The following is an 85,288-nucleotide window of genomic DNA, read 5'->3' as shown; positions in this document are numbered from 1 at the left end:
TCAGTTCCTTGACCGTGCCGCGCCGGCCGCAGCCGCCGCGCCCGCGCCCGCGCCGTCGGCTGCGCCGGCATCCGCACCGGCCGTCGCGCCGGCGGCGGGCGGCGAATACCGCGCGAGCCACGCGTCGCCGTCGGTGCGCAAGTTCGCGCGCGAGCTGGGCGTCGATGTCGCGCGCGTGCAGGGCACGGGGCCGAAGAGCCGCGTGACCAAGGACGACGTGACGGGCTTCGTGAAGGGCGTGATGACGGGCCAGCGCGCGGCGCCGGCGGGCGCGGCCGCGCCCGCCGGCGGCGGCGAGCTGAACCTGCTGCCGTGGCCGAAGGTCGACTTCACGAAGTTCGGCCCGGTCGATCCGAAGCCGCTGTCGCGCATCAAGAAGATCTCGGGCGCGAACCTGCATCGCAACTGGGTGATGATCCCCCACGTCACCAACAACGACGAGGCGGACATCACCGAGCTGGAAGCGTTGCGCGTGCAGCTGAACAAGGAAAACGAGAAGGCCGGCGTGAAGTTCACGATGCTGGCGTTCGTGATCAAGGCCGTGGTGTCGGCGCTGAAGAAGTTCCCGACCTTCAACGCGAGCCTCGACGGCGACAACCTCGTGTTCAAGCAGTACTACCACGTCGGCTTCGCGGCCGACACGCCGAACGGCCTCATGGTGCCGGTGATCCGCGACGCGGACAAGAAGGGTCTCGTCGACATCGCGAAGGAAATGACGGAGCTGTCGAAGGCGGCGCGCGAAGGCAAGCTGAAGCCGGACCAGATGCAGGGCGGCTGCTTCTCGATCTCGTCGCTGGGCGGGATCGGCGGCACGAACTTCACGCCGATCATCAACGCGCCGGAAGTGGCGATCCTCGGCCTGTCGCGCAGCGCGATGAAGCCGGTGTGGGACGGCAAGCAGTTCGTGCCGCGCCTCACGCTGCCGCTGTCGCTGTCGTATGACCACCGCGTGATCGACGGCGCGGAGGCGGCGCGCTTCAACGCATATCTGGCGGCGATCCTCGCCGATTTCCGCCGCGTGATCCTTTGATGAGCGCGGGGGCGCGCGCGGCGGTCATGCCGTCGCGGCGCGCCCGCCCGTGTGTCTGTCAGCGGTAGTCCATACAAGTAGGGGACAGTTCATGAGTCTCATCGAAGTCAAGGTGCCGGATATCGGCGATTTCAACGGCGTCGATGTCATCGAGGTCAACGTCCAGCCGGGCGATACGATCGAGAAGGAGCAGACGCTCGTCACGCTCGAATCCGACAAGGCGTCCATGGAAGTGCCGAGCGACGTCGCCGGCGTCGTGAAGGAAGTGAAGGTCAAGGCGGGCGACAAGGTGTCGCAAGGCACGGTGATCGCGCTCGTCGAGGCCGCGGCGTCCGCCGCCGCGCCGGCGCCCGCGAAGCCCGCGCCCGCCGCCGCACCGGCCCCCGCGCCCGCGCCCGCGCCGACCCAGGCGCCGCAGGCGGGCAGCTATGCCGGCCCGGTCGATGTCGAGTGCGAGATGCTCGTGCTGGGTTCGGGCCCGGGCGGATACTCGGCCGCGTTCCGCGCCGCCGATCTCGGCATGAAGACCGTGCTCGTCGAACGCTACGACGCGCTCGGCGGCGTGTGCCTGAACGTCGGGTGCATCCCGTCGAAGGCGCTGCTGCACACCGCGCTCGTCATCGACGAGGCGTCGGCGCTGGCGTCGCACGGCATCTCGTTCGGCAAGCCGGAAGTGGATCTCGACAAGCTGCGCGACTTCAAGAGCAGCGTCGTCAAGAAGCTGACGGTGGGCCTCACCGGCATGGCGAAGGCGCGCAAGGTCGAGGTGGTCACGGGCGTCGGTGCGTTCGTCGATGCGCATCACCTGGAAGTGCAGGGCGAGGGCGGCAAGAAGGTGGTGCGCTTCAAGCAGGCGATCATCGCGGCCGGCTCGCAGGCGGTGAAGCTGCCGTTCATGCCGGAGGATCCGCGCGTGATCGATTCGACGGGCGCGCTGGAGCTGCGCCAGCTGCCGAAGCGCATGCTCGTGATTGGCGGCGGCATCATCGGCCTCGAAATGGCGACGGTGTACTCGACGCTGGGCGCCGAGATCGACGTCGTCGAGATGATGGACGGCCTGATGATGGGCGCGGACCGCGATCTCGTGAAGGTCTGGGAGAAGTACAACGCGAAGCGCTTCAGCAACGTGATGCTGAAGACGCGCACGACCGGCGCGGAAGCGAAGGACGACGGCATCTACGTGAGCTTCGAGGGCGAGAAAGCCCCGGCGGACGCGCAGCGCTACGACCTGGTGCTGGTCGCCGTGGGCCGCAGCCCGAACGGCAAGAAGATCGGCGCCGACAAGGCGGGCGTGGCGGTGACGGAGCGCGGCTTCATCGAGGTCGACAAGCAGATGCGCACCAATGTGCCGCACATCTTCGCGATCGGCGACATCGTCGGCCAGCCGATGCTCGCGCACAAGGCGGTGCACGAGGGCCACGTGGCGGCCGAGGCCGCGCACGGCGAGAAGGCTTACTTCGACGCGCTGCAGATTCCGTCGGTGGCGTACACGGATCCGGAAGTCGCATGGGCCGGCAAGACCGAGGACCAGTGCAAGGCCGAAGGCATCAAGTACGGCAAGGCGGTGTTCCCGTGGGTGGCGTCGGGCCGGGCGATCGCGAACGATCGCGACGAGGGTTTCACGAAGCTGCTGTTCGACGAGGCGACGCATCGCGTGATCGGCGGCGGCATCGTCGGGCTGAACGCGGGCGACCTGATCAGCGAAGTCTGTCTGGCGGTCGAGATGGGCGCGGACGCGGAGGATATCGGCAAGACGATCCATCCACACCCGACGCTCGGCGAATCGATCGGCATGGCGGCCGAGCTGTACGAAGGGGTCTGTACGGACCTGCCGCCGCCGCGCAAGAAGGCATAACGCGCGGTTCGCGGAAGGGCGTCGCCGGAGGGCGCGGCCCATCGTGGTTCACCAAAACGCCCGGCGCATTGCGCCGGGCGTTTTGCATGGGGGCGGGAGTACGTGTGGGGCCGGGTGCAGTGAATCGGAGAGGCGGCGCGGCGGAGAGCCCTGGCCGTTCGGCTCCGTCGTGATTCGGCCCGCAGTGCCCCTCGCGGCGAGCGCCCATGAAAAAGCCCGCGCGAACGCAGGCTTTCCGATATCGCGTGCCGCCCGCAGGGCGGCGTCCGCTCAGGCCGACTTGGTCGTCGTCGGCGCGGCGGCGGTGGTGCTGCGGCGCGATGCGGCAGCGGCGCTGTTGGCGGCCTTGGTCGCAACGGCTGCGGCGGCGTTGAAGTTCGTTTCGGCGATTTCCACGGCCTGCTTCGCGGCCTTCTGGACCGTTTCGTAGGTCGTCGTCGCGGCGTTGAGCGCCGACTTCAGCGCGGCAACGGCGGTTTCGGAACCGGCCGGCGCGTTCTTCGCGACGTTGTCGACGAGCGCCTGCACCTTGCGGTTCTGCTCTTCGTACTGGGCTTCCGCGACCTTCGCGAACTCGGCTTGCGTGGCCGAAGCGATTTCATACAGATGGCGGCTGTACGACAGGACCTTCTCGGCGATCGGCTGGGTCAGGCTGGCCTGCAGCGCGAGCAGTTCCTGCGCGTCCTTCACGGACAGCGCGCGCTGCACGTTTTCCTGGCTTTCCGCGAGCGTCGACTTCACGACTTGCAGATTCAGTTCGACGAGCTTCTCAACGCCTTCAAAGGCCTTGGTCGTCAGGCCGAACAGGCTTTCGAAGTGGGCTTTCTGGGCGGCGGCGAATTGCTCGGGGGTCAGCAAAGACATGGTTCACGCTCCTGAAAATCGATCGATGATCGCTTGGGGAAAGGCACAAGTTTGGGGAACGACGCTCGTGCGGTGCTTTGTGCATCGCAACAATGAGAGTTATTTTAGGCCGCCAAAAACGAATGTCAAGGATATTTTGTGCGTCGCACAATATCGGTAAATTATCGACAAAACAATGAGTTATCCCGCAACATTGGGATCGGTTTCAAGCGCTGTGCCGCGCTGCGCGCCGAGGTGGGGCAGGCGGCGGGGCGCACCATGACGGCGCGCAGGTAAACCAGTTGAGGGGGTGGAACGTTTACCCCGAATGCTGGTCGAAACGCGCGCCGTTGGTCGGGCCGCCGGACGCACGATGCGCCGGCGCCCTTGCCGGCGGGCCGTTCGGGCCGCCTGGCAGCAGTAGGCAGTATGCGTGATTTCCCCGCTTCATCCTGTTCCCGGATTGCCGATAAACCGCTCAGTGAGTGCCGGCGGGCCGGCATCCTTGCATCTCATCGTATTTTTCGATGAAAACGGGAGGGCCGATTGTCTTGAGATGATCGTGTCTTACATTCCGGTTTAACGAAAGACGGTAAGTGCCTAATATTGCTTATTTTTTCCGGTTTAACTACACTTGCGGAAACCTCCCGCCCGCTTTGTTCAGACCCCAATGAAAGCCCAATTGTTTTCACCGTTCAAAATGATGCAGGGCATGGCCCTCGGCACCGCGGTCTCCGTGGCCGTGTCGGTGCTGATGGCCACTGCCGCGATCGCGCCTGCCGAGGCGCTCGCCGCGCCCGCGAAGGCATCCCAGCCCGCGAAGGGCAAGAAGAAGGCCACTGCGTCCGCCAAGAAGGGCGTGCGTCCTGCCGTCGCGAAGGAAGCGCCGCGCGCGAAGGCGACGCGCAAGCGCGTGACCTTCGTGTCGAACGGGGGGCACCGCGGGGTGCGCAAGGTGGCGTTCCAGCCGCGCCCGCCGTCGGTCGGCCAGGCGTTCGGCCTGCACGAGACGCCTGACGCGCTCGCGCTGCGTTCGAGCGTCGCCTACGTGATCGACCAGAATTCGTCCGAGCCGCTGTTCGACAAGAACTCGCGCGCCGTGGTGCCGATCGCGTCGATCTCGAAGCTGATGACCGCGATGGTCGTGCTCGATTCGAAAATGTCGCTGACCGACCAGATCGACGTGACGGACGAGGATCGCGACTACGAGAAGGGCACGGGGTCGCGCCTGTCGGTCGGGTCGACGCTGTCGCGCGAAGACATGCTGCACATCGCGCTGATGGCGTCGGAGAACCGTGCGGCCGCCGCGCTGTCGCGTTACTACACGGGCGGCCGGCCGGCGTTCATCGCGGCGATGAACGCGAAGGCGAAGTCGCTCGGCATGAACGACACGCATTTCGAGAACTCGACCGGGCTGTCGAGCCAGAACGTGTCGAGCGCGCGCGACCTGGTGAAGATGGTGAACGCGGCGTACCAGTACCCGCTGATCCGCAAGTTCTCGACCGACCGCAGCTACGACGTGTTCACGGGCAAGCGTTCACTCGCCTACAACAACACGAACGCGCTGGTGCGCAATCCGTCGTGGGACATCGGTCTGCAGAAGACGGGCTTCATCAACGAAGCGGGCGAGTGTCTGGTGATGCAGACCACGATCCACGGTCGTCCGATCGTGATGGTGCTGCTCGATTCGTTCGGCAAGTACTCGCGCTTCGCGGACGCGTCGCGCGTGCGCAGCTGGCTCGACAACGGCGGCGGCGAACGGCTGACCGCGGCCAACACGGCGACGGGTGGAACCTGATCCCGGCGCGCCGGTTGCGCGACGCCATGAAAAAAGCCCCGCTTGAGCGGGGCTTTTTTCATGGCGTCCGGAATGCGGCGTCACGCGTGCCTCAGCGCGCTCGCATCGGCATCCTTGGGTGCGTGCTGGTAGCCGAGCGACTCGGAGATCGTCAGCGCGGTGTGGCTCAGCTGGCCGAGCCAGGCATCCTGCAGCCGGTCGGCCGGCGCGGACAGCGACAGTCCGGCGACCAGCTTGCCCGAGTCGTCGTAGATGCCGGCCGCGATGCAACGCACGCCCAGTTCCAGTTCCTCGTTGTCGCGCGCGCAGGCCTGCTGGCGCACCAGGGTCAGTTCGCGTTCGAGTTTCGTGAGATCGGTGATGCTGTTCTGCGTGTGGCCGGCGAGCCCGGTGCGGGTCGCGTAGGCGCGCACCCGCGACGTCTCGTCGGCGGCCAGGAACAGCTTGCCGACCGACGTCAGGTGCAGCGGCGCGCGGCCGCCGATCGCGCGCACCACCTGCATGCCCGAGCGTTCCGAATACGCGCGTTCGATATAGACGATCTCGTCGCCCTGGCGCACCGACAGATTGACCGTCTGGCCCGTGAGGCGGTGCAGCTCGCGCATCGGCGTCAGCGCGGCATCGCGCACCGACAGGCGCGCCTTCACGAGGTTGCCGAGTTCGAGCAGGCGCATGCCGAGCCGGTAGGTGCCCGGATCGGAGCGGTCGACGAGACGGCAGGTGACCATGTCGTTCAGGATCCGGTGCGCGGTCGACGGATGCAGCTCGGTGCTCTGGGCAAGCTCCTTCAGGCTGACCGGATCGGTGTGGCCGGCGAGCGCGTCGAGAAGCCGCATCATGCGCTCGATCACTTGGATCGACGTTTTGGAATCCGGATTCGGGTTGCTCATCGTGGCGGGTCGGTGATGCATCGGATGCTGGGACGAACGATTGTATCTCGTATAGTGAAAAAAGCGAACGGCGTTCGAGGAAGTCCTCGCGTGCGGCGGCTGTTCGCGATGCGTTGGTTTCGCGCGGCAAAGCGCGGATAATGAGCGTCGTTTTCTCGAAGGAGTGGCTATGCGAGTCGGTTTGTTCGTGACGTGCCTGATCGACCTGATGCGGCCCGAGATCGGGTTCTCTGCGTTGAAGCTGATCCAGCAGGCGGGCTTCGAGGTGGTCGTCCCGGCCGCGCAGACCTGCTGCGGCCAGCCGGGCTACAACAGCGGCGAGCGTGCGCTCGCGCGCGACCTCGCGGAGAAGACGCTGCGCGAGTTCGAGCCGTTCGATTACGTGGTGGTGCCGTCGGGTTCGTGCGGCGGGATGCTGCGCGTGCATTACGGCGACCTGTTCCGCGACGATCCCGAGCTGATGGCGCGCTACGGCCGCCTGCGCTCGCGGGTGTACGAGCTCACCGATTTCCTCGTGAACGTCGCGAAGGTGACGCTGGAGCCGGGCGAGTTCGCGGGGCCCGTGACCTACCATGATTCCTGCTCGGGATTGCGCGAGCTGGGTGTGAAGGCGCAGCCGCGCGCGTTGCTCGCGCAGCGCGGCGTCGAGGTCCGGGAGATGAAGGATTGCGAGCACTGCTGCGGCTTCGGCGGCACCTTTGCGCTGAAGTACGGCGACATCTCGACCGCGATCGTCGACGAGAAGTGCGCGAACGTCCGCGCGAGCGGCGCGCCGACCGTGGTGCTCGGCGATCTCGGCTGCATGCTCAATATCGAGGGGCGGCTGCGCCGCACGGGCGACCACGCCACGCGCGTGCTGCACATCGCGCAGGTGCTGGCGGGCGACGCCTGAGCGCCGCGCCCCTTCCGTTTCCGAATCCACAGCGAGCCGCCATGCAAGTCCAATCGATGCATTTCAAGGCGCGCGCGGGCCAGAAGCTCGCGGACCAGCGCCTGCAGCAGAACCTCAAGAAACTGTCGAGCAAGTTCGTGTCGGCGCGCGCCGAATCGCTCACGCAGATCGATTTCGCGGCGACGCGGGCCGCGCTGAAGGCGCGCCGCGACCGCGCGCTCGACGATCTCGACCAGTGGCTCGAGGCGTTCGAGCGCGAGGCCGCGGGGCGCGGCGCCACCGTGCTGTACGCCGAGAGCATGGACGACGCGGCGCAGCTCGTCGCCGACATCGCGCGGCGCCACGACGTGAAGAAGGTCATCAAGACGAAGTCGATGGTGACCGAGGAGATGCGCCTGAACGCGGTGATGGCGGGCATCGGCGTGCAGTCGATCGAGACCGACCTCGGCGAGTACATCCTGCAGATCAACGACAACGAGGCGCCGAGCCACATCATCGCGCCCGCCGTGCACAAGGACCAGGACGAGATCGCGGACCTGTTCGCGAAGACGCACGGTCGGCCGCGCCTGACGGACATCCCCGCGATGACGCACGAGGCGCGCGAGATGCTGCGGCCGCAATTCCTGTCGGCGGACATGGGGGTGACGGGCGGCAACTTCCTGATCGCCGAGACCGGCTCGGTCGTGCTCGTGACCAACGAGGGCAACGAAGGGATGTGCACGGTGATGCCGCGCGTGCACGTCGCGGTGACGGGCATCGAGAAGGTGTTGCCGACGCTCGAGGATCTCGCGATCGCGATGCGGCTCCTGCCGCGCTCGGCGACCGGGCAGAAGACCTCCAACTATCTCTCGCTGCTCACCGGCCCGCGCGGCGAGGGCGATGTGGACGGTCCCGAGCACATGTACGTGGTGCTGGTCGACGGCGGCCGCAGCGGGCTCCTCGGTGGCGAGTTCCAGGAGATGCTGCGCTGCATCCGCTGCGGCGCATGCATGAACCATTGCCCGGTGTACCAGAAGGTCGGCGGGCATGCGTACGGCTGGGTCTATCCGGGGCCGATGGGCTCGGTGCTCACGCCGAGCTACGTCGGGCTCGAATCGACGCTCGACCTGCCGCAGGCCGCCACCTTGTGCGGCGAGTGCGACAGCGTGTGTCCGGTCGGCATTCCGCTGTCCTCGCTGCTGCGCAAGCTGCGCGAGAAGCAGGTGGAGCGCGGGCTGCGCCCCTGGCGCGAACGCACGGCGCTCGCGGCCTGGGGCTTCCTCGCGCGCCGGCCGACGCTCTATGCGCTCACGACCAAGCTCGCGGTGCGCATCCTCGAGCGGGCGGGCGGCGGCGCGTCCGAGCGGCGCGGGATCCGGCGGCTGCCGTTCGGGGCCGGCTGGAGCGCCACGCGCGACCTGCCGACGCCCACCGGCCGGACGTTCCGCGAGCTGTACGCGGCGTCGCGCAGTCATCTCGGCTGACCCCGGGGCGCGTGGGGATCGACACTGTTCATCCCCACGCAACACTGCGTTCGCTATTCGGATATTTATCTCGATAGACGTGATCTATAGAATCTCGACATGCAAGCATCGGACACAGGTCCGGCGCTGCAGTCTGGAGAGGTCACATCATGAGAAAGACAATAGCGATGTACTGGCCGTTGGCGATCGTCGTGCCGTTGGCGGCCGCGGCTTACCTGCACGCGGCGGGCAATGCGCATCCGCGCGAACCGCTCGCGATCCATCAGGCTTCGGCCGAACTCGCGCGCGCCGTGTCGTTCGGGTTGGTCGGCGACGCGGATGCGCCGGCGCGTCCGGCGATGGCGAGCGACGCGCCGATCGCCGCCGCGAAGACGCTGTGAGCGGACGGGCGTCCTCGGCGGGCCGGCGCGCGTCTTTGTATAATGGCGTGTTGTCCACTCGGGCGGTTCGCCGCCGCAGCCCGGTTGCGTGATGAAATCCGTTGCGATCTGCTTCGTGTGTCTCGGCAATATCTGCCGTTCGCCCAGCGCCGAAGGCGTGATGCGCGAGCTGGTCAGGGCGGCCGGGCTCGCCGGGTCGATCACGATCGATTCGGCCGGCACCGGCGACTGGCATCTCGGCGAGCCGCCCGATACGCGTGCGCAGCAGGCCGCGCGCTCGCGCGGCTATGACCTGTCGGCGCTGCGCGCCCGGCAGATCGAGCCGGGCGATTTCGAGCGCTTCGATCTCGTGCTCGCGATGGACGCGGCCAACCTCGCGGAACTGCGCAAGCGCTGCCCGGCGCGCCATCACGACAAGGTCAGGTTGCTGGCCGAGTTCGGCAGCGATGCCGCGGTGCGCGAGATCGCGGACCCGTATTTCGGCGGCGCGCAAGGATTCGAGCAGGTCCTCGACCAATGCGAGGACGCCTGCCGCGGCCTCCTCATGCACCTGACCGACGCACCGCGCACCGGTAACTAAGCGCTTCGCGAATCCCCTTTTCGAGACAGGGATACTTGACTAAAAGCGTCAGTTATTTATACTTGACCAAAATCGTCAAGATTGCTGCCCCCAAACATCATGAGACTCACCACGAAAGGTCGTTTCGCTGTCACGGCGATGATTGACTTGGCACTGCGCCACGAGCAGGGCCCGGTGACGCTAGCCGGCATCAGCCAGCGCCAGCGGATCTCGCTGTCGTACCTCGAGCAGCTGTTCGGCAAGCTGCGCCGCCATGAAATCGTCGAGTCGGTCCGTGGGCCGGGCGGCGGTTACAACCTTGCGCGCCGCGCGCAGGACGTGACGGTCGCGGACATCATCATCGCGGTCGACGAGCCGCTCGATGCGACGCAATGCGGCGGCAAGGGCGCGTGCGAAGGCACGAAGCAGCCCGACGGCCACTGCATGACGCACGAGCTGTGGTCGACGCTCAACCAGAAGATGGTCGAATACCTCGATTCGGTGTCGCTGCAGGATCTCGTCGATCAGCAGCGCGCGCGCGAAGGCGCGCCGGCGGTGCTGCGCGACCGCCGCGCCCCGGAGCAGGCCGTATCGGCCGTCGAGCCGGTCCGGCCGATGCCGCTCGGGCCGAACTCGGTCTTCAACATCGCGAGCTCATGATGCGCTGCCGAGTGGCGGCCAGCACAACAAATCGTCCCTGCACTGAACAGAATACCCGGAGCGACAGATGAACAACGAGATTCCCCACCTGCCCATCTACATGGACTACAGCGCAACGACGCCCGTCGATCCGCGCGTGGTCGACAAGATGGTGCCGTACCTGCGCGAGCAGTTCGGCAACCCGGCGTCGCGCAGCCATGCCTATGGCTGGGATGCCGAGCGCGGGGTCGAAGAGGCGCGCGAACAGGTGGCGGCGCTCGTGAACGCCGATCCGCGTGAAATCATCTGGACGTCCGGCGCGACCGAATCCGACAACCTCGCGATCAAGGGCGCGGCGCATTTCTACCAGGGCAAGGGCAAGCACCTCATCACGGTGAAGACCGAGCACAAGGCCGTGCTCGACACCTGCCGCGAGCTGGAGCGCGAAGGCTTCGAAGTGACCTACCTCGACGTCAAGGACGACGGCCTCGTCGACCTCGACGCACTGAAGGCCGCGCTGCGCCCGGACACGATCCTCGTGTCGGTGATGCACGTGAACAACGAGATCGGCGTGATCCAGGATATCGCGACGATCGGCGAACTGTGCCGTGAGAAGGGCATCATTTTCCACGTCGACGCCGCGCAGTCGACGGGCAAGGTCGAGATCGACCTCGCCAAGCTGAAGGTCGACCTGATGTCGTTCTCGGCGCACAAGACCTACGGTCCGAAGGGCATCGGCGCGCTGTACGTGCGCCGCAAGCCGCGCGTGCGGATCGAGGCGCAGATGCACGGCGGCGGCCACGAGCGCGGCATGCGCTCGGGCACGCTGGCGACCCACCAGATCGTCGGCATGGGCGAGGCGTTCCGGATCGCGCGCGAGGAAATGGCGACCGAGAACGAACGCGTCCGCATGCTGCGCGACAAGCTGCTGCGCGGCCTGTCCGAGATCGACGAAACCTATGTGAACGGCGACATGGAGCAGCGCGTCCCGCACAACCTGAACATCAGCTTCAACTTCGTCGAAGGCGAGTCGCTGATCATGGCGATCAAGGATGTCGCGGTGTCGTCGGGCTCCGCCTGCACGTCCGCGTCGCTCGAGCCGTCCTACGTGCTGCGCGCGCTGGGCCGCAACGACGAACTGGCGCACAGCTCGATCCGCTTCACGGTCGGCCGCTTCACGACGGAGCAGGACGTCGACTACGTGATCAATCTGCTGAAGAGCAAGATCGCGAAGCTGCGCGACCTGTCGCCGCTCTGGGAAATGCACCAGGAAGGCATCGATCTGTCGACCATCGAATGGGCGGCCCACTGAATCATGTCGCGGCGCCCGCGCGCCGCGATGACGAAACGAAGCAAGGAGTCTGAGTCATGTCATACAGCAACAAGGTTCTGGATCACTACGAAAACCCGCGCAACGTCGGCTCGTTCGAGAAGGACGACGACGCGGTCGGCACCGGCATGGTCGGCGCGCCCGCCTGCGGCGACGTGATGAAGCTGCAGATCCGCGTCGGCGCGGACGGCGTCATCGAAGACGCGAAGTTCAAGACCTACGGCTGCGGTTCGGCGATCGCCTCCAGCTCGCTCGTCACCGAGTGGGTGAAGGGCAAGACGCTCGACCAGGCGCTCGCGATCAAGAACACGCAGATCGCCGAGGAACTCGCGCTGCCGCCGGTGAAGATCCACTGCTCGATCCTCGCGGAAGACGCGATCAAGGCGGCCGTGGCCGACTACAAGAAGCGCCACGACGGCGCTGCGGCCTGAGCGGCCCCGGAACGGATCACGCAGCGGCTTCAGGAATGCAATACGCGATCCGCTCGCCACGCTTGGCGAGCTCCGCGCGCAAGGACATCATGGCAATCACACTGACCGAAAAAGCAGCGCAGCATGTGCGGAAGTACCTGACGCGGCGCGGCAAGGGGCTGGGCCTGCGGCTCGGCGTGCGCACCACCGGCTGCTCGGGCCTGGCCTACAAGCTCGAGTATGTCGATGAGGTCGCCGGCGAGGACCAGATGTTCGAGAGCCACGGCGTGAAGGTGTACGTCGACCCGAAGAGTCTCGCGTATATCGACGGCACCGAGCTCGACTTCGCGCGCGAAGGGTTGAACGAAGGCTTCAGGTTCAACAACCCGAACGTGAAGGACGAGTGCGGCTGCGGCGAATCGTTCCGCGTGTGACGAGACTTCGCGCGACGCGCTCGAGAGGCGGCATGAGCCGCCTTTTTAACGTGCGGCGCCTGGCGCCGCCGGCCCTTTACCTGATGGACGCGATGCGATGGTCTCGCTGAAGGACAGCCACTTCGATCTCTTTGACCTGCCGGCGCGATTCGCGCTCGATCCGCAGGCGCTCGACGCCGCGTACCGCGCGGTGCAGACCCAGGTCCATCCCGACCGCTTCGCCGCCGCGGGCGACGCGCAAAAGCGCATTGCGATGCAGTGGGCGACGCGCGCGAACGAGGCCTACCAGACCCTGCGCGATCCGCTCAAGCGTGCGAGCTATCTGCTCGGGCTGCGCGGCATCGATATCGGCGCGGAGAACAATACCGCGATGGAGCCGGCGTTCCTGATGCAGCAGATGGCGTGGCGCGAGGGGATCGAGGACGCCGCCGCGGCGCGCAACGTCGATGCGCTCGACGCGCTGCTCGCGACGCTGCGCGACGAGAAGCGCCAGCGGCTCGACAAGCTCGGCGCGCTGCTCGACAGCGGCGCGGACCAGGGCGCCGCCGAGGCGGTGCGTCAGCTGATGTTCATCGAGCGCGTCGCGGCGGAAATCGACGCGCAGATCGAGCGTCTCGAACATTAACGGCGTGCCCTCGCGGCACGCGTTGCAAGCGGGGCGAAGCGCCCCTCACCGAAGAAACAAATGGCCTTACTGCAAATCTCCGAACCCGGCATGGCGCCCGCGCCGCATCAACGGCGGCTCGCCGTCGGCATCGATCTCGGCACGACGAACTCGCTCGTTGCCGCGGTCCGCAACAGCGTGCCCGAAGTGTTGCCCGACGATGACGGCCGCGTGCTGCTGCCGTCGGTGGTCCGCTACCTCGAGAAGGGCGGGCGCCGGATCGGCCACACCGCGAAGGCCGAGGCGGCGAGCGATCCGCGCAACACGATCGTGTCGGTCAAGCGTTTCATGGGGCGCGGCCGGCACGAGGTCGAAGGCGCGGCGAACGCGCCCTACGATTTCGTCGATGCGCCCGGCATGGTGCAGATCCGCACGGTCGACGGCGTGAAGAGCCCGGTCGAGGTGTCGGCCGAGATTCTCGCGACCCTGCGGCAGCGCGCCGAGGATTCGCTTGGCGACGAGCTGGTCGGCGCGGTGATCACGGTGCCGGCCTACTTCGATGAAGCGCAGCGTCAGGCGACCAAGGACGCCGCGCGGCTTGCCGGGCTCAACGTCCTGCGCCTCCTGAACGAGCCGACCGCGGCCGCGATCGCGTACGGCCTCGACAATGGTTCGGAAGGCCTGTACGCGGTCTATGACCTCGGCGGCGGCACCTTCGACCTGTCGATCCTGAAGCTGACCAAGGGCGTGTTCGAGGTGCTGGCGGCGGGTGGCGATTCCGCGCTCGGCGGCGACGACTTCGATCACGTGCTGTTCGACCATGTGCTCGCGCAGGCGGGCCTCGCGGCGCGTTCGCTCGCGCCCGGCGACGTGCGCCTGCTGCTCGACCGGGTGCGCGTGCTCAAGGAAGCGCTGTCGGACGCGGCCGAGGCGACGCTCGACGTGACGCTGTCGAACGGCGCGCGCCTCGTGCAGACGCTCGGCGCCGACGCCTTCGCGGCGCTGGTCGAGCCGCTCGTGCAGCGCACGCTGGCGCCGACCCGCAAGGCGCTGCGCGACGCGCAGGTGAGCGCGGCCGACATCAAGGGCGTGGTGCTGGTCGGCGGCGCGACGCGCATGCCGGTGATTCGCGCGGCGGTGGCCGCGCATTTCGGCCAGCCGCCGCTCGTCAATCTCGATCCCGATCAGGTCGTCGCGCTCGGCGCGGCGATCCAGGCCGATCTGCTGGCGGGCAACCGCGGCAATGGCGACGACTGGCTGCTGCTCGACGTGATCCCGCTGTCGCTGGGCGTCGAGACGATGGGCGGGCTGGTCGAGAAGATCATTCCGCGCAATTCGACGATTCCGGTCGCGCGCGCGCAGGAATTCACGACCTTCAAGGACGGCCAGACCGCGATGGCGATCCACGTGGTGCAGGGCGAACGCGAACTGGTGGCGGACTGCCGCTCGCTCGCGCGCTTCGAACTGCGCGGCATCCCGCCGATGACGGCGGGCGCGGCGCGGATCCGCGTGACCTATCAGGTCGACGCGGACGGGCTGCTGTCGGTGTTCGCGCGCGAGCAGCACTCGGGCGTCGAGGCATCGGTCGTCGTCAAGCCGTCCTACGGCCTCGCCGACGACGATATCGCGAAGATGCTCGAGGACAGCTTCCAGTCCGCCGAGATCGACATGCGCGCGCGCGCGCTGCGCGAGGCGCAGGTCGATGCCGAGCGTCTGCTGGAAGCGACCGAGGCGGCGCTGGCCGCCGACGGCGAACTGCTCGATGCGGCGGAACGCGTGACGGTCGACGCGCTGGCCGCCGCGCTGCGCGCGCTCGCGCCCGGCGACGACGCGGCGGCGATCGAGGCCGCGACCCAGGCGCTGGCCGACGGCACCGACGAATTCGCGGCGCGCCGGATGAACAAGGGCATCAAGCGCGCGCTCGCGGGCCGCAAGCTCGACGAGATCTGACACCATGCGCTCCGCGCGGCCGCCGGCCGGCGGAGCACCTTAGACGGCGCGGCGAGCGGGCCGCGCACCTGCTGAACAACGGAACGAACATGCCTCAAATCGTAGTGTTGCCCCACGTCGAACTGTGTCCGGATGGCGCGGTCATCGACGCGACGCCCGGCAAGAGCATCTGCGACAACCTGCTCGACAACGGCATCGAGATCGAGCACGCCTGCGAGAAGTCGTGCGCGTGCACGACCTGCCACGTGATCGTGCGCGAAGGCTTCAACGACCTGGACCCGTCGGACGAGGACGAGGACGATCTGCTCGACCGCGCCTGGGGCCTCGAGCCGACGTCGCGGCTGTCGTGCCAGGCGATCATCAAGGAAGATTCGGAGCTGGTCGTCGAGATCCCGAAGTACTCGATCAACCACGCGAAAGAGAATCACTGACGCATGCGTTCGAAGGAGGGCGGTACGATGAAATGGACGGATTCGCGCGAGATCGCGATTGCGCTCGCGGACAAGTACCCGGACGTCGACCCCAAGACGATCCGCTTCACCGAGCTGCGCCAGTGGGTGCTCGCGCTCGACGGCTTCAATGACGACCCGAATCATTCGGGCGAGAAGATCCTGGAAGCGATCCAGCTGCACTGGATCGACGAGTCGGACTTCGACGACGAGGACTGAGCCTGCCGCGCGACGCGCGGCGGGCCCAAGCGAAAAGGCGCGCGACCCGAAGGGGTCGCGCGCCTTTTTTCATGCCGCGACGGGCGGGTGCTTACGCGCCGACCAGCGTGCCGTTCTCGATGCGCACGCGCTGACCTTCGCCGAACGGCGGGGCGCCGCGATACGTGAAGGTGCGGGTCGCGCCGCTTTCCATCTGTACGCGCACCTGGTAGTCCGTTTCGCTGCGCACTTGCTTCTCGACCGAATTGCCGGCGAGGCCGCCGCCCAGTGCGCCGAGGATCGTCATCGCGGTGCGGCCGTTGCCGTGCCCGAACTGGTTGCCGAGCAGGCCGCCCGCCGCCGCGCCGCCGATCGCGCCGATCCCGCTGCTCTGGCCCGCCGTGCGCATCGGCACGACGGCGACGACCGTGCCGCAGGTCTGGCAATACGACGGTTGCGGCTGGGCCGGCTGTTGCGCGTATTCCGGCGGCTGCGGGGCCGGGCGGTGCTGGACCACGCGCTTGGGCGCGGGCCTCGGCGCCGGCTGGGGCGCGACCTGCGCCTGCTGCTGTTGCTGTTGCAGGGCCGCCTGCTGCGCGGCCTGCTGTTGCGCGGCCTGCTGCTGGGCCTGGGCGGCGAGCGCGGCGCTGGCGGCGGCCGAGGTGTCGACCGCGGGCTGCGACGCGATCAGCGCGGCCTGCGTTTGCGGGTTCTGCGCGTCGGCGCCGCCCGCCTTCGGGAACAGGCCCGTGACGGCCGCCGTGGCGGCGAGGCTGGCGATGATGACGGCGCCCGCCGCGGTCGCGATGAGCGGATGGAGGCGCTGGCGTTGCTGTGTGGTGTTCTGGTTGTCCATTTTTCGACTCTCCTGGCGCACGCACGCGTGCGTTGTTTTGTGCCGGTAGTGTCGATCAAAGCCCCGTGGGCGGGCGTTTCAAGTTGTAACGATTCGCCGTGCGGCGGCGTGGCGGGGCGGTGGCGCGCATATGGCGCGAAGCCGATGGCACAAGGCGGACAAGCGGGGAGGGAGGCGCGCGCCAGGCGGCGCGCGCGAGGGCATTTACCGCCGGTTACAAAGCTTTCGGGCCGCCGCGCGGCGCGGCGGCCCGGCCGGATTCAGTCCTCGCGGCGCAGGTGCGGGAACAGCAGCACGTCGCGGATCGTCGGGCTGTCGGTCAGCAGCATCACGAGACGGTCGATGCCGATGCCGCAGCCGCCTGTCGGAGGCATGCCGTACTCGAGCGCGCGGATGTAGTCGGCGTCGAAGAACATCGCTTCCTCGTCGCCGGCATCCTTCTGCTCGACCTGCTTCTTGAAGCGCGCGGCCTGGTCTTCCGGATCGTTGAGCTCGGAGAACCCGTTGGCGATCTCGCGGCCCGTCATGAACAGCTCGAAGCGCTCGGTGATGCCGGGCGCCGTGTCCGAGGCGCGCGCGAGCGGCGACACTTCGACGGGATAGTCGATGATGTAGGTGGGTTCCCACAGCTGCGACTCGGCGGTTTCCTCGAACAGCGCGAGTTGCAGCGCGCCGAGCCCGGCGTTCAGGAACGCGGGTTGCGCGACGTCGACGCCGAGCCGCTTCAGCTCGGTGCGCACGAAGGCCGGGTCGGTCAGTTGCGCGTCGGTGTAGCCGGGCGCGTACTTCTGGATCGCCTGGCTGATCGTGAGCCGGTGGAACGGCTTGGCCAGGTCCAGCTCGCGGCCCTGGTACTGGATCGTCGCGGTGCCGAGCGCATCGATCGCCGCTTGGCGGATCAGGCGCTCGGTGAAGTCCATCAGCCAGCGATAATCGGTGTACGCGGCGTAGAACTCCATCATCGTGAATTCCGGATTGTGGCGCGGCGACACGCCCTCGTTACGGAAATTCCGGTTGATCTCGAACACGCGCTCGAAGCCGCCGACGACCAGCCGCTTCAGGTACAGCTCGGGCGCGATGCGCAGGAACATCTGCATGTCGAGCGCGTTGTGGTGCGTGACGAACGGCTTCGCGCTCGCGCCGCCCGGGATCGGGTGCAGCATCGGCGTCTCGACTTCCATGAAGTCGGCGCTGCTCATGAACTGGCGGATCGAGGCGATCGCCTTGGTGCGCGCGCGGAACGTGTTGCGCGTCTCGGGCGTGACGATCAGGTCGACGTAGCGCTGGCGGTAGCGGGTTTCCTGGTCGGCGAGGCCGTGGAACTTGTCCGGCAGCGGGCGCAGCGCCTTCGCCAGCAGGCGCAGCTCGGTGCACTTGACCGACAGCTCGCCCTTGTTGGTGCGGAACAGCACGCCGCGCGCGGCGACGATGTCGCCGAGGTCCCACTTCTTGAACGCCTCGTAGGTCTCCGCGCCGACGTCGGCGGCGGTCACGAAGAACTGGATCTGGCCCGAGCCGTCCTGGACCGTCGCGAAGCTGGCCTTGCCCATCACGCGCTTGAGCATCATGCGGCCTGCGAGCGCCACGCCGAGCGCCTGCGCCTCGAGCGCGTCCTTGTCGGTATCGGCGTAGGTCGTCTGCAGGTCGGCGGCGTGGTGGGTGGGCTGGAAGTCGTTCGGATAGGCGACGCCCTGTTCGCGCAGCGCGCGCAGCTTGTCGCGGCGCTCGGCGATGATCTGGTTCTCGTCCGCCGCCGGGGCGGCCTGCGGTTGGGTGGGTTCGGTCATGATGGTCGGAATTCGGAGTGGGGGCGTGTACGGGGCGAGGCGGGCGCGGCGGCCGCGGGCCGCCGCGCCGTGGGCGTTACACGCCCTGTTTCAGGCTGGCGCTGATGAAGTCGTCGAGGTCGCCGTCGAGCACGGCCCGCGTATTGCTCATTTCGACGTTCGTGCGCAGATCCTTCACGCGGCTCTGGTCGAGCACGTACGAGCGGATCTGGTGGCCCCAGCCCACATCGGTCTTGCTCGACTCGAGCTTGTCCTGCTCGGCCTGGCGCTTGCGCAGCTCGACCTCGTACAGGCGCGACTTCAGCATCGCCATCGCTTCGGCGCGGTTGCGGTGCTGCGAGCGGTCGTTCTGGCACTGCACGACGATGCCCGTCGGCATGTGCGTGATCCGCACCGCCGAGTCGGTCTTGTTGATGTGCTGGCCGCCCGCGCCCGAGGCGCGGTAGGTGTCGATCCGCAGATCGGCCGGGTTGATCTCGACCTCGATCGAGTCGTCGATCTCCGGATAGACGAACACCGACGAGAAAGACGTGTGGCGGCCGCCCGATGAATCGAACGGCGACTTGCGCACCAGCCGGTGGATGCCGGTCTCGGTGCGCAGGAAGCCGTACGCGTATTCGCCCGAGACCTTGACCGTCGCGTTCTTGATGCCGGCGACGTCGCCGTCGGATTCCTCGAGCACCTCGGCCTTGAAGCCCTTGCGCTCGCAGTAGCGCAGGTACTGGCGCAGCAGCATCGACGCCCAGTCGCAGGCCTCGGTGCCGCCCGCGCCCGCCTGGATGTCGATGAAGCAGTTGTTCGGGTCGGCCGGGTTCGAGAACATCCGGCGGAATTCGATGTCGCCGACGCGCGCCTCGAGCGCGGCCGCATCGCCTTCGCACGCGACGAGGGTGTCCTCGTCGCCTTCCTCGCGGGCCAGCTCGAACAGGTCCAGCGCGTCGCGCAGGTCGCCGTCGAGCGCCGTCAGCGTCGTCACGACGCCTTCGAGCAGCTTCTTCTCGCGACCGAGCGCCTGGGCGTTCTTCGAGTCGTTCCAGACGTTCGGGTCTTCGAGTTCCTTGTTGACTTCCGTCAGGCGGGCTGCTTTGACGTCGTAGTCAAAGATACCCCCGAAGCTCGCCCGCGCGCTGGCGCAGGTCGAGCAGGGAGCTTTCGATCGCGTTGAGACGTTCCGCTTCCATGATCTTGTTCGCTTTTCCGGCTTCTAAAAAGGGGAAATTATAGCCGATCGGGGGCGGCGGCCGGCACCGGGCGCGGCGCTCAGGCCGCGTGCTCGACGATCAGCTGTACGCGTGCGACGCCGTTCCAGGTGTCGCTCGCCAGCCGGTACGCGACGGTCGCGTGCGCGGGCAGCGATTCGGTGTGGTTGAACCAGATCGCGCTGAAGCGCTGGCGGCCGCGCAGCAGCTGCAGTTTCAGGTGCTTGTCCTTGACGAGCGCCTGAGACGCCACCTCGAATTCGCCCGAGAACAGCGGGGCCGGAAAGCCCTGGCCCCACACCGCCGCGTCGAGCAGCGCGACGAACTGCGGCGTGAAATACGCGTCCTCGAGGTCGCCGTCGGTCTCGATCACGCGGGCGAGCGCCTCGGCCGACAGCCATTCGCGCGCGACCGCCTCGAACGCGGCGGCGAAGCGCGGCACGTTCGCGGTGTCGAGCGTGACGCCCGCCGCCATCGCATGTCCGCCGAACGTGACGAGCAGGTCCGGCTCGCGCTTCGACATCAGGTCGAGCGCGTCGCGCAGGTGGAAGCCCGGGATCGAGCGGCCCGAGCCCTTCACGCGCGCGCCGCCGTCGTCGGCGTGCGCGAACGTGAACGCGGGGCGGTGGAATTTCTCCTTGAGGCGGCCGGCGACGATGCCGATCACGCCCTGGTGCCAGTCCGGCTTGAACAGCGTGATCGTCGCCGCCTCGGCGGGATCGACCGCGGCCAGGTCGGCGAGCGCCTGCTGCTGCATGCCGGCCTCGATCTCGCGGCGTTCGCGGTTCATCGTGTCGAGCTGCTGCGCGAGCGCCCAGGCGCGGCCGACGTCGTCGGTGGTCAGGCATTCGATGCCGAGCGACATGTCCGACAGGCGGCCGGCCGCGTTCAGGCGCGGGCCGAGGCCGAAACCGAGGTCGAAGCCCGACGCCGCGCGCGCGTCGCGGGCGGCCGCGCGGAACAGCGCCGCGATGCCGGGCTGCATGCGGCCGGCGCGGATCCGCTGCAGGCCTTGCGCGACCAGCACCCGGTTGTTGCCGTCGAGGCGCACCACGTCCGCCACGGTGCCGAGCGCGACGAGGTCGAGCAGGCCGTCGAGGCGCGGCTCGGGGCGCGCCGCGTCGAACGCGCCGCGCCGGCGCAGCTCGGCGCGCAGCGCGAGCAGCACGTAGAACATCACGCCGACGCCGGCGATGTGCTTGCTTTCGAATGCGCAGCCGGGCTGGTTCGGATTGACGATCGCGCGGGCGGCCGGCAGCGCGTCGCCGGGCAGGTGGTGGTCGGTGACCAGCACGTCGATGCCGAGCGCATTGGCGGCGGCGACGCCCGCGACGCTCGCGATCCCGTTGTCGACCGTGATCAGCAGGTCGGGCTTGCGCTCGGCCGCGAGGGCGACGATTTCCGGGGTCAGGCCGTAGCCGTATTCGAAGCGGTTCGGCACCAGGTAGTCGATCTGCGCGCCGAACATCCGCAGGCCGCGCACCGCGACCGCGCAGGCGGTCGCGCCGTCGCAGTCGTAGTCGGCCACCACCAGCATCCGGCGGCCGGCGGCGAGCGCGTCGGCGAGCAGCGCGGCGGCGTCCGCGCAGCCTTTCAGGCCGGCGGGCGGCAACAGGCGCGACAGCGCGGTCTCGACGTCGTCGGGCGAGGTGACGCCGCGCGCCGCGTAGAGGCGGGCGAGCACGGGGTGGAGGCCGTGGCGGGTCAGCGCGGCGGCGTCGGCGGGCGGAGCGGAGCGGGTGACGATGCGGGTCATGCGTTAAACGGAGTCGGATTCGAACAGGGAAGTGAAGGCGCGGCGGCGCCAGAATTTGCGCAGGTCGCCGCGCGTCACGCGCAGCGTCAGGTCGCCGATGTCGCCGCCGAGCGTGAGCGCGAGCGCGTCGAGCCGGCCCGCCGCAAGCGCCGCGAGCGCGGGGGCGAACCAGTCGCGCTCGAGCGCGGCCAGCGCCGCGTGCCATTGCGCCCAGTCCTGCTCGATGTAGGGGCGGGTCAGGGTGTCGAGTTCGACGAGGGTCGCGCCGGACGGAGCCGGCAGCGCATCGAAGCCGGCGGGCGGGGCCGCGTGCGGCGCCCCGGCCGCGCGGGCGAGGCCGAGCGTGGCGGGCGCGGTCGACAGCACCTGCGCGAATGGGCTCGCGACCGGCCGGCGCGCGCCCTGCCCGTGGAACCAGATCGAGTTCACGGACGGCAGCCCGCGCGCTTCGCGCGCCTCGTTGACCGGATGCTGGAACCAGGCCATCTGCACTTCGTTCTGCAGCTTCATCCACAGGCGCGAGCGCTCGCCCGTGGTCGCCTCGTGCGGCAGCCAGATCTCGATGTTGCGGCCGCTCGCGCGCAGCGGCGCGGCGCCCGCGAGCGTCGCGAGCCGCGGGCTCGACAGATACCAGCGCGCCGGGTGCGGCGCCTGCAGCGCGACGTCGAGTTCCTCGATCAGCGGCCGCGCGACGGCGAGCAGCTGCGCGGCGTCGTCGTCTGCCAGATCGAGCGAGGCAGGATCGATCAGCACCAGGTGGTCGCGCGCGATCTGCACGTGGACGGGCTGGACGCAGGCCCAGGTCGCGTCGCCGGGCTCGCCGCCGTCGGCGCCGAGCATGTAGGGCGCGAGCGGCGCGGCGTCGGTCTCGGCGGGGTCGCTCGCGCCGAACTGCCGCGCGAGCCAGCGCTCGTGCGGCAGCGTGCGCTGGAAGTCGTCGCCGGCGCGGCGCGCCTCGGCGCGCGCGCGCGCGACCAGGCGGTCGAGCGCGGGATGGTCGGAGGCGGGCAGGTGGGGCGCGACGTCGGCGGGCGGCAGCGCGAAGGGGAGCAGGAAATGGAGAGAGCGGTCAGGCATGATGGTGCGCATTGTAGGGCAAACCGGCCTGCCGTCCGCGGCCCGGTTGGTAGAATCGGAGTCCGGCGCGGCGCCGTGCGCCGGCCCCGCTTGATTTCAGGGCCGGTTAAGTATTGTGTGGCACACTCCGCCCGTTCGGGCCTGGGTGGCCGGCCCGCGCGGCCCGGCCCGGCCGCATCCGTTGCAACCCGCACAAAGGACACGCTTGAAACTTCCGTACGAATGGCAGATCGGCTGGCGCTACACGCGCGCCGGCAAACGCACGACCGGCAACGGTTTCATTTCCTTCATCGCGCTGGTGTCGACGCTCGGGATCGCGCTCGGCGTCGCGGCGCTGATCGTCGTGCTGTCGGTGATGAACGGCTTCCAGCGGGAGGTGCGCGACCGGATGCTGTCGGTGCTCGCCCACGTCGAGGTGTTCTCGCCGACGGGCTCGATGCCGAACTGGCAGCTGACCGCGCAGGAAGCGCGCCGCAACCCGGCCGTGATCGGCACGGCGCCGTACGTCGACGCGCAGGCGCTGCTGACGCGGCAGGACGCGGTGAGCGGCGTGATGCTGCGCGGCATCGATCCGGCGCTGGAGCCGCAGGTGTCCGAGGTCGGCAAGGACATGAAGGCGGGCTCGCTCGCGGCGCTCGCGCCGGGCCAGTTCGGCATCGTGCTCGGCGACGCGCTCGCCGGCAATCTCGGCGTGACGGTCGGCGACCGCGTGACGCTGGTCGCGCCGGAGGGCACCATGACGCCCGCCGGCATGATGCCGCGCCTCAAGCAGTTCACGGTGGTCGGGATCTTCGAGTCGGGGCATTACGAGTTCGACAGCACGCTCGCGATGATCGACATCCAGGACGCGCAGGTGCTGTTCAGGCTGCCCGCGCCGACCGGCGTGCGGCTGCGCCTGAAGGACATGCAGCAGGCGCCGCAGGTCGCGGTCGAGTTGTCGCGTTCGCTGTCGGGCGATCTCTACATCCGCGACTGGACCCAGCAGAACAAGACCTGGTTCTCCGCGGTGCAGATCGAGAAGCGGATGATGTTCATCATCCTGACGCTGATCATCGCGGTGGCCGCGTTCAACCTCGTGTCGTCGCTCGTGATGACGGTGACCAACAAGCAGGCCGACATCGCGATCCTGCGCACGCTCGGCGCGCAGCCCGGCTCGATCATGAAGATCTTCGTGGTGCAGGGCGTGACGATCGGCTTCGTCGGCACGGCGGCGGGCGTCGGCCTCGGCTGCCTGATCGCGTGGAGCATTCCGTGGCTCGTGCCGATGATCGAGCATGCGCTGGGCGTGCAATTCCTGCCGCCGTCGGTGTACTTCATCAGTGAACTGCCGTCCGAGCTGGTGCCGGGCGACGTGATCAAGATCGGCGCGATGGCGTTCGTGCTGTCGGCGCTGGCGACCCTCTATCCAAGCTGGCGCGGCGCCAAGGTGCGTCCCGCGGAGGCGCTGCGTTATGAATGACCGGGTTCTGGAACACACTATGGATCAATCCCTTCCGCACCGCGCGCAGGCGCGGGACCACGTGATCGAGGCGCACGGCATCACCAAGGTGTTCGGGCAGGGCGGCCTCGACGTCTCGGTGCTCAGCAATGCCGAAGTATCGGTGCGACGCGGCGAGAAGCTCGCGATCATCGGCGCATCGGGCTCCGGCAAGAGCACGCTGCTGCACGTGCTGGGCGGCCTCGACGAGCCGAGCGCCGGGCAGGTGTCGCTGCTCGGCAAGCCGTTCACGCAGCTGGCCGAGCGCGAGCGCAACGACCTGCGCAACCGCGCGCTCGGCTTCGTCTATCAGTTCCATCACCTGCTGCCGGAGTTCACGGCGCTCGACAACGTCGCGATGCCGCTGCGGATCCGCCGGCTGACGACCGAGGAGGCGCGCCATCACGCGCAGGACATGCTCGACCGCGTCGGGCTCGGCGATCGCGCGAAGCACCGGCCCGGCGAGCTGTCGGGCGGCGAGCGGCAGCGCGTCGCGATCGCGCGCGCGCTCGTGACCAAGCCCGCCTGCGTGCTCGCCGACGAGCCGACCGGCAATCTCGACGGCGCGACCGCCGAGCGCGTGTTCAATCTCATGCTGGAGCTGTCGGAGACGCTCGACACGAGCTTCGTGATCGTGACCCACGATCCGGATCTCGCCGCGCGCTGCGACCGCATCCTGCGGCTGCGCGACGGCACGCTGCACGAGGAGCCGGTCCACCCGGCGTAACGCGATGTGGATCGACACGCACTGCCATCTCGACGCCGCCGAATTCGACGCGGATCGCGCGTCCGTCGCGGCGGCGGCGCGCGAGGCGGGCGTGTCGCGCATCGTGATTCCGAGCGTCGGGCGCGCCAATTTCGCGATCGTGCGTGAGCTTGCGCAGCAGACGCCGGGCGGCGCGTACGCGCTGGGCATCCATCCGATGTATACGCCGCATGCGCAGGACGGCGATCTCGACCTGCTGCGCATGGAGATCGAGGCAAGCCTCGACGATCCGCGCTTCGTCGCGATCGGCGAGATCGGGCTCGACTATTTCGTGCCGGGGCTCGACGAAGCCCGGCAGCAGCATTTCTATCAGGCGCAGCTGAAGCTCGCGCGCGAGTTCGACCTGCCCGTGCTGTGCCACGTGCGCAAGTCGCAGGATCGCGTGCTCGCGGGCCTGCGCCGTTTCAACGTGCGGCGCGGCATCGCGCACGCCTTCAACGGCAGCTTCCAGCAGGCCGAGGCCTATCTCGCGCAGGGGCTGCATCTGGGCTTCGGCGGCAATCTCACGTTCGAGCGCGCGCTGCAGATCCGCCGGCTCGCCGCGCAATTGCCGCTCGCCGCGCTGGTCGTCGAGACCGATGCGCCCGACATCGCGCCCGAGTGGCGCTACCGGATGCGCAACACGCCGGACCAGGTGCCGGCGATCGGCGCGGCGCTCGCCGCGCTGCGCGATCTCGACGCGACCGGACTCGCTCTCTCCACTTCGGCCAACGCGCACGCCGCGCTGCCCCGGCTCGCCCTCGCTTCCGCATAATCGTCCGCACGAACGGGGCCGGTGCGCGGCCCGCGAACGGGAGGCGCGATGCGGACCAGGGTGCTCGCGTTCGCGCTCGGGATCGTCTGGCTGCAAGGGCAGGCGGCGCTTCCGGGCGCGCTCGCGTGGGTGGCGGGGAGTGCGCTGGCCGGTGGACTGGCGGCGGGTGCGGCATGGCTCGCGCGCGGCGAGGCGGGCGCGGGCGGCCGGTGGCGTCGACGGGCGGCCGGCGCGGCGCTGTGCGCCGCCGTGTGCCTCGCGGGCGCGGGCTACGCCGCTTGTCGCGCGTACGCCCGCCTTGCCGTCACCTTGCCCGCGAACTGGGAAGGGCGCGATCTGACCGTGACGGGCGTCGTGCGCGGCCTGCCCGCGCGCGGGCCCGACGGCGTGCGGTTCCTGCTCGCCGTCGAGTCGATCGAGGCGGACGGCGCCCGCGCGCGGTTTCCCGCACGCGTCGCGCTGGCCTGGATCGTGCGCGGGGCGGCGCCCGCGCCGCCCACGCTGACGCCCGGCGAACGCTGGCGATTGGTCGTGCGGTTGCGGCGGCCGCACGGCAATGCGAATTTCGGCGTGCGCGATGCCGAGGCCGGCTGGCTCGCGCGCGACATCCGCGCGCGCGGCTATGTGTCCGTGCCGCAGGCGGCGCGGCGCCTGCCGGGCCGGCCTGCCCGGCAGGCCGTGATCGAGCGCGCCCGCGCCGCGCTGGATGCGCGGATCGGCGCCGTGCTCGGCGACGCGCCGCATCGCGGCATCGTCGCCGCGCTCGCGATCGGCGCGCAGCATGGGATCCGCGCGGCGGACTGGCAGGTGCTGCGGGCCACCGGCACGAGCCATCTGGTCGCGATCTCCGGCCTGCATATCGGCATCGTCGGCGGCTTGTGCGGCGGCCTGGCCGCCGCCGGGTGGCGACGCGCGCGCGGGTTCGGCCGGGACGCGCCGCTGATCGCGGCCGCGCAGCAGGTCGGCGCGCTCGGCGCGTTGCTGGGCGCGGCCGGTTATGCGGCGCTGGCGGGCTTCAACGTGCCGGCGCAGCGCGCGTGGTGGATGCTCGCGGCGGTGAGCGTCGCCTACCTGAGCGGGCGGCGCGTCGCGCCCTCGGCGGTGCTGGCGTTCGCGCTCGGCTGCGTGCTGCTGGCCGATCCGTGGGCGGTGCTCGCGCCCGGATTCTGGCTGTCGTTCGGCGCGGTCGCGGCGATCCTGTTTGTCGTGTCCGGGCGGTTCGGCCCGGCGCGCGAGCCGGCTGAGCGAGAGGCGGCGGAGCACGGCGGGCGGCGCTGGCGCGCCGGCGCGTGGCGGGGGCTCGCGCGCCGTGCGGCGCAGGCGGCGCGCACCCAGTACGCGGTGACCGTCGCGCTCGCGCCGCTGACGCTGCTGTGGTTCTCGCAGATTCCGTTGCTCGGGCCGGTCGCGAACGCGTTCGCGATTCCCTGGGTCAGCCTCGTCGTTGCGCCGACGGTGCTGGTCGGCGTCGTGCTGCCGGCGCCGCTCGACGCACTCGCATTCCGGCTTGCACACCTGCTGGTGGCCGGGATGATGCGCGCCGGCGCATGGCTGGCCGCCGCGCCGGGCGCGCTCTGGTGGCTGCCGGCCCCGGACGGGCGCGTGCTGGCGCTGGCCGCGGCCGGCACGCTGTGGGCGCTCGCGCCGCGCGGTTGGCCGCTGCGCTGGGCCGCGCCGCTCGCCTGGCTGCCGTGCCTCGCGCCGCCGCCATCCGCGCCGCCGCCCGGCGCATTCCGCCTGACCGTGCTCGATGTCGGGCAGGGCGGCGCGGCGCTCGTCGAGACCGCGCGCCACAGCCTGCTGTTCGATGCCGGTCCGGGCCCGGAGGCGACGCATGCCGGGGAACGGATCGTCGCGCCCTACCTGCGCTCGCGCGGCATCGCGGCGCTCGACGCGCTGGTGCTGAGCCATGCGGACGCCGACCACGCGGGCGGTGCGCCGGCGGTGCTCGGCGCGCTGCCGGTGCGGCAGCTGGTGGGCGAATTGCCGCCCGCGCATCCGCTGTGGCAGACCGCGCAGGCGGCGGGCGCGGCGCGGCTGCCGTGCGTGGCGGGGCAGCGCTGGCACTGGGACGGCGTCGAGTTCGCGATGCTGTGGCCGGAGCGCGGGCCGGGCGCGGCCGGTACGAACGGCCGTTCCTGCGTGCTGCGCGTCGCGGCCGGCGCGCAGGCCGCGCTGCTGACGGGCGACATCGATGCGCGCGCCGAGCGGCGGCTCGTCGCGCGCGATCGCGCGGCGCTCGCGGCGCAGGTGCTGCTGGTGCCGCATCACGGCAGCCGCACCGCGTCGACCGAACCTTTCCTCGATTCGGTGGCGCCGCGCATCGCGGTATTTCAGGTAGGCTACGCAAATCGTTTCAGGCACCCGCACCCGACCGTCTGGGCGCGCTATCTCGGGCGCGCCATCGCGCTGCCGCGCACCGACCAGGACGGCGCGGTGCGCATCGAGGTCCGGGCCGGGGCGGCGGATGGGCTCGAGCTCGAGCGTTATCGCGACGCGCATCGGCGCTACTGGATGGACCGGTGACGCGGTGCGAGCCCCGATCACAGGAGACAGCGGCGTTTGAAGGACATCCTCCATTTCTCGCATGCGAACGGCTTTCCGGCGTCGACTTACCGGACCATCTTCGCCGAGCTGGGCGACCAGTACGAGTTGCGCTACATCGAGCGCATCGGCCACGACCGGCGCTTTCCGGTGACGCGCGACTGGCCGCATCTCGTCGACCAGCTGCTCGACGACATCGGCGGCCGCTACGAGCGGCCGGTCTGGCTGGTCGGTCACTCGCTCGGCGGCTATCTGTCGCTGATGGCGGCGCTCAAGCGGCCGCAGTGGGTGCGCGGCGTCGTGATGCTCGATTCGCCGGTGATCGCCGGCTGGCGCAGCAGCGCGCTGCGCGCGAGCCAGTGGACCGGGCTCGACGAGCGGCTGTCGCCCGCCGCGGCCACGCGCACCCGGCGCACCCACTGGGCGAGCCGCGACGACGCGTGGCGGCATTTCCGCGAAAAGCCCGCGTTCGCGCGCTGGGACGAGCGGATGCTGTCCGACTACATCGACCACGGTATTCCGCAGACCAGCGCCGGCGGTGAGCGGGCGCTCGCATTCGACCGCGAGGTCGAGTACATGATCTACCGCACGCTGCCGCACACGCTCGGCCCGCGGCTCGCGCACGGCGCGCCCGTGCCGATCGGGTTCCTCGCCGGCACGCGCTCGCGCGAGGTCCGCCAGATCGGTCTCGATGCGACGCGGCGGGCGGCGCGCGGCCGGGTCGAATGGCTGGAGGGCAGCCATCTGTTCCCGATGGAACGGCCACTCGAGACCGCCCGTGCGCTGCAGCGGATGCTCAATGCGCTGCGCATCGCGGAGGGCGGCGCGCAGGCGCCGCGGTGCGCGTGAAACGGAGCGGGGACTCACCTCGATAGGGCAGGATCGGGGAGCGAATGCTGAGAGATGAGCGGGCTTTACGGTATAATCCGTTTTTCCCGCGAGCACTCAGCGATGACCAAATATGTTTTCGTCACCGGCGGCGTAGTTTCTTCCCTCGGCAAGGGGATTGCCGCCGCCTCCCTCGCCGCGATTCTCGAATCGCGCGGCCTGAAAGTCACCCTCCTCAAACTCGATCCGTACATCAACGTCGACCCCGGCACGATGAGCCCGTTCCAGCACGGCGAAGTGTTCGTGACGGAAGACGGTGCGGAAACCGACCTCGATCTCGGCCACTATGAGCGCTTCATCAGCACGAAGATGCGCAAGGCCAACAACTTCACCACGGGCCAGATCTACGAATCGGTGATCCGCAAGGAGCGCCGCGGCGACTATCTCGGCAAGACCGTGCAGGTGATCCCGCACATCACCAACGAGATCCAGGCGTTCATCGAGCGCGGCGCGGCGTCCGCGACCTGCGGCGAGCCCGACGTGGCGATCGTCGAGATCGGCGGCACGGTGGGCGATATCGAATCGCTGCCGTTCCTTGAGGCCGCGCGCCAGATGAGCCTGCGCCTCGGCCGCAACAGCGCCTGCTTCGTCCACCTGACGCTCGTGCCGTTCATCGCGACGGCGGGCGAGCTGAAGACGAAGCCGACCCAGCACAGCGTGCAGAAGCTGCGCGAGATCGGTATCTCGCCGCACGTGCTGCTGTGCCGCGCGGACCGCCGCATCCCCGACGACGAATCGAAGAAGATCTCGCTGTTCTCGAACGTGCCGGAAGACGCCGTGATCTCGGTGTGGGACGTCGACAGCATCTACAAGATTCCGCAGATGCTGCACGACCAGGGTCTCGACAAGATCATCTGCGAGGAATTGAAGCTGTCGCCGCAGCCGGCTCAGCTCGAGATGTGGGCGGGGCTCGTCGACAAGCTGCAGAATCCGAAGCACGAAGTCACGATCGGCATGGTCGGCAAGTACGTCGACCTGACGGAGTCGTACAAGTCGCTGATCGAGGCGCTGCGCCATGCGTCGATCCACACCTCGACCAAGGTCAACATCGAGTACATCGATTCCGAGGAACTCGAGACCAACGGCGCGGCGAGCCTCGCGCATCTCGACGCGGTGCTGGTGCCGGGCGGCTTCGGCCGGCGCGGCACGGAAGGCAAGATCGCGGCGATCCGCTATGCGCGCGAAGCGAAGGTGCCGTACCTCGGCATCTGCCTCGGCATGCAGCTCGCGGTGATCGAGTTCGCGCGCGACGTGGTCGGCCTGGCGGGCGCGAACAGCACCGAGTTCGATCCGAACACGCCGGCCCGCGTGGTCGCGCTGATCACCGAGTGGTACGACCGCGACGGCAAGGTCGAGAAGCGCACCGAGGAGTCGGATCTCGGCGGCACGATGCGGCTCGGCTCGCAGCGCTGCCCGATCAAGCCCGGCACGCTCGCGGCGGAGATTTATGGCAACGACGTGAACGAGCGCCATCGCCACCGTTATGAAGTGAATAACCGCCTGGTGCCCCAACTCGAGGCGGGCGGCCTCATCATCAGCGCACGGACCCCGAGCGAGGACCTGCCGGAAATGATGGAGCTGCCGCGTTCGATGCACCCGTGGTTCGTCGGCGTGCAGTTCCACCCGGAATTCACGTCCACGCCGCGTGACGGTCATCCGCTCTTCAAGTCGTTTGTCGAAGCCGCGCTCGCGAACCAGCAGGCGCGGGCCGGAGTGAAAGCATGAAACTGGGCGATTTCGAAGTCGGTCTCGACCGGCCGTTCTTCCTGATCGCCGGCACCTGCGTCGTCGAATCCGAGCAGATGGCGCTCGATACCGCGGGCCGGCTGAAGGAAATCTGCGCGAAGCTGAACGTACCGCTGATCTACAAGTCGTCGTACGACAAGGCGAACCGCAGCTCCGGCACGTCGTTCCGCGGGCTCGGGATGGACGAAGGGCTGCGGATCCTGTCCGAGGTCAAGCGCCAGCTCGGCCTGCCGATCCTGACCGACGTGCACGCGATCGAGGAGATCGAGGCGGTCGCGTCGGTGGTCGACGTCCTGCAGACGCCCGCGTTCCTGTGCCGCCAGACTGATTTCATCCACGCCTGCGCGCGCTCGGGCAAGCCCGTCAACATCAAGAAGGGCCAGTTCCTCGCGCCGCACGACATGAAGAACGTGATCGACAAGGCGCGGGCGGCCGCGCGCGAAGCCGGCCTGTCCGAGGACCGCTTCTTCGCGTGCGAGCGCGGTGCGTCGTTCGGCTACAACAACCTCGTGTCCGACATGCGTTCGCTCGCGATCATGCGCGAGACGGGTGCGCCGGTCGTGTTCGACGCCACCCACTCGGTGCAGCTGCCGGGCGGGCAGGGCACGAGTTCGGGCGGCCAGCGCGAATTCGTGCCGGTGCTCGCGCGCGCGGCGGTCGCGACGGGGGTCGCCGGGCTCTTCATGGAGACTCACCCGAACCCGGCCGAAGCCAAGTCGGACGGCCCGAACGCCGTGCCGCTGCACCGCATGGAAGCGCTGCTCGAGACGCTCGTCACGCTCGATCAGGCCGTGAAGCGCACGCCGTTCCTGGAAAACGATTTCAATTGATGAACTCGGCGGCCGCCCACGCGTCCACAGAGGGCGCGGGCCGCTCGCCGCAGACGTAGAGACAGACAGAATCCATCGTCATCCTCAGAGGAAACCATGAGTGCAATCGTAGATATCATCGGCCGCGAGATTCTGGATTCGCGCGGCAACCCCACGGTCGAGTGCGACGTGCTGCTCGAATCGGGCACGATGGGCCGCGCGGCGGTGCCGTCGGGCGCGTCCACCGGTTCGCGCGAGGCGATCGAACTGCGTGACGGCGAAACCGGCCGTTACGGCGGCAAGGGGGTGCTGAAGGCGGTCGAGCATATCAACACCGAAATCTCCGAGGCGATCATGGGCCTCGACGCGTCGGAGCAGGCGTTCCTCGACAAGACGCTGCTCGAACTGGACGGCACCGACAACAAGTCGCGCCTCGGCGCGAACGCGATGCTCGCGGTGTCGATGGCGGTCGCGAAGGCGGCGGCCGAGGAAGCGGGCCTGCCGCTGTACCGCTACTTCGGCGGCTCGGGCGCGATGCAGCTGCCGGTGCCGATGATGAACATCGTCAACGGCGGCGCGCACGCGAACAACAGCCTGGACATCCAGGAATTCATGATCGTGCCGGTCAGCCAGCCGACCTTCCGTGAAGCGCTGCGTTGCGGCGCGGAAGTGTTCCACGCGCTGAAGAAGATCCTGTCGGATCGCGGCATGAGCACGGCCGTGGGCGACGAGGGCGGCTTCGCGCCGAACTTCGGCAGCAACGACGAGTGCCTGTCGATGATCCTGCAGGCGATCGAGAAGGCCGGCTACCGCGCGGGCGAGGACGTGCTGCTCGCGCTCGATTGCGCGGCGTCCGAGTTCTACCACGACGGCAAGTACCAGCTCGCGGGCGAAGGCCTGCAGCTGTCGTCGGCGGAATTCACCGACTATCTCGCCACGCTCGCCGACAAGTTCCCGATCGTGTCGATCGAGGACGGCATGCACGAAGGCGACTGGGCCGGCTGGAAGCTGCTGACCGAGCGTCTGGGCAAGAAGGTGCAGCTGGTCGGCGACGACCTGTTCGTCACGAACACGCGGATCCTGAAGGAAGGCATCGATCAGGGCATCGCGAACTCGATCCTCATCAAGATCAATCAGATCGGTACGTTGACCGAAACGTTCGCGGCGATCGAGATGGCCAAGCGCGCGGGCTACACGGCGGTGATTTCGCATCGTTCGGGTGAAACCGAGGATTCGACGATCGCCGATATCGCGGTCGGCCTGAACGCGGGGCAGATCAAGACGGGTTCGCTGTCGCGCAGCGACCGCATTTCGAAGTACAACCAACTGCTGCGCATCGAAGAGGACCTCGGCGACATCGCGAGCTATCCGGGCAAGTCGGCGTTCTATAACTTGCGCTAACGCGTTACTATCGGTCCTTGTCATCGATGACGCCGCTCTGTGATCCTCGCAGAGCGGCGATTCTTATATCTGCGGTTCATTCATGCGGCTTGTTACCGTCGTTCTGATCGCCCTGTTGGCGTTGATTCAGTACCCTCTCTGGTGGGGGCACGGCGGTTGGCTGCGGGTACACGAGCTGCGCCAGCAGCTGAGCGACCAGTTGCAGCGCAACGCCGACGAGAAGCTGCGCAACGAGCGGATCGGCGGCGAGGTGCAGGATCTGCAAAACGGCACCGCGGCGATCGAGGAGCGCGCCCGCTACGAGATGGGCATGGTCAAGGACAGCGAGGTGTTCGTGCAGTTCGTCTCGCCGAACGCGCCGGCGCTCGCGGCGAGCGGCGCGCAGATGGCGGCGACGTCGACGCGCGGCGAGGTGTCGGCCGCGCCGGTGCGCGTGGTGCCGAATCCGGAGTCGCGCGCGAAGCCCGACAAGCGGCATGCGAACAAGGCGGCGAAACCCGCGCACCACGACGGCTGATGCTTCGGATCCCATGATAAAAAGCGCGACTTGCGAGTCGCGCTTTTTATTTCCTGCGGCTTGTTAATCGGACGTGCGTTTTTACCACCACCAGCCGGGATAGCTGTAGCCGATGCCGCTGCCCCAGCCGCCCCGGCCGTAATAGCCGCCGTAGTAGGTGACGGGCGGCGGCGTGTAGTAGCTCCAGGCGCGCGCGGCGGCGTCGGCGGTGATGGCCCGGTTCTGCTCGGCGAGCACCTGCCGATCGATCGCGTCGAAACGCTTGCGTTCGTCGGGCGTGAGCGGGTGAGCCGGGCCGGCCGCACCGGGCTGGCCGTCCGGCAGGCGGCTCAGCAGCGTCGACGGCGGCTCGACCGCGCAGCCCGCGAGCGCGAGGGTGACCGCAAGGGGCGCGACGAGCGGCGCGGTGCGGCGGTAAGACGGTTTCATCTTGGCATCTCCAACAACGACGACGATCCGGCGCCGGCCGACGCCCCGGGACGGGGCGCGGCGGACGTCAGTGCCGCTGGTCGGCGGCGGGGGCGACACCCGTGTCGAGCGCGGGCGCCGCGAACAATTGCGCAATGTCGACGGGGTCGAACTCGTAGCGCTGGTTGCAGAATTCGCAGTGGATCTCGACGTGGCCGCGCTCCTCGATCACGCCGTCGACTTCCTCGCGACCGAGCATGCGCAGCATCGAGCCGACCTTGCCGCGCGAGCAGGTGCACTGGAAGCGCGTCGCGGCCGGTTCGAAGTGCTGCACGTTCTCCTGCCAGAACAGACGCCGAAACACCGTCTCGGGTTCCACTTCGAGCAGTTCCTTCGAGGACAGCGTGCCGCCGAGCGTGCAGACCCGTTCCCAGGTATCCACATCGGTTTCGTTCGCGCGTGGCACGATGCCGCCGTCGCCGGGCAGCTTCTGCAGCAGCATGCCGACGGCGCGGTCGCGGTTGGCCGCGAGCCAGAGGCGCGTGTCGAGCTGCTCGGAATGGTGCATGTAATGCTCGAGCACCTGCGCGATCGATTCGAGCGGGCCATGTTCGCCGTTGAGCGGCACGATGCCCTGGTACGGCTGCTGGCCGGGCCGCTTGTCGGCCGGATCGAGCGTGATCACGCAGCGGCCGTGGCCGCTCGCGTTGATCAGCTCGGCGAAGCCCACGTCGTCGCCGATCGTTGCCGCGACCTGGTCCGAGAACTTCGCGGTCGCGCGCATCGACAGATCCGATCCGCACTGCACCACGAGCATCTTGACCGGGCCGTCGCCGAAGATCTGCATGATGAGCATGCCGTCGAACTTCAGGTTCGCGGACAGCAGCGCGCAGGCGGCCATCATCTCGCCGAGCATGGTGCGCACCGGGGCCGGGTAGTCCCGGCGCGTCAGGACTTCCTGCCACGTATTGCTCAGCGAGACGATCTCGCCGCGCACCGGGGCCGCGCTGAACATGAATTTCTGTAACTGGTCGCTCACTCTTTTTCCTCGCTAGTCGGACAGCTCGCGCGGGCAGTCGGCCTAGCCGATCCGCACGAGCTGCTCCTTGAAATACGCACGCCGTTCGGCGTAATTGCGCGTGTTCACATGCAGGCTCGCGATCTCCTCGTCGGACAAGGTGCGCGCGACCCGGGCGGGCGCGCCCAGGATCAGCGAATTGTCCGGGAAGGTCTTGCCTTCCGTGATCACGGCGCCCGCGCCAACCAGACAGTTGCGGCCGATCACCGCGCGATTCAAGACCACCGCCTGAATCCCGATCAGCGAACCCTCGCCGATCGTGCAGCCATGCAGCATCGCCTGGTGGCCGATCGTGACGTTCGGCGCGATCGTCAGCGGGCAGCCGGGGTCGGTGTGCAGCACCGCGCCTTCCTGCACGTTGCTGCCGGCGCCGACCCTGATCGGCTCGTTGTCGCCGCGGATCGTCGCGCCAAACCACACGCTCGCGTTCTCCTCGAGAACGACCTGGCCGATGATCGCCGCGGTATCCGCGACGAAGACGCTTTCATGGATGGTCGGGGCGGTATCGCCGAGCTTGTAGATGGTCACGAAGTCTCCGATTGATCTGGTTGGGCGCCGGTACAATGGCGCCAGGTGCGGCGCGCGCTGGGCGCGCCGGCCTGACCGCCTATTGTAAACGCTTGCGCGCGCAGCTTCCCGGCGCGCCTCGACGTGGATTCCTCATGTCCGTCCCGAATTTATCCTCCGTCCCGGCGCGCGGCCTGCGCGACGCGGCGCTCGCTGCGCTGCGCGAGACCGATCCCACGGCGAAGTGCGCGCAGGTGCGCGCGCTGTGGGCGGATTGTCAGGCGGGCTGCGCGACGCCCGATCCGGCGCGCACGCCGGCCGAGCCGGCCGGCCTGCCCGGGCGGCCGGCGCGGCCCGAGCTGGTCGAGCCGCGCCAGTTGCAGCGACGCAACATGCGCTCGGAAGCGGGGCGCGCCGCGCTGCTGCACGCGCTCGCGCACATCGAGTTCAATGCGATCAATCTGGCGCTCGACGCGGTCTGGCGCTTCGGCGGCATGCCCGAGGCGTTCTACGCCGACTGGCTGAAAGTCGCGGCGGAAGAGGCGCATCACTACACGCTGCTGGTGGCGCGTCTCGCCGAGTTCGGCCACGCGTACGGCGATTTTTCCGCGCACAACGGGCTGTGGGAGATGTGCGAACGCACCGCGGCCGACGTGCTCGCGCGCATGGCGCTCGTGCCGCGCACGCTGGAGGCGCGCGGGCTCGACGCGTCGCCGCCGATCCGCGCGCGGCTCGCGCAGGCCGGAGACATGGCGTCGGCGGCGATCCTCGACGTGATCCTGCGCGACGAGATCGGCCACGTGCGGATCGGCAATCAGTGGTTCCGCCATCTGTGCGCGCAGACGGGGCTCGACCCTCATGTGACCTACCTGCGGCTTGCCGAAACCCACCATGCACCGCGCCTGCGCGGCCCGTTCAACTTCGACGCGCGGCGCGATGCCGGCTTCGACGACGTGGAACTGGCGGCGCTCGCGGCGCAGGACGCCGAGCCGTCCGCGCCCGAGCGCGCCTAGAGCGCGGCCTCGATAGACGGGCACATCCGCGCGCTGTACAGCCGCACCGCGCCCGATATAATCGAACGACCATTCTTTTTTGGCCCCGGCGATGAATCCCATCCAATCCGCATCCGACTTCGTCACCGTGCGTGGCGTCAAACTGCACGTCCGGCGCTGGGGGCGGCCCGATGCGCCGACGCTCTACATGCTGCATGGCTGGATGGATGTCGCGGCGTCGTTCCAGTTCGTCGTCGACGCGCTCGCGGGCGACTGGCAGGTGCTCGCGCCCGACGCGCGCGGCTTCGGGCTGTCCGACTGGCCGGTCGCGGCGAGCGGCGGCGGTCATTACTGGTTCCAGGAATATCTCGCGGATCTCGATGCGCTGATCGACCACTACACGCCGACGGGCGAGGTGAACCTGGTCGGCCACAGCATGGGGGCGAACGTGGTGTGCCTGTATGCGGGCGTGCGGCCCGAGCGGGTGCGGCGGGTGGTCGACCTGGAGGGTTTCGGGCTGCCGCCGGCGCGCGCCGAGCAGGCGCCGAAGCGGCTGCGGCGCTGGCTCGACGATCTGCATGCGCCGCCCGAGTTGCGCGCGTACGCCTCGCTCGACGAGGTTGCCGCGCGCCTCACCAAGACCAATCCGCGCCTTGAGCCGCGCCGCGCGGCCTTCCTGGCCCGGCATTGGGCGACGCTGCGCGACGACGGCCGCTATCACCTGCTGGCGGACCCCGCGCACAAGATGATGGGGCCGATGCTGTATCGCCTCGACGAGGTGATGGCGAGCTGGGCGCAGGTGCGCGCGAAGGTGCTGCACGTCGAGGCGGTGAACTCGCCGACCCTCGCGCAGCTCGCGGGCGAGATCCCGCTGGCGGAGTTCAAGGCGCGCTTCGCTGCGTTCCCGGACTGGCGCGAGAAGTATGTCGACGACGCGGGCCACATGGTCCATCACGACCAGCCCGAGCAGATCGCCGCGCTGATCGAGGCATTCTGCGCGTAAGTCGACGTGCGAGGGGCAGGGGCGGATTGTCGCATTGCAGTAGAATGGCTGGGAACCTTCCATGCCGATGATGAACGCCGATCTCCACTGCCATTCCAATGTTTCCGACGGCCAGCTGTCGCCCGTCGACGTCGCGCGCCGCGCCCATGCGGGCGGCGTCACGCTGTGGTCGCTGACCGACCACGACGAGATCGGCGGACAGCAGGAGGCGCGCGCGACCGCGGAGGCGCTCGGCATGCGTTATCTGAGCGGCGTCGAGATCTCGGTGACCTGGGCGTCGCGCACCGTGCACATCGTCGGCCTCAATCTCGATCCGGCTCACCCGGCGCTCGTCGACGGCCTGTACCGCACCCGGCACGGGCGCGCGGCGCGCGCGGTCGCGATCGGCGAGCAGCTCGAGGCGCTCGGCATTCCCGGCGCGTACGAGGGCGCGCTCAAGTACGTGTCGAATCCCGACCTGATCTCGCGCACGCATTTCGCGCGCTTCCTGGTCGAGCACGGCGTCGCGGCCTCGACGGCCGACGTGTTCGACAGCTTCCTCGGCGACGGCAAGCCCGGCTACGTGCCGCATCGTTGGGCGAAGCTTGCCGACGCGGTGGGCTGGATCCGGCAGGCGGGCGGCGAGGCGATCATCGCGCATCCGGGGCGCTATGCGTTCACGCCGATCGAGTTCGATGCGTTCTTCGCGGAATTCATCGACCTCGGCGGCCGCGCGATCGAAGTGGTGACGGGCAGCCACACGCCCGACCAGTACCGCGAATACGCGGATGTGGCCCGGCGCTTCGGTTTCGAGGCGTCGCGCGGCTCGGATTTCCACGGGCCGGGCGAGGGCCGTGTCGACCTTGGCAGCCTGCCGCCGCTGCCGTCCGATCTCAAACCCGTCTGGGAACGCTGGCTGTAGCGCCGCGCAAGCGGCGCGGCGGCCCCGCCCGATGCGGGGCGGCGCGCTCGCGTACTCATTCTCAACGTCGCCCCCATGTCCCAGTTCTTCAGGATTCATCCGGAAAATCCGCAGCCGCGCCTGATCAAGCAGGCGGTGGAGATCGTCAAGCAGGGCGGCGTGGTTGCGCTGCCGACCGATTCGAGCTATGCGCTCGGCTGCCGCCTCGACGACAAGGACGCGGTCGAGCGCATCCGGCGGATCCGCCAGCTCGACGACAAGCAGCATCTGTCGCTGCTCGTGCGCGATCTGTCCGAGCTGGCCAATTTCGCGATGGTCGACAATCGCCAGTACCGCCTGATCCGCTCGGTCACGCCCGGCCCGTACGTGTTCCTGCTGCAGGCGACCAAGGAAGTGCCGCGCCGGCTGTCGCATCCGTCGCGCAAGACCATCGGGCTGCGCGTGCCGGATCACGCGATCACGCTCGCACTGCTCGATGCGCTCGGCGAACCGCTGCTCGGCACGACCCTGATCCTGCCGCCCGACGACGAACCGCTCAACGATCCCGACGAGATTCGCATGCAGCTCGAGAAACAGCTGGATCTCGTGATCGACGGCGGCGCGTGTCCGCGCGAACCGTCGACCGTGATCGACCTGACGGGCGACGCGCCGCAGCTCGTGCGCGCGGGGCGCGGCCCGCTCGAACCGTTCGGCCTGACGGCTGACGCGTGATGCCTGACCGAACCGTTCGGTCCTGGTCCGATCCTGCTTGTTACAATAGCGCGCTATGGATGCTTCCCTGATACAAACAATCGCCGTCTACGCACTGCCCGTGATCTTCGCGATCACGCTGCACGAGGCCGCCCACGGCTACGCCGCCCGCCTGCTCGGCGACAACACCGCCTACATGATGGGCCGCGTGTCCTTCAATCCGATGCGCCACATCGATCCGATCGGCACGATCGCGATCCCGCTCGTGCTGTATTTCCTGACGAGCGGCGCGTTCCTGTTCGGTTATGCGAAGCCCGTGCCGGTGTCGTTCGGCAACCTGCGCAATCCGCGCTGGGGCAGCCTGTGGGTGTCGCTCGCGGGCCCCGGCTGCAATTTCGTGCAGGCGCTGCTGTGGGGCTTCGTCAGCATCGGGCTCGCCGGAGCGGGCGTCGACGAACCGTTCTTCACGCGCATGGCCGCGGCGGGCGTCGGCGTGAATCTCGTGCTCGGCGTGCTGAACCTGTTCCCGCTGCCGCCGCTCGACGGCGGCCGGATCCTGACCGCGCTGCTGCCGCCGAAGCAGTCGATCATGCTGTCGCGGATCGAACCGTACGGCTTCTTCATCGTGCTCGCGCTCGTCGCGACCGGCCTGTTGACGAAATTCTGGCTGCGCCCGCTCGTCGGCGTCGGCTACGACGTCGTGACCGCCGTCCTGACCCCATTCGCATCGCTTTTCTAACGACAATCATGTTCCCAGACCGTATCTTTTCCGGCATGCGACCCACCGGGTCGCTCCACCTCGGCCATTACCACGGCGTGCTGAAGAACTGGGTGAAACTGCAGTCCGAGTATCCGTGCTTCTTCTGCGTGGTCGACTGGCATGCGCTGACCACGCACTACGAAACGCCCGAGGTGATCGAGAAGAACGTGTGGGACGTGCTGATCGACTGGCTCGCGTCCGGGATCGATCCGTCGCAGGCGACGCTGTTCATCCAGAGCAAGGTGCCGGAGCACGCCGAGCTGGCGCTGCTGCTCGGCATGAGCACGCCGCTCGGCTGGCTCGAACGGGTGCCGACCTACAAGGAGCAGATGGAGAAGCTCAAGGACAAGGATCTGTCCACCTACGGCTTCCTGGGTTATCCGGTGCTGATGGCGGCCGACATCCTGCTGTACCGCGGTTCGCTCGTGCCGGTCGGTGAGGACCAGGTGCCGCACGTCGAGATGACGCGCGAGATCGCGCGCCGCTTCAACTACCTCTACGGCCGCGAGCCGGGCTTCGAGGAGAAGGCGCTCGAGGCCGCGAAGAAGCTCGGCGGCAAGCGCGCGAAGCTGTATCACGAACTGCGCAACGCCTACCAGCAGGAGGGCGACGACGAGGCGCTCGAGCAGGCGCGCGCGATGCTGCAGGAGTCGCAGAGCCTGTCGATGAGCGATCGCGAGCGCCTGTTCGGCTATCTCGAAGGCGCGCGCAAGATCATCCTCGTCGAGCCGCAGGCGCTGCTGACCGCGGCGTCGCGCATGCCCGGCCTCGACGGCCAGAAGATGTCGAAGTCGTACGGCAACACGATCGGGCTGCGCGAGGACGCGGAGACGATCAGCAAGAAGGTCCGCACGATGCCGACCGATCCCGCGCGCGTGCGCCGCACCGATCCGGGCGACCCGGACAAGTGCCCGGTGTGGCAGCTGCATCAGGTCTACACCGACGCGACCACCCACGAGTGGGTGCAGAACGGCTGCCGCACGGCGGGCATCGGCTGCCTCGACTGCAAGCAGCCGGTGATCGAAGGCATCCTGCGCGAGCAGCAGCCGATGCTCGAGCGCGCGCAGAAATACATGGACGATCCGTCGCTGCTGCGCGCGATCGTCGCGGACGGCTGCGACAAGGCGCGCAAGCACGCGACCGAGACGATGCGCGACGTGCGCGAGGCCATGGGCCTCTCGTACAACTGAGCATGCAGGCGGCATCCGTGACGATGGCGGGCGGCGCTCCGTCGGGCGGCGCGCCGCCCGCACCCTCCGAGTGGGTGCGCCGCTGGGCGGCGCTCGTGCCGTCGGGCGGCGCGGTGCTCGACGTCGCCGCCGGACACGGCCGGCACGCGGGCTGGTTCGCCGGGCGCGGTCATCCGGTCTGCGCGCTCGAGCGCGATCCGGCGGCGCTGGCGTCGCTCGCGGCGCTGCCGGGGGTCGACGCGCGCGCGGCCGACCTGGAGGGGGCGCCGTGGCCGCTTGCGGCCGATGCGCGCTTCGCTGCCGTGGTGGTCACGAACTACCTGCACCGTCCGCTGCTGCCGCGTCTGATCGACGCACTCGCGCCGGACGGGGCCTTGTTGTACGAAACCTTCGCACACGGCAACCAAACGCTGGGCAAGCCGTCCAACCCCGCATTCCTGCTCGCGCCCGGCGAATTGCTGGACGCGGTGCGCGGCACGCTGCGCGTGATCGCGTTCGAGGACGGCTTCGTGGCGGCGCCGCGTGCAGCCTTCGTGCAGCGCATCTGCGCGGTGCGTGAACAGGCTTTGCAGGCAGGGGCGGGATTTCCGCGTTACGGACTGGCTGTCTAATCCGCTACAATCGACGTTTACTGGTTCAAATTCATCGCGCTTCATGGCTAACGGCACTCAAGACGGCATTCAAATCCGCGGCAGCATCCCCGCGATCGTCACCCCGATGCACGAAGACGGCAGCCTCGATCTGCCGGCGTTCCGCAAACTGATCGACTGGCATATCGAAGAGGGGACGGATGCCCTCGTCGTGGTCGGCACGAGCGGGGAGTCGGCGACGGTTTCGGTTGACGAACATATCCAGACGATCCAGACCGCGGTCGAGCACGCGGCGAAACGGATCCCGATCATCGCGGGCGCGGGCGGCAATTCGACGGCGGAAGCGATCGAGCTGTCGAAGCAGGCGAAGGCGGTCGGCGCCGACGCGACGCTTCAGGTGGTGCCGTACTACAACAAGCCCACCCAGGAAGGCATGTACCGCCATTTCCGCACGATCGCCGAGGCGGTCGACCTGCCGGTGATCCTGTACAACGTGCCGGGCCGCACGGTCGCGGACATGTCGAACGAGACGATCCTGCGTCTCGCCGAGGTGCCGGGCATCGTCGGCGTGAAGGAGGCGACCGGCAACATCGATCGCGCCGCGCAACTGATCAAGGGCGCGCCCGCGCATTTCGCGATCTACAGCGGCGACGATCCGACCGCGATCGCGCTGATGCTGCTGGGCGGCCACGGCAATATCTCGGTGACGGCGAACGTCGCGCCGCGCGCGATGAGCGCGCTGTGCCGTGCCGCGCTGGCGGGCGATGTCGCGACGGCGCGCGAGATCCACATGAAACTGCTGTCGCTGCACAAGCACCTGTTCATCGAGGCGAATCCGATTCCGGTGAAATGGGCCCTGCAGCAGATGGGTCGGATCGAGGGCGGTATCCGCCTGCCGCTGACGCCGCTCGACGAACGCTGCCACGACGCCGTGCGCGGCGCGTTACGCGAAGCCGGCATCCCGAGTTGAGCCGGATGCGGCCGCCCCATCGGGCGGCCGCATTGGTATTGCACCGCTTTTTTCGACACTGACCCGGCATACCAGCCCGGCGTCGCCCATGACATGCGTTCTAGCAAGACGAAGGACTTCATGAAACATTTCGCCTTTTCCCCGCGCGCCCTCCAGGTTGCGATCGTCGCGTTCGCGCTGGGCGCGCTCGCCGGCTGTGACACGCTGAACGACTATCTCGCGCCCGACCGGGTCAACTACAAGTCGACCGGCGCGGCGCCGCCGCTCGCGGTGCCGCAGGATCTGAGCGCGGTGCCGCTCACGCCCGCGTATGTCGCGCCGCCGACCAATTCGGGCCTCGGCTCGGCGCCGACGCGCCAGGTGACGCCGGCCGGCAACGCGACGGAAGGGCAGCCGAGCGCGCGCGATCCGTACGGCATGCACGTCGAGCGCGACGGCGACCATCGCTGGCTCGTGGTCGACGGCCGCACGCCGGAGCAGCTGTGGCCGCAGCTCAAGGAATTCTGGCAGGACAACGGCTTCTCGCTGAAGACCGATGCGCCCGCCACCGGCATCATGGCGACCGACTGGGCGGAAAACCGCGCGAACATTCCGGATGACTGGTTCCGCCGCTCGATCGGCCGCGTGATCGATTTCGTCTACTCGTCGGGCACGCGCGACCGCTTCCGCACGCTCGTCACGCGCACCGCGGACGGCAACACCGACATCTCGATCACGCACAGCGCGATGGAGGAAATGATGACGGGGCCGCAGGGCGGCACCTCGTCGCGTTGGGAGGAGCGTCCGCGCAATCCGGTGCTGGAAGCCGTGTTCCTCGCGAAGCTGATGGAGAAGTTCGGGCTGACCGACGCGCAGGCGAAGCAACTGCTGACGGAAGCGCGTCCGGCGACGGCGCCCGCGACGGTGGTGGATTCCGGCGCGACCCTCGACCTGTCGGAGTCGTTCGATCGCGCCTGGCTGCGCGTCGGCCTCGCGCTCGACCGCACCAACTTCACGGTCGACAATCGCGATCGCGAAAAGGGCATCTACTACGTGCGCTACGCCAACTCGATGGAAGAGCTGAAGCGCGACGGCCTGTTCGGCAAGCTGTTCTACGGCGGCCCGACGGCCGCGAAGCCTGGCAAGGAGTTCCTCGTCAACGTGCGTCCGCAGGGCGATGCGAAGACGCAGATCGCGGTGGTCGACGCGAACGGCCAGGTCGACAACTCCTCCGATGCGCAGCGCATCATCTCGCTGCTGCACGCGCAGTTGAACTGAGGTGCGCTTCGCGAGCCTGGGAAGCGGCAGCGAAGGGAACGCGCTGGTCGTCGAGGCCTCCGACGGCGTCACGACCACGCGCGTCCTGCTCGACTGCGGTTTTTCGGGGAAAGAGATCGAGCGCCGGCTTGCGCGCCTCGATCTGCGCGTCGACCAGCTCGACGCGATCCTGATCACTCACGAACACAGCGACCACATCGGCAGTGCGCTGACGCTCGCGCGCCGCGCGGCGCTGCCGCTCTACATGAGCTGGGGCACCGCGCGCGCCGTGGGCGCCGATGCGGCCGACATCGATCTCCACGTGTTGTGGGGCGACGAGGCGGCGCCGCTCGGCGATCTGTGCCTGCATCCCTACACCGTTCCCCACGATGCGCGTGAACCGCTCCAGTTCGTGTTTTCGGACGGCGCGCATCGGCTTGGCGTGCTGACCGACGTCGGCACGGCGACGCCGCATATTTGCGCGACGCTGGGCGGCTGCGACGGCCTCGTGCTCGAATCCAACCATGATGTCGCCATGCTGGCGGGCAGCCGCTATCCGGCCTCGCTGAAGGCCCGGATCGGGGGCAATCACGGCCACCTGAGCAACGAGGCGGCGGCGGAGATTCTCGCGTCGCTCGATCGCACGCGCCTGCAGCATGTGGTCGCCGCTCACCTGAGTCAGCAGAACAACCTGCCGGAGCTGGCGCAGGCGGGGCTCGCGGGGGCGCTGGGCGGGCAGCCCGACGACGTGCGGGTGGCGTCGCAGAGCGACGGATTTGATTGGCTCTGCTTGCGTTAGGCTTTCAGTGGCGATGCGTGGCGCGTTTTTCGCGCCCATAAAAAAACCGGCCCGAAGGCCGGTTTTTTTCAGCTGATGCTGACCCTGCGACTTACTGGCTTGCGCCCGAAGCCGGAGCGGCCGTCGCTGCCGAAGCAGCCGACGCCACTGCAGCAGCTGCATCGCTTGCAGCAGCCGACACGCTCGAAGCAGCGTCCGTCGCTGCAGCAGCAGCCGTCGAAGCAGCCGAAGCAGCAGCAGCCGAAGCGTCGCTAGCAGCCGAAGCAGCTTGATCAGCGCTCTTGTTGCACGCAGCCAGTGCAACAGCAGCCAACAGGGAAGCTACGAGGAGGGATTTCTTCATGATCACGTCCTTTTATGGTTAAAGGTAAGCAACAGCGCGAAACAATACCGGTAATGTGCTCCAACACCGACCTGGGCCGCTGGTGGAGATGCACTTTCAAGAGCGTGAATCTTCCCTACGGCTTGGGCGGAAATTATATGCACTTTCCTATCGACCGTCGACAAATCCGGGGTCAATACGTTGTCTTTCCCATACAAATTCCGCTTTGCATGGGCTGACGAATCAGCAACTTTACTCCAGCTTGCCGACCCGTATCCAGCCCGCACGATACCATTCGTGCAGCAAGGCTGTCATTGCAGGGTCGCCAGATAGTGTTACAAAGCGTTTCGCCCCCATCTGGCGAGTATTGGCCACCTCCGGCAGCCATTTTGAGGCCGTTTGAAGCGGGTTTTCCTCGCCGTTGATGAAGTACGAGCGCGCGTTATACAACAACGCGGTCCTTCTGTCGAGTCGTAAGCCTTCGCGGGCCGCCCGGGCCGCGAAGGCGGCCTCGCCGAGCACGCGGGCGGGGGGCTCGAAAACGACGTTCGGTTTGGGTTCGCTCAGATAACAACCGAGGAATTCACCAATGTCGCGATCGCTCCATTTGATGCTGGAGAGCATGGCCGTCACGCGCTCGACCATCGCGGGCGGCAGTTGCGCGGGCGTGTCCACGGCCGGCTGGCCCGGATCGCGGTACGCCGCGTCGGCGCGCGCGCCCGTGCGCACGCCGCCGCGCTCCGCCAGATGATAGAGGAACTGCGCGCCCAGCTCGCCCGCGGACGGCGCGCGGAAGCCGATCGAGCAGGTCATGCATTCGCCCTCGGCGAGGCCGTCATGGGCGATGTGGGGCGGCAGGTACAACATGTCGCCCGGTTCCAGCACCCATTCGTCGGTCGGTTCGAAGTGTTCGAGGATCTTGAGCGGCACGCCCGTCTGCAGCGACAGGTCGGTTTGCGCGCCGATGCGCCAGCGGCGCTTGCCGTGAACCTGCAGCAGGAACACGTCGTACGAGTCGAAGTGCGGCCCGACGCCGCCGCCGTCCGTGGCGTACGAGATCATCAGGTCGTCGAGGCGCGCGTCGGGGATGAAGCGGAAGCGTTCGAGCAGCGCGCGCGCATTGTCGTCGTGCAGGTCGAGCCCCTGGATCAGCAGCGTCCACGCGCGGCGCGTGACGCTCGGCAACTGCTCGGCCTCGAACGGGCCGTGCTCGAGTTGCCAGCGGTTGCGAAAGTGCGTGATGAGGCGCGCTTCCGCATCGTAGTCGCCGGCCAGTTCGAACAACGCGTCGCGCGACAGCGGCGCCGTGACGTCGGGTATTGCCTGACGGATGAGCAAGGGCTTTTTCTGCCAGTATCGGCGCATGAATTGCGCGGGCGTCAGGCCGCCGAGCAGCGGCGTCGGCGCGTCGGGCCGCGGTGCGCCGACACTTGCGCGCGCACGGCCGGACGGTTCGACTTGGGACCGTTTGGGCATCGTATAATGAGATTTGTAATTGGGAGAATTGGATGAAAATCGCAAAAAACACTGTGGTCTCGGTCACGTACAAGCTGTCGGACGCACAGGGCAACCTTATCGAGGAAAGTGACGAGCCGATGGTGTATCTGCACGGCGGCTATGATGGCACGTTCCCCAAGATCGAGGAACAGCTCGACGGGCATGAGCCGGGCTTCGAGACGCAGATCCAGCTCGAACCGCAGGATGCCTTCGGCGATTACGATCCGGAACTGGTGAAGATCGAGCCGCGCGAGCGTTTCCCGGAGCCGCTCGAAGTCGGCATGCAGTTCGAAGGCACGCCGGAAGACGGCGACGAGGAAGTGGATTCGCTGATCTACACGGTGACGGACGTCGCGGAAGACAAGGTCGTGCTCGACGGCAACCATCCGCTCGCCGGCATGGCGCTGCGTTTCGCGTTGACGGTCAAGGACGTGCGCGAAGCGACCGAGGATGAGATCGAACACGAGCACGCGCATGGCGCGGAAGGCCTCGAGATCGTCGACGAGGATGAAGACGACGAGTCGAACGATCGCGACTCAGGGCGTACCTTGCATTGAGCCCGGCGCCGTCGCGCCCGACTGCGGTTCGGGCGCGCGGTAGTCGGGATGTTCATGCGCGGGCGGCATGGCGTCGCTCGCGCCCGGATCGGGCAGATCCGGCAGCGCGGGGATTTCCGGCATCGGCGGCAACGGCGTCTCGTCGCGCGGTGCGGCGGGCAGCGCGGGCGGTTGAGGCAGCGACTTCGGCACGGCCCGCACGCCGACGCTGAACATCGGTTGGCGCCCGGGATTGACGTCGATCCGCAACCACTGCGTGAGACGTTGGTGCGACGCCACCGCGATACGCGTCAGGTTCGTCACCAGTTCCCCCTTGTCGTCACGCAACGGACGATCGATCCGGAACCCGTCGGCGAGCGGCTCGCCGCTTGCATGCACGATCAGCACCGGCCGGCGGAAAGTCGCCGCGGCCTTCACCAGCGCTCGCTTCAACTCACGGAAACCGTCGCGGTTGCGCGGCCGGTTGAAGCGCAGCCAGGCAAAGCGGTCCGCGCGCTCGTAGCGCTCGAACTGCGGATCCCCTTCCATGAAGATCACGAGCGCGCGCGCGTCGCGGCGCTTCGCGTATTCGGCCGCGTGGTCGATCCAGAACCCGTTGGCGATCACCCGGTCCTCGAATTCGCCGTTGCGTCCGCCCGCGATCAGATAGCGGTTGTTCGGCGCGGGTGCGTTGAGGCCGACGTACACCGTATCGCCCTGCACCCAGCGGACATTCTCGCGGTACGGCCGGAAGCGGGGCACTTCGCTCTCGCGCGTCAGCGGCAGCGGGGTCTGGCCGAGCGTGGCGGGATCGGAGAACAGATCCTGGCGCAGGAAATCGAGCCGCTCGACCGGATCGTAGCCGCCCAACGCCGCTGCGCCGCACGCGGCCCAGTCGGCCTGCCCGGGCACGAACACGAGCGGGATGCGCGATGCGTTGAAGAGCGCGAGACGCTGCTCGTACAGCGCATCGCGGCAGGCTTCGCGCGCACCCTTCAGGTTGCCGTCGTAGACGATGAACGACACCGAGCGGTCGCGCCCGATCGCGTCCAGCAGGCGTTGCGCGGGCGCTTCGTCGGTGGGCGTGTCGAACACGCTCGTCAGCACCGCGAACGCATAGGCGCTGCCGCGCGCCTCCGGCGCGGCAGCCGCCGGGCCGGTCAGCATGGCGGACAGCGCGAGCGCGAGCAACGGCGGGCGCCAGGAGGCGCCGCGCCGCCGCGCGGGATGCTCAACGTTGCGCATCCGCTCCATCCGCGCGGGCCAGCGCGTGCAGCTCGTACAGCAGATCGAGTGCGTCGCGCGGCTTCAGATCGTCGGGATCGAGCGCGAGCAGGCGGGTGAGCGCCGGATGCGCGGGCGTGTCGTGGGATGGCGTGGGCGTGTCGTCCGCGTCCTCGAACACGGCGGGCGCGGTGAACAGGTCGAGTTGCGGTGTGGCGTGGCCCGCGGACTGCTGTTCGAGGTAGGCCAGGTGCTTGCGCGCCGCGCGGATCACGGGCGTGGGCACGCCCGCCAATTGCGCGACCTGCAGGCCGTAGCTCTGGTTCGCCGGGCCATCGTTGACCGCGTGCAGGAATACGATGCCGTGGCCATGCTCGACGGCCGACAGGTGCACGTTCGCGGCATGCGGGAATTCCGACGGCAGCTGGGTCAGCTCGAAGTAGTGGGTGGCGAACAGCGTGTAGCACGCGTTGTGCGACAACAGGTGGCGCGCGATCGCCCAGGCGAGCGCGAGGCCGTCGAAGGTCGACGTGCCGCGGCCGATCTCGTCCATCAGCACGAGGCTGTGCGGGGTCGCGTCGTTGAGGATCGCGGCGGCCTCGGTCATCTCGACCATGAAGGTCGAGCGGCCGCCCGCGAGATCGTCGGCTGCGCCGATCCGCGTGAAGATGCGGTCGATCGGGCCGAAGCGCGCGGCGCGGGCCGGCACGTAGCTGCCGACATAGGCCATCAGCGCGATCAGCGCGGTCTGGCGCATGAAGGTGGACTTACCGCCCATGTTCGGGCCGGTGATCAGCAGCAGCTTGCGCTCCGGGTTCAGGCGGCAGTCGTTCGCGATGAACTGCTCGACCTGCGCCTCGACGACCGGATGGCGGCCTTGCTCGATCTCGATGCCGATCTCGTCGGAGAAGGCCGGCGCGACCCAGTCGAGCGCGCGCGCGCGTTCGGCGAACGCGCCGAGCACGTCGAGTTCCGCCAGCGCGGCCGCGACCCGCTGGCACGATTCGATGAACGGCAGCAGCGCCTGCAGCACCGCGTCGTACAGCGCGCGCTCGCGCGACAGCGCGCGTTCCTGCGCGGACAGCGCCTTGTCCTCGAAGGTCTTCAGCTCGGGCGTGATGTAGCGCTCGGCGTTCTTCAGCGTCTGGCGGCGTCGGTAATCGTCCGGCACCTTGTCGGTCTGGCCGCGCGTGACCTCGATGTAGAAGCCATGCACCTTGTTGTACTCGACGCGCAGATTGCCGATGCCGGTGCGGGTGCGCTCGCGCGTCTCGAGGTCGATCAGGAACTGGCCGCAGTTTTCCGAGATGTCGCGCAGCTCGTCGAGGTCGGCATCGTAGCCGCGCGCGATCACGCCGCCGTCGCGCACCATCGCGGCCGGCTCCTCGGCGATCGCGCTTTGCAGCAGGTGCAGGCACTCCGCGGGCGGTTCGAGCGCCGCTTCGAGACGGGCGAGCGCGGCGGCGTTCGGCGCGATCGCCGCGACGCGCGCGCGCAGTGTGGGCAGCGCGGCGAAGGTGTCGCGCAGGCTCGACAGGTCGCGCGGCCGCGCGGACAGCAGCGCGAGCCGGCCGGTGATGCGTTCGACGTCGGCGATCTGCCGCAGCGCGCTGCGCAGGCCGTCGAGGCCGTCGTGCGCGGGGGCGTCGAGCAGCGCGCCGATCGCCTGCTGGCGGTGTTGCGCGGCGACCGACGCGCGCGGCGGGTGATGGAGCCAGTGGCGCAGCAGGCGGCTGCCCATCGTGGTGCAGCAGGCATCGAGCAGGGAGAACAGCGTGGGCGATTCGGTGCCGCGCAGGGTCTCCGTGAGTTCGAGATTGCGCCGCGTGGCCGGATCGAGCCCGATGTACTCGGATTCGTTCTCGACTTTCAGGCTGCGCACGTGGCGCAATTGCTGGCCCTGCGTGGCCGCCGCGTAGAGCAGCAGCGCGCCGGCCGCGCCGCAGGCGCTCGTCAGCGAATGCGCGCCGAAGCCTTCGAGGCTCGCGACGTCGAGCTGGTCGCACAGGCGCTGGGTGCCCGAGGCGATGTCGAAGTGCCAGGCCGGCACGCGCCGGACCGCGCCGATGCCGGGCGGCAGCGCCTGCGCGTCGGCCTCGGCGGCGAGCACTTCCGCGGGGCGGATGCGTTCGAGCGCCGCGCCGAGCTGCTCGGGCGGCAGCTCGGCGAGGCGCAGTGCGCCGCTCGCGAGATTGAGCCAGGCGAGGCCGAGGGTGGACGGCACGCCGCGCTTGTTGTGGCCGACGCTGAGCGCGAGCAGGAAGACGTCGGTCTTGTCGGACAGCAGCGCGGCGTCGGTCAGCGTGCCGGGCGTGACGACGCGCACGACCTTGCGTTCGACCGGCCCCTTCGAGGTGGCCGGATCGCCGATCTGTTCGCAGATCGCGGCGGACTCGCCGAACTTGACGAGCTTCGCGAGGTATTGCTCGACCGCGTGGTGCGGCACGCCCGCCATCTTGATCGGCGTGCCGGCCGAGGCGCCGCGCTGCGTGAGCGTCAGGTCGAGCAGGCGGGAGGCTTTTTCCGCGTCTTCGAAGAACAGTTCGTAGAAGTCGCCCATCCGGTAGAAGACGAGCGTATCGGGATGATCGGCCTTGATGCGGAGATACTGCTGCATCATGGGAGTGACGTTTGCGGGTACGTCGGTGGGTTGGATGCTCATGGTGCTCGGGAAAGTTACTTTGGTTGCCCGAGTTTACCAGTGGCGAGGACGCGCCCGCGCGCAGATGGCCTTTCGACTAGATGCCGGAGGGGGCGAGCGGCGGCTGGCGGCCAGAACCAGACGTTTGGCGTTTAGAATTGCGCTCCACACGAGCGAGACCGTCTAACACACGACATAGATCCCAATGAACAAGCGCACTCACACAAAAATCGGGCTTGCGACCGCGGTTTTCGTCATGGCCTCTCTCGGAGCATGTTCGCGTGGAAATGGCGATCAAGAGGTCGCGACCAGCACCACGAACACGAGTGCACAGTCCGACGAGGATCGAGCAGTTGCCGAAGGAAAGAAAATCGGCCATGTCCTGCCATTCAAGATTTGTAGGCTGGCCGTCAATGATCAGTTCACCAACAGGTACACGCTTGAGCAGGCTGAAATTCGCGTATCAGCATCCGCAAAACCCGAAGATTGGTTCGCCACGGCAGTGTCCGCCGCCGAATATTTGGCAGATGCTGGGGTAGCCGAAGCCGTCGAACTTAATGTTACGCGCGACGACTTGCCTACCGAGGGCGTGGCCGGTCAGTATGCGTGGCTCGCCCAAATCAATATAGGCCGTGATGCCGAGCAGTCGAACGGGCAAAAGCTCCCGTACGACTGGAGCTCGTTCAAGCCAATATTTAGGAGCGCGGAGCGTGCAGCCCCTTGGGAAAGCATCGCTATCCGCGATGCATTTGATGCCTTGCCGGAACGCCTTCAAGATCAGGATAAGGCACGCGAGGCAGCCGCACGGATTAAGAAGCAGATGGGGTTGAATTATTTGCCCGATCTTTCACTCACGGGGCCAGTTTTCAGTGGCAATGCCTTGGAAAATCGCAAGCTCAATGATTACCACGTTGAGGCAGGGGCTGATGCTGTGAAGCAGCTTGATCACCTGAAGGAATTGGCGCGAGGAGAACCAGTTCACGATCTGGAATGCCCTGACTGGCACATTTGACGCGCATAACCGAAAGACTGCTTCGGGTCGGGAGCGGACGTCCCTGAAAATGGCTGGCGTAGGTTTCGGCGTAGCTTTATGAGCGAGGCCCCGTCAGATAAGGCGAAGTTACCGATGCATCATGGGAGTGACGTTTGCGGGTACGTCGGTGGATTGGGTGCTCATGGTGCTCGAGAAAGTTGCTTTGATCGCCCGAGTTTACCAGTGGCGAGGACGCGCCCGCGCGTAGATGGCCTTTCGACCAGATGCCGGAGAGGGCGAGCGGCGGCTGGCGGCCAATAAGAGTCCGTCGCTCTGTAGCACTGAACGGCTGCACCCTGGTCAACGCGGGCGCTTAGATTGCGGGGTTAACTGGCTGCGAACACTATGCTCGATTGTGTTGATACCAGCATTAGACGTGCATGGAGCGTGTATCCCCGATACTCGAACGCGGTGTTTCACATATCTGCCAGCTAACAATAAAAAATAAAATTGAAATTAGCCAGTGAACATCCTCCGACTTTTGCCCGAACGGGAGCGGTCGATATATCGCTCATCATCGCGGCGATGTGCGTTATCTATTGACAATGCAATTTTCGTAGGGCGGGGGGCCTACCGAGCTTAGCGATCTTACCTTAAGCTTGAGCCGATACGTCGAAAGAACCGTTGCTGTTTGGACGTACCCGGGATCCTCCTCCATCTCGCCCGTTTGGGATCGATAAAATACTGTCGCTGCGGTTTCTGCCAAAGTGCTTTGCGGATCGCTTTGTACCTCCTTCCATTGCGACACCGGGCACGGTGACGAAAACAACGAAGGATCTAATACATATAGTTCACTTTGGCCAGACACCTGCACAATGGGGGCGACGTGCCAGCCCCACGAGACCGCGCACGTCGGATTGTTCACGGTCGAGACTTGCAGATCACCGTAATTCCAAATTTTTCCCGGCTGCTTGCCAGCACCTTCGATCAAGCGGCACATTTGGCTCGCACGTCCCCAGCAGCCATCATCGGGATAAAGGAATGGAATACAAGTTCCAGGAACTGTAAGCGGATCGCAGGACTGCCCTGCTACTAGAGTGAAAAATTCAGTAGCCTCTTGAAGCGTAATCGCACTAAGAGCAGGGGTTTCGAGCGACAGAGCAGCCGGCCCCGCCGCACCCAGTGGCGGCGCCTTTGCGGTCCACGTTCGCACGTCAATAATTTCGTGACTGTCATCTTCCGTAACGGCGATTAGCGTCTTCTGCTTCTGAGCAGTTTGGAGCGAACTCAAAAGAGCCGCGAATTCCGCGTTTGATCGACGCAAAAAATGCTGGGCGTGTGAGATTTTTAGCTCAATACGCACGTCACCTGTTTTGAGCGGTTGAATTGCTGACACGTGGACAACAATCGGTATTAAGACCCGCGCTACCAAGGACTGAGGATCCGTTTCCACGTATATGGGCACAGACATTCTTTGGGCATCCTCGATAAGCTTAAGATGGCTCACCGCGCGCTGATCAGCCATATGAATACGTGCAACATCGCCATTCTCGAAATGGATAGCTGTCTCAGATACACCGATGGTTCCAAGCACCTGTTGTACATGGGCTACACGTTCAACTATCGCGGTTCTGTTAGTCATTGCTCATCCCTCGTGCTGCAGCGTGCCGGACAACTGAAAAATGCGCTCTTGTTGAAATATATTTGGCCCCTGTTCAACAGCTAGGGCATAGGGGTTAATCCAATCGCGGCACCAAAGGAAATTCGTATCCGCAAGTCTGGCATTTATCCGAAACTTGTGTGGCGTAGGATGTCTGCGAAAAATTCCTGGTTTCCGTCGCAGTCACATCGCAGACAGGACAGTGCTTAAATATCTTCGTATCACCAACTTGCTCATAGTGAGCAGTAGTGTTTTCCATAATAAGAGAGGTATATCCGAGCTTTTGCAAATACTGATGAAATGAATCTTTACGCCAAGCGTCCGCGGCGCTGAGATCTTGCCAGTAACTGTCTTCGAGCAATAACGACGAGTCAGCAATATTTCGCCAGAAATCGACTGCAATGAACCCTGGATATGTCTTTGCCTTTGCAATCACTTGAGGTAAAACCTGAGAAAATTTAGCCTCTGCTTCCGGCGAAAGAAAGCGAGCGGCCATTTTTATTAAAAACATTTAAATCTCCAATTGATTTAGATAAGTCGATGCCGACCTCTCCAATTGATGCGATATGACGCGTGGTTAAGATTGATGCCTTCAAGACGCTCTGGTATGTTTCCACCACGTTATCTGGTGAAATACGCAGCTATGGGAAAAATTTAGTGCAGTTTCTAAAAAAATCAAGCCGCGTACTGTCCATAGAAGAGTACGCCTGAGCTACTGTCGTTGAGTTGCCAACGGCCGCTTAACAGCAGACTTGCGACACCTGCTTAATTGGGGGTACGTGACCGAGATGGGTCGGGAGCGGACGTCCCTGAAAATGGCCGGCGTAGGTTTTGGCGTAGCTTTCTGTTCAAAGCCGCTTCAGATAAGGCGCAGTTACCGATGCATCATCGGCGTATGGTTCTCCAGGTCGCGCAGCGCGCGCGACGCCGCGTTGGGGGCGTCGTTGGAGCCCGGCGCGGGCGCGGTCGGGTCCATTTGCGGTTCTGCACTAACGGGCGTGTTTTCCATCAACTGTGAATTCGGTGCGTGGGATCCCGGGGCGCAGGCCGTGGCGGCGCGCGGGGGGATCCGCTGGTGAGCGGAAGGCTTGGGTAACAGGCGCTAGTTTACATGGGTGGAGACGGTGGGGTGAGGTCGTCCGTGCGGCTAACGATCGTGACGGCGGCGTGGGGGGCTTGCAGGCGGGCAGAGGCGGCGTGTCTCCGGGCGGCCAGAGGGCGGGTTGAGGCGTTTAGTCACGACAGTCTACGTGCTTTCGAGCATGTCCTGCGCCAGATGAGCCATGTGGTTCGGCCGTCAGGCGATCGCGTGCAGGCAGCCAGCGTTCAAATGCAGGTAGGGTGAACAAGGGCGCGGGGTCGGCGGCATGGCGTGGCGCAGAGGGGCGCCGAATGCATGCGGATGCCTGCGCGCCTGATCGGTCAAGGCGCGTGTGCTCATCCGCCGCGCTGCGCGTGGTTTTTTCTGCAGAGTTAGGTCGATGGAGCGCGGCGTCCGACGACGACAGCGCTGTCGATTGAGGCGAACTTGAACACCGCGCGGGCAGGTGAAGTGTGTCGAACCTTGAATTCACACGCTCGTATCGGGGGCGCTCATCCCGCCCGGTGAGCCGGATTTCGACCCGGCTCGCCATTCCGACATGCCCGGGGTAGTCTATCGGCGGCGGCCGGGATCAATGCGCGCGCCTCCCGGAGTGGATGCCGTGTGAGCGCGATCCGCAGATGCGGCATCCAGTCCACTCCGGGCATCACTTCGGATGGCTGTTCGTCGGCGCTTGCCCGCGGCGCCGACGCACCCACGCGACGCCATGATTCGCGCGGGCTGAAGGCCGCATTGGCGGATGATGGAAGTATTCGGCGCATGAGCATCCAAGGAGACAGCCATGTTGAAACAGGCCATTCCGAACCTCTTCGTCCAAGACTTCCAGGCGGCGCTCGCCTATTACACGGGACCACTTGGCTTTCATCCATTGTTCGTCTTCGGCGAACCCCCTTTCTACGCTCACGTGGCGCGTGACGAGGCGATTCTGGCAATCCGTCACGTGTGCCGGTCTGTCATCGATCGCGCTGCCGGCGAGGACTTGCTGAGCGCGTTCATCGAGGTTTCTGACGTCAACGTCCTGCACGATTCACTGCAAAAGGCCGGCGCTCGGATTTGGCAAGCGCCGCGCGACGAGCCTTGGGCAATGCGCAGCCTGATCGTCAACGATGTCGACGGCAACCTGATCTGCTTTGCGTCCAATCTGGCGAGCAAAACGGCAAACGTGGCCGCTTAGCGTGCCGTTTTGAACCCTCCGACGGCCTCCGCGATTTCGAGGTGCGCGCCTCGGTCCGGGCACCTTGTCGAGCGGCGCGCATATCGTCTCGACGTCCGACGATTGCGGGGCAGTGCAGGGGCTTGCAGGCGGGTAGCAAGCAGGCCGGGTTCGTTTCCGGGCGACATCTCGGCGGGCGTCCTTCGCGCCACGCGCCGGATCACGCGACCTGATCCTCGCGATCCTCCACGGCCCCACGCTCCTCGCGTTCCACCGTCCAGGTATGAATCGGCGCATGCCCCGGACGCTCCCACTCGGGCGGCATCCAGAAGTGCTTCAAACGCTGCGCCAGCGGCCCGGGCGCCAGCGCGTCGCGCCACATATCCACGAACTCATGCAGATTCAGCACGACCCAGCTGTAGCTCTTGATCTGATGCGGAATGCCGTACGCCACCTTCTCGCGCTCGACGACGTAAGTGCCGAACAGATGATCGTAGATCATCAACACGCCGCCGTAGTTGCGATCGATGTACTGCGGATTGCGCCCGTGGTGCGCGCGGTGGTTCGAGGGCGTGTTGAGCAGCCATTCGAGCACCGGATGCAGCTTCGGCACGGTCTCGGTATGCACGAACCACTGGAACGCGAGGTTCAGGCCGAGCATCGCCGCGATCACGGCCGGGTGCACGCCCAGCAGCACCGGCGGAATGAAGAACAGCCACACGCCGATCACGCCGTTGAGCACGCTCTGTCGCGCGGCGGTGCTCATGTTCATGATCTCCCCGCTGTGGTGCGAGACGTGCTGCGTCCAGAACCAGCGGATCCGGTGCGCGCTGCGGTGATACCCGTAGTAGCAGAGTTCCTCGACGAGGAAGATGAGCGGCAGCGTCCACGCGTTGATCGGCACCGTCAGCAGCCGATGCTGCCAGATGAAGGTCGTGAAGGTGGCGAGGAACGCGAGATTGGCCGCGAATTCGGCGAGGTAATAGACCTGGCCCAGCGCGAGATTGGCCAGCACCTCCTTCCAGTAGAACCGTTGCCCGCGCTCGGCCGCCTGCCATGCGCCGCTGCGGCGGCGCACCCAGACCCATTCGAGCAGAAAGCTGAGCCCGAACGCCGGCAGCCCGGCGATGAGCACGATCTGCATCCAGTCGAAATAGGGAGCCATGTTCAGGTTGGCCCACTCAATGAACGTGTGCATGACGACACCTCGGGTCTCGATGAATGGGGCATCTTCCGCTGCCGAGCCGGCGCTGTATTGACATAGAATTTTCGTTTTTGACGATTTGCGCCACGGAGGTGAGGTCGTGACGGCCGATGTCTACGTGTGGGGCGGACTGGCGGGGCTGCTGCTGAGCTACCTGGACGACTGCGATCTCCCGGCCCCCGAATTGCGCGTCGCCCTCAAGCCCTACGCAGCCAGCCAACGCATGCCCATCACGGTCTGGTGGGCGCTGCTGGAACGCATGGCGCAGGTTCAACCGCTGCCCGCCCTGGGCCTGCGGATCGGCTCGCACGCCGAAGTGCGTCACCTCGGCGTGCTCGGCTATCTGGCGGCGTCCTGCGACACCCTGGGGCAGGCCCTGCTGCGGTTCCAGCGCTTCCAGCCCCTGCTGCACAATCACGCGCCGAGCTTCGTCAACGAACAGGGCCGGGAGCTTCGCGTCAGCTGGGACGCCTCCTACGGGCAGTCCACGCAGTTGTCGAACGAAGTGCTGGTGGCGGGCCTGATCCGGATTACCCGGACGCTGACCGGTCGGGCCGGGCTCGCGCCCATGCAGGTGGATTTTCCGGGCGGCGAGCCGGCCGATTCCACCGTTCACGCGGCGCTGCTCGGCTGTCCGGTGCGCTTCGGCGCGCCCGTGCTGCTCGTGCATCTGCCTCGGGCTGCGCTGGATCTGCCGATCACGGGCGGCGATCCGCACCTGCATGCCGTGCTCGATCAGCAAGCGGAAGCGCTGTTGCAGGTATTGCCGCAACCGGACAATTTCCTGAACCAGTTCCAGCAACTGATGGCCGATACGCTGCGGGAAGGCGAACCCGCGCTGGAGCAGGTCGCCCGCCGGATGGGGGTGCCTGCGCGCACGGTCTATCGACGTTTGCAGGAACGCAACCTGACCTACAAGGGCTTGCTGAATCAGCTGCGCTTTCAACTGGCCCGGCGCTATCTGGCGGATCGGCGCTTGTCCTTGCCCGAGATCGCCTTGATGCTCGGCTATTCCGAGCAGAGCGCGTTCACGCGCGCCTTCAAGAGCTGGTGTGGGCAAACGCCGTTGCATTACCGGAAGGCGCACGCGGACGACGCGGTTTGAGCGGGCGCGGCGTTCCGGATCCAGTCCGATGCCGTCGCGGCGGCGGCGATCGATTGCGCCTGCTCATCGCGATGGCGGCGAGAGGGCGGCCCGCATCCCCGGCGGCGGATGCGGGGCCGGCGTTGTTCGCGAGCGCCGGACGTCCACGCCACGCGTGCGATGCGGCTGGCGCTGGGAGCGCTGACTGACGCGTCGCATCTCGCATCGGCGCGGCACAGCGGGCGCGCGGCGATCAGCGATCGGGACGCCCGCGTGCGGATGCCTCTGGCCGTCTCCAGCGGCGCACGAAACAAACGTCGCACGCTCATCCGTGACGCAAGAAACCACGGCTTCACCAATGAAAACGGCCCGCGTCGCAGGACGCGACGCGGGCCGTGCAGGCCGGATGCGGAGGTTTATTCCGCGGCCGGGCGCATGTGCGAATAGCGGTTCAGGATCGGGATCATCTGCGCGTACAGCTTCGGATTCGCGGCGAGGACCTCGCGGCGGTCGAGGAAGTCGGCGTCGCCCAGGTAGTTGCCGACGAGCCCGCCCGCCTCAGTGATCAGCAGGCTGCCCGCGGCGATGTCCCAGGCGTTGATGCCTTGCTCGAAGAAGCCGTCGAGACGGCCGGCCGCCACGTTGGCGAGGTCGAGCGCGGCGGCGCCCGGGCGGCGCAGGCCGGTGCAGGCCTGGGTCATTTCCATGAACAGGCGGCTGTAGGCTTCGAGGCCGTCCTTCTCGCGGAACGGGAAGCCCGTGCCGATCAGCGCGTCGGCGAGGCGGTCGCGCCGGCCGACGCGGATGCGACGGTCGTTCAGGTAGGCGCCGCGGCCGCGCGTGGCGGTGAACAGGTCGTTGTTGTTCGGATCGTAGACGACAGCCTGCGTGATCACGCCCTTGTGCGCGAGCGCGATCGATACGCAGTAGTACGGAAAGCCGTGGATGAAGTTGGTCGTGCCGTCGAGCGGATCGATGATCCACTGGAATTCGGATTCGTTGTCCGACTGGCCCGATTCCTCGGCGAGGATCGCGTGGTCGGGGTAGGCGGTCTTCAGCGTCTCGATGATGGCGTCTTCCGACGCCTTGTCGATTTCCGTCACGAAATCATTGTGCTGCTTCTTGCGGATCTCGATCAGATCGAGATCGAGCGAGGCGCGGTTGATGATCTGCCCGGCGCGACGCGCGGCCTTGACAGCGATGTTGAGCATGGGATGCATGAGACTGAATCCTGGAGCTGGCGGCGCGAGGCGCCACGATAGTGGATCGAACCGGGCGAAGCGGTGCCGGCTGGTCTGACCGGGGCTGGGCACGCATTTCGTCGACGGAGGACGCGAATTGACAAAGAACGATGCGCGGCCACCGAGGGCGGCTGCCGCGCGTGAAGCCGTGATTTTACCTGAGTCGCGCCGTATTTTCGCGAAACGGCGAGACCAACCCCGGTCGGCCGTCCGGACGAGCGGGGCGGCGGGCGCTTTGGCGCTACCATAGCGGGATTCGAACTGAATGAACCGCACTGTTTTGGAACCTATGCAGAATCCCTCCGCGCCCGCCGGCGGCGCGGCATCCTCCGGCCCCGCGCGGGGCGGTTTCACGTCCACCCGCTTCGTGCTCGTCGAGCCGAGCCATCCCGGCAACGTCGGCGCGGCGGCGCGCGCGCTGAAGACGATGGGCTTTTCGCGGCTGGTGCTGGTCGCGCCGCGCGTGCCCCATGTCCAGAGCGATCCGGAGGCGATCGCGATGGCGAGCGGCGCCGACGACGTGCTCGCGTCCGCGCATGTCGTGCCGACCCTCGCCGACGCGCTGAACGGCGTGCATTGGTCGATCGCGCTGACCGCGCGCTCGCGCGAATACGGGCCGCCGCGGCTCGCGCCGCGGGCCGCGGCCGGCGAAGCGCACCGCCAGGTGGCGACGGGCGACATCGCGCTGGTGTTCGGCAACGAGCGTACCGGCCTGTCGAACGAGCATGTCGAGCGCTGCAGCGCGCTCGCGCATATTCCGGCCAATCCCGCCTACAGCTCGCTCAACCTCGCGCAAGCGGTGCAGGTGCTGGCCTACGAGTTGCGGATCGCGCTCCTCGAGGACACCGGCGCGCCCGTCCCGGATGCCGAGGTCGGCTCGCTCGCGCAGAGCGACGAGATCGAGCGGATGTTCGTGCACCTGGAGAACGCGCTGATCGCGCTCGAATTCCTCGATCCGCGCCATCCGAAGAAGTTGATGTCGCGCCTGCGGCGCCTGTTCGCGCGCACCGGGCTCGAGCGCGAGGAGGTCAACATCCTGCGCGGGATCGCCAAGCATGCGCTGCTGAAGGCGCGCGGCCCGGGCGCGGATCCGGACGCCTGACCCTGCCCACACCATGACAAGCGCGCGCGGTTCCCAACGGGGCCGCGCCCGTTTGTCGCGCCGCGCGCCGTCAATGTCCCTGCCGGCGGCGGGGTGAACGCGGCGCGCCCAGCGCGTTCGCGCGGCAGGTCCTACAATCCGTTCGCATCTCACGAAACGTGATAAGCAAAGCAGCCACGCTGCTATCGCCCACGCCCGGCGGCGCCGCGCCCGGCCTTTTCCTCCGTCGACCATGTTCACGAGACTTCGCGAAGACATCGCCACGATCCGCGCGCGCGATCCCGCCGCCCGCAGCGCCTGGGAGGTGCTCACCTGTTACCCGGGGCTGCACGCGCTGCTGTTCCACCGCGCCGCGCATGCGTGCTGGCGGCGAGGCCGGCGCTGGCTCGGGCGCTTCGTGTCGCAGCTCGGCCGCGCCGCGACCGGGATCGAGATCCATCCGGGCGCGACGCTCGGCCGGCGCGTGTTCATCGATCACGGCATGGGCGTGGTGATCGGCGAGACGGCGGAGATCGGCGACGACTGCACCATCTACCAGGGCGTGACGCTCGGCGGCACCTCGCTCACGCGCGGCGCGAAGCGCCACCCGACGCTCGGGCGCGGCGTGATCGTTGGCGCGGGCGCGAAGGTGCTGGGCGGCTTCACGGTCGGCGACGGCGCCAAGATCGGCTCGAACGCGGTGGTCGTGAAGCCGGTGCCGGCAGGCGGCACCGCGGTCGGCAATCCGGCCCGCGTGGTGATGCCCGCCGACGCGAAGCCCGCCCCCGAGCGCGCGGCGTTTTGCGCCTATGGCATCACGCCGAACGCCGATGATCCGATGTCGCTCGCGATCCACGGGCTGATCGATCATGCGGCGAAGGAAAGCCAGCGGGTCGACGAGATCGTCGCGGCGCTGGAGCGTCTCGGCGCGCGGCTCGAAGCGTTGCAGGGCGCCGACGGCGCCCGTCTCGACCTGCGCCGGCTGTCGGCGGTGCTGGAGGGGCAGGCGCTCGAATCGCGCTGAACGCCGGGTGGGGCGCCGGGCCTGCGCGGCCGAACGCGCGCAGGGGCCGACGCGTGGGGCTCAGTCGAGCGGCAGCGCGTGGATGCCTTCGGCGTCGACGCGCAGATAGCCGCCGCGCCGCGGCCCGTGATCGAGCTCCCAGTCGGGCAGCACCCAGCGCACGCCGTCGGCTTCGAGATGCCGCGCGGGGCGGTGCGTGTGGCCGTGGATCATGGTTCGCGCACCGCTGCGCGCGAACAGCGCGGCCACACCGCGCGCGGTGACGTCGTAGCGCGGCGAGGCCGGCCGCGTGCGGCCCGCTTCGCTGTTCGCGCGCATCCGCTGCGCGAGCCGTTGCCGCCAGCGCAGCGGGCACGACAGGAACAGCCACTGCGCGAAGCCGTTGCGCGCGAACGCGCGGAACACCTGATAGCCGCGATCGGCCGTGCACTGCGCGTCGCCGTGCGCGAGCACGATGCGCTTGCCGAACGCCAGGATCACCGACGGATCGGGCAGCAGCATCGCGCCCGCCGCCTTCATGAAGCGCCGGCCGAGCAGGAAGTCGCGATTGCCGTGCATCACGTAGAGCGCGATGCCGCGTTCGGAGAGGGTATGCATGAGCGCCGCCATGCGGGCGGCGAACGGATCGTCGTCGAGGGTGTCGTCGCCGATCCAGTATTCGAACAGGTCGCCGAGGATGAAGACCGAATCCGCGCTGTCGGCGGTGAAGCGGACGAAATGCTCGAACGCCGCGACGGTGTGCGGGATCGATTCGCTCAGGTGCAGATCGGAAACGAACAGGAACGGGCGTGCCGCATGCGCGAGCGAAGGCTCGCCCGGCACGCCCGCGGAGACGCTTCGCGGCGGTGTTTCCTGCAGCATCGAAGGCCTCCTCGCGCCGCGTCAGACCGCCACGGCCTTTTCGATCACGACGTCGTCGTTCGGCACGTCCTGGTGGAAGCCCTTGCTGCCCGTCTTCACGCCCTTGATCTGGTCGACCACGTCCTGGCCTTCGACGACCTTGCCGAACACCGTGTAGCCCCAGCCTTGCGGGGTCGGCGACGAGTGGTTCAGGAAGTCGTTGTCGTTGACGTTGATGAAGAATTGCGCGGTGGCCGAGTGCGGATCGTTGGTGCGGGCCATCGCGATCGTGTACGTGTCGTTCTTGAGGCCGTTGTTCGCTTCGTTGTCGATCGGCGCGTCGGTCGGCTTTTGCGTCATGCCCGGCGCGAAGCCGCCGCCCTGGATCATGAAACCGTTGATCACGCGATGGAAGATGGTGCCGTCGTAGTGGCCCTTCTTCACGTATTCAAGGAAGTTTTCCACCGTCTTCGGCGCTTTCTCGGCGTCGAGTTCGAGCTTGATGACGCCGTGGTTCGTATGCAGTTCAACCATGATGATTCCTTCGCTGAGGTGGTTTAAATGGCACGCGGCCGGTCGGAACGACGCGGCCGCGCGCGGTCGCCGCCGGGCCTTGCGACCGGCGGCCGGATGATACCGGTTACTTCGAGACGATCGTCGCCGATTCGATCAGGATCGGCTTTTCGGGCACGTCGCGCATCGGGCCGCGCACCGTCGTCGGAGTCGCTTCGATCTTCTTGACCACGTCGAGACCCGACACGACCTTGCCGAACACCGCATAGCCGTTGCCGTCCGGGTTCGGGTAGTCGAGGCCGGCGTTGTCGACCGTGTTGATGAAGAACTGCGCGGTGGCCGAATCCGGGTCGCTCGTGCGCGCCATCGCGATCGTGCCGGTCAGATTCTTCAGGCCGTTCTTGCTTTCGAGCGGGATCGGCGCGCGGGTCGGCTTCTCGTCGAAGTTGGGCTTGTAGCCGCCGCCCTGGATCATGAAGCCCTTGATCACGCGATGGAAGATCGTGCCGCTGTACTGGCCGGCCTTCACGTAGTCGAGGAAGTTGGCGACCGTCTTCGGCGCCTTCTCCGGATACAGCTCGACGCGGATGTCGCCCTGCGAGGTCTTGAACTGCACGACGGGATGCGCGGCGGCCGTTTGCGCGAAGGCGGGCGCGGTCGCGGTCGCGAGAAGGGCGGCGCTGCCAAGCGCCAGCAACAGACGTTTCATAACGATCCTCTGGTTGAATGAACGAACAAGCTGAACGAACAAGCGGGTTGCCGCCGCGCGGGCTTACTGCGACGGCGCGATGTAGGGCGGCGTCGCGAACGACCCCGTCGGGCCGCCGAACTGGAAGGTCGGCGACAGCGGCAGCGTGGTGGTCGACACGTTCGACGCGGCCTCGGCGGCGCGGGCGTGCACCGACGGCGACGCGGCGGCGCCCTTGGGCTTCGGCGGCGGCGTGACGATCTTCTGCAGGTCGGCGAGACGCTGAGCGGTCGCGCCGCTGGTGCGGCCGAGCGATTGCGCGCGCTTGTACGATTCGGCGGCGAGCCGCAGGTACAGGTCGCCGAGGTTCTCGTAGGCGAGGCTGTAGTCCGGGTTCGCCTGCGTGGCCGTGACGAGCGCGGCGCGCGCCTCGTCGTAGCGGCCGTGCTTCGCGTACAGCGCGGCGAGGTTGTTGTACGGCTCCGGCAGTTCCGGGTAGGTTTGGGTCAGCGCGACGAACTGCTGGATGGCGTCGTCGTCGCGGTTCAGGCGCGCGAGCACCGTGCCGCGCTTGAACAGCGCCTGCGCGTCGCGCGGGTTCGTCGCGATGCGGGCGTCGAGCTGCGCGAGCGCCTGCGTCCAGTTTCGGCCCGAGATCGACGCGTCGACGTCCGGGGTGCCGTCGGTGGTCGCCACGGCCTTCTGGGCGTGGGCCGCAACGGCCGGCAGGAACGTCAGCGCGGCGCCCACGAGGGCGGTCGCAACAAGGGTCGCAGCGCTCGGCGCGCGGCCGCGGGGAGATTTCATAGGCTCAGGTCGGAATGTTATACTCCGACCCATTCTAACAAAACGTCCGCGCGTTCCGGCGAGCCGCGGACAGTCTTTTGCCTCTCGTGGCCGTCACCGCCGTGCTTGCTGTCTGACCGCCGCATGTCATGCCGAGGAAGCGCGTGACTCACGGTCGCGCTCGGGTTCCGATCGGGTTCAACATGCAGGGCGAGCATCGCCAGGGCGTTTTCCTTCGGCTCACGTTTCATCTCTATGGAATCACTGCGCATCTACAACACGCTCGCGCGTGACAAGCAAGTTTTCGTGCCGCGCCAGCCTGGCGAGGTGCGCATGTACGTCTGCGGGATCACCGTCTACGACTATTGCCACGTCGGCCACGCGCGGATGATGGTGGTGTTCGACCTCGTGCAGCGTTGGCTGCGCGCGCTCGGCTATCGCGTCACCTATGTGCGCAACATCACCGATATCGACGACAAGATCATCCGCCGCGCGGTCGAGAACGGCGAGACGATCCAGTCGCTGACGAACCGCTTCATCGCCGCGATGCACGAGGACACCGACGCGCTCGGCGTCGAGCGTCCCGAGATCGAGCCGCGCGCAACCGATTTCATTCCGCAGATGCTCGGCATGATCGAGCGGCTCGAGGCGAACGGCTACGCGTATCAGGCGAAGGACGGCGACGTCAATTACTCGGTGCGCAAGTTCGCGGGCTACGGCAAGCTGTCGGGCAAGTCGCTCGAAGACCTGCGCGCAGGCGAGCGGGTCGCCGCGAACGACGCGAAGGAGGATCCGCTCGACTTCGTGCTGTGGAAGCGCGCGAAGGCGGAGGATCCGGCCGGCACGAGCTGGGAATCGCGCTACGGGCGCGGCCGCCCGGGTTGGCATATCGAATGCTCGGCGATGGGCTGCACGCTGCTCGGCGAGCATTTCGACATCCACGGCGGCGGCCAGGATCTGCAGTTCCCGCACCACGAGAACGAGATCGCGCAAAGCGAGGGCGCGACCGGGCAGACCTTCGTCAACTACTGGATGCACAATGGTTTCGTGCAGGTCGACAGCGAGAAGATGTCGAAGTCGCTCGGCAACTTCTTCACGATCCGCGAGGTGCTGGAGCAGTACGACGCGGAAGTCGTGCGCTTCTTCATCACCCGCACGCATTACCGCTCGCCGCTCAACTACAGCGATGCGCATCTCGACGATGCGCGCGCCTCGCTGACGCGCCTCTACACCGCCCTGAAGGACGTCGTGCCCGACGGCGCGCCGCTCGACTGGGACGAGGCGCATGCGCGGCGTTTCGCCGCGGCGATGAACGATGATTTCAATACGCCGGTCGCAATAGCGGTGCTGTTCGAACTCGCCAGCGAGGTCAACCGCACGCTCGCCCCGGCGCTGGCGCGCCAGCTCGGGCGGCTCGCGGGCCTGCTCGGCCTGCTGGGCCGGGAGCCGCGCGCGTTTTTGCAGCAGGCGGCGGGCAGCGCGCAGACGGATGCGCTCGCGGCCGACGAGATCGAGGCGAGGATCGCCGCGCGCGGCGCGGCGAAACACGCGAAGGATTATGCCGAAGCGGACCGGATCCGGGCGGAACTGCTCGAAGCCGGGGTCGCGCTTGAAGACAAACCGGGCGGATCGACTGAGTGGCGGCGCGTATGAGCGCGCCTCGTCTGTCCCACTGATCGACTCGCCAGGTAGGAGGCAAGATGGCAACGGCCAGAAAGGCGCCGGCTAAACGCGCCACGCCGCAATCGTTGGCGGCGGGCAAGACCGCCGGCAAACGCGTGCCGGCCGCGCAAAAGGCGGCCGCGCAGCAGGCCGCGCTGAACGGCGCGGCCCACCCGCCGCGCGGGCGCGGCGCGGCGGCGAAAACCACGCGCGCGAAGCCGAACGGCGAGTGGCACGAGGCTGCGCTGCGCGAGCCGATCGACGCCGAGGCGGCCGATCGTCACGCGCGCGCCGCCGAGGATGCGGCGCAGGCGGCGCAAGCCGACGAGGTGGTGCGGCCTGCCTATTGGGACAAGGCGTGCGCGGATCTCGTCAAGCGCGACCGGATCCTCAAGAAGCTGATTCCGAAGTTCGGCCCCGCGCATCTCGTGAAGCGCGACGATCCGTTCGTCACGCTCGCGCGCTCGGTGGTCGGCCAGCAGATCTCGGTGCCGGCCGCGCAGGCGGTGTGGGAGCGGATCGAGGCGGCCTGCCCGCGGGTCGCGCCGCAGCCGGTGATCAAGCTCGGCCAGGACAAGCTGATCGCCTGCGGCCTGTCGAAGCGCAAGTCCGATTACATCCTCGACCTGGCCAGCCACTTCGTGTCGGGGGCGCTGCACGTCGACAAATGGACGTCGATGGACGACGAGGCGGTGATCGACGAACTCACGCAGATCCGCGGCATCGGCCGCTGGACCGCGGAGATGTTCCTGATCTTCAATCTCTCGCGTCCGGACGTCCTGCCGCTCGACGACCTCGGCCTGATCCGCGCGATCAGCGTCAATTACTTCAGCGGCGAGCCGGTCACCCGCAGCGAGGCCCGCGAGGTGGCGGCCAACTGGGAGCCGTGGCGCACCGTCGCGACCTGGTATATGTGGCGCAGCCTCGACCCGCTGTCCGACGATAGCTGATAAAGGCTATTGCATTTCATTAATCGATAGTTTAGACCCGGTTTTGACGCCGGCGCGCGCAGTTAGAATACGCGCTGCCGCAAGACCCAAGGATTCAAACTCATGAAGACCACTTTTCTGGATTTCGAGCAGCCGATCGCCGAACTCGAGGGCAAGATCGAGGAGCTCCGGTTCGTGCAGGACGACTCGGCTGTCGATATTTCGGAAGAAATCGATCGGCTGTCGAAGAAGAGCCAGCAGCTGACGAAGGATCTGTACGCGAACCTGACGCCTTGGCAGGTGTCGCAGATCGCCCGTCATCCGCAGCGGCCGTACACGCTCGACTACGTGAGTGAGCTGTTCACCGATTTCCACGAGCTGCATGGCGACCGCGCGTTCGCGGACGACCAGTCGATCGTCGGTGGCCTCGCGCGTTTCAGCGGCCATCCGTGCATGGTGATCGGCCACCAGAAGGGCCGCGACACGAAGGAACGCGCGGCGCGCAACTTCGGGATGCCGCGTCCGGAAGGCTATCGCAAGGCCGAGCGCCTGATGCGCCTCGCCGAGAAATTCGGCCTGCCGATCTTCACGTTCGTCGATACGCCGGGTGCGTATCCGGGCGTCGGCGCGGAAGAGCGCGGCCAGTCGGAGGCGATCGGCCGCAACCTGTACGTGATGGCCGAGCTCAAGACGCCGATCATCACGACCGTGATCGGCGAGGGCGGTTCGGGCGGCGCGCTCGCGATCGCGGTGGCCGACAACGTGCTGATGCTGCAATTCGCGACCTATTCGGTGATTTCGCCGGAAGGCTGCGCGTCGATCCTGTGGAAGAGCGCTGCGAAGGCGCCCGAAGCGGCCGAGGCGCTGGGCCTGACCGCGCATCGCCTGAAGGCGCTCGGCCTGATCGACAAGATCGTCAACGAGCCGCTGGGCGGCGCGCATCGCGATCCGAAGGGCATGGCGGCGCTGCTGCGCCGTGCGCTCGCCGACACGCTGCGCCAGTTCCAGGGCATGAGCATCGATGCGTTGCGCGAGCGCCGCTTCGAGCGCCTGATGTCCTACGGCAAGTTCAAGGAAACGATGCCGCGCGCGTGAGCCGCGTCCGCTTCGTCCGACCGGCGCGCCGCGCCACTCCATCGTGATGTCCCCTGCACACCTTCCCGCCGACCGCGTCATCGATGACGCAGTCGGCGCGGCGCTGGCCGTGCTGCCCGCCGACGCGACGATCGCGCTCGCGTACAGCGGCGGCCTCGATTCCACCGTCCTGCTCGATGCCGCCGCGCGTGTCGCGGGGGCGTCGCGCTGCATCGCACTCCATATTCATCATGGCTTGAGCCCGAACGCCGACGCGTGGCGCGCGCATTGCGAGGCCGAGGCGACGCTGCGCGGCGTGCGCTTCGACAGCCTGCGGGTCGAGCTTGGGCGCACCGGTCTCGGCGTCGAGGCCACCGCGCGCGACGCGCGCTACCAGGCGCTCGACGCGCTGTGCGCGCGGCATCGCGCGAGCGTGCTGTGGGTCGCGCAACATGCGGACGACCAGGCCGAGACGGTGCTGTTGCAGCTGCTGCGCGGCGCGGGTATCGCCGGCATCGCGGCGATGGCGCCGCATTACCAGCCCATCGATGCGAGCGTGCCCCGGGCGAGGCCGCTGCTGAATTTGTTGCGCGCGCAACTGGAACAGTATGCCCGGGCGCACGCGCTGCGCTGGATCGAGGACGAATCGAATGCGGATACGCGCTATGCGCGCAATGCGCTGCGCGTGAACGTGCTGCCCGCGCTCACGCCGCATTTCCCGGGCTTTCGCGACGCGCTCGCGCGAACCGCGCAGCACGCGGCGGCCGCGCAGCGGCTGCTCGACGATCTGGCCGCGCTCGATCTCGCGCAGGCGGCGCGCGACGAAGGGCGCGCGTTGTCGCGCGCGGCGCTGCTCGCGCTCGACGATACGCGCGGCGCGAACCTGCTGCGTTACTGGATGCGCACGCTCGGCTTGCCGGGCGCGTCGGCCGCGCGGCTCGCGGAGATGATCCGCCAGTTGCGCGCGGTGGGCGAATCGCACGCGTTGCGCGTCGATCACGCGGGACAGCGGTTGCGCCTGTATCGCGACGAGGTGTCGTGGGAAGCGGCCGCCGACCGTCCGGATCCGGCCGATCGCGACGCGCTCGCCGCGCGCGAGACGCGTTCGCTCGCCTGGCAAGGCGAGGAGATTTGGCGTCTGGCCGACTGGCGGGGCACCTATGTCTTCCATCCGGCGCGCCCGGACGAGCCCGACGCGGTGCCGGTCGCGGCGCTCGCGCGGGCGCCGCTCGTCGCGCGCGCGCGCATGGGCGGCGAACGGATGCGGACCGCGCCCGCCGGGCCGGGCCGCACGCTCAAGAACCTGTTCCAGGAACGCGGCGTGCCCGCGTGGCAGCGCGACGTGCCGCTGTTGTACGTGGGGGACCACCTGTTGTTCGTGCCGAACCTCGGCCTGAACCGCGATCGCGCGATCGGCGCGGCGGAAGGCGCCTGCCGTCGCATCGAGTGGCGGCCGGATCTGCTGATCGCCTGAATGCCGGGGCGCGCGAACCCGGGATTCAGGCGGCCGCTAAAAAGGGACCGTTGACAGGCGGTTGCTTGTCAAGCGTGCGACGTTGGGGTACGCTCAGTCGTTTGCTCGGCTCGGTTTTCGAGCGTTTTGTGCAGGTTTTCCGCGTGACGTACCCGGTTTGCGCGGCTTGATCCGCCTTCCGGGCAACATCGCCACGCCTGCGTGCTGCGTCCCAGCCGTACTTTCCGTCGTTCGTCCACAGCCAAAAGCAGCGTGACTGACCGGCGCCGCGGTTTGTCCAGTTCGCCCGCGCGGTTTCTCCTTCAGTTCAGAACGACAATGGCACTCATCGTACATAAATACGGCGGCACTTCGATGGGCTCGGTCGAGCGCATCAAGAACGTCGCGAAACGCGTCGCAAAATGGCATCAGGCAGGGCACCAGATGGTGGTCGTGCCGTCCGCGATGTCCGGCGAAACGAACCGTCTGCTCGGTCTCGCGAAAGAGATCTCGAGCCAGCCGAGCCCACGCGAGCTCGACATGATTGCGTCGACGGGCGAACAGGTCAGCGTCGGCCTGCTGTCGATCGCGCTGCAGGACATCGGCGTCGAGGCGGTGAGCTACGCCGGCTGGCAGGTGCCGATCAAGACCGACAGCGCGTTCACGAAGGCACGCATCGATTCGATCGACGACGCACGCGTGCGGCGCGACCTCGATGCGGGCAAGGTGGTGATCATCACGGGCTTCCAGGGCGTCGATCCGCAAGGTCACATCACGACGCTCGGCCGCGGCGGCTCGGACACCTCGGCGGTGGCGGTGGCGGCGGCGCTGGATGCGGCCGAATGCCTGATCTATACGGACGTCGACGGCGTTTACACGACCGATCCGCGCGTGGTCGAAGAGGCGCGCCGGCTCGACCGCGTGACCTTCGAAGAGATGCTGGAGATGGCGAGCCTGGGCTCGAAGGTCCTGCAGATCCGCTCGGTCGAGTTCGCCGGCAAATACCAAGTGAAGACGCGCGTGCTGTCGAGCTTGACGGATCCGCAGATCCCGCTCGATGACGAAATGCGCTCGGGTACCCTGATTACTTTTGAAGAAGACGAGACCATGGAAAAGGCTGTCATTTCCGGCATTGCGTTCCAGCGCGACGAAGCCCGTATCGGCGTGATGGGTGTGCCCGACAAGCCGGGCATCGCCTACCAGATCCTGGGCCCGGTGGCCGATGCGAACATCGACATCGACATGATCATCCAGAACCAGAGCGTGCAGGGCAAGACCGACTTCACGTTCACGGTCGGCCGCGGCGACTACCAGAAGGCGATGGACATCCTCACCAACCAGGTGAAGGGGCATGTGAACGCCGAGCAGGTGCTGGGCGACCCGAAGGTGTCGAAGGTGTCGGTGGTCGGCGTGGGCATGCGCTCGCACGTCGGCGTGGCGAGCACGATGTTCCGCACGCTGTCGGAAGAGGGCATCAACATCCAGATGATCTCGACGTCGGAGATCAAGATCTCGGTGCTGATCGACGAGAAGTACATGGAGCTGGCCGTCCGAGCGCTGCACAAGGCGTTCGAACTCGATCAGGCCTGATGAACCTTCCGTGACGCATCGAAAGAAAATGCGTCGCGGAAATTGACGACTCGTTCAGAACCCTATATTATCTTGGCTTCGTCGCACTACCTCCCTGGTGCGAGCGAAGGTTTGGGAGACGTGGCCGAGAGGTCGAAGGCACTCCCCTGCTAAGGGAGCATCTGGGCCAAAACCTGGATCGAGGGTTCGAATCCCTCCGTCTCCGCCAATAGGCGGTGACAAAGCCCCGCAAGTTTTCGGACTTGCGGGGCTTTTTCTTTTTCGGCCCATTGCGGCTTGTCGGCGGGCGCGCATCTGGGTCGGGCTCGTGGCCCGCGGCGTTCGGCTATTTCGCGAAGGACTCGACGCGATGTCCGCCCGGTTCGGGGGGCGGCATGGCGTGCCGGCGATCCGGGCCATCTGTTGGTTCGGGATCGCGCAGAGTGGTTCTGGCGATTGCCTCGCCCGTGCGCACAACAAATGCGTGCAAGAACATGGCCGGCTGGTTTGCATCGTTCGACAAGGCGCATATCCGGCTCGATGTGCGAATGGCGAGCGGTGAGGCGCGAATTCGCGGTCAGGTTGATGCGGTCGGCCGGGCTTCAGGCTTGCCGGCGTCCACTTCGGGTTCCTGACTACCCAGCTTGGTTCGAGGCCGGCACATCCAATCAGAAATTGACCTATTTGAAGCCGCCTGGGGCCGGCCGTTCGTTGTCGCGCGCAGGGACCGGCAGGCGGCGCGGCGATGGCCGGACGCTCTCCTCGTCGCGTTGGAGACATCGGGCAGGGCACGTCATGGCGAGCGAGGCGGAGCCGATATGCCGGGGACGCTCTCAATCGGTACTCAGGCCGGAAAGCGGAACCCGCGACCTGAGCCGACGCAGTGACGATTGGGAGGTGTCGGCTCTTGGCACGCTGAAAAAGCGCGTGAGTCGACGCACTGACTGGGTGTGCGATGAAGGGCTATCGATGTATTCGATTGCACCGGACGTGTCTGCCACCCATATCCCTGCCATTCAGCGACGAGTCTCCTCGTCCGGCAACCGGTCAATGAGTCCGTGAGGACAATAGAACAAAGATATTTTTTGTTGGAAATTGGCAACGTTGCTTGGCGCATGCGAATTACTATCGCGATGTCATGAAATCGGATTGTTCGTACTATTTCGATGTCAAGAAATAAGGATTGATCCAACATGTCATGGGGCTGGGTTGGATGATCTCGGTATATCAAAATAAGGTTGTACACGAAGAGGCGAGATTTTAGCTGGTCGCGTTGATTAAGAAGATTCCTGGAAGTTGCCGGGAAATAAAAAGTCAACGTGGAGATAGCACTTGAATGCCGTATCCGGTTTGATAAAAAATTCGATTCATCACTATATTTAAAATGATGATTTGAGATATCCGACTTGATATCAAATGGTAAAAAATTCTTTCGTGACAGTGCTGTTCTTGGCCTGAGCTTGGTCTAAATGAACCAGAAATAGAGAGATGGATGCAGGCAATGCGTACGGCATGTCTTATCTCATTTAAATGTTGACATTTTTGTAACAAATATTTCGCTAGATTGCGGCGTGAGAGACCAATCATTGCGCCGCGAAAAAGTGAAAAATCGAGAAGCCTCGGCAGCGTTGATTTCAGCATTGGCGAATGTTTCCGCGTGGGCGCAGGGCGCTCCGCCGTCTGAAATCACGTCTGGCCCGCAAATCCAACGTTTGCAGCAACAGCAACTTGACGCCACCAAGGAGCTGAATCCGCGCACGAACGTCCTGACGCCGACCGGCGAGGCGTCGCCGGAGGTTCGCGTCACTGGCCTGCCGCTCGACGATCCCTGTTTCCCGATCAGGGAGATCGTGCTGGAGGACAACGCATTCGGTTGGCTTCCGCGTTTTCTCCAGCCGATCGCGGGGCAATGCGTCGGCAAGACCGCGCTCAAGCACATTCAGGACGCCGCGAACAACGCGCTGATCGAGCGCGGCTACGTGACCACCCGCGTACTCGTGCCGCCTCAAACGCTGCAATCGGGCACGCTGACGCTGCGTGTCGTCCCGGGGCGCATCAGCGGCGTGCGCGCCGATCAGCCCGCGATCGGCTGGTTGCGCGCGGCGCTGCCGACCTCCGGCGGCGCGCTCTTGAATCAGCGCGACATCGATCAAGGGCTGGAGAACCTGCGCCGCCTCCAATCGCAGTCCGACGCCACGTTCGACATCGCGCCGGGCATGCATCCCGGCGATTCCGAAATCATCCTGCATCCCGGAGCCGGCAAGCGCTGGCACGCCATCTTCGGTGCGGACAACGCCGGCCTCGACTCGACGGGCAGATACCAGCTGTCCGGCTCGTTCACGTTCGATTCGCCGCTGCACCTCTACGACCAGCTGCAAATCGCGGGCACGACGAATGCGAACTTCGATGCGTCGGACCAGGGCAACCAGTCGGTGTCCGCCAACTACGGCGTGCCGATCGGCTACGCGATGCTGACCTTGAACGCGAGCCGCTCCCGCTACCTGCAGACCGTCGCGGGCTTCGACGAGCCGATCGAGTACAGCGGCGTTCAATCCCAACTCCAGGCAGGCCTGTCCGGCGTGATTCATCGGAGCGCGCACGCGCGCACGGAGATCCACGGCCATCTCTTCCGCAAGATCAGCCGCAATTCGATCGACGGCGTGGATCTTCCCGTCCAGCATCGCGACCTCATCGGCTACGAACTGGGACTGTCGCACCGCCGGTACCTCGGCGACGTCGTGCTCGCCGGCTCGCTCGCCTGGCGCGCATCGCTGGCGGGGCTGTCCAGCAATCCCGGCACGGTGGTGGGCGCGCCGGACTTCGACGGCAAGACGCAGATCGAGCTGGCGAGCCTCAATGCCCAGGTTCCCTTCAAGCTCGGCAAGCAGACGTTCTCGTACCAGTTCGGCTGGAACATGCAGCACGCGCGTACGCCGCTGACGCCTTCCGACTATTTCACGATCGGCACGCGCTATGCCGTGCGCGGATTCGATCAACAGCTGACGCTCGCCGCCGAGAGCGGCTGGGCGATTTCCAACGAGTTCGACTGGTATGTGCCGACGCCTGTCGGCACGCAGGCGCTCTACGGCGGCGTCGACGCCGGCCGGGTGCGCGGGCCCGCCACGCAATACCTGCTCGGCGAGACGCTCGTCGGCGCCGTCGTCGGCGTGCGCGGCAATCTCGCGCCGAAGAACGCCGTCGGCGCGGCGCTGAACTACGACGTCTCGCTCGGTTTCCCGTTGTCGAAGCCGGAAGGCTTCAAGGCGAGCTCGCCGACGCTGTTGTTTCAGATCAGTACGTTGTTCTAAGCGGTAGCGCCGAGCCAGGCTGAACCAGGCTTGGCGGCTCGGTGTTTTGTTGATGGCTCAACTAGAGGAAGGAAGAACTATGCAACACGTGTGTGAAAAGCGTCGACTTTTGCAAATCGTGACGGTGACGTCCGCGGTGGTAGCCGCACTGGCGCTGAGCGCTTGCGGCGGCGGTGACGATGATGACGGCAGCCCACCCGCAGCCGGCGGCGCGTCGACGGGCGGGACATCGCCGGGCGGCGGTTCGTCGACGGCGGCGATCCGGGTGGAGGGGCAGTCCCAGTCTCTGTCGAGTCAGCATGCGACGGTTCGCGTGCTGATGCCGCCCGCAGGATGGAACGGCGGCCAGATGCCGAACGGGAAATACGCCTTCGGTTCGCTGTCGCAGCCGGCATCGACGCTCACGGAGCAGGCGCCCGGCGCCTACGTTGCGATTCCTTTTCTCTCATCGGGTGAGATCAAGACCCTGACGAAAGGTGTCGTGACGGATCTCGCAGGCAATGGCGACATCGCGATCGGTCGCTGGGCCGACGGCGCCGACTCGGCGGGCGAGAGCTACAACGCCAATCAGGGGCAGGCCTGGGCGGTCGGTGCGCCCGTCGTGCTCGAGGTCCCCTTGGCCGCGCAGATGCAGTGTTCGCTCGCGTTCGCCACCCGTCCGACATCGGCGGACGGCAACACAGCTCCGGGCAAGGTGAATGGCGCCACCGCGGTGCTGACGAACGGCAAGGACGCGTTCGGCCGCGACGTCGTCGACTATGCGTTGAATCTGCAGTACTCGATCGGCGGCGACCAGAACCAGTCGTTCGACGCCAGCGCCTCGTTGGGCGGGGTGGCACTGAGGTCGCCGTCGAAAACGAGCCTGATGAGTACGGTCATGGGCAGTGACCCGAAGCAGCCGTATCTCGTCGTGTCGTACGGCTTCCCGGCTACGACGACGGGCAATGTGAACGGTCTGGCGGTCCTGAGCTGCAAGTAACGCCTGAACGAGGTCGGCCGTATCCGGACGAAACGATGCGGCCGACTTGAATCGTATTCGAGAGCAAAGCGATCATGAATTCCGGAATCTTTCGTTTGGTGTTCAGTACCGTGCGCGGCATGCGGGTGGCGGTCGACGAACATGCAGCGGCGCATGGGGGCGGCGAATGCACCCGGGTGCGCCGGGTCGCTCGATCGGTGTCGGCGGATTCCGGAATCTCGATCTGGTTCGCGGCGCGCGCGACGGTTTTTGCCGCGCTCTGTGCGTTCGGCATGCAGGCGCTCGTGGTTCAAGCCCAGGCCACCTTGCCGATCACGCCCGACCGCAGCGGGCCGACGCATCCGGTCGTCGGCGTATCGACGTCGGGTGTGCCGCTCGTCAATATCACCGTGCCGACCAACGGCGTGTCGCTGAACAACTTCACGCAATACAACGTCGGAACGAAGGGTGCGGTGTTGGTCAACAGCGGCCGGAATGCGCAGACGCAACTCGCCGGCTGGGTGCAGGTCGGCAACCAGGCCGCGCGCGTGATCGTCAACCAGGTCACGTCGGGCCATCCCAGTCGGCTCCTCGGGCCGACCGAGATCGCGGGCAGGCAGGCGAATCTCGTGATCGCGAACCCGGCGGGGATCACGTGCGCCGGTTGCGGATTCCTGAATGTTCCGCGCGTGACGCTCGCGACCGGCATGACGACCTTCAATCCCGACGGCACATTGGCCGGCTTCAACGTCACGCAGGGGCATATCGGCATCGACGGCGCCGGCCTCGACGCACGCGACAGCGCGATCGATCTGATTGCGCGCGCGATGACGATCAACGGGCAGGTGTGGGCCGATTCCATCGACGCGGTGGCGGGGGCGAATCGGGTCGGTTATGCGGATCACGCCGTACAGGCTCAGGCGGGTACGGGGGCGGCGCCGAGCGTGGCGATCGACGTCCGGGCGCTGGGCAGCATGTTCGGGAACAGCGTCAGGCTGATCGGCACCGAGGCCGGCGTGGGCGTGCGGGATGCGGGCTCCATCACGTCGCTGACCGGCGATCTTATCGTCTCGAACAACGGCGAGGTGACGATTGCGCCGAGCGCGCGTCTTCAGTCAGCCGCGAACATCCGGATAGACGCTGCCGATATCGTTCAGCAGGGCACGCTGGTCAGCACCCGGGCCACGGATCTGGATGCGTTTCAGGCGCTGTCGAATGCCGGAACGATTTCGTCGGGAGGCAACACGAACCTGACCGCCGCGGCTTCGATCGACAACAGCGGCCAGATCTACGCCGGCGCCGATGCGATCGGCGACCTGGTCGGCGGAGGTTCCATCACGGTGCGTGGGTCCAAGGTGTCGAGCAGCGGCACGTTGGCCGCCGGCGACAACGTCAATCTGCTCGCGAACGATGTCTCGCTCGACCATGGAACAGTGAATGCCGCCAGCGCGCTCAATGTGACGGCGCCGGGCACGTTGTCGAATCTGGCCGGCACGATGCGCGGCCAGAATCTGACGCTGAACGCCGGTCAACTGGTGAACGACGCGGGCGTCATCAGTTCGCCCACGCTGGCAAACGTGGCCGCGAAAGCGGTTTCGAACCGATCAGGCGTGTTGGCGGCGGACGCGCTGTCGTTGAACTCGAGCGGCGCGCTCGACAACACCGAAGGGAAATTGTCTGCGCGCACGGCGCAGATTGCCGCACTCGACCTCACGAATGTGGCAGGCGAGATCGGTACAACGACGGGCGGATTGGTGCTGACGGCGGCCGAGGGCGTGTCGAATCGCCACGGGAAGATCGCCGGCGGCAGTGGTCTCGCGCTGGCCGCAGGCACGGTATCCAATGCGCAGGGGCAGATCGGCTCCGTGGCGGGCGATACCGCGCTCGACGTCACGCGATCGATGAGCAACGAGAACGGCAGGATCGCAGCCGGCCATGATCTGTCAATCCGGACGGCGCTTCTCGATAACTCGGCGGGGACGATCAGCGCGCACGCGACGCGGATCGATGCAGCCGACGTCGTGAATTCCGACGGCCGGATCGGTACGACCGATGGCTTGCGCATCACGGCGGCGGGCACCGTCTCGAATCAGGCCGGCGCGATCGTCGGTGGTGACGGCCTGTCGCTGACGGCAAGTCGCATCGAGAACGCGTCGGGCACGATCGGCTCGGCCGCAGGCGACACGTTGCTGCGCGCAACGCAAGCCATGACGAACATCGGCGGGACGGTGAGATCGGCCAATGCGCTCAGGGTCGCGAGCGACCTCATCGACAACTCGAACGGCGGTATGACGGCCGAGCGCGGTGTGCACATCCGGGCGGGGGACGTCGTCAATGCGAACGGCCAGATCGGTTCGTCGTCGGATGCGCTGTCGATGGCCGCGAGCCGTATGGTGTCGAACGCAGGCGGCAAGCTGGCGGGGGCAACCGGGCTGTCGGCGAGCGCCGCCACGCTGAGCAATCGTGGCGGCCAGATCGGCACGTCCGCCGGCGCTATGAACCTGGCGGCCTCGCAGGCGTTCGACAATATGCAGGGCACGGTGAGCGCAGCCGGCGCATTGAACGCACAGACCGGTACGCTCGACAACACGCAAGGCACGATTTCGGCGGATAGTGCGGAGCTTGCCGTGGCAGGGGCCTTGACGAACGCCCACGGGACGATTGCGGCGACTCGCGGCACGACGGTGGCCGCGCAGAGCGTCTCGAACCGCGACGGCACCATGGGCTCTGTTTCGGGCGCATTGTCGGTCATGACGTCGGGCATGACTGACAACGCCGGCGGCAAGCTGCTGGCATCGGGTGACACCCGCCTGGCCAATGCGGGCTTGCAGAACACGGGCGGTACGATCACGGGGGCGAACGTCACGCTTGCATCGGGACAGGGCGCAATCGACAACGCGCTCGGCAACGTGACGGCGAGCGCGTCGCTGACAAGCCGTTCGGGCGCATTCGACAACCGGTCCGGGTTGGCGCAGGCGACGGGTGCGGTTGACATCGAGACGCACGGTCAGGCGTTCGACAATCGAGCCCTGGCGGGGCAGGCCGCGGGCGGCCGGATCCTCGGCCACGGCGCCGCGCTGGCCACGGGGATGTTGAGCAATACCGGCGGCGCGATTTCATCGAGCGGCGCGGCAAGCATCCGCGCGGTGTCGATCAGCAATGATGCGGGCTCGCTCGTGGCGGACGGGGCATTGGCCGTGCGAAGCGACGGCGTGGTGTCGAACGTGGCAGGGCAGATCGGCGGCAACGGCGATGTCGCCGTGTCCGGTGCGACCGTCGACAACACGCGCGGGGCGATGCACGCGAGCGGCGCGCTGGCGGTGACGGGCGATACGATCCGCAATGCGCAGACCGCCGGTGCGACGGTGCCGGACACGGCAGGCGTGCCGGGCCTCCCTGCGGGGATGGAAGGCGCAAGCGTCGTCCTCGATGCAAGGCATGCGATCGACAATGCCGCCGGCGCGATTCGTGGCGACAAGGAGGCGAAACTGACCGCGCCGCTCATCGACAACACGTCGGGCAGCATCCAGTCGAAGGGGGCGATTGCCTTGGTTGCGGCGAACACGGTGCTCAATCGTCAGGGCGACATCAACGGCGGCCAACGGTTGACCGTCGTGGCCGGGATGCTCGACAACGACGGCAAGCTCCAGTCGGCCGGCGATGTCGACGTGACGACACAGGGCGGCCTGACCAACAGCGGCGCGATCCTGGCGGGCCGTGATCTGACGACCCTGGTCGGCGGTTTGCTCGACAACAGCGGCACGTTGTCGGCGGGCGATGCGTCGAACGTGACGGCCGGCTCGATCCGGAATCGCGCGCCCGGCGAGATTTTCGGCGGCGGCGCCGCCAACGTTCGCGCGAACGGATCGATCACGAACGAAGGTCTGATCGATGGCGGCGCGACGACGGTGACAGCCGGCGATACCGTCACGAACACCGGCGGTCGCATCTACGGCGACACCGTCGCGTTGGGGGCAAATACCGTCGTCAACGATCAGGACGCGCAGGGTGTGGGCGGCGTGATCGCATCGCGCGGCGATCTCGATATGGGCGCGCAGACGCTCAAGAACCTGAACGGCGCGCTGATCTACGCGGGCAGCGACATGCGGGTTGGCGGCGCGCTGGATGTGAATCGTCGGGCGACAGGCATTGCGCAGGCCATGACGAACAACGGCGCGCAGATCGATGTCGGGCGCGACATCACGATCGATGCAAGCCGATTCGAGAACCTGAACGCCAACTTCCGCACTTCGACGGTGACGACCGATGCCGGCAACCAGACGTGGTATCAGGTGCCTGGCTCGGTCGACAAGATCGATCCGTCGACGGTCTACCTGTATCAGAAGAATAGCCTCGCGATCCGTCCGGGCGAGGATTACCAGTGGGCGTTGGACGACGACCAGAAATTCATCCTGCTGCCGTCGAAGCAGTATCCGTTCGCGGAGTACGCGAAATACACGATGAACGGCGTGGCGGGGAAGATCGATCTGACGAACTACGCCTCATGGTACTTTCAATCGAACGAGGCAGCGGCCCATGCCGGCGCTTATCGGACCGTGCAGGCAGACATCTGGGAGAGGCTCGGGGTCGCTCCGCCGCCGGATGCGAATCCGGCGTGGATCACATGGGGCCCGTTCGACTTGGCCGGTGTTGCGGCTTTGCTATCCGGCCGGAAAAACGTCGGCGACGACTGGTTTGCCGTCAAGCCGCCGACGGTAGCCGACGTAACCGGCGAAAAACCGCCGCTTCTCGGGCCGCCAAGCCCGTCCTGCAGCAGTTCCAGCCATGCGGCATGCGCGCCGTTCCAGCAGTGGTACGAGGCGACCACGACCGCCTACGAGGATCTCAATAAAGCAGTCATCGCGTACAACAACGACGTCGCGAGCCGGCTCGTCCAGACCTATACGGTTTACACGGTCGAGGTCAAGTCGACCAAGGATGTCGTTACCGCGTCTCAACCGGGCATCATCAACGCCGGCCGTCATATCACGGTCAACACGGCGTCCGGCGTCAACGACAAGAGTCAGATCGTCGCCGGCGACAACGACCATCCGGGCGGCGTGATCAACATCGGTGCGCAGGGCACCGAGACGTTCACGGGTTCGGGCAAGGCGATCCATACGTGGGTGGAGTCGAATGGCGCCTTTCGCGGTGACAAGCGCGAATCGAGCAAGACCGACTACTCGCCGGCCATTCCGCCGCAAACGATCGATCTGCCGGTGGTGTTGGCTGCCCCGGACAAGCCGTCCAATCCGATCAAGAGCGTGGCGGCCGAGATGCCGGCCGCGCAGGGTGCGTCCGGCGCCGGCGTGACGCCGACGGCGGGCAGGCGCATCGAGGCCCGGGTGGCGGTCGGCGACGGTGTCGCGGGCGTCGGGACGGAGGCTGTCTCGGCGGTGAAGGCCAACGTCGGCGGCGTGGTCGTGCGGACGGCGACGCCGAACACGCGCTTGCCGAACAACGCGTTGTATCAGGTGGCGACCGACCCGGGTCGCCGCTTCCTGGTCGAGACGGATCCGCGTTTCACCGATCGCTGGACGTGGCTGTCGAGCGACGCCATGCTCGACGCGCTCAAGGTCGATCCGAATACGGTCCTCAGGCGCATCGGCGACGGTTTCTACGAGCAGCAACTGGTTCAGCAGCAAATCATCCTGGCAACAGGGCAGCGCCTCGTCGGCGACTACACGGACAACCAGCGCGCCTACCAGGCGCTGATGGCCAATGGCGTGCAGGCATCGCAGCAGTTCGGGCTGAATGTCGGCACGGCGCTGACCGATGCGCAGATGGCCGCGCTGACGAACGACATCGTCTGGCTCGTGAACCAGACCGTGACGCTGCCGGACGGCAGCCAGCAGGAAGCGCTGGTGCCGCAGGTGTATCTGCGTTCGCGCGCAGCGGACGTGACGGGTGAAGGGACGATCATCGCCGGCAAGAACGTCACGATCGATGCGGAGGGGCGGTACGAGAACTCAGGCACGATCGCCAGCCGCAACGTGACGATCATCCGCGCCGATACGATCGACAATCACGGCACGCTCTCGGGCGGCGCCGTGATCGCGAGCGCGGCCCAGGATCTGAACAATCTGGGCGGGCTGATTCAGGGCAATGCCGTGGTGCTGTCGGCCGGTCGCGATCTCAATCTGACGAGCACCACCCGTTCGGCGACGGCGAAGAGCGGCAGTGCAACCGGTATCGATCGCGTGTCGACGCTCAATGCCGGCGTCTTGCAGGCCGTTGCCGGCCGGGATCTGAATGCCGCTGCGGCCGCGATCGCGGCGACGGGCGGCGCGCTGCTGATGGCCGGCAACGACGTCAATCTGAATGCGGTTCGCGAGAGCAGCGAGGATGCGGTGCAGTGGAACGGCCGCAACCACGCGGAACACGCCGCGTCGATCGACCGGGGCACGGTGATTGCATCGGGAGGCGGTCTGGCGATCGTGGCCGGTCGCGACGTCAATGCGACGGCCGCCTATGCGAATGCGCAGGGCGCGATCAGGGTGATCGCCGAGCGCGACGTCAATCTTAACGCGGGTGAGCAGAGCGCGAGCGCGAACGAAGAACATGATCGGAAGGAGAGCGGCTTCCTGTCGTCGAAATCGACGCATACAGTCGATTCGAGCAGCTACACCCATGCGATCGGCACGACCTTGTCGGGCGATACGGTCGACGTGCAGGCAGGAAACAACCTGACGGCCAGGGCCGCGACGATTGCCGCCACCGGCGATGTGGAACTCGTCGCCGGCCACGACATCAGGATCACGACGGCGGATACCGCGTCGAGTGAATATCACTACCAGGACGTGAAGAAGTCCGGCCTGGGCAGCGCGGGTGCGGGGATTTCGTATGGCACGCACCAGACGATCGATGCCAGCCGCGATACGGTGAGGGGATCGCAGGGCAGCCTGATCGGCAGCACGGGCGGCGATGTCACCATGACCGCCGGTAACAAGCTGCATGTCACGGGCTCGGATATCGTCGCGGGCAAGGATGTGAGGGGTGCCGCGAAGGAAGTGACGATCGATCCGTCGCAGACCGATCGGCATCATGAACAAACCCTTGAGGTGAAGAGTTCGGGATTCACGTTGGCGGTGAAGTCTCCGGTGATCGACGCGATTCAGAACGTGAATCAGCAGGCGCAGGGGGCCGGCGGGAGCCAGGATGGGCGAGCCGCGGCGTTGCATGCGATCGCGGCCGCGGGCGGCATGGCCGATCTGGTCGATGCGACGGGGCGCATGACGGACGCGCTGGATAGTCCGACGGGCAAGGTCGAGGCGAAGATGGAGCTGAGCTTCGGTTCGTCGCGGAGCAAGTCGACGTTTGTCGAGGACAGCACGCAGAACAACGGCAGCAGTGTGCGGGCAGGCGGTACGGTCAAGTTCGTGGCGACGGGAGACAAGAACGCCGGACAGGGCAACGTGACGATCCAGGGGGCGAACGTCACGGCGAAAGACGTGCGGCTGGAGGCGACGAACAAGGTCAATCTCGTCAGCAGTGCGGATGCCGACAGCACGCGCAGTACGAACGAATCGAAGAGCGCGAGTTTGGGCGTGTCGTATGGTACGGGTGGATTTGGCGTGTCGGCGGCGATGTCGAGAGCGCATGGGGACGCGAACTCGGATGCGGTGACGCAGAACAACACGCATATCAATGCGGGCCGCACCGTGACGATCATCAGCGGCGGCGATACCAATATCGTCGGGGCAAACGTCAATGCGAATAAGGTGATCGGGGCGGTCGGCGGTAATCTGAATATCGCGTCGGTGCAGGATACGAGCAGGAGTGCGGCGCATCAGAGCAGCGCGGGTGGCGGGTTCAACGCGAGCATGGGCGGGGCGAGCGTCAGCGGCAGTATGCAGAATGGCCGCGCGAGCGGCAATTATGCCGGCGTGAACGAGCAGTCGGGCATTCAGGCGGGCGCGGGCGGTTTCGATATCACGGTCACGGGCAATACGGACTTGAAGGGTGCATATATCGCCAGTACGGCGACGTCGGATAAAAACCAACTCACGACCGGGACGCTCACGTTCTCGGATGTTCAGAATCACTCGGAGTACGACGCAAGCAGTTTCGGGATCAGCGCCGGTGGTGGGGCCGGTAATGGCGGGAACAATTACGCGACGCATGGAGCGACGAGCGGGAAGAACACCGGCGGCGCCTTGCCGCTTTATGTGAGCGAGAGCGGTAGTAGCGATGCGAGCACGAGAAGCGCGGTCAGCGCCGGCAGTATCACCATCACGGATCCGGCGAATCAGAAGCAGGATGTGGCGATGCTGGAGCGCGATACGTCGAATCTGAACGGCACGGTGAGCAGGACGCCGGATCTGCAGCAGGTATTGAGCAATCAGTCGGATCTGATCAATGCGGCGCAGGCGGCATCGGAAGTGATCGCGAAGCAGATCGGCAGTTATGCGGACAGGAAGCGTGATGAGGCGCGGAGGAATGCGGAGGGCACGAATGATCCGGCGCTCAAGACTCAGTATCTGCAGGAGGCAAAGGATTGGGCCGAAGGCGGGGATAGCCGCGCGGCTTTGCATGTCGCCGGTGGGGCGTTGACGGGAGGGTTGACCGGCGGTGGGTTGGGCGCGGCAGGTGGGGCGGTGGGGGCAGGGGCGTCGGCGAAGCTCGCGCCGCAACTGAACGAGGTCGCCGCGGCGATCAAGGATGCGGGGCCGACGGGCAACGCGAATGTGGATGAATTGCTGGGGAATCTGACGTCGAATGTGTTGGCGGGTGGAGTGGGGGCGTTGGTGGGTGGCGGGGCGGGAGCGTTGAGTGGGGCGGGGGTGGATCGGTTTAATCGGCAGATTCACTCCCAAGAAAAAAAGGAGGCTCGGCAGATTGCTGCATCAGCGCAGGCTCAGGGGCTAACGAATCCCGATGGTTCACCGATCACGGTGGCACAGATTGAGAATGCGATGCGAGCGGCGAACAATAGCCAGCTTGGTGAGATTGCAGCGACGGGCATTGTTGTGCCGTTGAACGCGAACACGTCCACGAGTGAAGTCTATGACACGACAGGGATGAAACTGGTGACGGACCGCACTGGAAATTATCTGGTGCAAGATTCATCTATGTTGGCGACGCCGTCAAAGGCGTTGCAAGACCTGATTGTGCGGAACACTGGTGGCGAAAATTCGCCGTATAGTTGGAATGCCTCTAGCAGTTACGCAATTGTGCCGAAGATTGATCCCTATGGCCCGTTTTCTCCGGGATGGAACACTGGGGAGTATGCCGCCGGCCTTTCAGGATCGGATTCGCAGAATAACTCAACCGTTACAGTCCAGGCTGGTTTCCACGTGCCTGTCTCTCCCGGCGTCGCCGTTGGACCGAATTTCTCGTACACGGCAAACAAAGGAACGGTTTCACTCAAGCCAGATGTTGCGGTTGGTACGATAGCTGACATCGGTGCAAGCGTAACGCTCGCAGGTGACTCCCGATATGCGGGCCCCGCCACGATTAACTTCGGACTAGGAAAATACATGGGCCTGCAAGTAACGCCGAGCAACGTTACAGCATGGGAAGAGAAGACATGGTTCGATCTTGGACGGTACGTTAATGGTGTGTCTGTCGGTATTGGATGGGGTTTTGCTACGCCGGTCAACGTGACTGTTGATCCAACATATCAGTCTCCTAGAAAGCAATGAAATCTATCTATATTGGTACGGTAAGCCCTATAGCAGGATTGCTCATAATCTTGACATTACTCACGTCCGTGCTTGCGCTGTTTATTGTACTTCCGGGACTGCGTCGTACTCTTGACCGAGAGGGGGGGCACCGTTCCGCTCAAGTTCGCGTCTTTGCGACATTCGGTCACGGCATTGTGCGTTCGGGCGGAGCTTTTTACCGTTTCACTCTGTATGAGAGCTACCTCGTTACATGCTTCCTGATCGCTCGGGCCTACACCTATCGAAGTATTCGTGTACCTGAGCGATATGTTGAAAAAAGTGGCAGGTTACGACTGGTAATTAATGAGGTGCCAGTGGTTCTCTACGGTAATTCACAAGATCTCGAAAAATTTTATAAGGCGCTGAGTAAATTTGTCGAATTGCCGATTGTCGGGCGATGAGCGGTTTGATTGGCGGCGTCGGTGCAGAATGTATTGCTGAAAATCATGTCGGAAATGTTAATTGCGGCGCAGCTATTTCTGAGTCGAACTGCTGCCAGCAGACTCATTATCACAGGTGTTGTAACCGCGAATGTGGGCCGGAGCTCTGCCGATAATGGGCACTTACGGATGAATTTCTTGCAGGTCGGTCTGTGAAAGAAAATGAATGTGTTTTGGTGCGTGTTTGAGTATTAATCAAATCGGAGGTTAAGTGTTTTTTGGGGGTGATTTTAAAT

The 85,288-nt window shown here is 66.7% G+C and carries 72 protein-coding genes, 1 tRNA gene and 1 pseudogene; 52 read left to right on the top strand and 22 right to left on the bottom strand.

The window, feature by feature from the left end; translation table 11 throughout:
* Together AC1RQF_RS03760 and lpdA are read left to right on the top strand one after the other, a co-directional pair.
* Window positions 1-1,030: dihydrolipoyllysine-residue acetyltransferase (locus AC1RQF_RS03760; RefSeq protein ID WP_492871344.1), on the top strand; the 1,030-nt coding region annotated here is incomplete at its 5' end.
* A 91-nt stretch (window positions 1,031-1,121) separates the two neighbouring features.
* The gene (gene lpdA / locus AC1RQF_RS03755; protein ID WP_274003882.1) at window positions 1,122-2,885 is read left to right on the top strand and encodes a dihydrolipoyl dehydrogenase; all 1,764 of its coding nucleotides are present in this window, start codon (window positions 1,122-1,124) and stop codon (window positions 2,883-2,885) included.
* A 270-nt stretch (window positions 2,886-3,155) separates the two neighbouring features.
* Here lpdA and AC1RQF_RS03750 read toward each other — a convergent pair whose 3' ends face one another.
* On the bottom strand, window positions 3,156-3,749 hold the full coding sequence (locus tag AC1RQF_RS03750; protein ID WP_252986625.1) for a phasin family protein: 594 nt from the start codon (window positions 3,747-3,749) through the stop codon (window positions 3,156-3,158).
* A 649-nt stretch (window positions 3,750-4,398) separates the two neighbouring features.
* On the opposite strand from AC1RQF_RS03750, the gene pbpG reads away from it, so the two are divergent.
* Entirely contained in the window at window positions 4,399-5,526 is a 1,128-nt protein-coding gene (pbpG, locus tag AC1RQF_RS03745; protein WP_274003878.1) for a D-alanyl-D-alanine endopeptidase, read from the top strand.
* Between the two features lie 80 nt (window positions 5,527-5,606).
* Here pbpG and AC1RQF_RS03740 read toward each other — a convergent pair whose 3' ends face one another.
* Window positions 5,607-6,416: an IclR family transcriptional regulator gene (locus AC1RQF_RS03740; RefSeq protein ID WP_274003875.1), complete on the bottom strand. Its 810-nt coding sequence runs from the start codon at window positions 6,414-6,416 to the stop codon at window positions 5,607-5,609.
* Between the two features lie 169 nt (window positions 6,417-6,585).
* On the opposite strand from AC1RQF_RS03740, the gene AC1RQF_RS03735 reads away from it, so the two are divergent.
* The 12 genes from AC1RQF_RS03735 (at window position 6,586) to iscX (ending at window position 15,745) form a co-directional block, all read left to right on the top strand.
* The gene (locus AC1RQF_RS03735) at window positions 6,586-7,308 is read left to right on the top strand and encodes a (Fe-S)-binding protein (RefSeq protein ID WP_274003873.1); all 723 of its coding nucleotides are present in this window, start codon (window positions 6,586-6,588) and stop codon (window positions 7,306-7,308) included.
* A 41-nt stretch (window positions 7,309-7,349) separates the two neighbouring features.
* Window positions 7,350-8,771, top strand: coding sequence for a LutB/LldF family L-lactate oxidation iron-sulfur protein (locus AC1RQF_RS03730; protein WP_492871342.1), 1,422 nt, complete (start codon window positions 7,350-7,352; stop codon window positions 8,769-8,771).
* 149 nt (window positions 8,772-8,920) lie between these two features.
* On the top strand, window positions 8,921-9,151 hold the full coding sequence (locus tag AC1RQF_RS03725) for a hypothetical protein (protein ID WP_274003870.1): 231 nt from the start codon (window positions 8,921-8,923) through the stop codon (window positions 9,149-9,151).
* 91 nt (window positions 9,152-9,242) lie between these two features.
* Entirely contained in the window at window positions 9,243-9,731 is a 489-nt protein-coding gene (locus AC1RQF_RS03720; protein ID WP_274004330.1) for a low molecular weight protein-tyrosine-phosphatase, read from the top strand.
* A 99-nt stretch (window positions 9,732-9,830) separates the two neighbouring features.
* A complete protein-coding gene (gene iscR / locus AC1RQF_RS03715; protein ID WP_274003868.1) occupies window positions 9,831-10,370 on the top strand; it encodes a Fe-S cluster assembly transcriptional regulator IscR in 540 nt (179 codons plus the stop codon).
* A 67-nt stretch (window positions 10,371-10,437) separates the two neighbouring features.
* On the top strand, window positions 10,438-11,661 hold the full coding sequence (locus AC1RQF_RS03710) for an IscS subfamily cysteine desulfurase (RefSeq protein WP_274003866.1): 1,224 nt from the start codon (window positions 10,438-10,440) through the stop codon (window positions 11,659-11,661).
* A gap of 56 nt (window positions 11,662-11,717) precedes the next feature.
* A complete protein-coding gene (gene iscU / locus AC1RQF_RS03705) occupies window positions 11,718-12,110 on the top strand; it encodes a Fe-S cluster assembly scaffold IscU (RefSeq protein ID WP_252986616.1) in 393 nt (130 codons plus the stop codon).
* Between the two features lie 89 nt (window positions 12,111-12,199).
* Window positions 12,200-12,523, top strand: coding sequence for an iron-sulfur cluster assembly protein IscA (gene iscA, locus AC1RQF_RS03700; protein WP_274003864.1), 324 nt, complete (start codon window positions 12,200-12,202; stop codon window positions 12,521-12,523).
* 97 nt (window positions 12,524-12,620) lie between these two features.
* Complete coding sequence (gene hscB, locus AC1RQF_RS03695) at window positions 12,621-13,148, top strand: Fe-S protein assembly co-chaperone HscB (RefSeq protein ID WP_274003863.1); 528 nt, start codon at window positions 12,621-12,623, stop codon at window positions 13,146-13,148.
* 60 nt (window positions 13,149-13,208) lie between these two features.
* Window positions 13,209-15,077 carry a Fe-S protein assembly chaperone HscA gene (hscA, locus tag AC1RQF_RS03690; RefSeq protein ID WP_274003862.1) on the top strand — a complete coding sequence of 623 codons (1,869 nt, stop codon included), beginning with the start codon at window positions 13,209-13,211 and terminating at the stop codon, window positions 15,075-15,077.
* Between the two features lie 89 nt (window positions 15,078-15,166).
* A complete protein-coding gene (gene fdx / locus AC1RQF_RS03685; protein ID WP_274003860.1) occupies window positions 15,167-15,508 on the top strand; it encodes an ISC system 2Fe-2S type ferredoxin in 342 nt (113 codons plus the stop codon).
* A gap of 27 nt (window positions 15,509-15,535) precedes the next feature.
* Complete coding sequence (iscX, locus tag AC1RQF_RS03680) at window positions 15,536-15,745, top strand: Fe-S cluster assembly protein IscX (protein WP_274003859.1); 210 nt, start codon at window positions 15,536-15,538, stop codon at window positions 15,743-15,745.
* Window positions 15,746-15,836: 91 nt separating this feature from the next.
* Here the strand turns inward: iscX and AC1RQF_RS03675 are convergent, their stop codons facing one another.
* From AC1RQF_RS03675 to AC1RQF_RS03655, 5 genes are all read right to left on the bottom strand, one after another.
* Window positions 15,837-16,580 (bottom strand): glycine zipper 2TM domain-containing protein, encoded by a 744-nt coding sequence (locus AC1RQF_RS03675; RefSeq protein ID WP_274003857.1) that lies wholly within the window; start codon window positions 16,578-16,580, stop codon window positions 15,837-15,839.
* Between the two features lie 260 nt (window positions 16,581-16,840).
* A complete protein-coding gene (gene lysS, locus AC1RQF_RS03670; protein WP_274003855.1) occupies window positions 16,841-18,367 on the bottom strand; it encodes a lysine--tRNA ligase in 1,527 nt (508 codons plus the stop codon).
* 76 nt (window positions 18,368-18,443) lie between these two features.
* Window positions 18,444-19,548, bottom strand: a protein-coding gene (gene prfB, locus AC1RQF_RS03665) for a peptide chain release factor 2 (protein ID WP_274003854.1) whose coding sequence is annotated in 2 segments (ribosomal slippage) — window positions 18,444-19,466 and window positions 19,468-19,548 — 1,104 coding nt in all. Because the reading frame shifts where the segments join, the coding sequence is not laid out codon by codon here.
* 79 nt (window positions 19,549-19,627) lie between these two features.
* Window positions 19,628-21,322 carry a single-stranded-DNA-specific exonuclease RecJ gene (gene recJ / locus AC1RQF_RS03660; protein WP_492871341.1) on the bottom strand — a complete coding sequence of 565 codons (1,695 nt, stop codon included), beginning with the start codon at window positions 21,320-21,322 and terminating at the stop codon, window positions 19,628-19,630.
* A gap of 3 nt (window positions 21,323-21,325) precedes the next feature.
* On the bottom strand, window positions 21,326-22,399 hold the full coding sequence (locus AC1RQF_RS03655) for a regulator (RefSeq protein ID WP_492871340.1): 1,074 nt from the start codon (window positions 22,397-22,399) through the stop codon (window positions 21,326-21,328).
* A 205-nt stretch (window positions 22,400-22,604) separates the two neighbouring features.
* Between AC1RQF_RS03655 and AC1RQF_RS03650 the strand changes: the two genes are divergently transcribed.
* The 9 genes from AC1RQF_RS03650 to ftsB all read left to right on the top strand — a co-directional run bounded on the left by AC1RQF_RS03650 (window position 22,605) and on the right by ftsB (window position 33,301).
* Complete coding sequence (locus AC1RQF_RS03650; protein ID WP_274003849.1) at window positions 22,605-23,858, top strand: lipoprotein-releasing ABC transporter permease subunit; 1,254 nt, start codon at window positions 22,605-22,607, stop codon at window positions 23,856-23,858.
* Window positions 23,851-24,603 carry a lipoprotein-releasing ABC transporter ATP-binding protein LolD gene (gene lolD / locus AC1RQF_RS03645; protein WP_443111586.1) on the top strand — a complete coding sequence of 251 codons (753 nt, stop codon included), beginning with the start codon at window positions 23,851-23,853 and terminating at the stop codon, window positions 24,601-24,603. Before AC1RQF_RS03650 ends, lolD begins: the two co-directional genes overlap by 8 nt.
* 4 nt (window positions 24,604-24,607) lie before the next feature.
* On the top strand, window positions 24,608-25,396 hold the full coding sequence (locus AC1RQF_RS03640; protein ID WP_274003847.1) for a TatD family hydrolase: 789 nt from the start codon (window positions 24,608-24,610) through the stop codon (window positions 25,394-25,396).
* 48 nt (window positions 25,397-25,444) lie between these two features.
* Entirely contained in the window at window positions 25,445-27,922 is a 2,478-nt protein-coding gene (locus AC1RQF_RS03635) for a ComEC/Rec2 family competence protein (protein ID WP_492871339.1), read from the top strand.
* A gap of 36 nt (window positions 27,923-27,958) precedes the next feature.
* Window positions 27,959-28,789: an alpha/beta fold hydrolase gene (locus AC1RQF_RS03630; RefSeq protein ID WP_274003844.1), complete on the top strand. Its 831-nt coding sequence runs from the start codon at window positions 27,959-27,961 to the stop codon at window positions 28,787-28,789.
* Between the two features lie 102 nt (window positions 28,790-28,891).
* The gene (gene pyrG, locus AC1RQF_RS03625) at window positions 28,892-30,553 is read left to right on the top strand and encodes a CTP synthase (protein ID WP_492871338.1); all 1,662 of its coding nucleotides are present in this window, start codon (window positions 28,892-28,894) and stop codon (window positions 30,551-30,553) included.
* Window positions 30,550-31,404, top strand: a complete 855-nt coding sequence (gene kdsA / locus AC1RQF_RS03620) for a 3-deoxy-8-phosphooctulonate synthase (RefSeq protein WP_274003842.1) — start codon at window positions 30,550-30,552, stop codon at window positions 31,402-31,404. Before pyrG ends, kdsA begins: the two co-directional genes overlap by 4 nt.
* 96 nt (window positions 31,405-31,500) lie before the next feature.
* Window positions 31,501-32,784, top strand: a complete 1,284-nt coding sequence (eno, locus tag AC1RQF_RS03615) for a phosphopyruvate hydratase (protein ID WP_274003841.1) — start codon at window positions 31,501-31,503, stop codon at window positions 32,782-32,784.
* A gap of 82 nt (window positions 32,785-32,866) precedes the next feature.
* Entirely contained in the window at window positions 32,867-33,301 is a 435-nt protein-coding gene (gene ftsB, locus AC1RQF_RS03610) for a cell division protein FtsB (protein WP_274003840.1), read from the top strand.
* A gap of 81 nt (window positions 33,302-33,382) precedes the next feature.
* On the opposite strand, the gene AC1RQF_RS03605 is transcribed toward ftsB, so the two are convergent.
* The 3 genes from AC1RQF_RS03605 to AC1RQF_RS03595 form a co-directional block, all read right to left on the bottom strand.
* Window positions 33,383-33,730, bottom strand: coding sequence for a hypothetical protein (locus AC1RQF_RS03605; RefSeq protein WP_274003839.1), 348 nt, complete (start codon window positions 33,728-33,730; stop codon window positions 33,383-33,385).
* Window positions 33,731-33,797: 67 nt separating this feature from the next.
* Window positions 33,798-34,748, bottom strand: coding sequence for an Hsp33 family molecular chaperone HslO (hslO, locus tag AC1RQF_RS03600; RefSeq protein ID WP_274003838.1), 951 nt, complete (start codon window positions 34,746-34,748; stop codon window positions 33,798-33,800).
* A gap of 42 nt (window positions 34,749-34,790) precedes the next feature.
* Complete coding sequence (locus AC1RQF_RS03595) at window positions 34,791-35,315, bottom strand: gamma carbonic anhydrase family protein (protein WP_274003837.1); 525 nt, start codon at window positions 35,313-35,315, stop codon at window positions 34,791-34,793.
* Between the two features lie 134 nt (window positions 35,316-35,449).
* Between AC1RQF_RS03595 and AC1RQF_RS03590 the strand changes: the two genes are divergently transcribed.
* The 11 genes from AC1RQF_RS03590 (at window position 35,450) to AC1RQF_RS03540 (ending at window position 44,680) form a co-directional block, all read left to right on the top strand.
* Window positions 35,450-36,307 carry a ferritin-like domain-containing protein gene (locus AC1RQF_RS03590; protein ID WP_274003836.1) on the top strand — a complete coding sequence of 286 codons (858 nt, stop codon included), beginning with the start codon at window positions 35,450-35,452 and terminating at the stop codon, window positions 36,305-36,307.
* Window positions 36,308-36,398: 91 nt separating this feature from the next.
* Window positions 36,399-37,289: an alpha/beta fold hydrolase gene (locus AC1RQF_RS03585; RefSeq protein ID WP_492871337.1), complete on the top strand. Its 891-nt coding sequence runs from the start codon at window positions 36,399-36,401 to the stop codon at window positions 37,287-37,289.
* 70 nt (window positions 37,290-37,359) lie between these two features.
* Entirely contained in the window at window positions 37,360-38,190 is an 831-nt protein-coding gene (locus tag AC1RQF_RS03580; protein WP_274004329.1) for a 3',5'-nucleoside bisphosphate phosphatase, read from the top strand.
* Window positions 38,191-38,265: 75 nt separating this feature from the next.
* Window positions 38,266-38,901 carry an L-threonylcarbamoyladenylate synthase gene (locus tag AC1RQF_RS03575; protein WP_274003834.1) on the top strand — a complete coding sequence of 212 codons (636 nt, stop codon included), beginning with the start codon at window positions 38,266-38,268 and terminating at the stop codon, window positions 38,899-38,901.
* A 55-nt stretch (window positions 38,902-38,956) separates the two neighbouring features.
* A complete protein-coding gene (locus AC1RQF_RS03570) occupies window positions 38,957-39,619 on the top strand; it encodes a site-2 protease family protein (protein WP_274003833.1) in 663 nt (220 codons plus the stop codon).
* An 8-nt stretch (window positions 39,620-39,627) separates the two neighbouring features.
* Window positions 39,628-40,830 (top strand): tryptophan--tRNA ligase, encoded by a 1,203-nt coding sequence (locus AC1RQF_RS03565; RefSeq protein ID WP_252985484.1) that lies wholly within the window; start codon window positions 39,628-39,630, stop codon window positions 40,828-40,830.
* Between the two features lie 2 nt (window positions 40,831-40,832).
* Entirely contained in the window at window positions 40,833-41,441 is a 609-nt protein-coding gene (locus AC1RQF_RS03560; RefSeq protein ID WP_492871336.1) for a class I SAM-dependent methyltransferase, read from the top strand.
* A gap of 43 nt (window positions 41,442-41,484) precedes the next feature.
* Window positions 41,485-42,390 carry a 4-hydroxy-tetrahydrodipicolinate synthase gene (gene dapA, locus AC1RQF_RS03555; protein WP_492871335.1) on the top strand — a complete coding sequence of 302 codons (906 nt, stop codon included), beginning with the start codon at window positions 41,485-41,487 and terminating at the stop codon, window positions 42,388-42,390.
* A gap of 120 nt (window positions 42,391-42,510) precedes the next feature.
* On the top strand, window positions 42,511-43,647 hold the full coding sequence (gene bamC, locus AC1RQF_RS03550; protein ID WP_274003830.1) for an NlpB/DapX family lipoprotein: 1,137 nt from the start codon (window positions 42,511-42,513) through the stop codon (window positions 43,645-43,647).
* A gap of 1 nt (window position 43,648) precedes the next feature.
* The gene (locus AC1RQF_RS03545; protein WP_274003829.1) at window positions 43,649-44,425 is read left to right on the top strand and encodes an MBL fold metallo-hydrolase; all 777 of its coding nucleotides are present in this window, start codon (window positions 43,649-43,651) and stop codon (window positions 44,423-44,425) included.
* A 75-nt stretch (window positions 44,426-44,500) separates the two neighbouring features.
* Window positions 44,501-44,680 carry a hypothetical protein gene (locus tag AC1RQF_RS03540; protein WP_252985495.1) on the top strand — a complete coding sequence of 60 codons (180 nt, stop codon included), beginning with the start codon at window positions 44,501-44,503 and terminating at the stop codon, window positions 44,678-44,680.
* Between the two features lie 17 nt (window positions 44,681-44,697).
* Here AC1RQF_RS03540 and AC1RQF_RS03535 read toward each other — a convergent pair.
* Window positions 44,698-44,944 (bottom strand): annotated as a pseudogene (locus tag AC1RQF_RS03535) (hypothetical protein).
* A gap of 55 nt (window positions 44,945-44,999) precedes the next feature.
* On the bottom strand, window positions 45,000-46,223 hold the full coding sequence (locus tag AC1RQF_RS03530; RefSeq protein WP_274003828.1) for a cupin domain-containing protein: 1,224 nt from the start codon (window positions 46,221-46,223) through the stop codon (window positions 45,000-45,002).
* 32 nt (window positions 46,224-46,255) lie between these two features.
* Here AC1RQF_RS03530 and AC1RQF_RS03525 point away from each other — a divergent pair, with 32 nt between their 5' ends.
* On the top strand, window positions 46,256-46,801 hold the full coding sequence (locus AC1RQF_RS03525) for an FKBP-type peptidyl-prolyl cis-trans isomerase (protein WP_274003827.1): 546 nt from the start codon (window positions 46,256-46,258) through the stop codon (window positions 46,799-46,801).
* Here AC1RQF_RS03525 and AC1RQF_RS03520 read toward each other — a convergent pair.
* Both AC1RQF_RS03520 and mutS read right to left on the bottom strand, forming a co-directional pair.
* Window positions 46,781-48,025 (bottom strand): hypothetical protein, encoded by a 1,245-nt coding sequence (locus tag AC1RQF_RS03520; RefSeq protein ID WP_274003826.1) that lies wholly within the window; start codon window positions 48,023-48,025, stop codon window positions 46,781-46,783. The two genes, AC1RQF_RS03525 and AC1RQF_RS03520, sit on opposite strands and share 21 nt — an antisense overlap.
* Window positions 48,012-50,666, bottom strand: a complete 2,655-nt coding sequence (gene mutS / locus AC1RQF_RS03515; protein ID WP_492871334.1) for a DNA mismatch repair protein MutS — start codon at window positions 50,664-50,666, stop codon at window positions 48,012-48,014. Before mutS ends, AC1RQF_RS03520 begins: the two co-directional genes overlap by 14 nt.
* A gap of 184 nt (window positions 50,667-50,850) precedes the next feature.
* On the opposite strand from mutS, the gene AC1RQF_RS03510 reads away from it, so the two are divergent.
* On the top strand, window positions 50,851-51,657 hold the full coding sequence (locus AC1RQF_RS03510) for a hypothetical protein (protein ID WP_492871333.1): 807 nt from the start codon (window positions 50,851-50,853) through the stop codon (window positions 51,655-51,657).
* Between the two features lie 553 nt (window positions 51,658-52,210).
* Here the strand turns inward: AC1RQF_RS03510 and AC1RQF_RS03505 are convergent.
* Complete coding sequence (locus AC1RQF_RS03505; RefSeq protein WP_492871332.1) at window positions 52,211-53,260, bottom strand: protein-glutamine glutaminase family protein; 1,050 nt, start codon at window positions 53,258-53,260, stop codon at window positions 52,211-52,213.
* A 94-nt stretch (window positions 53,261-53,354) separates the two neighbouring features.
* A complete protein-coding gene (locus AC1RQF_RS03500; protein ID WP_492871331.1) occupies window positions 53,355-53,789 on the bottom strand; it encodes an antibiotic biosynthesis monooxygenase family protein in 435 nt (144 codons plus the stop codon).
* 1,372 nt (window positions 53,790-55,161) lie between these two features.
* Here AC1RQF_RS03500 and AC1RQF_RS03495 point away from each other — a divergent pair.
* A complete protein-coding gene (locus tag AC1RQF_RS03495; protein WP_492871330.1) occupies window positions 55,162-55,554 on the top strand; it encodes a VOC family protein in 393 nt (130 codons plus the stop codon).
* A 199-nt stretch (window positions 55,555-55,753) separates the two neighbouring features.
* Here AC1RQF_RS03495 and AC1RQF_RS03490 read toward each other — a convergent pair whose 3' ends face one another.
* Window positions 55,754-56,731, bottom strand: a complete 978-nt coding sequence (locus AC1RQF_RS03490) for a sterol desaturase family protein (RefSeq protein WP_492871329.1) — start codon at window positions 56,729-56,731, stop codon at window positions 55,754-55,756.
* Window positions 56,732-56,837: 106 nt separating this feature from the next.
* On the opposite strand from AC1RQF_RS03490, the gene AC1RQF_RS03485 reads away from it, so the two are divergent.
* Window positions 56,838-57,842, top strand: coding sequence for an AraC family transcriptional regulator (locus AC1RQF_RS03485; protein ID WP_492871328.1), 1,005 nt, complete (start codon window positions 56,838-56,840; stop codon window positions 57,840-57,842).
* Between the two features lie 395 nt (window positions 57,843-58,237).
* On the opposite strand, the gene AC1RQF_RS03480 is transcribed toward AC1RQF_RS03485, so the two are convergent.
* Entirely contained in the window at window positions 58,238-59,041 is an 804-nt protein-coding gene (locus AC1RQF_RS03480) for an inositol monophosphatase family protein (protein ID WP_274003819.1), read from the bottom strand.
* A gap of 301 nt (window positions 59,042-59,342) precedes the next feature.
* Between AC1RQF_RS03480 and AC1RQF_RS03475 the strand changes: the two genes are divergently transcribed.
* Window positions 59,343-60,164 (top strand): RNA methyltransferase, encoded by an 822-nt coding sequence (locus AC1RQF_RS03475; RefSeq protein WP_274004328.1) that lies wholly within the window; start codon window positions 59,343-59,345, stop codon window positions 60,162-60,164.
* 232 nt (window positions 60,165-60,396) lie between these two features.
* Entirely contained in the window at window positions 60,397-61,167 is a 771-nt protein-coding gene (gene cysE, locus AC1RQF_RS03470; protein WP_274003817.1) for a serine O-acetyltransferase, read from the top strand.
* Window positions 61,168-61,227: 60 nt separating this feature from the next.
* Here the strand turns inward: cysE and AC1RQF_RS03465 are convergent, their stop codons facing one another.
* From AC1RQF_RS03465 to AC1RQF_RS03450, 4 genes are all read right to left on the bottom strand, one after another.
* On the bottom strand, window positions 61,228-62,028 hold the full coding sequence (locus AC1RQF_RS03465) for a UDP-2,3-diacylglucosamine diphosphatase (protein ID WP_274003815.1): 801 nt from the start codon (window positions 62,026-62,028) through the stop codon (window positions 61,228-61,230).
* A gap of 21 nt (window positions 62,029-62,049) precedes the next feature.
* On the bottom strand, window positions 62,050-62,541 hold the full coding sequence (locus AC1RQF_RS03460; RefSeq protein WP_274003813.1) for a peptidylprolyl isomerase: 492 nt from the start codon (window positions 62,539-62,541) through the stop codon (window positions 62,050-62,052).
* Between the two features lie 106 nt (window positions 62,542-62,647).
* Window positions 62,648-63,229, bottom strand: coding sequence for a peptidylprolyl isomerase (locus tag AC1RQF_RS03455; protein ID WP_274003811.1), 582 nt, complete (start codon window positions 63,227-63,229; stop codon window positions 62,648-62,650).
* A gap of 63 nt (window positions 63,230-63,292) precedes the next feature.
* Complete coding sequence (locus tag AC1RQF_RS03450; RefSeq protein ID WP_274003809.1) at window positions 63,293-64,015, bottom strand: tetratricopeptide repeat protein; 723 nt, start codon at window positions 64,013-64,015, stop codon at window positions 63,293-63,295.
* A gap of 234 nt (window positions 64,016-64,249) precedes the next feature.
* Between AC1RQF_RS03450 and cysS the strand changes: the two genes are divergently transcribed.
* From cysS to AC1RQF_RS03395, 11 genes are all read left to right on the top strand, one after another.
* On the top strand, window positions 64,250-65,647 hold the full coding sequence (gene cysS, locus AC1RQF_RS03445) for a cysteine--tRNA ligase (protein ID WP_274003807.1): 1,398 nt from the start codon (window positions 64,250-64,252) through the stop codon (window positions 65,645-65,647).
* 47 nt (window positions 65,648-65,694) lie between these two features.
* Entirely contained in the window at window positions 65,695-66,606 is a 912-nt protein-coding gene (locus AC1RQF_RS03440) for a DNA-3-methyladenine glycosylase family protein (protein ID WP_274003803.1), read from the top strand.
* Window positions 66,607-66,708: 102 nt separating this feature from the next.
* Window positions 66,709-67,680, top strand: coding sequence for an acetyl-CoA carboxylase carboxyltransferase subunit alpha (locus AC1RQF_RS03435; protein WP_274003802.1), 972 nt, complete (start codon window positions 66,709-66,711; stop codon window positions 67,678-67,680).
* 43 nt (window positions 67,681-67,723) lie between these two features.
* On the top strand, window positions 67,724-69,133 hold the full coding sequence (tilS, locus tag AC1RQF_RS03430; protein WP_492871327.1) for a tRNA lysidine(34) synthetase TilS: 1,410 nt from the start codon (window positions 67,724-67,726) through the stop codon (window positions 69,131-69,133).
* Between the two features lie 318 nt (window positions 69,134-69,451).
* Complete coding sequence (locus tag AC1RQF_RS03425) at window positions 69,452-70,702, top strand: aspartate kinase (protein ID WP_274003799.1); 1,251 nt, start codon at window positions 69,452-69,454, stop codon at window positions 70,700-70,702.
* A 114-nt stretch (window positions 70,703-70,816) separates the two neighbouring features.
* Window positions 70,817-70,910: transfer RNA gene (locus AC1RQF_RS03420), tRNA-Ser, on the top strand.
* Window positions 70,911-71,124: 214 nt separating this feature from the next.
* Window positions 71,125-71,316 carry a hypothetical protein gene (locus AC1RQF_RS03415; RefSeq protein WP_274003797.1) on the top strand — a complete coding sequence of 64 codons (192 nt, stop codon included), beginning with the start codon at window positions 71,125-71,127 and terminating at the stop codon, window positions 71,314-71,316.
* 966 nt (window positions 71,317-72,282) lie between these two features.
* Window positions 72,283-73,989 carry a ShlB/FhaC/HecB family hemolysin secretion/activation protein gene (locus AC1RQF_RS03410; RefSeq protein WP_492871326.1) on the top strand — a complete coding sequence of 569 codons (1,707 nt, stop codon included), beginning with the start codon at window positions 72,283-72,285 and terminating at the stop codon, window positions 73,987-73,989.
* Window positions 73,990-74,068: 79 nt separating this feature from the next.
* Window positions 74,069-74,968 (top strand): hypothetical protein, encoded by a 900-nt coding sequence (locus AC1RQF_RS03405; protein WP_274003795.1) that lies wholly within the window; start codon window positions 74,069-74,071, stop codon window positions 74,966-74,968.
* A 74-nt stretch (window positions 74,969-75,042) separates the two neighbouring features.
* The gene (locus tag AC1RQF_RS03400; protein ID WP_492871325.1) at window positions 75,043-84,591 is read left to right on the top strand and encodes a two-partner secretion domain-containing protein; all 9,549 of its coding nucleotides are present in this window, start codon (window positions 75,043-75,045) and stop codon (window positions 84,589-84,591) included.
* Window positions 84,588-85,013: a hypothetical protein gene (locus AC1RQF_RS03395; protein WP_492871324.1), complete on the top strand. Its 426-nt coding sequence runs from the start codon at window positions 84,588-84,590 to the stop codon at window positions 85,011-85,013. The genes AC1RQF_RS03400 and AC1RQF_RS03395 overlap by 4 nt, the downstream gene beginning before the upstream one ends.
* The last annotated feature ends 275 nt before the right edge of the window (window positions 85,014-85,288 follow it).

The organism is Burkholderia sp. GW821-FHT14F03 (assembly GCF_058803765.1).
This window is presented reverse-complemented; position numbering and strand designations above follow the sequence as displayed.

What these genes read in the sequence shown, in the direction of transcription:
- lpdA (WP_274003882.1), top strand. Translation starts at nt 1,122, where the DNA reads ATGAGTCTCATCGAAGTCAAGGTGCCGGATATCGGCGATTTCAACGGC.
- AC1RQF_RS03750 (WP_252986625.1), bottom strand. Translation starts at nt 3,749, where the DNA reads ATGTCTTTGCTGACCCCCGAGCAATTCGCCGCCGCCCAGAAAGCCCAC.
- pbpG (WP_274003878.1), top strand. Translation starts at nt 4,399, where the DNA reads ATGAAAGCCCAATTGTTTTCACCGTTCAAAATGATGCAGGGCATGGCC.
- AC1RQF_RS03740 (WP_274003875.1), bottom strand. Translation starts at nt 6,416, where the DNA reads ATGAGCAACCCGAATCCGGATTCCAAAACGTCGATCCAAGTGATCGAG.
- AC1RQF_RS03735 (WP_274003873.1), top strand. Translation starts at nt 6,586, where the DNA reads ATGCGAGTCGGTTTGTTCGTGACGTGCCTGATCGACCTGATGCGGCCC.
- AC1RQF_RS03730 (WP_492871342.1), top strand. Translation starts at nt 7,350, where the DNA reads ATGCAAGTCCAATCGATGCATTTCAAGGCGCGCGCGGGCCAGAAGCTC.
- AC1RQF_RS03725 (WP_274003870.1), top strand. Translation starts at nt 8,921, where the DNA reads ATGAGAAAGACAATAGCGATGTACTGGCCGTTGGCGATCGTCGTGCCG.
- AC1RQF_RS03720 (WP_274004330.1), top strand. Translation starts at nt 9,243, where the DNA reads ATGAAATCCGTTGCGATCTGCTTCGTGTGTCTCGGCAATATCTGCCGT.
- iscR (WP_274003868.1), top strand. Translation starts at nt 9,831, where the DNA reads ATGAGACTCACCACGAAAGGTCGTTTCGCTGTCACGGCGATGATTGAC.
- AC1RQF_RS03710 (WP_274003866.1), top strand. Translation starts at nt 10,438, where the DNA reads ATGAACAACGAGATTCCCCACCTGCCCATCTACATGGACTACAGCGCA.
- iscU (WP_252986616.1), top strand. Translation starts at nt 11,718, where the DNA reads ATGTCATACAGCAACAAGGTTCTGGATCACTACGAAAACCCGCGCAAC.
- iscA (WP_274003864.1), top strand. Translation starts at nt 12,200, where the DNA reads ATGGCAATCACACTGACCGAAAAAGCAGCGCAGCATGTGCGGAAGTAC.
- hscB (WP_274003863.1), top strand. Translation starts at nt 12,621, where the DNA reads ATGGTCTCGCTGAAGGACAGCCACTTCGATCTCTTTGACCTGCCGGCG.
- hscA (WP_274003862.1), top strand. Translation starts at nt 13,209, where the DNA reads ATGGCCTTACTGCAAATCTCCGAACCCGGCATGGCGCCCGCGCCGCAT.
- fdx (WP_274003860.1), top strand. Translation starts at nt 15,167, where the DNA reads ATGCCTCAAATCGTAGTGTTGCCCCACGTCGAACTGTGTCCGGATGGC.
- iscX (WP_274003859.1), top strand. Translation starts at nt 15,536, where the DNA reads ATGAAATGGACGGATTCGCGCGAGATCGCGATTGCGCTCGCGGACAAG.
- AC1RQF_RS03675 (WP_274003857.1), bottom strand. Translation starts at nt 16,580, where the DNA reads ATGGACAACCAGAACACCACACAGCAACGCCAGCGCCTCCATCCGCTC.
- lysS (WP_274003855.1), bottom strand. Translation starts at nt 18,367, where the DNA reads ATGACCGAACCCACCCAACCGCAGGCCGCCCCGGCGGCGGACGAGAAC.
- recJ (WP_492871341.1), bottom strand. Translation starts at nt 21,322, where the DNA reads ATGACCCGCATCGTCACCCGCTCCGCTCCGCCCGCCGACGCCGCCGCG.
- AC1RQF_RS03655 (WP_492871340.1), bottom strand. Translation starts at nt 22,399, where the DNA reads ATGCCTGACCGCTCTCTCCATTTCCTGCTCCCCTTCGCGCTGCCGCCC.
- lolD (WP_443111586.1), top strand. Translation starts at nt 23,851, where the DNA reads ATGAATGACCGGGTTCTGGAACACACTATGGATCAATCCCTTCCGCAC.
- AC1RQF_RS03640 (WP_274003847.1), top strand. Translation starts at nt 24,608, where the DNA reads ATGTGGATCGACACGCACTGCCATCTCGACGCCGCCGAATTCGACGCG.
- AC1RQF_RS03635 (WP_492871339.1), top strand. Translation starts at nt 25,445, where the DNA reads ATGCGGACCAGGGTGCTCGCGTTCGCGCTCGGGATCGTCTGGCTGCAA.
- pyrG (WP_492871338.1), top strand. Translation starts at nt 28,892, where the DNA reads ATGACCAAATATGTTTTCGTCACCGGCGGCGTAGTTTCTTCCCTCGGC.
- kdsA (WP_274003842.1), top strand. Translation starts at nt 30,550, where the DNA reads ATGAAACTGGGCGATTTCGAAGTCGGTCTCGACCGGCCGTTCTTCCTG.
- eno (WP_274003841.1), top strand. Translation starts at nt 31,501, where the DNA reads ATGAGTGCAATCGTAGATATCATCGGCCGCGAGATTCTGGATTCGCGC.
- ftsB (WP_274003840.1), top strand. Translation starts at nt 32,867, where the DNA reads ATGCGGCTTGTTACCGTCGTTCTGATCGCCCTGTTGGCGTTGATTCAG.
- AC1RQF_RS03605 (WP_274003839.1), bottom strand. Translation starts at nt 33,730, where the DNA reads ATGAAACCGTCTTACCGCCGCACCGCGCCGCTCGTCGCGCCCCTTGCG.
- AC1RQF_RS03590 (WP_274003836.1), top strand. Translation starts at nt 35,450, where the DNA reads ATGTCCGTCCCGAATTTATCCTCCGTCCCGGCGCGCGGCCTGCGCGAC.
- AC1RQF_RS03585 (WP_492871337.1), top strand. Translation starts at nt 36,399, where the DNA reads ATGAATCCCATCCAATCCGCATCCGACTTCGTCACCGTGCGTGGCGTC.
- AC1RQF_RS03580 (WP_274004329.1), top strand. Translation starts at nt 37,360, where the DNA reads ATGAACGCCGATCTCCACTGCCATTCCAATGTTTCCGACGGCCAGCTG.
- AC1RQF_RS03575 (WP_274003834.1), top strand. Translation starts at nt 38,266, where the DNA reads ATGTCCCAGTTCTTCAGGATTCATCCGGAAAATCCGCAGCCGCGCCTG.
- AC1RQF_RS03570 (WP_274003833.1), top strand. Translation starts at nt 38,957, where the DNA reads ATGGATGCTTCCCTGATACAAACAATCGCCGTCTACGCACTGCCCGTG.
- AC1RQF_RS03565 (WP_252985484.1), top strand. Translation starts at nt 39,628, where the DNA reads ATGTTCCCAGACCGTATCTTTTCCGGCATGCGACCCACCGGGTCGCTC.
- AC1RQF_RS03560 (WP_492871336.1), top strand. Translation starts at nt 40,833, where the DNA reads ATGCAGGCGGCATCCGTGACGATGGCGGGCGGCGCTCCGTCGGGCGGC.
- dapA (WP_492871335.1), top strand. Translation starts at nt 41,485, where the DNA reads ATGGCTAACGGCACTCAAGACGGCATTCAAATCCGCGGCAGCATCCCC.
- bamC (WP_274003830.1), top strand. Translation starts at nt 42,511, where the DNA reads ATGAAACATTTCGCCTTTTCCCCGCGCGCCCTCCAGGTTGCGATCGTC.
- AC1RQF_RS03540 (WP_252985495.1), top strand. Translation starts at nt 44,501, where the DNA reads ATGCTGACCCTGCGACTTACTGGCTTGCGCCCGAAGCCGGAGCGGCCG.
- AC1RQF_RS03530 (WP_274003828.1), bottom strand. Translation starts at nt 46,223, where the DNA reads ATGCCCAAACGGTCCCAAGTCGAACCGTCCGGCCGTGCGCGCGCAAGT.
- AC1RQF_RS03525 (WP_274003827.1), top strand. Translation starts at nt 46,256, where the DNA reads ATGAAAATCGCAAAAAACACTGTGGTCTCGGTCACGTACAAGCTGTCG.
- AC1RQF_RS03520 (WP_274003826.1), bottom strand. Translation starts at nt 48,025, where the DNA reads ATGCGCAACGTTGAGCATCCCGCGCGGCGGCGCGGCGCCTCCTGGCGC.
- mutS (WP_492871334.1), bottom strand. Translation starts at nt 50,666, where the DNA reads ATGAGCATCCAACCCACCGACGTACCCGCAAACGTCACTCCCATGATG.
- AC1RQF_RS03510 (WP_492871333.1), top strand. Translation starts at nt 50,851, where the DNA reads ATGAACAAGCGCACTCACACAAAAATCGGGCTTGCGACCGCGGTTTTC.
- AC1RQF_RS03505 (WP_492871332.1), bottom strand. Translation starts at nt 53,260, where the DNA reads ATGACTAACAGAACCGCGATAGTTGAACGTGTAGCCCATGTACAACAG.
- AC1RQF_RS03500 (WP_492871331.1), bottom strand. Translation starts at nt 53,789, where the DNA reads ATGTTTTTAATAAAAATGGCCGCTCGCTTTCTTTCGCCGGAAGCAGAG.
- AC1RQF_RS03495 (WP_492871330.1), top strand. Translation starts at nt 55,162, where the DNA reads ATGTTGAAACAGGCCATTCCGAACCTCTTCGTCCAAGACTTCCAGGCG.
- AC1RQF_RS03490 (WP_492871329.1), bottom strand. Translation starts at nt 56,731, where the DNA reads ATGCACACGTTCATTGAGTGGGCCAACCTGAACATGGCTCCCTATTTC.
- AC1RQF_RS03480 (WP_274003819.1), bottom strand. Translation starts at nt 59,041, where the DNA reads ATGCATCCCATGCTCAACATCGCTGTCAAGGCCGCGCGTCGCGCCGGG.
- cysE (WP_274003817.1), top strand. Translation starts at nt 60,397, where the DNA reads ATGTTCACGAGACTTCGCGAAGACATCGCCACGATCCGCGCGCGCGAT.
- AC1RQF_RS03465 (WP_274003815.1), bottom strand. Translation starts at nt 62,028, where the DNA reads ATGCTGCAGGAAACACCGCCGCGAAGCGTCTCCGCGGGCGTGCCGGGC.
- AC1RQF_RS03460 (WP_274003813.1), bottom strand. Translation starts at nt 62,541, where the DNA reads ATGGTTGAACTGCATACGAACCACGGCGTCATCAAGCTCGAACTCGAC.
- AC1RQF_RS03455 (WP_274003811.1), bottom strand. Translation starts at nt 63,229, where the DNA reads ATGAAACGTCTGTTGCTGGCGCTTGGCAGCGCCGCCCTTCTCGCGACC.
- AC1RQF_RS03450 (WP_274003809.1), bottom strand. Translation starts at nt 64,015, where the DNA reads ATGAAATCTCCCCGCGGCCGCGCGCCGAGCGCTGCGACCCTTGTTGCG.
- cysS (WP_274003807.1), top strand. Translation starts at nt 64,250, where the DNA reads ATGGAATCACTGCGCATCTACAACACGCTCGCGCGTGACAAGCAAGTT.
- AC1RQF_RS03440 (WP_274003803.1), top strand. Translation starts at nt 65,695, where the DNA reads ATGGCAACGGCCAGAAAGGCGCCGGCTAAACGCGCCACGCCGCAATCG.
- AC1RQF_RS03435 (WP_274003802.1), top strand. Translation starts at nt 66,709, where the DNA reads ATGAAGACCACTTTTCTGGATTTCGAGCAGCCGATCGCCGAACTCGAG.
- AC1RQF_RS03425 (WP_274003799.1), top strand. Translation starts at nt 69,452, where the DNA reads ATGGCACTCATCGTACATAAATACGGCGGCACTTCGATGGGCTCGGTC.
- AC1RQF_RS03405 (WP_274003795.1), top strand. Translation starts at nt 74,069, where the DNA reads ATGCAACACGTGTGTGAAAAGCGTCGACTTTTGCAAATCGTGACGGTG.
- AC1RQF_RS03400 (WP_492871325.1), top strand. Translation starts at nt 75,043, where the DNA reads ATGAATTCCGGAATCTTTCGTTTGGTGTTCAGTACCGTGCGCGGCATG.
- AC1RQF_RS03395 (WP_492871324.1), top strand. Translation starts at nt 84,588, where the DNA reads ATGAAATCTATCTATATTGGTACGGTAAGCCCTATAGCAGGATTGCTC.